Annotated in this window: 102 protein-coding genes, 1 tRNA gene and 1 pseudogene (2 of these 104 cut by a window edge); 54 read left to right on the plus strand and 50 right to left on the minus strand. The window is 62.0% G+C overall.

Translation table 11 applies throughout. The features are described 5' to 3' along the window. Positions 1-641 carry the 5' portion of a DUF1345 domain-containing protein gene (locus PQR42_RS23620; protein WP_408205330.1) on the minus strand. 22 nt of this gene lie to the left of the window's left edge, so 641 of the gene's 663 nt are visible here — the first part of the coding sequence; its start codon is at positions 639-641; its stop codon lies off the left edge, out of view. A 359-nt stretch (positions 642-1,000) separates the two neighbouring features. Here PQR42_RS23620 and PQR42_RS23625 point away from each other — a divergent pair, with 359 nt between their 5' ends. From PQR42_RS23625 to PQR42_RS23640, 4 genes are all read left to right on the plus strand, one after another. Next, positions 1,001-1,594: a sugar dehydrogenase complex small subunit gene (locus PQR42_RS23625; protein WP_408386949.1), complete on the plus strand. Its 594-nt coding sequence runs from the start codon at positions 1,001-1,003 to the stop codon at positions 1,592-1,594. A gap of 106 nt (positions 1,595-1,700) precedes the next feature. Then, positions 1,701-3,302: a GMC family oxidoreductase gene (locus PQR42_RS23630; RefSeq protein ID WP_408386948.1), complete on the plus strand. Its 1,602-nt coding sequence runs from the start codon at positions 1,701-1,703 to the stop codon at positions 3,300-3,302. A 19-nt stretch (positions 3,303-3,321) separates the two neighbouring features. Next, positions 3,322-4,746 carry a c-type cytochrome gene (locus PQR42_RS23635; protein WP_408386947.1) on the plus strand — a complete coding sequence of 475 codons (1,425 nt, stop codon included), beginning with the start codon at positions 3,322-3,324 and terminating at the stop codon, positions 4,744-4,746. Between the two features lie 145 nt (positions 4,747-4,891). After that, the gene (locus PQR42_RS23640; RefSeq protein WP_408205326.1) at positions 4,892-5,629 is read left to right on the plus strand and encodes a metallophosphoesterase; all 738 of its coding nucleotides are present in this window, start codon (positions 4,892-4,894) and stop codon (positions 5,627-5,629) included. Between the two features lie 44 nt (positions 5,630-5,673). On the opposite strand, the gene PQR42_RS23645 is transcribed toward PQR42_RS23640, so the two are convergent. Both PQR42_RS23645 and PQR42_RS23650 read right to left on the minus strand, forming a co-directional pair. Beyond that, positions 5,674-6,375, minus strand: coding sequence for an RES family NAD+ phosphorylase (locus PQR42_RS23645; RefSeq protein WP_408205325.1), 702 nt, complete (start codon positions 6,373-6,375; stop codon positions 5,674-5,676). Then, positions 6,372-6,809 (minus strand): MbcA/ParS/Xre antitoxin family protein, encoded by a 438-nt coding sequence (locus tag PQR42_RS23650; protein ID WP_408205324.1) that lies wholly within the window; start codon positions 6,807-6,809, stop codon positions 6,372-6,374. Before PQR42_RS23650 ends, PQR42_RS23645 begins: the two co-directional genes overlap by 4 nt. A 112-nt stretch (positions 6,810-6,921) precedes the next feature. Here PQR42_RS23650 and PQR42_RS23655 point away from each other — a divergent pair, with 112 nt between their 5' ends. Then, complete coding sequence (locus tag PQR42_RS23655; protein WP_408386946.1) at positions 6,922-7,515, plus strand: hypothetical protein; 594 nt, start codon at positions 6,922-6,924, stop codon at positions 7,513-7,515. An 8-nt stretch (positions 7,516-7,523) separates the two neighbouring features. On the opposite strand, the gene PQR42_RS23660 is transcribed toward PQR42_RS23655, so the two are convergent. Continuing rightward, a complete protein-coding gene (locus PQR42_RS23660) occupies positions 7,524-8,447 on the minus strand; it encodes an HTH-type transcriptional regulator ArgP (protein WP_408386945.1) in 924 nt (307 codons plus the stop codon). Between the two features lie 85 nt (positions 8,448-8,532). Next, positions 8,533-9,384, minus strand: coding sequence for a LysR family transcriptional regulator (locus PQR42_RS23665; protein WP_408205322.1), 852 nt, complete (start codon positions 9,382-9,384; stop codon positions 8,533-8,535). 101 nt (positions 9,385-9,485) lie between these two features. On the opposite strand from PQR42_RS23665, the gene PQR42_RS23670 reads away from it, so the two are divergent. Next, positions 9,486-9,869, plus strand: coding sequence for a tautomerase family protein (locus PQR42_RS23670; protein WP_408386944.1), 384 nt, complete (start codon positions 9,486-9,488; stop codon positions 9,867-9,869). Positions 9,870-9,940: 71 nt separating this feature from the next. Here PQR42_RS23670 and PQR42_RS23675 read toward each other — a convergent pair whose 3' ends face one another. After that, positions 9,941-10,735, minus strand: a complete 795-nt coding sequence (locus tag PQR42_RS23675) for an SDR family NAD(P)-dependent oxidoreductase (protein ID WP_408493818.1) — start codon at positions 10,733-10,735, stop codon at positions 9,941-9,943. 202 nt (positions 10,736-10,937) lie between these two features. On the opposite strand from PQR42_RS23675, the gene PQR42_RS23680 reads away from it, so the two are divergent. Next, entirely contained in the window at positions 10,938-11,774 is an 837-nt protein-coding gene (locus PQR42_RS23680; protein ID WP_408386942.1) for a TOBE domain-containing protein, read from the plus strand. A gap of 27 nt (positions 11,775-11,801) precedes the next feature. On the opposite strand, the gene PQR42_RS23685 is transcribed toward PQR42_RS23680, so the two are convergent. The 4 genes from PQR42_RS23685 to PQR42_RS23700 all read right to left on the minus strand — a co-directional run bounded on the left by PQR42_RS23685 (position 11,802) and on the right by PQR42_RS23700 (position 14,813). Beyond that, complete coding sequence (locus tag PQR42_RS23685) at positions 11,802-12,503, minus strand: sulfate/molybdate ABC transporter ATP-binding protein (RefSeq protein WP_408386941.1); 702 nt, start codon at positions 12,501-12,503, stop codon at positions 11,802-11,804. 1 nt (position 12,504) lies between these two features. After that, on the minus strand, positions 12,505-13,179 hold the full coding sequence (modB, locus tag PQR42_RS23690) for a molybdate ABC transporter permease subunit (RefSeq protein ID WP_408205317.1): 675 nt from the start codon (positions 13,177-13,179) through the stop codon (positions 12,505-12,507). 23 nt (positions 13,180-13,202) lie between these two features. Beyond that, entirely contained in the window at positions 13,203-13,976 is a 774-nt protein-coding gene (gene modA, locus PQR42_RS23695; RefSeq protein WP_408386940.1) for a molybdate ABC transporter substrate-binding protein, read from the minus strand. A 135-nt stretch (positions 13,977-14,111) separates the two neighbouring features. Beyond that, entirely contained in the window at positions 14,112-14,813 is a 702-nt protein-coding gene (locus tag PQR42_RS23700; RefSeq protein WP_408386939.1) for a phosphatase PAP2 family protein, read from the minus strand. A 412-nt stretch (positions 14,814-15,225) separates the two neighbouring features. Here PQR42_RS23700 and PQR42_RS23705 point away from each other — a divergent pair, with 412 nt between their 5' ends. Together PQR42_RS23705 and PQR42_RS23710 are read left to right on the plus strand one after the other, a co-directional pair. Next, on the plus strand, positions 15,226-16,422 hold the full coding sequence (locus PQR42_RS23705; RefSeq protein WP_408386938.1) for an extracellular catalytic domain type 1 short-chain-length polyhydroxyalkanoate depolymerase: 1,197 nt from the start codon (positions 15,226-15,228) through the stop codon (positions 16,420-16,422). Between the two features lie 107 nt (positions 16,423-16,529). Continuing rightward, on the plus strand, positions 16,530-16,706 hold the full coding sequence (locus PQR42_RS23710) for a DUF3563 family protein (RefSeq protein WP_074766744.1): 177 nt from the start codon (positions 16,530-16,532) through the stop codon (positions 16,704-16,706). Between the two features lie 84 nt (positions 16,707-16,790). Here the strand turns inward: PQR42_RS23710 and PQR42_RS23715 are convergent, their stop codons facing one another. The 7 genes from PQR42_RS23715 to PQR42_RS23745 form a co-directional block, all read right to left on the minus strand. Then, entirely contained in the window at positions 16,791-17,249 is a 459-nt protein-coding gene (locus PQR42_RS23715) for a TspO/MBR family protein (RefSeq protein WP_408386937.1), read from the minus strand. A gap of 54 nt (positions 17,250-17,303) precedes the next feature. Continuing rightward, positions 17,304-18,803, minus strand: a complete 1,500-nt coding sequence (locus tag PQR42_RS23720; protein WP_408386936.1) for a cryptochrome/photolyase family protein — start codon at positions 18,801-18,803, stop codon at positions 17,304-17,306. A gap of 224 nt (positions 18,804-19,027) precedes the next feature. After that, positions 19,028-19,447 carry an organic hydroperoxide resistance protein gene (locus PQR42_RS23725; protein ID WP_106282649.1) on the minus strand — a complete coding sequence of 140 codons (420 nt, stop codon included), beginning with the start codon at positions 19,445-19,447 and terminating at the stop codon, positions 19,028-19,030. A gap of 174 nt (positions 19,448-19,621) precedes the next feature. Further along, positions 19,622-20,074: a MarR family winged helix-turn-helix transcriptional regulator gene (locus PQR42_RS23730; protein WP_408205310.1), complete on the minus strand. Its 453-nt coding sequence runs from the start codon at positions 20,072-20,074 to the stop codon at positions 19,622-19,624. 182 nt (positions 20,075-20,256) lie between these two features. Beyond that, the gene (locus PQR42_RS23735) at positions 20,257-21,063 is read right to left on the minus strand and encodes a BPSS1780 family membrane protein (RefSeq protein WP_132383716.1); all 807 of its coding nucleotides are present in this window, start codon (positions 21,061-21,063) and stop codon (positions 20,257-20,259) included. After that, entirely contained in the window at positions 21,054-22,049 is a 996-nt protein-coding gene (locus tag PQR42_RS23740) for a homoserine kinase (RefSeq protein ID WP_408178495.1), read from the minus strand. The genes PQR42_RS23735 and PQR42_RS23740 overlap by 10 nt, the downstream gene beginning before the upstream one ends. Positions 22,050-22,273: 224 nt before the next feature. Then, a complete protein-coding gene (locus PQR42_RS23745; RefSeq protein WP_408205309.1) occupies positions 22,274-22,669 on the minus strand; it encodes a hypothetical protein in 396 nt (131 codons plus the stop codon). 199 nt (positions 22,670-22,868) lie between these two features. Between PQR42_RS23745 and PQR42_RS23750 the strand changes: the two genes are divergently transcribed. Next, complete coding sequence (locus PQR42_RS23750; protein ID WP_408386935.1) at positions 22,869-24,395, plus strand: AMP nucleosidase; 1,527 nt, start codon at positions 22,869-22,871, stop codon at positions 24,393-24,395. 59 nt (positions 24,396-24,454) lie between these two features. Here PQR42_RS23750 and PQR42_RS23755 read toward each other — a convergent pair whose 3' ends face one another. Beyond that, positions 24,455-24,985 (minus strand): chromate transporter, encoded by a 531-nt coding sequence (locus PQR42_RS23755; protein WP_408205308.1) that lies wholly within the window; start codon positions 24,983-24,985, stop codon positions 24,455-24,457. Beyond that, positions 24,982-25,551 carry a chromate transporter gene (locus PQR42_RS23760; RefSeq protein WP_408386934.1) on the minus strand — a complete coding sequence of 190 codons (570 nt, stop codon included), beginning with the start codon at positions 25,549-25,551 and terminating at the stop codon, positions 24,982-24,984. Before PQR42_RS23760 ends, PQR42_RS23755 begins: the two co-directional genes overlap by 4 nt. Positions 25,552-25,648: 97 nt before the next feature. Here PQR42_RS23760 and PQR42_RS23765 point away from each other — a divergent pair, with 97 nt between their 5' ends. Further along, positions 25,649-26,566, plus strand: a complete 918-nt coding sequence (locus PQR42_RS23765; protein ID WP_408205306.1) for a transcriptional regulator GcvA — start codon at positions 25,649-25,651, stop codon at positions 26,564-26,566. A 42-nt stretch (positions 26,567-26,608) separates the two neighbouring features. On the opposite strand, the gene PQR42_RS23770 is transcribed toward PQR42_RS23765, so the two are convergent. Further along, positions 26,609-27,352, minus strand: coding sequence for an LOG family protein (locus tag PQR42_RS23770; RefSeq protein WP_106282655.1), 744 nt, complete (start codon positions 27,350-27,352; stop codon positions 26,609-26,611). Position 27,353: 1 nt separating this feature from the next. On the opposite strand from PQR42_RS23770, the gene polA reads away from it, so the two are divergent. From polA to PQR42_RS23785, 3 genes are all read left to right on the plus strand, one after another. Further along, complete coding sequence (gene polA, locus PQR42_RS23775) at positions 27,354-30,095, plus strand: DNA polymerase I (RefSeq protein WP_408493823.1); 2,742 nt, start codon at positions 27,354-27,356, stop codon at positions 30,093-30,095. Positions 30,096-30,260: 165 nt separating this feature from the next. Beyond that, entirely contained in the window at positions 30,261-31,610 is a 1,350-nt protein-coding gene (locus PQR42_RS23780) for an NAD(P)/FAD-dependent oxidoreductase (protein WP_408205304.1), read from the plus strand. Between the two features lie 102 nt (positions 31,611-31,712). Further along, a complete protein-coding gene (locus PQR42_RS23785) occupies positions 31,713-32,585 on the plus strand; it encodes a dienelactone hydrolase family protein (protein WP_408386932.1) in 873 nt (290 codons plus the stop codon). A gap of 114 nt (positions 32,586-32,699) precedes the next feature. On the opposite strand, the gene PQR42_RS23790 is transcribed toward PQR42_RS23785, so the two are convergent. Next, the gene (locus PQR42_RS23790; protein WP_408386931.1) at positions 32,700-33,569 is read right to left on the minus strand and encodes a sulfurtransferase; all 870 of its coding nucleotides are present in this window, start codon (positions 33,567-33,569) and stop codon (positions 32,700-32,702) included. Between the two features lie 155 nt (positions 33,570-33,724). Next, on the minus strand, positions 33,725-34,831 hold the full coding sequence (locus PQR42_RS23795) for an aromatic ring-hydroxylating oxygenase subunit alpha (protein ID WP_408386930.1): 1,107 nt from the start codon (positions 34,829-34,831) through the stop codon (positions 33,725-33,727). Between the two features lie 285 nt (positions 34,832-35,116). Between PQR42_RS23795 and PQR42_RS23800 the strand changes: the two genes are divergently transcribed. The 4 genes from PQR42_RS23800 to folE2 all read left to right on the plus strand — a co-directional run bounded on the left by PQR42_RS23800 (position 35,117) and on the right by folE2 (position 39,357). Further along, positions 35,117-35,425 carry an exodeoxyribonuclease VII small subunit gene (locus PQR42_RS23800; protein ID WP_007178839.1) on the plus strand — a complete coding sequence of 103 codons (309 nt, stop codon included), beginning with the start codon at positions 35,117-35,119 and terminating at the stop codon, positions 35,423-35,425. Further along, positions 35,422-36,303 carry a polyprenyl synthetase family protein gene (locus tag PQR42_RS23805; protein WP_408205300.1) on the plus strand — a complete coding sequence of 294 codons (882 nt, stop codon included), beginning with the start codon at positions 35,422-35,424 and terminating at the stop codon, positions 36,301-36,303. Before PQR42_RS23800 ends, PQR42_RS23805 begins: the two co-directional genes overlap by 4 nt. A gap of 85 nt (positions 36,304-36,388) precedes the next feature. Beyond that, positions 36,389-38,296, plus strand: coding sequence for a 1-deoxy-D-xylulose-5-phosphate synthase (gene dxs / locus PQR42_RS23810; RefSeq protein WP_408205299.1), 1,908 nt, complete (start codon positions 36,389-36,391; stop codon positions 38,294-38,296). A gap of 254 nt (positions 38,297-38,550) precedes the next feature. Beyond that, entirely contained in the window at positions 38,551-39,357 is an 807-nt protein-coding gene (gene folE2, locus PQR42_RS23815; protein ID WP_408386928.1) for a GTP cyclohydrolase FolE2, read from the plus strand. A gap of 79 nt (positions 39,358-39,436) precedes the next feature. On the opposite strand, the gene tsaD is transcribed toward folE2, so the two are convergent. Continuing rightward, entirely contained in the window at positions 39,437-40,465 is a 1,029-nt protein-coding gene (gene tsaD / locus PQR42_RS23820) for a tRNA (adenosine(37)-N6)-threonylcarbamoyltransferase complex transferase subunit TsaD (RefSeq protein ID WP_408386927.1), read from the minus strand. Between the two features lie 121 nt (positions 40,466-40,586). Between tsaD and PQR42_RS23825 the strand changes: the two genes are divergently transcribed. The 10 genes and pseudogenes from PQR42_RS23825 (at position 40,587) to PQR42_RS23870 (ending at position 53,687) form a co-directional block, all read left to right on the plus strand. Continuing rightward, entirely contained in the window at positions 40,587-41,804 is a 1,218-nt protein-coding gene (locus tag PQR42_RS23825; protein ID WP_408205296.1) for a BaiN/RdsA family NAD(P)/FAD-dependent oxidoreductase, read from the plus strand. 68 nt (positions 41,805-41,872) lie between these two features. Further along, a pseudogene (rpsU, locus tag PQR42_RS23830) lies at positions 41,873-42,085 on the plus strand (30S ribosomal protein S21). A 235-nt stretch (positions 42,086-42,320) separates the two neighbouring features. Then, positions 42,321-42,767 carry a GatB/YqeY domain-containing protein gene (locus PQR42_RS23835; protein WP_011490548.1) on the plus strand — a complete coding sequence of 149 codons (447 nt, stop codon included), beginning with the start codon at positions 42,321-42,323 and terminating at the stop codon, positions 42,765-42,767. A 79-nt stretch (positions 42,768-42,846) separates the two neighbouring features. Beyond that, positions 42,847-44,718, plus strand: coding sequence for a DNA primase (dnaG, locus tag PQR42_RS23840; protein WP_408386926.1), 1,872 nt, complete (start codon positions 42,847-42,849; stop codon positions 44,716-44,718). A gap of 91 nt (positions 44,719-44,809) precedes the next feature. Further along, the gene (gene rpoD / locus PQR42_RS23845) at positions 44,810-47,215 is read left to right on the plus strand and encodes an RNA polymerase sigma factor RpoD (RefSeq protein ID WP_408386925.1); all 2,406 of its coding nucleotides are present in this window, start codon (positions 44,810-44,812) and stop codon (positions 47,213-47,215) included. Positions 47,216-47,368: 153 nt separating this feature from the next. Then, a tRNA-Ile gene (locus PQR42_RS23850) sits at positions 47,369-47,456 on the plus strand. Between the two features lie 420 nt (positions 47,457-47,876). Then, entirely contained in the window at positions 47,877-50,501 is a 2,625-nt protein-coding gene (locus tag PQR42_RS23855; protein WP_408386924.1) for an enterotoxin A family protein, read from the plus strand. Positions 50,502-51,022: 521 nt separating this feature from the next. Continuing rightward, positions 51,023-51,229 (plus strand): hypothetical protein, encoded by a 207-nt coding sequence (locus PQR42_RS23860; RefSeq protein WP_408386923.1) that lies wholly within the window; start codon positions 51,023-51,025, stop codon positions 51,227-51,229. 203 nt (positions 51,230-51,432) lie between these two features. Then, positions 51,433-51,606, plus strand: coding sequence for a hypothetical protein (locus PQR42_RS23865; RefSeq protein WP_408205288.1), 174 nt, complete (start codon positions 51,433-51,435; stop codon positions 51,604-51,606). Positions 51,607-52,553: 947 nt separating this feature from the next. Next, positions 52,554-53,687 carry a porin gene (locus PQR42_RS23870; protein WP_408205287.1) on the plus strand — a complete coding sequence of 378 codons (1,134 nt, stop codon included), beginning with the start codon at positions 52,554-52,556 and terminating at the stop codon, positions 53,685-53,687. A 139-nt stretch (positions 53,688-53,826) separates the two neighbouring features. Here the strand turns inward: PQR42_RS23870 and PQR42_RS23875 are convergent, their stop codons facing one another. Beyond that, positions 53,827-54,909: a porin gene (locus PQR42_RS23875; RefSeq protein ID WP_408205400.1), complete on the minus strand. Its 1,083-nt coding sequence runs from the start codon at positions 54,907-54,909 to the stop codon at positions 53,827-53,829. Positions 54,910-55,241: 332 nt separating this feature from the next. Between PQR42_RS23875 and PQR42_RS23880 the strand changes: the two genes are divergently transcribed. After that, the gene (locus PQR42_RS23880; protein ID WP_408493826.1) at positions 55,242-55,595 is read left to right on the plus strand and encodes a transposase; all 354 of its coding nucleotides are present in this window, start codon (positions 55,242-55,244) and stop codon (positions 55,593-55,595) included. A gap of 111 nt (positions 55,596-55,706) precedes the next feature. On the opposite strand, the gene PQR42_RS23885 is transcribed toward PQR42_RS23880, so the two are convergent. Together PQR42_RS23885 and PQR42_RS23890 are read right to left on the minus strand one after the other, a co-directional pair. After that, positions 55,707-57,266, minus strand: a complete 1,560-nt coding sequence (locus PQR42_RS23885) for a methyl-accepting chemotaxis protein (RefSeq protein ID WP_408205285.1) — start codon at positions 57,264-57,266, stop codon at positions 55,707-55,709. A gap of 181 nt (positions 57,267-57,447) precedes the next feature. Continuing rightward, positions 57,448-58,194 (minus strand): Crp/Fnr family transcriptional regulator, encoded by a 747-nt coding sequence (locus PQR42_RS23890; protein WP_408386922.1) that lies wholly within the window; start codon positions 58,192-58,194, stop codon positions 57,448-57,450. A gap of 154 nt (positions 58,195-58,348) precedes the next feature. Between PQR42_RS23890 and PQR42_RS23895 the strand changes: the two genes are divergently transcribed. Then, entirely contained in the window at positions 58,349-59,980 is a 1,632-nt protein-coding gene (locus PQR42_RS23895; protein ID WP_408386921.1) for an acyl-CoA synthetase, read from the plus strand. Between the two features lie 134 nt (positions 59,981-60,114). On the opposite strand, the gene PQR42_RS23900 is transcribed toward PQR42_RS23895, so the two are convergent. The 3 genes from PQR42_RS23900 to PQR42_RS23910 all read right to left on the minus strand — a co-directional run bounded on the left by PQR42_RS23900 (position 60,115) and on the right by PQR42_RS23910 (position 61,764). Next, entirely contained in the window at positions 60,115-60,339 is a 225-nt protein-coding gene (locus tag PQR42_RS23900) for a hypothetical protein (RefSeq protein ID WP_132383764.1), read from the minus strand. A gap of 290 nt (positions 60,340-60,629) precedes the next feature. Further along, complete coding sequence (locus PQR42_RS23905) at positions 60,630-60,833, minus strand: cold-shock protein (RefSeq protein ID WP_007178877.1); 204 nt, start codon at positions 60,831-60,833, stop codon at positions 60,630-60,632. A gap of 295 nt (positions 60,834-61,128) precedes the next feature. Continuing rightward, positions 61,129-61,764: a LysE family translocator gene (locus PQR42_RS23910; protein WP_408205282.1), complete on the minus strand. Its 636-nt coding sequence runs from the start codon at positions 61,762-61,764 to the stop codon at positions 61,129-61,131. A 467-nt stretch (positions 61,765-62,231) separates the two neighbouring features. Between PQR42_RS23910 and PQR42_RS23915 the strand changes: the two genes are divergently transcribed. Both PQR42_RS23915 and PQR42_RS23920 read left to right on the plus strand, forming a co-directional pair. Beyond that, positions 62,232-62,495, plus strand: a complete 264-nt coding sequence (locus tag PQR42_RS23915; protein WP_408205281.1) for an H-NS family nucleoid-associated regulatory protein — start codon at positions 62,232-62,234, stop codon at positions 62,493-62,495. A 154-nt stretch (positions 62,496-62,649) separates the two neighbouring features. Further along, entirely contained in the window at positions 62,650-63,882 is a 1,233-nt protein-coding gene (locus tag PQR42_RS23920; RefSeq protein WP_408386920.1) for a serine hydrolase, read from the plus strand. A gap of 147 nt (positions 63,883-64,029) precedes the next feature. Here the strand turns inward: PQR42_RS23920 and pcaG are convergent, their stop codons facing one another. Together pcaG and pcaH are read right to left on the minus strand one after the other, a co-directional pair. Next, the gene (pcaG, locus tag PQR42_RS23925; protein ID WP_408386919.1) at positions 64,030-64,617 is read right to left on the minus strand and encodes a protocatechuate 3,4-dioxygenase subunit alpha; all 588 of its coding nucleotides are present in this window, start codon (positions 64,615-64,617) and stop codon (positions 64,030-64,032) included. Positions 64,618-64,620: 3 nt separating this feature from the next. Further along, complete coding sequence (pcaH, locus tag PQR42_RS23930; protein WP_408205278.1) at positions 64,621-65,325, minus strand: protocatechuate 3,4-dioxygenase subunit beta; 705 nt, start codon at positions 65,323-65,325, stop codon at positions 64,621-64,623. A gap of 108 nt (positions 65,326-65,433) precedes the next feature. Between pcaH and pcaQ the strand changes: the two genes are divergently transcribed. Further along, a complete protein-coding gene (gene pcaQ, locus PQR42_RS23935) occupies positions 65,434-66,417 on the plus strand; it encodes a pca operon transcription factor PcaQ (RefSeq protein WP_408386918.1) in 984 nt (327 codons plus the stop codon). Positions 66,418-66,668: 251 nt separating this feature from the next. Then, on the plus strand, positions 66,669-67,802 hold the full coding sequence (locus PQR42_RS23940; RefSeq protein WP_408386917.1) for a 4-hydroxyphenylpyruvate dioxygenase family protein: 1,134 nt from the start codon (positions 66,669-66,671) through the stop codon (positions 67,800-67,802). 19 nt (positions 67,803-67,821) lie between these two features. Here the strand turns inward: PQR42_RS23940 and PQR42_RS23945 are convergent, their stop codons facing one another. Further along, positions 67,822-68,754, minus strand: coding sequence for a LysR substrate-binding domain-containing protein (locus PQR42_RS23945; RefSeq protein ID WP_408205275.1), 933 nt, complete (start codon positions 68,752-68,754; stop codon positions 67,822-67,824). A 168-nt stretch (positions 68,755-68,922) separates the two neighbouring features. On the opposite strand from PQR42_RS23945, the gene PQR42_RS23950 reads away from it, so the two are divergent. Further along, a complete protein-coding gene (locus tag PQR42_RS23950; RefSeq protein ID WP_408205274.1) occupies positions 68,923-69,960 on the plus strand; it encodes a DUF1338 domain-containing protein in 1,038 nt (345 codons plus the stop codon). Between the two features lie 40 nt (positions 69,961-70,000). Next, the gene (locus PQR42_RS23955; RefSeq protein WP_408493829.1) at positions 70,001-73,000 is read left to right on the plus strand and encodes an FAD-binding and (Fe-S)-binding domain-containing protein; all 3,000 of its coding nucleotides are present in this window, start codon (positions 70,001-70,003) and stop codon (positions 72,998-73,000) included. A gap of 9 nt (positions 73,001-73,009) precedes the next feature. Here PQR42_RS23955 and PQR42_RS23960 read toward each other — a convergent pair whose 3' ends face one another. Continuing rightward, on the minus strand, positions 73,010-73,642 hold the full coding sequence (locus PQR42_RS23960) for a helix-turn-helix domain-containing protein (RefSeq protein WP_408386915.1): 633 nt from the start codon (positions 73,640-73,642) through the stop codon (positions 73,010-73,012). Positions 73,643-74,256: 614 nt separating this feature from the next. Between PQR42_RS23960 and PQR42_RS23965 the strand changes: the two genes are divergently transcribed. Beyond that, positions 74,257-74,706: a hypothetical protein gene (locus PQR42_RS23965; protein WP_408205271.1), complete on the plus strand. Its 450-nt coding sequence runs from the start codon at positions 74,257-74,259 to the stop codon at positions 74,704-74,706. A gap of 121 nt (positions 74,707-74,827) precedes the next feature. Here PQR42_RS23965 and PQR42_RS23970 read toward each other — a convergent pair whose 3' ends face one another. Continuing rightward, positions 74,828-75,484, minus strand: coding sequence for an arylsulfatase (locus tag PQR42_RS23970; RefSeq protein ID WP_408386914.1), 657 nt, complete (start codon positions 75,482-75,484; stop codon positions 74,828-74,830). Between the two features lie 355 nt (positions 75,485-75,839). On the opposite strand from PQR42_RS23970, the gene PQR42_RS23975 reads away from it, so the two are divergent. Continuing rightward, the gene (locus tag PQR42_RS23975) at positions 75,840-78,689 is read left to right on the plus strand and encodes a DNA-binding protein (RefSeq protein ID WP_408386913.1); all 2,850 of its coding nucleotides are present in this window, start codon (positions 75,840-75,842) and stop codon (positions 78,687-78,689) included. A gap of 72 nt (positions 78,690-78,761) precedes the next feature. Here PQR42_RS23975 and pstS (PQR42_RS23980) read toward each other — a convergent pair whose 3' ends face one another. Beyond that, positions 78,762-79,802 carry a phosphate ABC transporter substrate-binding protein PstS gene (pstS, locus tag PQR42_RS23980; RefSeq protein ID WP_408205268.1) on the minus strand — a complete coding sequence of 347 codons (1,041 nt, stop codon included), beginning with the start codon at positions 79,800-79,802 and terminating at the stop codon, positions 78,762-78,764. A gap of 294 nt (positions 79,803-80,096) precedes the next feature. On the opposite strand from pstS (PQR42_RS23980), the gene PQR42_RS23985 reads away from it, so the two are divergent. Next, positions 80,097-81,134 carry a transporter gene (locus PQR42_RS23985; RefSeq protein ID WP_408386912.1) on the plus strand — a complete coding sequence of 346 codons (1,038 nt, stop codon included), beginning with the start codon at positions 80,097-80,099 and terminating at the stop codon, positions 81,132-81,134. A 51-nt stretch (positions 81,135-81,185) separates the two neighbouring features. On the opposite strand, the gene PQR42_RS23990 is transcribed toward PQR42_RS23985, so the two are convergent. Then, positions 81,186-82,142 (minus strand): CHAD domain-containing protein, encoded by a 957-nt coding sequence (locus PQR42_RS23990; protein WP_408493832.1) that lies wholly within the window; start codon positions 82,140-82,142, stop codon positions 81,186-81,188. Between the two features lie 469 nt (positions 82,143-82,611). On the opposite strand from PQR42_RS23990, the gene pstS (PQR42_RS23995) reads away from it, so the two are divergent. After that, positions 82,612-83,646: a phosphate ABC transporter substrate-binding protein PstS gene (pstS, locus tag PQR42_RS23995; protein WP_408386910.1), complete on the plus strand. Its 1,035-nt coding sequence runs from the start codon at positions 82,612-82,614 to the stop codon at positions 83,644-83,646. 18 nt (positions 83,647-83,664) lie between these two features. On the opposite strand, the gene PQR42_RS24000 is transcribed toward pstS (PQR42_RS23995), so the two are convergent. The 8 genes from PQR42_RS24000 to oxlT form a co-directional block, all read right to left on the minus strand. After that, positions 83,665-84,936: an MFS transporter gene (locus PQR42_RS24000; protein WP_408386909.1), complete on the minus strand. Its 1,272-nt coding sequence runs from the start codon at positions 84,934-84,936 to the stop codon at positions 83,665-83,667. Beyond that, positions 84,933-86,036 (minus strand): NAD(P)H-dependent flavin oxidoreductase, encoded by a 1,104-nt coding sequence (locus PQR42_RS24005; protein ID WP_408386908.1) that lies wholly within the window; start codon positions 86,034-86,036, stop codon positions 84,933-84,935. Before PQR42_RS24005 ends, PQR42_RS24000 begins: the two co-directional genes overlap by 4 nt. A 49-nt stretch (positions 86,037-86,085) precedes the next feature. Beyond that, the gene (locus PQR42_RS24010) at positions 86,086-87,303 is read right to left on the minus strand and encodes a YbfB/YjiJ family MFS transporter (protein ID WP_408386907.1); all 1,218 of its coding nucleotides are present in this window, start codon (positions 87,301-87,303) and stop codon (positions 86,086-86,088) included. 354 nt (positions 87,304-87,657) lie between these two features. Continuing rightward, entirely contained in the window at positions 87,658-88,584 is a 927-nt protein-coding gene (locus tag PQR42_RS24015) for a LysR family transcriptional regulator (RefSeq protein WP_132383799.1), read from the minus strand. A gap of 96 nt (positions 88,585-88,680) precedes the next feature. After that, a complete protein-coding gene (locus PQR42_RS24020; RefSeq protein WP_408205261.1) occupies positions 88,681-89,118 on the minus strand; it encodes a PAS domain-containing protein in 438 nt (145 codons plus the stop codon). 104 nt (positions 89,119-89,222) lie between these two features. After that, a complete protein-coding gene (frc, locus tag PQR42_RS24025) occupies positions 89,223-90,473 on the minus strand; it encodes a formyl-CoA transferase (RefSeq protein WP_408205260.1) in 1,251 nt (416 codons plus the stop codon). Positions 90,474-90,498: 25 nt separating this feature from the next. After that, positions 90,499-92,241 (minus strand): oxalyl-CoA decarboxylase, encoded by a 1,743-nt coding sequence (gene oxc / locus PQR42_RS24030; RefSeq protein WP_408205259.1) that lies wholly within the window; start codon positions 92,239-92,241, stop codon positions 90,499-90,501. Positions 92,242-92,305: 64 nt separating this feature from the next. Further along, positions 92,306-93,637, minus strand: a complete 1,332-nt coding sequence (oxlT, locus tag PQR42_RS24035; protein ID WP_408205258.1) for an oxalate/formate MFS antiporter — start codon at positions 93,635-93,637, stop codon at positions 92,306-92,308. A gap of 292 nt (positions 93,638-93,929) precedes the next feature. Here oxlT and PQR42_RS24040 point away from each other — a divergent pair, with 292 nt between their 5' ends. The 3 genes from PQR42_RS24040 (at position 93,930) to PQR42_RS24050 (ending at position 95,948) form a co-directional block, all read left to right on the plus strand. Next, positions 93,930-94,490 carry a hypothetical protein gene (locus PQR42_RS24040; protein WP_408386906.1) on the plus strand — a complete coding sequence of 187 codons (561 nt, stop codon included), beginning with the start codon at positions 93,930-93,932 and terminating at the stop codon, positions 94,488-94,490. Between the two features lie 112 nt (positions 94,491-94,602). Continuing rightward, positions 94,603-94,980: a MerR family DNA-binding protein gene (locus PQR42_RS24045; protein ID WP_408205256.1), complete on the plus strand. Its 378-nt coding sequence runs from the start codon at positions 94,603-94,605 to the stop codon at positions 94,978-94,980. Between the two features lie 380 nt (positions 94,981-95,360). Then, positions 95,361-95,948, plus strand: a complete 588-nt coding sequence (locus PQR42_RS24050; RefSeq protein WP_408386905.1) for a hypothetical protein — start codon at positions 95,361-95,363, stop codon at positions 95,946-95,948. An 80-nt stretch (positions 95,949-96,028) separates the two neighbouring features. On the opposite strand, the gene PQR42_RS24055 is transcribed toward PQR42_RS24050, so the two are convergent. From PQR42_RS24055 to PQR42_RS24070, 4 genes are all read right to left on the minus strand, one after another. After that, positions 96,029-97,186 (minus strand): asparaginase, encoded by a 1,158-nt coding sequence (locus tag PQR42_RS24055; protein ID WP_408386904.1) that lies wholly within the window; start codon positions 97,184-97,186, stop codon positions 96,029-96,031. 20 nt (positions 97,187-97,206) lie between these two features. Further along, complete coding sequence (gene cuyB, locus PQR42_RS24060; RefSeq protein WP_408387016.1) at positions 97,207-98,706, minus strand: cysteate racemase; 1,500 nt, start codon at positions 98,704-98,706, stop codon at positions 97,207-97,209. Beyond that, positions 98,703-99,992, minus strand: a complete 1,290-nt coding sequence (locus PQR42_RS24065; protein WP_408493836.1) for a dicarboxylate/amino acid:cation symporter — start codon at positions 99,990-99,992, stop codon at positions 98,703-98,705. The genes cuyB and PQR42_RS24065 overlap by 4 nt, the downstream gene beginning before the upstream one ends. Positions 99,993-100,173: 181 nt before the next feature. Then, positions 100,174-101,088, minus strand: coding sequence for a LysR substrate-binding domain-containing protein (locus tag PQR42_RS24070; protein ID WP_408386902.1), 915 nt, complete (start codon positions 101,086-101,088; stop codon positions 100,174-100,176). Positions 101,089-101,411: 323 nt separating this feature from the next. Here PQR42_RS24070 and PQR42_RS24075 point away from each other — a divergent pair, with 323 nt between their 5' ends. The 4 genes from PQR42_RS24075 (at position 101,412) to PQR42_RS24090 (ending at position 105,886) form a co-directional block, all read left to right on the plus strand. Then, positions 101,412-102,434 (plus strand): SGNH/GDSL hydrolase family protein, encoded by a 1,023-nt coding sequence (locus tag PQR42_RS24075; RefSeq protein ID WP_408493838.1) that lies wholly within the window; start codon positions 101,412-101,414, stop codon positions 102,432-102,434. Between the two features lie 212 nt (positions 102,435-102,646). Beyond that, the gene (locus PQR42_RS24080) at positions 102,647-103,363 is read left to right on the plus strand and encodes a glutathione S-transferase C-terminal domain-containing protein (RefSeq protein ID WP_408386900.1); all 717 of its coding nucleotides are present in this window, start codon (positions 102,647-102,649) and stop codon (positions 103,361-103,363) included. Between the two features lie 133 nt (positions 103,364-103,496). After that, a complete protein-coding gene (locus tag PQR42_RS24085) occupies positions 103,497-104,909 on the plus strand; it encodes an NAD(P)-binding protein (RefSeq protein ID WP_408386898.1) in 1,413 nt (470 codons plus the stop codon). 17 nt (positions 104,910-104,926) lie between these two features. Further along, positions 104,927-105,886: an alpha/beta fold hydrolase gene (locus PQR42_RS24090; RefSeq protein ID WP_408386896.1), complete on the plus strand. Its 960-nt coding sequence runs from the start codon at positions 104,927-104,929 to the stop codon at positions 105,884-105,886. A 32-nt stretch (positions 105,887-105,918) separates the two neighbouring features. Here the strand turns inward: PQR42_RS24090 and PQR42_RS24095 are convergent, their stop codons facing one another. Further along, positions 105,919-106,713, minus strand: coding sequence for an SDR family NAD(P)-dependent oxidoreductase (locus PQR42_RS24095; protein ID WP_408386894.1), 795 nt, complete (start codon positions 106,711-106,713; stop codon positions 105,919-105,921). Positions 106,714-106,819: 106 nt separating this feature from the next. Between PQR42_RS24095 and PQR42_RS24100 the strand changes: the two genes are divergently transcribed. Beyond that, entirely contained in the window at positions 106,820-107,350 is a 531-nt protein-coding gene (locus PQR42_RS24100; RefSeq protein ID WP_408386892.1) for a MarR family winged helix-turn-helix transcriptional regulator, read from the plus strand. Between the two features lie 45 nt (positions 107,351-107,395). Here PQR42_RS24100 and PQR42_RS24105 read toward each other — a convergent pair whose 3' ends face one another. Then, positions 107,396-109,294 carry a S9 family peptidase gene (locus PQR42_RS24105; RefSeq protein WP_408386890.1) on the minus strand — a complete coding sequence of 633 codons (1,899 nt, stop codon included), beginning with the start codon at positions 109,292-109,294 and terminating at the stop codon, positions 107,396-107,398. A gap of 360 nt (positions 109,295-109,654) precedes the next feature. Between PQR42_RS24105 and PQR42_RS24110 the strand changes: the two genes are divergently transcribed. The 6 genes from PQR42_RS24110 to PQR42_RS24135 form a co-directional block, all read left to right on the plus strand. After that, positions 109,655-110,761 (plus strand): ABC transporter ATP-binding protein, encoded by a 1,107-nt coding sequence (locus PQR42_RS24110; RefSeq protein WP_408205243.1) that lies wholly within the window; start codon positions 109,655-109,657, stop codon positions 110,759-110,761. Then, positions 110,748-111,836, plus strand: coding sequence for an ABC transporter ATP-binding protein (locus tag PQR42_RS24115; RefSeq protein WP_408205242.1), 1,089 nt, complete (start codon positions 110,748-110,750; stop codon positions 111,834-111,836). The genes PQR42_RS24110 and PQR42_RS24115 overlap by 14 nt, the downstream gene beginning before the upstream one ends. Then, positions 111,833-112,729 (plus strand): carbohydrate ABC transporter permease, encoded by an 897-nt coding sequence (locus PQR42_RS24120; RefSeq protein WP_408205241.1) that lies wholly within the window; start codon positions 111,833-111,835, stop codon positions 112,727-112,729. Before PQR42_RS24115 ends, PQR42_RS24120 begins: the two co-directional genes overlap by 4 nt. After that, positions 112,719-113,528, plus strand: a complete 810-nt coding sequence (locus PQR42_RS24125) for a carbohydrate ABC transporter permease (RefSeq protein ID WP_408205240.1) — start codon at positions 112,719-112,721, stop codon at positions 113,526-113,528. The genes PQR42_RS24120 and PQR42_RS24125 overlap by 11 nt, the downstream gene beginning before the upstream one ends. Then, a complete protein-coding gene (locus PQR42_RS24130; protein ID WP_408205239.1) occupies positions 113,528-113,809 on the plus strand; it encodes a DUF2160 domain-containing protein in 282 nt (93 codons plus the stop codon). The genes PQR42_RS24125 and PQR42_RS24130 overlap by 1 nt, the downstream gene beginning before the upstream one ends. A gap of 108 nt (positions 113,810-113,917) precedes the next feature. Then, on the plus strand, positions 113,918-115,343 hold the 5' portion of the coding sequence (locus PQR42_RS24135; protein WP_408386888.1) for an ABC transporter substrate-binding protein. The gene runs 317 nt beyond the window's last position; 1,426 of the gene's 1,743 nt are visible here — the first part of the coding sequence; its start codon is at positions 113,918-113,920; the stop codon falls past the right edge of the window.

Consider the following 115,343-nt stretch of genomic DNA (forward strand, 5'->3'; position numbering starts at 1 on the left):
GCGATGTTCACGCACAAACCCAGTACGGCGACGTTGAAGTAGAACGACAGGACGGACTGCGCGAGCGCGGCGCGGCGAATCGAACGCGAGCGCAGCACCACGTCCGACGTTTGCGAGGCCACTGCGATGGTGAACGAGAAATACAGGAAGTCCCAGTAGTCCGGCTGGAGCGCGTGGTCGGGAAACAGCAGCGGCGTTTCCTTTGCGTCGGCGTCGTAGTAAAGCCGTGCGTAGTGCAGCGTGAAGATGGTCGGGATCAAGAACCATGCGCCGAACATCGTGAGCCCCGTCAGCGCGTAGTGCCAGACGGTGGACGCGCCGGCCGTCCCCTTGGCCGAGGCCAGTTCCATCACGATGGCGGCAATGCTCGCAATGGTCGCCACGCAGATCACCATCAGCACCACGCCGGCGTTCTCGTCGTCGCGACGAGCGAATTCGCGTACGCGGCCTTCGTCGGCAACGGCCATGTGCACCCAGATCATCGCCAGATAACTCCAGATGGCCGCGTCCCACCCGGCCAGCACGCGGACCATCGGGCGTGTGTGCGCGGGCACGGCCAGCGCGGCGATGATGCCGAGCGCAAGGCCGACCAGCATGCGCGGTCGATTGCGAAGAACCTGTGGATAGTATTTTGTGAGCATGGAATGTAGGGTGTAGGGCTCTCGGTGCCGCGGATTCTACCCGCGCCTGGACCACCATTTGTCGAATGGGCGGGTCACAGGCTATAGTCTTTCGCAACGCCCTTGCGCGCCGCTTTCAGTTGAAAGGCGATTGGCAGGCGGCACGTTTATTTTGCCGTGCATGCCATGCCATGCATGCGGTTTTCATACGGACGTCATCACACCATGTCGCTCAGCTCGCACTGGGTGCGTGCGGGCTCACCAAAGACCGCTCAAGCGGCGCTAAGACCAGGTTTGGGGTAGAGATCGACGCCACGCGCGAATGGCATCACGCCAAGGTCGCGAGGCAAGTTGAGAATCACTCACCATCTGGAGTCCCCATGACAGATGTACCCAACAACAATGATGCGCACCACGAAGTGACGCATCTGGCAGAGTGGTCGTCGTCAGCATCGTTTTCCGCCTCGCGCAGAGCGTGGGTGCTCGGTGCATGCGCCGCGGCCGTGGCGCTCGCGTTTGCCGGCGCCGGCCACTCGCTTTCATGGGTCACCCCGGCGTTGGCCGATACGCCCCCGGGCGGCGGGCTCGACGCTTTCCTCGCACTTTCGCAGCGTCTCACCGGCCGTACGGGCTTCGACGCCTCGCTCGGCAAGCGCGTCTACGACGCCCTCGTCAAATCCGACAGTCAGTTCACGCAGAACGTCGCCGCGCTCAACACGTGGCTGCAAGGTCATGGCGGCGTACCGTCCGATACCGTCACGCAGGCTTTGCAAGTCGACCAGCCCGCGCTCGCGAAATCCGTGAGCGCGATCATGCGCGCGTGGTATCTCGGCCTCGTCGGTGACGTGCCGCATGTCGATGTGGTCGCGTATGAAAAAGCGTTGATGTTCGAGCCCGTCAAGGACGTGCTCACGATTCCGTCCTATTGCCGGGACGTGCCGTTCTACTGGGCAAAGAAACCGTTGAGCGCGTGAGCGATGTTCGTCTCGCGCGCGCCGCGTGGTTCGTTGAGTCATTCGACGCAGCGGCGGCACGCGCGTACAGCAAACAACGATAAGTGCTCTGCACAAGAGGGCAACAATGGCAAACTCAAATTCCGCCGACATCGTCGTGGTCGGTTCGGGCGTGGCGGGCGGACTGGTCGCGCATCAGATGGCGCTGGCCGGCGCGTCGGTGATTCTGCTCGAAGCCGGGCCGCGCATTCAGCGTTGGCAGATCGTCGAGAACTTCCGCAACTCGCCGGTCAAGTCGGACTTCGCGACGCCGTATCCATCGACGCCTTACGCGCCGCATCCCGAGTACGCGCCCGCCAACAATTATCTGATCCAGAAAGGCGACTATCCGTATAGCTCGCAGTACCTGCGGCTGGTGGGCGGCACGACCTGGCATTGGGCGGCCGCCGCATGGCGGCTGTTGCCGTCGGACTTCCAGTTGCACAAGCTGTACGGCGTGGGACGCGACTGGCCTTATCCGTATGAAACGCTGGAGCCATGGTATTCGGCGGCTGAAGTGCAGCTCGGCGTGTCAGGTCCCGACAGTTCGATCGATCTCGGCTCGCCGCGCTCGAAGCCGTATCCGATGAGCCAGCTTCCGCTCTCCTACATGGATCAGCGTTTCAGCGACGTGCTCAATGCGCAAGGCTTCAAGGTCGTGCCCGAACCGGTGGCGCGCAACAGCCGTCCGTACGACGCGCGGCCCACCTGCTGTGGCAACAACAACTGCATGCCGATCTGCCCGATCGCCGCGATGTACAACGGCGTCGTGCATGCGGAGAAAGCCGAACAGGCCGGCGCGAAACTGATTCCCGAAGCGGTGGTGTATCGCGTCGAAGCGGACAACAAAGGGCTGATCACCGCGGTCCACTACAAGGACCCGAACGGCAACAGCACGCGCGTGACCGGCAAACTGTTCGTGCTTGCCGCGAACGGCATCGAAACGCCGAAGCTGATGCTCATGTCGACGTCCGATAAATTCCCTCACGGCGTCGGCAACAGTTCCGATCAGGTGGGCCGTAACCTGATGGATCATCCCGGCACGGGCGTCGCGTTCCTCGCCAATGAACCGCTGTGGCCCGGACGCGGACCGATGGAGATGACCTCGATCGTCAACTTCCGCGATGGCGCGTTCCGTTCGGACTACGCCGCGAAAAAGCTGCATCTCTCGAACGGCGTGCCCACGATGAGCGTGACCGCCGATCTGCTGAAAAAAGGCCTGACCGGCGCCGAACTCGACCGGCAGATACGCGACCGCGCGGCGCGCACGCTGAATATCAACAGCTTCCACGAGCATCTGGCGGAGCCGCAGAACCGCGTGGTGCCTTCGGCGGATCACAAGGATTCACTCGGCATTCCGCAGCCGGAAATCTACTACTCGATCAATGACTACGTGAAGAAAAGCGCGGCCAATACGCACGAGCTGTATGCGCAGATCGCCGCGCTGTTCGGCGGCGCCGAGGTCACCTTCGACGACACCTTCGCGCCGAACAATCACATCATGGGCACCACGATCATGGGCAGCGATCCGGCGGATTCGGTCGTCGATGCGGACTGCCGCACGCATGACCACTCCAATCTGTTCATCGCCAGCAGCGGCGTGATGCCGACCGCGGCCTCGGTGAATTGCACGCTGACGATCGCGGCCTTGTCGCTAAAGCTGGCCGACAAGCTCAAGCGTGAAATCTGAGCGTGAACGGAGAGCCACAATGACGAAGAACACCTCTCGCGTGCAGCCGCTCGATACGCTGATGCAGAAAGCCCGACGCCGTCATCTCAGGGTCGCGACGTTGGCCGCGTTTTTTTCGCTGTTCGCGCTGTATGTCGCCTGGTATGAGGCGCACGGCCCCAACACGCAACCTAACGACGAACTGCCGATCACGCAGGCCCGCGCCGACGACGCCTCGCAAGCGATCAACGGCGCGGCCCTGTCTGCGATGGCGGCCGGCAGCGACCTGGTCAAGCGCGGCGAATACCTCGCGCGCGCCGGCGATTGCGTGGCGTGCCACACGGCGGACAAAGCGCGGCCCTTCGCGGGCGGGCTGCCGATCAACACGCCGTTCGGCACCATCGTGACGCCGAACATCACGCCCGATCCGGACACCGGCATCGGTCAATGGAGCGACGCCGATTTTCTGCGCGCCATGCATGAGGGCATCGGCAAAGGCGGCGAGCGCCTGTATCCGGCCTTCCCGTATGCGGAGTACACCAAGATCACCGATCAGGACGTGCTGGCGATTCGCGCGTATCTGAACACGCTCACGCCGATCCACTACACGCCGCCGGGCAACAGCCTGAAATTCCCGTTCAATCAGCGCTGGCTGATGGTGTTCTGGAACCTGTTCAATTTCACCGAGGGGCGCTTCGTGCCCGACCCCAAGCAAAGCGCCGAGTGGAATCGCGGCGCGTATCTGGTGCAAGGGCTCGCGCATTGCGAGGAATGTCATACGCCGCGCAATTTCACTCAGGGCCTGAAGTCGAGTGCGCGTTTCTCCGGCGCGGTGCAGGCTGGCTGGCACGCGTACAACATCACGTCCGACAAGAACAGCGGCGTGGGCAACTGGAGCGACGACGAACTGGTGTCGTATCTGTCGAGCGGCGCGGTGCCGGGCCGTGCCAATGCGGCCGGTCCGATGGCCGAGGTGGTGACCGACAGCACGCAATATCTGACGCGTGAGGATCTCGGCTCGATCGTCGCGTATCTGCGCGCGGTGCCGCCGATCAGCGGCGGCGAATCGCGCCCGCGCGACCAGTGGGGCAATCCCGCCGACGACGTCACGGCGCTGCGCGGCACCGCCATCCATGCCGTGAACGGTGCGCAACTGTTCGTCGCCAACTGCGCGAGCTGCCATAGCTGGACGGGCCAAGGCGTGGGCGCGAGCGCGCCGGGGGCGTATCCGTCGCTGATTCACAACTCCGTGGTGGGTGCGAGCGACGCCAACAATCTGGCGATGGTGATCCTGCACGGCGTCACCCGTACGACGAAACAGGCGGACGTGCTGATGCCCGCATTCGCCAACCAGCTCACCGACGACCAGGTGGCCGCCATCACCAACTATGTGACCAAACAGTTCGGCAATCCCCAATCGACCGTGACGGCCGACCAGATCGGCAAATTGCGAACTCAGCAATAGTGACCACGCAGACGGCGTGTTTCCGGTAAGGCCTGCCGGAAACAGGCCGCTTTTGCGTCGATTTGCGTCATTCTCGCCCTCCACGGCGCCAAGAAACGATGGCCAGCGCGCATACACATTGCGGATGCCGCATTATCATGGATCCATGGCTACCGTACTCGTCAATTCCGTCCAGCATCACCCGGCCAACCGGAGCGGCCGCGACTTCGTGGTCGGGGATCTGCATGGCTGCGTCGATGCATTGCGCTATCTGCTGCGCGTGATCACGTTCGACCCGGCGCGGGACCGGCTCTTTTCGGTCGGCGATCTGGTGGACCGCGGCGAGAATTCCGAACTGGCTCTGGCGCTGCTCGACAAGCCGTGGTTTTTCGCCGTGCTCGGCAATCACGAAGACACGCTGTGCGCGGTCGCCGACGGACGCTTGCGGCGTCAGTGGTGGTACGGAATCGGCGGCATCTGGGCCGCGCAATTATCCGACGAACGCTTGCAGGACTACGCGGAAATCTTGCGCGGGTTGCCGCTGGTGCGCGTGGTCGGCAGCGGCAAGGAGCGCTTCAATATTCTGCATGCCGAATTCTTCGGCTCGGATGCGGAACTCGACGCGGGGAATTTTTCCGACGACACCCGCCAGCGATTGCTGTGGGGCCGCGACCTGGCGTTGGGCAATGGCGATCCGCAGCGGCAGCGCGGTCTCTCGCTGACCTATTGCGGCCACACGCCGATGCGCGACATCAAGCAGGTCGGCTCACAGGTGTTCATCGACACCGGCGCGTTCGGGCCGGGCGGCAAGCTCACGATCGTGGAGCCGCTGGCCTTGCGGCGCTGGTCCGTCTCAACCGAAGAGGCTCGCGCGGAAGGCGCGGCGGCGCTGGCGCTGCCTTGACGGCGACGCGCGCAGTCCACGCGCAGTCCATTCAGGCCGCGCGATCAGCCGACCTGGTTGAGCTCAAACACCATATCCACACTCGTCCCGTTCCAGTTGTATTCCAGATACGCTGCGTGATGGCAGTCGCGCAGCAGCGTCGTTTTGAACGCGGCGAGGCATTCGCCGCCGTCATCCCGCACCGACGGATACGCTATACCCGGCGCACCCGACTCGCGGACGGCCCGGCCGAGCGACTGTCCGGCCAGATAGTCATCCGGCGACAGCACCGCGAGATCCACCGACGTGTCGCCGCGAATGTCCACTACGCTACCTTGCGCGACGACAGTGTATAGACGCATCTGCTGGCGCATGGGCGGCTCGGCCGTCGCTTCCAGAAATTTCCCCGTGTGATAGCGCGTTTCGGCGATCGCGGTGGCGCGTGAGCGCGCGCAATAGAACACGCCGTACGTGCCGTCCGAGAAACGGCTGCCGAGCGGATTCAGATGCGTCAACGCGGCCATGATCGGCCCATAGCCTGGTCCGAAGCGGCGCTCTTCGCGCGGTACCAGATCGAGTTCGCCGACTTCGGTGCGCAAACGGTCGTTGGTCATGGCTTCGAGCGCGTACAGGGCGTCGAAATCTTCCGGCGAGGCGACCCGGTCAAACAGATTGACGGCGGGAAAGCGCGTCGGAATCACGCGATACGCGGGCGACCAATCGAGCGGCGCCGTGCGCCAGCGGTCCTGCCAATGCGGTTGTGTCACGCCCAGCCGCCTCGCATTGCGTCGAGATACTGGCGCACGGCCACGAGGTCGCTGATGTTGCCCGCCAGCATGCGGTCCAGCGCGCGGCGTCCGCCGAACGGCGGCGCGCTGTTGGGGCGTTTGATCCAGGTGTCGGCGGCGCTGGCTTGCGGCAACAGGATTTGCAGCGCCTTGTAGATGCCGAGCAGCAGTGACAGGCGTTCGAGCGTGTCGCGCCCGAGGCGGGCCGTTTCAGGCGCCTGCTTCCATTTGAAGTAGGTGGAGCGGCCCGGCGAGCCGAGCAGCACGATCTGTTCTTCCGCGCTCAGGTCCCAGTCGCGCGCGATGTTGAAGAACGCGCGTAGACCCGCAGCGGACATTTCCGTTAGCGTGGGTTCCGAAACCGGCCGACGAATCGGCGCTTCGGGTTGGGTGGCACGGGCAGCGTGAGCCATGAGCGGGTAAGTCCTAATTTGTACTTGAAATTGATATTAGTCTAAATGTGGATTTTTGCAAGAGAATATAATCCTCGCTCGTCATGAAGTCGAAGATCAGGAGAAGCAGGAGATGGGCGTTCGAGCAGTAGCAGCAGGAGCGGCGCTTGCCGTGTGGTGTGTGTCGGGCTCGGCTACGGCCGCCGGTTACGCCGAGGTGTGGAACCCGCCCGAGGCGAGCGGGCATGTCGCGAAGCCGGGCAAGAAGGTCAAATCTGGCGCCGGTTCGAAGACCGCGTCGAAGGCTGCTTCGAAGCATGCCGCGCCGCGCGTTGCAGCGGCGGCGGGACATGGCAACAAGCCGGCGGCGCATGCCAGCGTGAACAAGGTGGCTGTCAAAGGCGGCACGAAAAGCGGGATCAACGCAACGCATGCAGGCAAAACCAAATCGAAAGCAGCCGTGATGGCGCAAAGTAAAAAGCCGCACGCGCAGCTCGTCCAGACGAAAGCGGGGCAGGGCAAAGTCGTGCGCGCGAATCTGGCGGTCCCGGCTCGTCAGGTTCACCCGCAAACGGCTAAGGTCGTGGCGAAAACCGGCGCGGAGAAACCGGCCGCATCCCCTGCGAATGTGCCGGCTCCATCCGCAAACGTTAGCGCCAATCCGGCGAACGCAACGAGCAATCCCGCCACCGCCAGCAGCGGCTCGCTGCCGCCGATCCTGCACTGATCTCGAACTCAGGCCGTGCGTTTGCGTTTCGGCTTGCTGCCCGGCGGCCCTAGCGCGGTGCGTCCAAGTTCGACGATGCGCGCCGACAGCTTTTCCAGGCGCGGCGACTGGACCTTCCAGGCGTGCCAGTACAACTCGACGTCGGTGGGCTGCTTCGGCGCCAGGTCGATCAGATCGCCGCGCTCGACGGCATCGCCGAATTCCAGTTCGGGCACCATGCCGTACGCCAGGCCGCGCTGGATCGCCATGTAACGCGGGACCGGCGCGGGCACGTAGTGACAGGGATAGGCTTCCGGCGGCAGGCCGAAGCGCGTCTCGAGAAAACGCGCCTGCAGCGCGTCCTTGCGTGAGGACAGGATCACCGGCGCGCGCCGCGCGCTTTCGCGCGTCAAGCCATTTGGAAACCACCGTTCCACGAACGCCGCCGACGCCACCAGCCGGTAACGCATCGCGCCAAGCCGTTCGGCGAAGCAGCCGCGCATGGGCGCCGGTTCGGTGGTGATACAGCCGATCGCGAGGCCGGAGGCGAGCAGGGCGTGCGTGTGGTCCTGGTCGTCGACGGTCAGGTCGAGCAGCACGTTTTCCTGCAGCAGGATGTCGGAGAGGGCGGGGAAAAACCACGTCGACAGCGTATCCGCATTGACGGCGGCGGCGACGCTGAGGAGCGCTTCGTCAGCACGTGCCAGATCGCTGGTGAAATCGTCTTCGAGCAGGGCGGCGCGCCGCAGATATTGCAGCAGACGCTGCCCCATCTGCGTTGCACGGCACGGCCGCGTGCGCACGATCAGCGGATTGCCGAGCCGCGTTTCGAGCGCCCGCACACGCTGCGATACCGCTGACGACGTGAGGTTCAGCCGCACAGCGGCTTGCTCGAAGCTGCCGGTTTCGATGACTGCGCGGACGGCGGCGGTTTGTCGGGGGTCGAGGTCCACGGATCTAATTTGAAAGAGATAATTTTTCTAGCTTAAGCGAAAGGCGGCGAATTTTATCCGCGGGGGAAGGCGGTGAGTCGTTTTGTCATTGCATCGCCAACCCGTTGGTCACCAACCGCAACGTCTCTGCCGACCGCTCGTCTCTTACCCTTGAATGCAGCGTGACGCGCGATTCCGGCAGCGCCGGCAAACCGAGCCGCGGACCGACGTCGATCAGGCCGCGCGGCGCCACGCGGCGCGCCAGCGGCGACACCGCCAGTCCCGCCGCCACGGCTGCGCCGACGGCCGCCACGCCGCCACCAACGAATACTTCCTGCCACGCAACGCCCGCCTGCGCGAGCGTTCGCAGCGCCACGTCGCGCACGTTGCACGGCGGGCTCAACAGCGCCAGCGCCAACGGCTCGCCGACTCGTGGCAACCACGCCGGCGTGGCGAGCCAGCCCAGCGGTTCGCTAAAAAGCACTTGGGCGTCCTCGCGTGGCGGTTCGTCGGCGCCATAGCGGACGATCACCGCGTCGAGGCGGCGTTCGTCGAATTGCGCGAGCAGCGCGGCCGACGTGCCCAGATGCAATTCGACTACTAGCCCCGGATCGTGCGCATTGAGCCTGCCGAGCAGGAGCGGCAAGTCCGGTCCCGCGACATGCTCGCTGAGCCCCAACGCAAGCCGCCGCCGCTCGACCGACAGCGAACCCAGCGCACGTTCATGCGCGTTCAGCAGATCGCGCGCGGCGCTGAGGAACGCGTTGCCGTCCGCGGACAGGCGCACCACACGCGGCGTACGCTCCAGCAATTGCTTGCCTAGATGCGCCTCCAGCCGCTTGAGCTTCAGGCTGACGGCCGATTGCGTCGTGTCGAGCGCATCCGCGGCACGGGTGAAGCTATGCAGGTCGGCGACCAGCACGAACGCCCGGACCGCATCGAGATCGAGAACTTTCATTTCGAGTGGATATAGATGAAATCATCAATGATGTCTGTTCATTATGGCTGAGCGCGCCTAAGCTGTGTTTACCCAATCAACGCAGCCAAGGAGTTTTCATCATGCCGCTCACACGAATCGCATTGCGCGCAGGCAAGCCCGTCGAATACCGGAAGGCCGTGACGGAGAGCATTCAGCGTTCGCTGGTGGACACCTTCAACGTGCCGAAGGACGACATCTTCATGCTGATCACCGAGCATGAAGCCGGCAATTTTGTGTACGACAACCAGTATCTGAACGTGCAGCGAAGCGACGATCTCGTGATCATTCAGATCACGCTGAACAACACGCGCACGCTCGAGCAGAAGAAGGCGCTCTACAAGCGTATGGCGGACGAGTTGGCGGAGTCGCCGGGGCTGCGACGAGAGGATGTGTTCATCAATCTCGTCGAGGTGCTGAAGGAGAACTGGTCGTTCGGCAACGGGATCGCGCAGTACGCGTTGTGAAGGCCGTGGCCATGCTATGACGTGAACGCGGGCGGCCATGCCGCCCGTCGTACGTTAGAAAAGCGGCAACGTCACGCAATCGTGTCGATCACGCCGCCGTCGACGCGCAGCGCCGCGCCGGTCGTCGCCGAGGCCTGCGGCGAGCAGACGTAGACGACCATGTTCGCCACTTCCTCGGTGGTGGCCGCGCGCTGGATGATCGAACTGCTGCGGTGCTCGCGGACGAACTCCGTGGCGACCTGCTCGACGGTTTTGCCTTGCTCCTTGGCCGTGTCTTCGACCATCGAACGGAAGCCGTCGGACAAGGTCGGTCCGGGCAGCACGGCATTCACCGTTACGCCGCTGCCGGCCGCCTGCTTGGCGATGCCGCGCGCGATGCTCAACTGAGCGGTCTTCGAAAAACCATAAGCAAGCATATCCGGCGGAATATTCAGTGCCGACTCGGACGAGATGAACACCACGCGGCCCCATTGGCGCTCCATCATCCCTTTGAGGTAGTGGCGCGTGAGCCGCACGCCCGACATCACGTTGATCTGGAAGTAGCGCTCCCAATCGTCGTCTTCGGTGGTGAAGATGTCGCCGGGTCCGAAGACGCCGAGGTTGTTCACCAGGATATCCGCCTGCGGCACGGCTTTCGTCAACGCGTCGCAACCTTCCAGCGTGCCGAGGTCGCCCGCGAAGCCCTGCAATTTCGCTTGTGGCGCAGACTTGCGGATCGTGTCGATCCCGCGGTCCACCGCTTCCTGCTTGCGTCCGTTGATGATGGTCTGCGCGCCTGATGCGGCAATGCCTGTGGCGATCGCAAGGCCGATGCCCGCCGTGGATGCACTGACGATAGCGGTCTTGCCCGATAGATCGATGTTCACTGTGATGCTCCTTGTTGACGTTGCGGCGGGTCAGCCAAAGCCGGCCGCGCCGAAAAAGCAAAGGGCCTAGTGTTCGAAGCGTCGAACTCAAAGTATCCCATCTATCCGTTTTCGAGATCCGCCAGGTGAGCGGCCGGTGGCGCAGGCCCGCGTCGCTATAATGATTCGTTGTCCTTTCCTCGGTCATCGACCGCTCCTCGCCATGACATCCGACCGCACCGATCCTTCCCGCGAAACTCTCGAACTCGGCGGCTCTGTCTGGTTTCAGGCGGGCGCGCAGACGCTCGGCGGCGCGTCGCGGATCGCGCTGCTCGCGGCGATCGGCGAGACCGGCTCGATCACCAGCGCGGCCAAAGCCGTCGGCATGAGCTACAAAGGCGCGTGGGATGCCGTCGACACGATGAACAATCTCGCCGGCGAGCCGCTCGTGGTGCGCCTGACCGGCGGCAAAGGCGGTGGCGGCACCACGCTGACGCCACGCGCCGTCAAACTGATCGAGACGTTTCGCGCGGTGGAACGCGAGCATCGGCGCTTTCTCGAACGCGCGGGCGCGGCGATCGAAGGATTCGCGACGGACTGGGATCTGATCGGCCGCATCGGCGTGAAGACGAGTGCGCGCAATCAACTCTACGGCACGGTGTCGGCGATCACGCGCGGCACCGTCAACGACGAAGTCACGCTGGCGCTGCCCGGCGGCCACGCGATCGTCTCGGTCATCACGCATGAAAGCACCGAGACGCTGGGGCTTGTCGAGGGCGCGGCGGCGTTCGCGTTGATCAAGGCCTCGTGGGTCGTGCTGCTCGTCGATAATGCCAGCGGCGCGCCGCTCAAACTCTCGGCGCGCAATCAGTTGCGCGGCACGGTGCAGAGCGTGAAGCGCGGCGCGGTCAATGCCGAAGTGTCGCTGGTGCTCGACGGCGGCGCGGTGATCACCGCGGTCGTCACGAATGAAAGCGTCGACACGCTCGGCCTCGTGGAAGGCGGCATCGCCGTCGCGGCGTTCAAGGCGTCGAGTGTGATACTTGGTGTGAAGGACTGAGCCCGCGTTGAAACGCTCGCGCTCGAATCAGGGCTCGGTGTGCGCGTAGCCGGCGAATGGATGATCCTCGCGCACGCAGCCGTCGCTGACCTGCACGACCTGATCGCCGAAGGCGGCGACGTCGTCGGGATCGTGCGTGATCAACACCATCGGAATATCGAGCCGCGTCTGCAATTCCGATAGCTCGCGGCGCATGCGCTGACGCAACGCGCTGTCGAGTGCCGAAAACGGCTCGTCCAGTAACAGCACCTGAGGTTGCGCGACGAGCGCTCGCGCCAGCGCCACGCGCTGCTTTTGTCCACCGGAAAGCTGCGCCGGATGATTGCCCGCCACGCTCTTCAATTCCAGCGCTTCGAGCCAGTAATCGATCTGCGGATGCGCGATCCGCTTGCGCGGATTGAGCCAGCCCTGCTGCAAACCGAAGCCGATGTTCTGCCGCACGTTCAGATGCGGAAATAGCGCGTAGTCCTGAAACAGAAAGGCGAGCTTGCGCGCTTGCGGTTTCAGATCGACGCCGCGCGCGCTGTCGAACAGGGCGTTGCCATGCAGCATGATCGAGCCTTCGTCGGGACGCAGCAGGCCGGCGATAGCCTGCAACGTCAGACTCTTACCCGCGCCGGACGGCCCGAACAGCACGACGCGCTGCGAGGTCGCCTTGAAGGCGACGTCGAGCGTAAAGCGGCGTTCGGCGCTCTGGAAGGTCTTGCGGATGTCGACGGCGAGCAGCATATCAACCCGACTTCAACAACGTGTGCTGCGGCACGAGACGTCCCGCGAGCAACAGGATCACGACGCACGTCACCGAGGTCACGAGCACGAGGAAATTCGCGGTGCTGTCGTCACCGGCCTGCACGGCTGAATAGACCGCTACCGAAAGCGTCTGCGTGCGGCCCGGCAGATTGCCCGCGATCATCAGCGTGGCGCCGAATTCACCGAGCGCCCGCGCGAAAGCCAACAGGCCGCCGGCGAGAATACCGCGTGCGGCGAGCGGCAGCGTCACGCGAAAGAACACGGCCGTTTCGCTGACGCCGAGCGTGCGCGCGGCCCGCTCGAGTTGCGGATCGACGGCCTCGAAGGCGGCGCGCGCCGATTTCAGCACGAGCGGAAACGCGACGACCGTCGACGCGATCACCGCACCCTGCCAGGTGAACACCAACTGGATATCGAAGCGGTCGAGCCAGCCGCCGATCACGCCGCGCCGTCCGAGCAGGACGAGCAGGTAATAGCCAAGCACGGTGGGCGGCAGGACCAGCGGCAGCATCAGCATCGAATCGATCAGGTCGCGCGCGCCCGAGCGCCAGCGCGACAAACCGAAGCCCGCGGCGACGCCGAAGACCAGATTGAGCGCGGTGGCCCAGCCTGCCACTTTCAGCGACAGCAGTAGCGGAATCCAGGCCTGTTGCATGAGCGTGCGTCGTCCCGGTGAAGTTAGTGCGCGGGCTTGAAGCCGTACTTGGCGAGCACGGCCTGGCCGGCCGGCGACAACACGAAGTTCATGAAGGCTTGCGCGTCCGCTGCGTGGCGGCTGCCTTCGACTTGGGCGATCGGATAGGTGATCGGCGTTTGCGTCGGCACGTTCAGCGCGACCTTGACCTTGTCCGGCATGACGGCGGCGTCGGTGCTGAACACGAAGCCGGCGTCGACTTCGCCACGCGACACGTAGTCGAGGCTCTGACGCACGTTCGACGCCAGTACGGCCTTCGCGCTCACGGCATCCCACACGCCCGCAGCTTGAAGTGCGCCCTGGGTGTATCGGCCGACCGGCACGGAAGCCGGATCGCCGTACGCGACGCGCTTCACGCCCGCCGATGTCAGATCGTTCAGACTGGTCGGCGCGAAATGGCTGTCGGTCGGCACGATCAGCACCAGCGAATTGGCGGCGAAGTCCTTACGCGTGGCCGGCACGGTCACCTTTTCGGCGGCTGCCTTATCCATGGCTTTTTGATCCGCGGACGCGAACACGTCGGCGGGCGCGCCCTTGACGATTTGCTGCATCAGCACGTCGGAGGCGCCGAAGTTCAGCAGCACCTTGGTGCCGGGATGCTGCTGCTCGAACACTTCGCTGACCGCCTTGAACGCGTTGGTCAGGCTGGCGGCGGCGGAGACCACCAGTTCGTCGGCGCGCGCGTTGGTGCTGATGGCGACGGAGACGGCGCTGGCGACGAACAGCGCTTGCTTCAGAAGGCGGCGGGAGAGTGTCATGAAGGCTTGGAAGTCCGGCGTGAACCGGATTAGCGGGTTAAAACGCTATCGTAATATATGAAAGGTTATAACGGTGGCCCATGACAATTATTCAGCGGTGCGCATGAAGCGGCTCATCGAACAACGGGAGATGATTCAGGCGTCGGACGAATGCGGCGGCGCCAGCGTATTGAGCGTTTGCGACAGCGGCGCCGTGGCCGGACGAACATCGCGCACCGCCTTCCACTTCGCGCGAATGAACGGCCGGTCATGACCGGACACTTTCAGCGCGATATGCGTGACCCAGCGCTGGGTCGGCACGTGCACGCCGTGCACCAGCACCGCGAGGACCATCATGCTGACGGCGACGGGCAGGACCGACAGCCGGCCCGGCTCCGCATGCCACGCGAGGCGGACGAACACCAGCGCCGCCAGGGCGCCGGTCAGACAGCCGGTAATGGCTTCAGACGGCGAGTGAGCGCTCAGCACGACGCGCGACAACCCCACCGCGATCCCCGCGGCAAGGCCGAGCAGCACACCGGCCAGACGGATGCCGGGACGCGCAGGCAACAGTATGAGGAAGAGCACGACCGGATACACCGCCGTGGACAGCATGGCATGGCCGCTGACGCCGGTGAAGTCCAGCTCTCGCACGCCGACGCCCCAGCCGAGGAACGCCAGCTTCGTCACCGTCACAATGCCGATGGCCGCGCCCAGCAGCAGCAGCCAGCCCGCCGCCAGGCGCCAGCTGTGGCCGACCGCCAGCCACAGCGCGATGGCGAGCGCAAGCGGCAGCGTCATGCCGGCGCCGCCGAGGCTGGTGATCGAATACCAAAGGTGGGCAGGTAAATCGGGCATGGCAAAAGCGCGACCAAGGCCGCGTAGAATCCGGTTGGTGGTGGGTTAACGCACGAGCGGCGCAAATCGCCGACTCGGCCGGCGCGGCATAGTGTCCCGCACGGCAAAGAATCAACCGCCAGTATAGACGGGTGCTGCAGGGCGGTCCCGCCGCGTGCGTAGCTTTTTGCCGCTGAACGTTAGCTGACGAACAAGTGGAAAAAATTCGGCCGACCAATGGCAAACAAAGAGCGGACGAGCCTCGCAGGGCTTTGACGCCAGCCTCGTGACAAGGTTCGCCAGGCGGAAATTTCGGTCCCGGATAGCATCCCGGGGTTCCAGCATCGCATGAGGATTGGTGTTATTGTGCATTGCACAACAAAGCACCGTCCTACCGGACGGACCCTGTCCCTTTTTGCGAGGTTTTCCGCCAATGGCAAAAAGTCTATCGAAAATCTGGCTGCGCGGTCTCAAGCGGCTGCTCGCGATCCAAACCGAGCACGCTCGCAAAACCACCAAGCGCACCGCGACGCGACCGGCCCGGCCCGCCACCAATAAGCCGTCCGCCAAAGTTCGCCCGCTCAACCTGGAAGCGGCGGCGCGTGCGCCTGCCAAGCGCGAAGTGCCGCGTGCCGCCGCCCGCGAGTCGCGCGTACGTCCGCGCGCATCGGCATGGGCGAGCGGCTCGTGGACGCGCTCGTTCCACTCGGCGCCTGCCGCGCCCGGCCGGCTCGTCAATCACCTTCAGTACGGCTTGTATGTCCCGACGGGCCACGCGCTCGAGGCCATGCCGCTGGTGGTGATGCTGCACGGCTGCACGCAGTCGATCGATGAATTCGCCGAAGGCACGCGGATGAACGTGCTCGCCGACCGCTTTGGCTTTGCCGTGGTTTATCCGGAACAGTCGAAGCACGTGCATTCGCACCGCTGCTGGCATTGGTACGACGCCGGCGATCACGCCGGCGGTGCCGAAGCGCGCGCGGTGGTGTCGCTGGTGGACGCGTTGGTCGCGCAGCATGGTTTCGACAGCGAGCGCGTGTACGTCGCCGGAATCTCCGCTGGCGCCGGCCTGACAGCGCTTCTGGCCGTCAACTATCCGGAGCATTTCGCCGCGGTCGCGCTGCATTCCGGCCCCGCTTTCGGCGAGGCGCGTTCCGGCGTCGCGGCGATGGACGTGATGCGGCGCGGTGCGCGCCGCGAACCGGCCGAACTGGTCGACGAAAACGCCGACGTGGCGCGTTACCCCGGCATGCCGGCCATCATCATCCACGGCGACGCCGACCATGTGGTCTCGCCGATCAATGCCGACCAACTGGCCGTGCAGTTTCTCCGCCTGAATCGCATCGTCGACCAGAACGGCGCGCGCAAATCCGGCGAAGTCCGCGAGGATCGCAAGGGCGGCGTGGTCATGCGCGACTACCTGCGCGGCGGGCGGCGTGTGGTGCGGCTGTGCCGCGTGCAAGGACTCGCCCATGCATGGAGCGGCGGCGACGACGCCGTGCCGTTTCATTCCGCCAAAGGTCCCGACGCAAGCGCCATGGTGTGGGAATTTTTCAAGCACCAGCGCCGCACGGACACAGGCCGTATCGCGGAAGCCGACGCCGCAGCGGCCTCAGCGGGCGCGCGGTGACGTTGAAGCAACACTTCGAAATGAGTGCTGGCGTGTTCCTAGGGTTTTCCCTATAATACGGGTTATCCCTTAGGCGTTAACGCCTAAACTCATTGTCGAGGTTGACCATGTATCTGCTTAGCCGCCTGTTTCTGTTTCTGACCAAATCGCCCGATCAACTCGCTAAAGAACGCGCTGACGCTTTCCTCGCTGAAGCAACCGATCTGTACGATCTGGAATTCCGTATGCGTAAGCTGGACCGTGAGGCGAACGTTCGCCAACCGTCGTGGATGAGCCAGCACTAAGCTGCGCAAGTTAAAGCATCGGCGCGGATTGCGACGCCGGTGTTCGGGTGAGGCGCCCAAGCTGTCGCAAATCGTCGCAAGCGCTCAGACAGCCGGATTCAATTGCCACAACGCGTGATTCAACACCGCGGCGAACGCCACCCAAGCGACATAGGGCATCAATAGTCCGCCTGCCCAGCGGTCCCGTCGCCAGAATGCACATGTCAGCGCGACGATCAATACCAGCAGTATCAGAATATCGGCCAGCGCCACGCCCGGCCGATGCAGGCCGAAAAAGAGCCACATCCAGGCTGCGTTGAATAGCAACTGCACCAGCCATAAGACGATCGCTGCGCTCAGGCCGTCGCGTTTCCACACGCGCCAGGCGGCAATCGCCATCAGCACATACAGCACCGACCACGCCGGCGGGAACACCCAGTCTGGCGGATTGAACGCGGGCTTTTGCAGCGCCACGTACCAGGCGTCAGGCAGAAACCGGCTCGCGACGAACGCGGCTGCGAACGCCAGAACAAGAAACACCAGCAGCGACGGCAATCGGCGCATCCCCGAGTCTCCTTCAGATATCCAGAATCAAAGCAAAGCCACGTAAGCGTGTGCTCACTTGCCGAAACGGGCGAGCGTGCGTGCCCGCGCTTCGGCATGGTCGACGATCGGTGCCGGATAGTCTTGGCCCAATACCACGCCGAATTCAGCGAGCCGGTCCGCTCCCGCCAGCCACGGCGCATGAATCCACTTCGACGGCAGCTTCGCGAGCTGAGGCAGATAACGTTTGATAAAGCGTCCTTCGGCGTCGAATTTTTCGGACTGCGTGATCGGATTGAAGATCCGGAAATAAGGCTGCGCATCGCATCCCGTCGACGCCGCCCACTGCCAACCGCCGTTATTCGCCGAGAAATCGAAGTCGTTCAACCGTTCGGCGAAGTACCGCTCGCCGAGCCGCCAGTCCACGCCCAGATCCTTCACCAGAAAACTCGCCGTCACCATCCGCAAGCGATTGTGCATATAGCCGGTGCGGTTCAATTGCAGCATCGCGGCGTCGACGAGCGGGTAGCCGGTGCGGCCGTCGCACCACGCGGCGAATGCTTCGTCCGCTTCCGGGCCCTGTTCCCAGCGCAACCGGTCGTACTCTTCCTTGAACGACGCGCCGCTCGCGAGCCGCGGATGATGCGCCAGGATCATGAAGTAGAAGTCCCGCCAGATCAGCTCTGACAGCCACGTCGCGGAGCCTTGCCCGTCAGGTTGCAGCGACATTTCGTGGGCGAGGCGCGCCAGTGTGCGGATGGAGACCGTGCCGAAGCGCAAATGCATCGAAAGATAGCTCGGACCTTTGGCAGCGGGAAAGTCGCGCCGGTCCTTGTAGCTGTCGATGCGCGTCGCGAAGTCGTCGAGCAGACGCTGCGCGCCGCTCATGCCGGTGGGCAGATCCAGTTCCGCGAGGTTGCTCGGCGCAAAGCCGAGTTGAGCGAGCGTCGGCAACCGGCGGTCCAGTTTCGACGGCGGCGCGGCCAGATGCTTCGTGTAGGTTTCCACGGGATACGGCTTCAGATCGAAAGCCGTCAGTTGCCTGAGCCATGCGTTCTTGTACGGCGTGAATACCGTGAACGGTTTGTCCTGGCCAGTGAGCACCTCGTCGCGCTCGAAAATCACCTGATCCTTGAACGTCAGCCACTGGCGTCCAGCTTCAGCGAGCCGCTCGCGAACCGTCTCGTCGCGCTCGATGGCGACCGGTTCGTAGTCGTGATTCGCGAAGACCGCGTCCGCGCCGAGTTCATCGGCGAGCCTCGGCACCAGGTCGGCGGGCTCGCCGTACAGCACGATCAGGCCGCCGCCGTTCGCGCGCAACGCTTCGTCCAGTTCGCCCAGCGCCGCAAGAATCAACTCGATGCGGCGATCCTGCGGCTGCATATCGGGATGACGAGCCTGCCATGCGTCGATCAGCGGCTGCAGGATCGTCGTGTCGAACACGAATGCGCACCACACGCGCTCGCAATGCTTGAGCGCGTAGTAGAGCGCGGCGTTGTCCGTGCTGCGCAGGTCGCGGCGAAACCAGACCAGACCGGTGTCGAAGGAGTCGTTCAGTTGTCGGACGCGTGTCATCAGGAACGTGGAGAGTGTAACTAAGGTGGATGGCTGCTCGATCGCCGGCCGAGAGCGTTGCAAGCGGCGGCACGGACCTGCGTCGCACATCGCATGCCGCGTCCGCAAACGGCACAACGCCCGGCCCTATCGTGCAGGGTGCGGGCGCTGTTCGTGGCAGGCGGTGCGGTTTTCCGCGCCGCTCCAGCGATTCTTTAGCGATGCATCGTCGATGAATCCGTTGCTTAAGCGATTTGCAAGCGGACGTCGACGTTGTTACGCGTGGCGTTCGAGTACGGGCACACCTGATGCGCTGCGTCGACCAGTTCCTTCGCCGCGCCGGCGTCCAGACCCGGCAGCGAGACGCGCAGATCGATGTCGAGTGCGAAGCCGCCCTTGTCGTTCGGGCCGATGCCGACTTCCGCCGTGACTTGCGTGTCAGCCGGCAAAGTCTGCTTCTTCTGGCCCGCGACAAACTTCATGGCGCTCAGGAAACACGCCGAGTAGCCTGCTGCAAAGAGTTGTTCCGGATTCGTACCTGCTGCGCCGGTGCCGCCCAGTTCACGCGGTGCTGCCAGCTTAACGTCCAATGCGTTGTCCGACGATACTGCACGGCCGTCGCGGCCACCGGTGCTCGTTGCGCTTGCTTTGTAGAGGATGTTCATGGTGCTGCTCCTATGTCTGGGTTGTCAGGATCTGCAAATTTGCCGCTCTTTGCTGAGCCCGCCGTTCTGGCGGAGCGTTGTCGCAGCGGCATGTGAGTAAGATAGTACACAAACCATTTGTGTGCAAATGAATTTTCGCATCATAGCGATAGCGCGCGTTCTGCAACGGGCCGGCTAGTGGTCCATGTAATCGTGGAGGGTGGCGCGCAGGCGAGTCAGGTCGTCGCGCAATCGCAGCAGAAATTCGGGCGTCTGCTGGGTCGCGCACAGGATTTCCGCGGGCACTTCGCGCGCCTGGCGCTTGAGCGCCGAGCCGGCTTTGGTGAGCCGGATATACACGAGACGCTCATCGTCGACGCCGCGTACCCGCTCCAGCAGCCCTTGTGTCTCAAGGCGCTTGAGCAGCGGCGTGACCGTCGCCGAGTCGAGGTTCAGGCGTGCGGCCATGTCTTTGACCGTGACATCGTCGCTCTCCCACAGCACCAGCATGGCCAGATACTGCGGATACGTCAGGCCCAGCTTGTCCAGTAGCGGCTTGTAGGCCTTCGTCATGGCAAGCGAGGTCGAGTAGAGGGCGAAGCAGAGTTGCTCGTCGAGCGTGAAGGGTAAAGCGGGCCGCTGGGTCATGATGCATCTCGTATAAAAAGAGCGTGCAAATGGATTGCGCGCAAACCATTGTGCCGCAAATCGGCGCAGGTTGACGAGTGCAGTTGGAGATTCAGGAAAGATTCGGGAAACGGCGAAGACAAGCGCCGCCGTGAGGGCGGCGTGGCGCGGGCGCCAGAACAGCGCCCGCGCCTGAACGGGACTCAAGCCGCCGGCGTGGTCGGCAAGTCCGGAGCTTCGGGCGTTTGCACGCCGAAGCAGCCGCGATAGGTCGCGTAGAACGAGCAGTACAGCATGGTCGTGACGATCATCGTGGCGGGCATCAGGATCGCGAACGCGAAGTCGCCCGCGCCCAGCGCCTGCATCAGCGCCGACAAGCCGAGCGACACCGTCAACGCCACCGCGAACCACAGCGCGCCGAACACGATAAACGCGCCGCGGTTGCGCCAGCAACTCACGAGGCTGAAGAACATCGCCTTGACGGGCGGCACGTCATGCCACGCGGCGAGAATCGGCGAGAACCAGAAAATCATCGCCACCGGAATGTAGACCGCGAAGGCCGTGATCACCGCCAGCGGGATATTGCTGTTGGCGATCGCGTCCTGATCCATCGCGGCGGCGCCGAGCATGACCTTCAGCAGCATGCCGCCGTCGGCGAGCGCCGACGCGGCCAGCACCAGCGCCATTGCGACGACGTACAGCACGCCGAGTACCAGCAGCCGTTTGGCGACCACAGGGCCGTACGAGTGAAAACCGTCCACCAGAATGGTCGGGAACACCGGTTTGCCGGCGATCGTGTTGCGGCACGCCGCCATGAAGCCGACCGCGACGCCCGGAATGAACGCCAGCGGCAACACGCCGCCGACCACCGGAATCTGCGACACGAGCGTCATCACCAGCAGATAGGTGAAGAACAGCGTCAGGAACGCGAGCGGGTTCTTGCGGAACAGCCAGATACCCTGCCGGAACCACACATAGCCGGCTTTCGCGGGGACTTCGATCAGTTGCATGAGGTATGGATGCCTGGAAGTGCAACGCCGGTTAGGCGTTCGCGCAGAATGCGCTCGAAATGGCCGGGGTCGTGCGGTTTGAGCAGTTCGGCCGCGCGCGGCAAATGAAAATCATACAGGCGCGAGACCCAGAAGCGGTATGCGCCCGCTCGCAGCATGTCGCCCCAATGGCGGTTTTCTTCGACGGTGAAGGGGCGCACGGTCTGGTAGGCACGCAGCATGGCTTCGGTGCGCGCGTCGTCGAGCTTGCCGGTGGCGAGGTCGACGCACCAGTCGTTGACCGTCACCGCCACGTCGAACAGCCACTTGTCGCAGCCGGCGAAATAGAAGTCGAAGAAACCGCCCAGGCGCACTTCGTGGCCGGTATCCGGCGCGGCGTGCGCGAACATGGCGTTGTCGCGGAACAGATCGGCGTGGCACGGGCCTTCGGGCAGCGCGGCGTAGTCGGCCGACGCGAAGAAGGCTTCCTGATGCGCCAACTCCGACGACAGCAGGTCGCGTTGCTCGCCTTCCAGAAACGGCAGGATGGTCGGCACGGTTTCCTGCCACCACGGCAGGCTGCGCAGATTCGGCTGATAGCCCGTGTAGTCGCGTCCTGCCAGGTGCATGCGCGCCAGCATTTGCCCGACTTCGATGCAGTGCTCGACGCCCGGCGCCAGTTCCGGCGCGCCCTCGAGCTTGGTCACGATGGCGGCGGGCTTGCCATGCAAGGTGCCGAACAGCGCGCCGTCTTCGCGCGGCATGGGGTCCGGCACCGGCACGCGATGCGCGGCCAGATGCCGCATGAGGTCGAGATAGAACGGCAGTTGTTCGGCCGTCAGCTTTTCGAAAATCGTGAGGACGTATTCGCCGCGCGTCGTCGTCAGAAAGAAGTTGCTGTTCTCAATACCGGAGGAAATGCCGCGAAATTCGACGACGTCGCCGAGATCGTAATGGCTCATCCATTCTGCAAGTTGGGGTTCGGTGACAGCGGTGAAGACAGCCATGCGGGAAACGTCAGATCAGGTTGGTCGGGCTGGCGCGGTGCGGCCAGTGCGATGTGCGGCAAATGCAGTATCGGAAAAGCGTTCTTTCGGAGCCGTGAAGCGCTGCGGCATTTCAACGCCTTACCGCCAGGATGAAGCTGGGCAAGCAGGCTGAGGCCCGGGATAGCGCCTTGCGGGCGCTTGGATCCGGGCGGCGCCCACACCGGGCGCCGCCCCGGCATGCATCAATAGGTCAGGTTCACGGACGGTAAACGCGTGCTCGCGCGGCCGTTGTCGCGCACGGTGGGCGACGTATCGAGCGGTGCGCTCATTTGATAGCGCGTGCCGAGGTTCGAATGCACGTTGATTTCGACGGGCTTGCCTTTGTCGCGGTATTCGGTGATTTCGGTCCCGTTGGCACTGCGTTCGTAGAAGCTCGGCGTGCGCGGGACGTTGATTTCAACCTTCGAGCTGACCTCGGCGGCCGGACGATTGATCTTCTCCAGGTCGGGCAGACCGGCCCGTTCGTTGGCGGACTGGGGCGCGCCGGGAGCCGGTGTATCGTCGACGGGCTGGGCAGCCATCGCGGCGTTGCCAAAGGCGAGGGCCAGCGCAACGGCGACGGGAAGGAGCGGCTTCATGGTGATTCTCCAATATGGTGCCCCGATTCTAGCAAATCCCACCTGGTCCTCGGGCGCGATCGCCTTATTTTGCGCCGCTTTCGCGCGGCGTGCGCGCAATCTTGCGAGCGGTGCCGCAACGTGTGTTGCAGCACCGCCAGGTGATTTGGCGAGCAACGGTTCCGTGGTAATGTGGCCTCATCATTAGAGGCGAATGAAGATGAACAACGATACCAATCAACGCGCGGTGCAGACTCCCGCCAACAGCTTCCCAACCGAATCCTTCGATGACGCTACCGAGGCCGTCACCCGCCTCTCGGCGATCTACGAAGCGAACACTTCGTTTCTGCGCGACGCCTTCGCGCGTTATCGCCGCAACGAATTGTTCGAACGCCGGGTGCGCGCCTGCTATCCGTTCGTGCGGGTGTGCACCGAGGTCAACACGCATATCGACTCGCGCCGTTCGTATGGCTTCGTCGCGGGTCCGGGCGTGTTCGAGACGACCGTCACGCGCCCTGATCTGTTCGGCAACTACTATCGCGAGCAATTGCGCCTGCTGGCGAAGAATCATCACGTGCAGATCGAAGTCGGCGTGTCGGATCAGCCGATTCCGATTCATTTCGCTTTCGCCGAAGGCATCCACCTCGAAGGCGATCTGGATCGCGAGCGCCTGTTCCTGATGCGCGATGTATTCGACACGCCGGACCTGGCGCTGCTCGATGACCGCATCGTCAACGGCACGTATGAACCGCTGCCGGGCGAGCCGCATCCGCTTGCGCTGTTCACGGCGGCGCGGGTCGATTTCTCGCTGCATCGGTTGAAGCACTATACGGCGACCTCGCCCACGCATTGCCAGAACTACGTGCTGTACACGAACTACCAGTTCTATATCGACGAGTTCGTCAAACTCGGCCGCACGATGATGGCCCATACCGACGACGAAGAAATGCGCGCCTATCGCAGCGAGTACACGTCGTTCGTCGAGCCGGGCGACGTGGTCACGTACAACGCGAATCTCGGCGAACAGGAGCAGGAAGGCACGGCGCCGCCGCGTCTGCCGCAGATGCCCGCGTACCACCTGAAGCGCGCGGACGGCAGCGGCATCACGATGATCAATATTGGCGTCGGGCCGTCGAACGCGAAGACCATTACCGATCACATCGCGGTGCTGCGTCCGCATGCGTGGATCATGCTCGGCCACTGCGCGGGCCTGCGCAATACACAGCGCCTCGGCGACTATGTGCTGGCGCACGGCTATGTGCGCGAGGATCACGTGCTCGACGACGACCTGCCGTTGTGGGTGCCGATTCCGGCGCTTGCCGAAGTGCAGGTGGCGCTGGAGCGCGCCGTCGCACAGGTCACGCAACTGGACGGCGTCGAACTGAAGCGCGTGATGCGTACGGGCACGGTGGCGAGTGTGGACAACCGCAACTGGGAGTTGCGCGATCATCGTGAGCCGGTGCAGCGGCTCTCGCAAAGCCGCGCGGTTGCGCTCGACATGGAGAGCGCGACGATCGCCGCGAACGGTTTCCGTTTCCGCGTGCCTTACGGCACCTTGCTGTGCGTGTCGGACAAGCCCTTGCATGGCGAATTGAAGCTGCCCGGCATGGCGGATCAGTTCTATCGCGCGCAGGTCGATCAGCATCTGCAGATCGGCGTGAAGGCGATGGAGCTGTTGCGGATGAACGGGCTGCATCGTTTGCATAGCCGCAAGCTGCGCAGCTTCGCGGAAGTCGCGTTTCAGTAAGCGGTTTTTTTGACAGGCAAGAGCGGGCGGCGCTTCGGCTCGCTCCTGCTCGATCAAAGTCAAAGCTGCCCGAAGCCGGTCAGTCCGATCAAGCTGCCGACCGCCAGAAGCCACAGTGGGTGAATGCGCGTCTTCATCGCCATGGCAGCGGTGAACCCGGTGATCGCCCACGCGATGGCGGTCGAGTTCGACGCCTCGGCAATCAGCGCCGCGCTCGCCGCGATGATGCCAGCGGTCACCGGCACCAGTCCCAACTGCGCGTGGCGCCGCCATGGGCGGTCCTTGAATCGCTCCCACGCATGCATCGCGAGGATCGTCACCAGCGACGACGGCCCGAACTTCGCCACCGACGTCACCAGCATGCCGGCCCAACCGGCCACGTGCCAGCCGATCAGCGTGACGATCATCAGATTCGGCCCCGGCGCGGCTTGCGCGAGTGCGAACAGCGCGCTGAATTCGCTGGCCGGCATCCAGTGATGCACATCCACCACCTGACGCTGCATTTCCGGAAGAATCGTGTTGCCGCCGCCGAACGCGAGCAGCGAAAGCTGACTGAAAATAACGGCGAGAGCGATGAGCGTCTCGTTCATCGTGCGCTCCTCGACGCGATATAGATGCTGAGCGGCGTCAGCACCAGCATGGTGGGCAGAAGCGGCAGCCGCATGATCGCAATCGCAATGAAGCCGAGTGCCGCGATGAGCGCGGCCATTGGACTATGCCGCAGCGGCAGCAGGATTTTCACGGCCATCGAGATCAACAGGCCCGCCGCGGCGGCGGCGAGACCGGCAAACAGATGACGAACGTGCGGGTCGTTTTGCGTGTGCTCGTACAGCACGCCGAGGCCGATCACCACCAGCGACGGTCCCGCGATCAGTCCGAGCAGGCCGGCCAGCGCGCCCGGCACGCCGCGAAAGCGCATGCCCATCGCCACCGAGAGATTGATCACGTTGCCGCCCGGTAAAAACTGGCAGAGGCCCAGCAAGTCGGTGAACTCGTCGGCGCTCAGCCAGCGGCGTTGTTCGACCAATGCGCGCCGCGCCAGCGGCAGTGCGCCGCCGAAGGAGATCAGCCCGAGGCCGAGAAAGCCGCCGAAGATTTCCCGCAATGTGGGCGTAGGCGCCAGCACGGGCTCGGACGAGGTGAGATCGTGGTCCATATCGGTTAGCTTCCAGTTCAAGCTCAGGAGGTTAGCGCCGAACCGGCGTCGAGCAAAACGATTTTTGAGCGCCGCCTTGTGATCTAGAATCACAAGCATGGCACGAAACCTTCCTCCTTTTCCGGCGCTTCGCGCCTTCGAAGCCGCCGCGCGGCATGAGAGCTTCACCGCCGCGGCGAACGAATTGCATGTGACGCACGGTGCAATCAGCCGGCAAGTCGCCGCTTTCGAAACGTGGCTCGGCGTGCAGGTGTTCGAGCGTCGCGGCAAGCGCGTGCGCCTGACCGACGACGGGCGCCGCTACCTGTCCACCGTCCAGGCTGCGTTCGACAGCATCGCGCTCGCGACGGATCAATTGCGCGACACCGGTGTCATCCGCGTGCTGCGCGTGAATGCGTTGCCCACCTTCGCGATGAAATGGCTGCTGCCGCGCCTGCATCAGTTTCAGCGCAAGGTGCCGAATGCGGAGTTGAGATTGGCGACCTCGAACGCGCCGGTCGAGACGCTGGACGGCTTCGACGTCGCCGTGCGGCGCGGTCCCGCGCATTGGCCCAACTGCGCGAGCGGCCATTTTCTCGGCGAGACGGAGATTCCGGTGTGCAGTCCCACGTTATTGCAACGCTCGCCGATCAAGGTCGCCGACGATCTCGCGCGGCACGTGCTGCTGCATTCCGATACGCGTCCGGACGCCTGGCGCAACTGGTTATCGGCGGCTGGGGTGACGGTGAAATGCCGGAAGAAGCAATCATTCGATCACTTCTATCTGGCCTTGCAGGCTGCGGTGGACGGTCTCGGCGTGGCGCTCGGTCCGTTGCCCTTGCTGGCGGATGAGCTGGCATCGGGACGGCTCGTGGTGCCGCTGGCGGGTCCGCGTATCGACGCGCGCGGCTATTGGTGGGTGGCGAGGCGCGAGGTCGCGGATGCGCCGCTAGTGGCGCAGTTCTGCGAATGGCTGCAAGCGCAAGGCGATCAAACCGATGAAACGGAAACGGGCAGCCTCGAGGCTGCCCGTTAGCGTGCGCGTGTTCACTTCGCGCCACGGCGCGAAGCGGCAGCCTCACAGATAGAACATCCGGTCTTCATCCGACTTGGTCGGCTGCGGCTCGGTTTCTTCGCGGTCTTCATAGAACTTCAGCACCGCTTCGAGCACCTGGTCCGGATCGTCGATGACCTGCATGAGGTCCATGTCGGTCGGATTGATCAGGCCCATTGGCGTGAGCGAGTTCTTGAACCACGCAAGCAGGCCTTCCCAGAACTCGGCGCCCACCAGAATGATCGGCACATGGCGCGACTTCTTGGTCTGGATCAGCGTGAGCACTTCGGCGAGTTCGTCCAGCGTGCCGAAGCCGCCGGGCATCACGATCACCGCGTCCGAGTTCTTCACGAACGTGACCTTGCGCGTGAAGAAATGACGGAAGCGCAACGAGATGTCTTGCCACTGATTGCCCGACTGCTCGTGCGGCAACTCGATGTTCAGGCCGACCGAAGGCGCCTTGCCAGCATGAGCGCCCTTGTTGGCCGCTTCCATGATGCCCGGGCCGCCGCCCGAGATCACGGCGAAGCCGGCATCCGAGAGCTTGCGGGCAATTTGCGTGGCCAGTTTGTAGTAGGGCGAGTTCGGCTTCAGACGCGCTGAACCATAGATGCTGACAGCCGGACGAATCTCCGAGAGGTACTCGGTCGCCTCGATAAACTCTGCCATAATCGTGAACATCTGCCACGATGCGCGGGCCTTTTTGGCCGTTGCGCGCTCTTGATCTGCGAGTGATCGCAGACTCGGAATCACTTTTCTCTTAGTCATAATGCCTGAAGAACGAAGCCTTGAAGGTAAGACCCTGCTATTGGTCGACGGTTCGAGTTATCTGTACCGGGCCTACCATGCGATGCCGGATCTGCGCAGCCCCGACGGTGGTCCGACGGGTGCGCTCTACGGGATGATCAACATGCTGCGGCGCATGCGCAAGGAAGTCACAGCAGAGTATAGCGCGTGCGTGTTCGACGCCAAGGGCAAAACGTTTCGCGACGACTGGTATCCCGACTATAAGGCGAATCGCCCGTCGATGCCGGACGATCTCTCGCGTCAGATCGAGCCGATTCATGTGGCCGTGCGCGCGCTCGGCTGGCCGTTGCTGATGATAGAAGGCGTCGAGGCCGACGACGTGATCGGCACCCTCAGCACCGAAGCGGAAAAGCGTGGCATGAATGTGATCGTGTCGACGGGTGACAAGGATCTGGCGCAGCTTGTGTCGGATCATGTCACCCTCATCAATACGATGACTAACGAAACGCTCGACCGCGCCGGTGTGCTCGCCAAGTTCGGCGTGCCGCCGGAGCGCATTATCGACTACCTGTCGTTGATCGGCGATACCGTCGACAACGTGCCCGGCGTCGAGAAATGCGGGCCGAAAACAGCGATCAAATGGCTGACGCAATTCGAGTCGCTGGATGGCATCGTCGCACATGCGGACGAAATTAAAGGTGCGGTAGGAGACAATCTGCGCAGAGCGCTCGATTTTCTGCCGATGGCGAAGAAACTCGTCACTGTCGAGCGCAACTGCGATATGACCGACCATATCGTGTCGATCGAGGAAAGCCTGCAGAGCCGGCCGGAATCGCGCGAGGAGTTGCGCGACGTGTTCACGCGCCACGGCTTCAAGACGTGGCTGCGCGAAGTGGAAATCGCGGACGCCGTGGAAGGTCCGGAAACAGATGTGCCGCCGGCTTTGTCCGTGGATCATGAGCGTCATTACGACACCGTGCAGACGTGGGAACAATTCGACGCGTGGCTCGAGAAGATCAACGCGGCTGAACTCACCTCGTTCGATACGGAAACTACGTCGCTCGACCCCATGACTGCGCAGATCGTGGGCCTGTCGCTGTCGGTGGAAGCCGGCCGGGCGGCGTATGTGCCGCTCGCGCATCGCGGCCCGGACGCGCCCGTGCAATTGCCGCGCGACGAAGTCCTTGCGAAGCTGAAGCCGTGGCTCGAAAGCGCCGAATACAAGAAGGTCGGTCAGCATCTCAAGTACGACGAGCAGGTGTTGGCGAACTACGGCATTGAAATGCGCGGTGTCGAACACGACACGCTGCTGGAATCCTACGTGGTCGAATCGCATCGCACGCACGACATGGACAGCCTCGCGCTGCGCCATCTCGGCGTGAAGACGATCAAGTACGAAGAGGTCGCAGGCAAGGGCGCGGGGCAGATCGGCTTCGACGAAGTCGCGTTGGACAAGGCCGCCGAATACGCGGCGGAAGACGCCGACATCACCTTGCGGCTGCACCAGGCGCTGTATCCGCAAGTGACCGCGGAGAAGACACTCGAGTACGTGTATCGCGCGATCGAACTGCCGACATCGCGTGTCCTGCGCAAGATGGAACGCACCGGCGTGCTGATCGATGCGGAGAAGCTGCGCCAGCAAAGCAGCGAAATCGCCACGCGTCTGATCCAGTTGGAAAGCGAAGCCTATGTGCTGGCCGGCGGCGAATTCAATCTGGGTTCGCCGAAGCAGATCGGGCAGATCTTCTTCGAGAAGCTGGAACTGCCGGTGGTCAAGAAAACGCCGAGCGGCGCGCCGTCCACCGACGAAGAAGTGCTGCAAAAGCTCGCCGAAGACTATCCGCTGCCGAAGATCCTGCTCGAACACCGTGGCTTGTCGAAGCTGAAATCGACCTACACCGACAAGCTGCCGCGCATGGTCAACGCCACCACGGGCCGCGTGCATACGAACTATGCGCAGGCCGTGGCGGTCACGGGGCGCCTGGCATCGAACGATCCGAACCTGCAGAACATTCCCGTGCGCACCGGCGAAGGCCGCCGTATTCGCGAAGCGTTTATTGCACCGCCCGGACACAAGCTGGTCTCCGCGGATTATTCGCAGATCGAATTGCGCATCATGGCGCACATTTCCGGCGACGAATCGTTGCTGCGGTCGTTCTCGCAGGGCGAAGACATTCACCGCGCCACCGCGGCGGAAATCTTCAGCGTGACGCCGCTCGAAGTCTCGAACGATCAACGCCGCGTGGCCAAGGTCATCAACTTTGGTCTGATCTACGGCATGAGCTCGTTCGGTCTCGCCGCGAACCTCGGCATCACGCGCGACGCCGCGAAGCTTTATATCGACCGCTATTTCGCGCGTTATCCGGGCGTGGCGCGTTATATGGACGAAACGCGCGTGAGCGCCAAGGCCAAGGGTTACGTCGAAACGGTGTTTGGCCGCCGCCTGTGGCTGCCGGAGATCAACGGCGGCAATGGTCCGCGCCGTCAGGCCGCCGAGCGCGCCGCGATCAACGCGCCGATGCAAGGCACGGCCGCCGATCTGATCAAGCTCTCGATGATCGCCGTGCAGGATTGGATCGAAGCGTCGAAGATCGGCACGCGCATGATCATGCAGGTGCACGACGAATTGATTCTCGAAGTACCGGACGCGGAATTGTCCGACGTGCGCAAGCGCTTGCCCGAGTTGATGTGCGGTGTCGCTGACCTGAAAGTGCCGCTGGTCGCCGAAGTGGGCGCGGGCCTGAACTGGGAAGAAGCGCATTGACGTGCGTGTGACGGGACGCGATATCGTCGTGCGCATGTCACACATGTGTATTGATGGCTTGTGACAACCCGTGCTGCTCGCGGACAATCGCTGAAAGACGGCGCTCATGTGAAATTGCACGGGCGCCGCACGACGCATAACCCATCGGCAAACACGGAGAGTTCCATGCATCGTTTTATCGTCGTTGGCGGAGGCGCGGGGGGATTGGAACTGGCGACGCGTTTGGGCGATCGCTATGCACCCCACAAGAGCAAGGGCGGTGTGCGGGCACAGGTCACGCTCGTCGACCGCAACCCCACTCATATCTGGAAGCCGCTTCTGCATGAAGTGGCGGCGGGCAGCATGGACCCGTTCACGCAGGAGCTCGAATATGCCGCGCAAGCGCGCTGGCATGGCTTCGAATTTCAGCAGGGCGAACTGACGGGATTGGACCGCGCGAACAAGCGCCTCACGCTCGGCACCGTGCTCGACGACGACGGCGCCGAGCTGCTGCCCGAACGCCAGCTCGAATACGACACGCTGATCATCGCGATCGGCAGCACGACCGCCTTCTTCGGCGTCAAAGGCGCGCCTGAATTTTCCCTCGCACTCGACACGGTCAGTCAGGCCGAGCGTTTTCGTAAACGCCTGATCGCGGCATGCATGCGCGCTGAGCATCAGGTGCATGAGCCCGTCGAATCGACGCCGGGCGTGGCGTCTACCGGCGAGCCGCGCATTCAGGTGGCGATTGTCGGCGGCGGCGCGACGGGCGTGGAACTGTCGGCGGAATTGCGCAACACCGCGCAGGTCCTGTCCGCATACGGCCTGCATAAGCTCGATCCGCGGCATGACGTCGGCATCGTACTGATCGAAGCGGGGCCGCGCATTCTGCCGGCTTTGCAGGAACGCGTTTCGACCGCCACGGCCGAACTGCTTACCAAGCTCGGCGTGAAGCTGATGATCGGCGAAACCGTGGCCGAAGTCGCGCCCGGCATGATCCGCACCGCGAGCGGCAAAACCGTGCGCGCCGATCTGACGGTGTGGGCGGCCGGCATCAAGGCGCCGGCGATTCTGAGCGAGCTCGACGGCCTGCCGGTCAACCGGCTGGGCCAGCTCATCGTGCGCCGCACGCTGCAGACCGAAACCGACGACAACGTCTTCGCGCTCGGCGATTGCGCCGCCTGTCCGTGGCCTGGCAACGAGCGCAACGTGCCGCCGCGCGCGCAAGCGGCTCACCAGCAGGCGAGCTTCCTGATGAAGGCGCTGGCAGCACGGCTCGAAAACAAGCCATTGCCGGAGTTCACCTATCGCGACTTCGGGTCGTTGGTGTCGCTCGGGCATTTCAGCGCGGTCGGTAATCTGATGGGCGGGGTGATCGGCGGCAATATGCTGATTGAAGGGCTGTTCGCGCGCTTCATGTACATGTCGCTGTACCGGCTGCATATCGCCGCGTTGCACGGCTACGCGCGGATGGTGCTCGATACCTTCGCGCACTGGTTGCGCCGCACCACGCTGCCGCGGGTCAAGCTGCACTGACGTGCGCTGATGCGCCGGCCGGCGCTCGGGAACGTTGCATGTGCAACAGGATGCGTGTCAGGCGTATCCTGTTGCCTCCAACGTTCAACCGAGGAGTGCCGCATGCTGAAACCCGACATCGACAGCCTTGTCCCGCACGTCCCCTTCAACCGGCGTACCTTCATCAAGGCCGCGCTCGGCACTGGCTTCGCCGCCGCCGTGCTGCCGGTCTCGGCGCAAACCATTCATACCGATACTGACGGCCTCGAAGCCGGAGAAATCGCGGTGCGCTCCGGCGACACGCTGGTGCCGGCGTATCGCGCGCAGCCGAGGGGCAAGACGCACTTGCCGGTGATCATCGTCGTGCACGAGATTTTCGGCGTGCACGAGCATATCGCCGACGTGTGCCGGCGTTTCGCCAAGCAGGGCTATCTCGCGATCGCGCCGAATCTGTTTGAGCGGCAGGGCGATCCAACCGGTCATGCGAGCATGCAGCAGATCAGCGCGCTAGTGGTCAGCAAGGTGCCGGATGAGCAGGTGATGGGCGATCTCGATGCCACCGTCGCCTGGGCCGGCGAGCACGGCGGCGATCTGAACCGGCTCGGGATAAACGGCTTCTGCTGGGGCGGGCGGATTGCATGGCTGTACGCCGAACATAACCCGCGGCTGAAGGCGGGTGCCGCCTGGTATGGACGGGTAACGGGCACAAAAAACGCGCTGATGCCGGCGAATCCGCTCGATCAGGTCGCGCAGCTTCATGCGCCGGTGCTTGGGCTTTACGGATTGCAGGATCAGAGCATCCCGCAGGACACGCTCGAACAGATGAAGCAGGCCATCGCGCAAGGTCCGCGAGCGGGACGTGGTTCGCAGTTCGTCGTGTATGACGATGCGGGCCACGCGTTTTTCGCGGATTACCGGCCGAGCTACAAAAAGGCCGATGCCGAGGACGGCTGGCGCCGCGTGCTGGTGTGGTTCAAGCAGCATGGGGTGGCTTGAGGCTGCGGCTTGAGGCGGTCCGCGCTCCCTCGCTTGCGATAAAAAAGGCCGTTGCCGCTTTCGGGTGGCAACGGCCTTTTTGCTAACCAGGTGCTGTGGCTTTCGTTGGTGCGCTCAAGGATTCGGGCCCGTCGCGATGGGCCGCTTCGGGTCGGAACTCCACTCGCTCCATGATCCCGCATACAACGCCGCGCCATGCAGGCCGGCGACTTCCATCGCGAGAGCATTCACGCATGCCGTCACGCCCGAGCCACATTGCAGCACCACGTGTTCCGGCGGCGTGTCGGCGAGCAGCGCGTGGAATTCCTCGCGCAACGTATGAGCCGGCTTGAAGCGGCCGTCGGCGGTGAGGTTGTCCTTGAAGAAGCGGTTGAGCGCGCCGGGAATGTGGCCGCCGACGCGATCCAGTGTCTCGTTCTCGCCGCGATAACGGTCGGCCGCGCGCGCGTCAACCACCACGCGTTCCTTCGAGCCCAGATTGCGCTCGACCGTTTGCGCATCGACCGTGACGGACAGCGGCGCGCCTGCCTTGAAGTCGCCGGTGTTCTGGGCCGGCGCGTCCTGCGTCAGCGGATGACCGACGGCTTCCCATGCCTGCAGGCCGCCGTCGAGCAGCGCGACGGCGTCGTGACCGAGCCAGCGCAGCAGCCACCATGCACGGGCGGCGTACATGCCGCCTTGCGCGTCATAGGCGACGACTTGCTGGCCCTGCTTCAGGCCGCGCGACTCCAGCGTCTCCACCAGCCGCGCACGATCCGGCAGCGGATGGCGGCCGTTGTGACCGTTCTTCGGCCCCGACAGATCGCGATCGAGATGCAGGTAATGCGCGCCCGGCAGATGCCCGGCCAGATAGGCTTTTTCGCCTGCTTCCGTGTCGGCCAGATCGAAGCGGCAATCGATGACGAACACGCTGCCCGGCGCGGCGGCAAGCCGTTCCGCGAGATTGGTCGCGGAAATCAGAGTGGTGTAGTGAGTGTGGGGCATGACGTCTCCTCGATGCGGGCGATGGCGGCTCCGTTCGGCGGTTTGGCGCCGCCTGCGGATGGCCGAGCTATCTTGTAAGTCTAAACAAAAAAAGACGGGCCGAAGCCCGTCTTTCCACGCGTTGATGCTGCCTGAAGAATCTAATCAAGCGCCGATCAGATCGTACCGAGTTCACGCCGCAGGAATTCGTGGAAGTGCTGCATGCCATCTTCCATCGGGCTCTGATACGGGCCGACCTGCGATTCGCCGCGATTCATCAGCGCGCGGCGGCCGGCGTCCATGCGTTCGGCGATCTCGTCGTCTTCGCGGGCCGTCTCCATGTAGGCGGCGCGCTCGGCTTCGACGAACTCACGCTCGAACAGCGCGATTTCCTCAGGGTAATAGAACTCCACCACGTTGGTGGTTTTCTGCGGACCGCGCGGAATCAGCCACGACACCACCAGCACGTGCGGATACCACTCGATCATGATGCCCGGGTAGTACACCATCCAGATCGCGCCGAATTCGGGCGGATTGCCACCGCGAAAGCGCAGCACTTCGTCGTGCCACTTGCGGTACGTCGGGCTGCCCGGCTGTTCCAGATCCTTGTGCACGCCTACCGTCTGGACGCTGTACCACTCGCCGAACTCCCACGTCAGGTCGTCGCAATTGACGAAGCTGCCGAGGCCCGGATGGAACGGCGCGACGTGATAGTCCTCCAGATAGACCTCGATAAAGGTCTTCCAGTTGTAGTTGCACTCGTGCACTTCGACGTGATCGAACATGAAGCCCGAAAAATCGAAGTGTTCCTTGGTGCCGAGGCGCGCCAGATCGCGCGCGACGTCGCGCCCCTGCGCTTCGAACAGCAGGCCTTGCCAGTTCTGCAGCGGCGTGGCGCCGAGATTCAGGCAGGGGTTATCCGCAAAATGAGGTGCACCGAGGAGCTGGCCGTTCAGGTCGTAAGTCCAGCGATGCAGGGGGCAGACGATGTTCTCCGTCTGGCCGCGGCCGTTGAGCATGATGGCTTGCCGGTGGCGGCACACGTTCGACAGCAGTTCGACTTGCGACTGCTGGTTACGGACGAGCACGCGCCCTTCGCTCTCGCTCGGCAAAGCAAAATAATTCCCCGCTTCGGGCACCATGAGATCGTGGCCGATGTAACGAGGACCTTTCTTGAAAAGGGTTTCGATTTCGCGCGTTAGAAGCGCTTCGTCAAAGTAAGCCGTGACTGGCAGCTGGCTGTGGACAGACCGCAACTGCAATGCATTGCTCAGATTGGACATTCCCACTCCCGTGAAGACGTGAAAGCAGTGAACAACCCAACCATCGAAGATTCGATTTAGGGAGCCCGCGATTATACCCGTTTCCCCTTGTTTGGGGCCGTTAAGTGCCTGATTTGGGTCAAAAATCTCAGGAAAGTTCGGCTTTTTCGCCGCAGACCGATCGTTTTTTTTCTGCGAGACTGCTAGGACGGCGCGGAGCGGGAAGGCGGGCGTAGGGCGGCGGGCGGCTCGGAAATATCGCTTTTGCCGTAGAATGTCCGACTTGTTTTAATTTTGCGACTATTCATGGCGAAGACCGCGTCGAAAGATACTGCTGCCACGCCAGCCGAAGGCGTCGACACCACGCCGCTGCCCGAGAATTACGAGGCCGCCCAGGCGGAGCTGGAAGGGCTGGTTGCACGCATGGAAAGCGGCAATCTCAGCCTCGAGGAATCGCTCACCGCCTACCGGCGGGGCGCGGCCCTCGTGGCGTTTTGCCAGCAGCAGCTCGAGAAAGTCGAGCAGCAGGTGCGCGTGCTCGACGGCGAGACGCTCAAGCCGCTGCCCATGAATACCGCAGGCACAGCCGCTACTGAAAGCGGGGACGACCTATGACATTCGAACAATGGATGCGCTCGGTACTGGAGCGCGTCGAAACGGCGCTAGAACATTACCTGCCGACCGAGGCAACCGCGCCCGCCACGCTGCATGAAGCCATGCGTTACGCGGTGCTCGGCGGCGGCAAGCGGGTTCGCCCGCTGCTGTGCCACGCGGCCGGCGAGCTGACCGGCGCGCGCGCCGAGTGCCTCGACGCGGCGGCGGCGGCGCTGGAAATGATCCACGTGTACTCGCTCGTGCACGACGACATGCCGTGCATGGACGACGACGCGCTGCGTCGCGGCAAGCCCACGGTACACGTGAAATATGACGAAGCGACGGCATTGCTGGTCGGCGACGCGCTGCAATCGCAGGCATTCGTCGCGTTGACGTCGGATGTTCTGGCCCCGGCGCAGCAGGCCGCGCTGGTGCGCGAACTGGCGCTGGCGAGTGGCTCGATCGGGATGTGCGGCGGGCAGGCCATCGATCTGGCGAGCGTCGGCCACACGCTGACGCGCACGCAACTCGAAACCATGCACCGCATGAAGACCGGCGCCTTGCTGCGCGCCGCGGTGCGCATGGGTGCACTGGCGGGCGAAACGCCGGACGCGGACGCCATGCGTTCGCTCGATGCGTATTCGGCCGCTGTCGGCCTCGCGTTTCAGGTCGTCGACGATATTCTCGACGTCACGACCGATTCGGCGACGCTCGGCAAAACGGCAGGTAAAGACGCGAAGGACGGCAAGCCGACCTACGTGTCGATTATTGGGCTCGACGCATCGCGCGCGCTCGCAGCGCAGTTGCGCAGCGACGCTCACGCCGCGCTGGCGCCGTTCGGCGCACGCGCGCAGCGTCTTGCCGAATTGGCCGACCTGGTGGTGAACCGGGTTAGCTGAACGCGAAAGCCCGCCGCCGCGCGCTTCCGTTATGAGGCGCATGTATGAAGTGCGGGCGCGTAAGTTTTCCTACAATGGAACGACGATGTACGACTTGCTGAAAACCATTGACGACCCGGCAGCCCTGCGCCGCCTCGATCGCCGCCAACTGCAACCGCTTGCCGACGAGTTGCGTGCCTTCGTGCTCGACAGCGTATCGCAGACGGGTGGCCATCTCTCGTCCAACCTCGGCACGGTCGAGTTGACCATTGCTCTGCACTATGTGTTCGACACGCCGCGCGACCGGATCGTGTGGGACGTCGGCCATCAAACCTATCCGCACAAGATCCTGACGGGCCGCCGCGACCAGATGCACACGCTGCGTCAGCTGGGCGGCATCTCGGGCTTCCCGAAACGTGACGAGTCGGAATACGACACCTTCGGCACGGCGCACTCCAGCACGTCGATTTCCGCCGCGCTCGGCATGGCGGTCGCAAGCAAGCTGCAGGGCGACAACCGCATGGGCATCGCCGTGATTGGCGACGGCGCAATGACGGCCGGCATGGCGTTCGAGGCGATGAACAACGCCGGCGTCGAAGACGACGTGCCGCTGCTGGTCATCCTGAACGACAACGACATGTCGATTTCGCCGCCGGTCGGCGCGCTGAATCGCCATCTGGCGCGCCTGATGTCGGGCCGCTTCTACGCCGCCGCGCGTGCCGGCGTCGAACGCGTGCTGCGCGTCGCGCCGCCCATGCTCGATCTCGCCCGCAAGCTCGAAGAGCACGCCAAGGGCATGATCGTGCCGGCCACGCTGTTCGAAGAGTTCGGCTTCAACTACATCGGCCCGATCGACGGGCACGATCTCGATTCGCTGATCCCGACGCTGCAGAACATCAAGGAACTGCGCGGTCCGCAATTCCTGCACGTCGTGACGAAGAAGGGCCAAGGCTACAAGCTGGCCGAAGCCGATCCGGTGCTGTACCACGGCCCGGGCAAGTTCAATCCGGCCGAAGGTATCAAGCCAGCCACCACGCCGTCGAAGAAGACCTACACGCAGGTGTTCGGCGAATGGCTGTGCGACGCAGCCGAGCTCGACGCACGTGTGGTCGGCATCACGCCGGCCATGCGCGAAGGCTCGGGCATGGTCGAGTTCGAGAAGCGCTTCCCGGACCGTTACTTCGACGTCGGCATCGCCGAGCAACACGCGGTGACGTTCGCGGGCGGTTTGGCTGCGGAAGGCATGAAGCCGGTGGTCGCGATCTACTCGACTTTCCTGCAACGCGCTTACGACCAACTGATTCACGACGTCGCGCTGCAGAACCTGCCGGTGGTGTTCGCCATCGACCGCGCGGGTCTGGTCGGCGCGGACGGCGCAACGCACGCGGGTGCTTACGACCTGGCGTTCCTGCGCTGCATTCCGAACATGACCGTGATGGCCGCGTCGGACGAAAACGAATGCCGCCAGATGCTGTACACGGCGTTGCAGCAGCCGAACCCGACGGCGGTGCGCTATCCGCGCGGTGCCGGCACCGGCGTCGCCACTGTCAAGCAGATGGTGGCGTTGCCGCTCGGCAAGGGCGAGATTCGTCGCGAAACGTCGCAGCCGGCTGGCAAGCGCATTGCGATTCTGGCTTTCGGCACGATGGTGGCGCCGTCGCTGGCAGCCGCCGAGCAACTGGACGCGACCGTCGCGAACATGCGGTTCGTGAAGCCGCTCGACGCCAATCTGGTCCGTCAGTTGGCCGAGACGCATGACGCCATCGTCACGGTCGAAGAAGGCTGCGTAATGGGCGGCGCGGGCTCGGCCTGCGTCGAAGCCCTGCTTGAAAGTGGGGTTATGCGACCCGTACTACAATTGGGCCTTCCCGATCGGTTCATCGATCATGGGGACCCGGCCAAGCTGCTCGCCGCGTGTGGTCTCGACGCCGCGGGTATCACCAAGTCGATCCGCGAGCGCTTCCTGTCGAGCGGCGCGGTCGGCGGCCAGTCGTCGGTGAAGCGCGTCGCGTAAAGCGGCGCCGCTCGCGGTGCGGCCGCCGTGCCATGGCGGCCATAAGCAATCTCCAACTTGAATCGGTGGGCCTTCGGGCCCATCATCCAACGCCGGCAGGGGCCGGCGTTCGCCGTTGCGCGCCTTGATCCGCGCGGCCGCCAGGAGCCGCCGAACCTGTCGCTTCGCGACAGCCCTCGCGAGGGAATCCCCGAAGGGGACTTCCTTCGGGGCGAAGACTTGAGGCGGTCCGGCGTTTCCTGAAAGGACAAGAAATGAATCAGATGAATCCCGCCTTTGTGATGCCCGACGTGCAAAGCACGCCCGACACTCGTCAGATCCCGATTCAACGCGTCGGCGTGAAGGCCGTGCGCCATCCGCTGACGGTGCGCACGCAAGGCGGCGAGGTGCAGCCGACGGTCGGTACGTGGAACCTCGACGTGCATCTGCCGGCTGAGCAGAAGGGCACGCACATGTCGCGTTTCGTCGCCTTGCTCGAAGAGAACAAGGCGCCGCTGGAGCCGGCCACGTTCCGCACCATGCTCGCCGCGATGCTCGAAAAGCTCGAAGCCGAGGCCGGCCGCATCGAGGTGTCGTTCCCGTACTTCGTCAACAAGACGGCACCGGTGTCGGGCGTGCAAAGCCTGCTCGACTACGAAGTCACGCTGACGGGTGAGACTCGCAATGGCGCGACGCGTCTGTTCCTGCAGGTGCTGGTGCCGGTGACGAGCCTGTGCCCGTGCTCGAAGAAGATCTCGCAGTACGGCGCGCATAACCAGCGCTCGCACGTCACGATCAACGCCGAACTGGCCGGCGATGTCGCCGTTGAAGAACTGATCCGTATCGCCGAAGAAGAAGCCTCGTGCGAACTATGGGGCTTGCTCAAGCGCCCGGACGAGAAGTTCGTGACCGAGCGCGCGTACGAAAATCCGAAGTTCGTAGAAGACCTGGTGCGCGACGTCGCGCAGCGTCTGAATGCGGACGAACGGATCGTCGCCTACGTGCTCGAAGCCGAGAACTTCGAGTCGATTCACAATCACAGCGCGTACGCGGTGATCGAGCGGGATAAGCGCGTGGCTTGATACGCGCTGCAGCTGACCGCAGTAAAAAAGCCGCTTCTTTTGAAAGCGGCTTTTTTTTTACGGCCAAACGATACGGGACTCAGCGCGCGAGAGACGTCAGATCCCAGCGCGGCTTCACCGTGAACGCGTAGTCCTTGCCCGATTGATCGGGCCAGCGTTGCAGTCGCAAGGCGCCGGCCAGCGCGATCATCGCGCCGTTGTCCGTACACAGCGACAAGTCCGGATAGTGCACGTAGAAATTCCGCTTCTTCGCCGCGGCGGAAAGCGCCTCGCGCAATTGCCGGTTCGCGCCGACACCGCCCGCGACGACCAGCCGGTTGAGCTTCGTCTTCTTGAGCGCGGCCAGTGACTTCGCCGCCAGCACCTCGACTGCCGCATCGACGAAACCGCGCGCCAGATCGGCTTTCGCCTGCTCGCAGATATTCGAGCCGCCGAGCTTCTTCGCGTGCGTGAGGACAGCGGTCTTCAAGCCGCTGAAGCTGAAGTCCAGGTCGCCGGAATGCAGCATGGGACGCGGCAGGACCACCGCGCCCGGCGTGCCGAATTCAGCCATGCGCGAGACTTCCGGGCCGCCCGGATAACCAAGGCCGAGCAGCTTGGCGGTTTTGTCGAAGGCTTCGCCGGCCGCGTCGTCCAGCGTTTCGCCGAGCGTCTCGTAGACGCCCACGTCGGTCACACGCATCAGTTGCGTATGGCCACCGGATACCAGCAGCGCGACAAACGGGAAGGGCGGCGGCTCATCCACCAGCAGCGGCGACAGTAAATGCCCTTCCAGATGATGAATGCCGATGGTCGGCTTGTCCCACGCCATGGCCAGCGAATTGGCGACGCTCGCGCCGACCAGCAGCGCGCCCGCGAGACCCGGGCCTTGCGTATAAGCGATCGCGTCGATGTCGCCGCGGGCCGTGCCGGCGCGTTCCATCACCTCTTCGAGCAACGGCAGCGCACGCCGGATGTGATCGCGCGAGGCCAGCTCCGGCACCACGCCGCCGTACTCCCGGTGCATCGCAATTTGCGAATGCAGCGCGTGCGCGAGCAGACCGCGCTTCGTGTCGTAGAGCGCGAGACCGGTTTCGTCGCAGGAGCTTTCGATGCCGAGAACGAGCATGATGGGTGGCTTGAGCGGACGCTGAAGTGACAAAACCCCGGCGCCCGGAAGTGAGAAGGCAAGCCTGAAAGTATAGCAGTGCGGGCAAGGCGCCGCCGACGCGCGGGTACAATGCGGCCCCATGGAATCCTTCGATATCGCAGTGATCGGCGCGGGCGCGGCCGGCATGATGTGCGCGGCCGTGGCCGGGCAACTCGGCCGTCGCGTGGTGCTGATCGACCACTCGCAGCGTCTCGCGGAGAAGATCCGCATCTCCGGCGGCGGCCGCTGCAACTTCACGAATCTGTACGCCGGCCCGGCCAATTACGTGTCGGCCAACCCGCATTTTTGCCGCTCGGCACTCGCGCGCTACACGCCACGCGACTTCATGGCGCTGCTCAAGCGCCATCATGTGACGTGGCACGAGAAGCACAAAGGCCAACTCTTCTGCGACCAGTCGAGCGACGCGGTCATCAATGTGCTGAAGAACGAGTGCGATGCGGGCGGCGTGGCATGGCGCACGCCGCTGTCGGTCGAGCAGGTGCGGCAGGATTCGGAAGGGCGCTTCACGCTGGATACGCAGTCGGGACCCATCGCGGCGCGCGCTCTGGTGATCGCGACCGGCGGACTGTCGATTCCCAAGATCGGCGCCACCGATTTCGCCTACCGTCTTGCCAAGCAGTTCGGTCACAAGTTGATCGATACGCGCCCCGCGCTGGTCCCGCTGACCTTCGCCGCAGCCGACTGGGAGCCGTTCTCGGCGCTGTCAGGTGTCTCGCTGGAAGTGCAACTGGCGACCGGCAACAAGAAAACCGGCGCCGACTTCAACGAAGACCTGCTGCTCACCCACCGCGGCCTTTCCGGCCCGGGCGTGCTGCAAATTTCCAGCTACTGGCAGCCCGGCGAGCCGATTCACATCAACCTGCTGCCGGAACAGGACGCCACGACCGCCTTGCTCGAAGCGAAAACCGGCACGAAGCGCCAGATCGCCAATCTGTTGTCGGAATGGGTGCCGCAGCGGCTCGCTCATGTCTGGCTGGAAACCCATCAGATTCCCGCCGAAGCTCGCGTGGCCGATTTGCCGGACAAAACCCTGCGCCGCGTAGGCGAAGCCCTATCGCGCTGGACGCTCACTCCGAACGGCACGGAAGGCTATCGCAAGGCCGAAGTGACGCGCGGCGGCATCGACACGCGCGACCTGTCGTCATCGACGATGATGAGCGCGCGCGCGCCGGGCTTGTACTTCATCGGCGAAGCCGTCGACGTCACCGGTTGGCTTGGCGGGTACAACTTTCAGTGGGCGTGGGCATCGGGTGTAGCGGCCGGCCAGGCGGCCTCGGAGTACGCCAGAGGGGCTTGACGGCGCTCTGGCTTTGTGAGAAAGCTCTGCTATACTCCTGAACCTTTACAAAGTTCCGTTATTGAAAAATGACGACCATCCGCGTAAAAGACAACGAGCCGTTTGAAGTTGCCATGCGCCGGTTCTAGCGCACCATGGAGAAAAACGGCTTGCTGACGGAACTTCGCGCTCGCGAGTTTTACGAAAAGCCTACGGCTGAGCGAAAGCGCAAGAAGGCGGCTGCGGTGAAGCGTCATTTCAAGCGTCTGCGTGGCCAGATGCTGCCAAAGAAGTTCTACTGATTCTGGCGTTGCCGCGGTTCCCATCGAACGGAGCGGCGACATTCAACCGGTGAGGGCGCGACAGGTGCCATCACGGAAAACACGGCCCTTCGGGCCAGCCGGCAGGGTCGCAACCACAACGCAGAGTGTGCCAACCCGCTTGAGGAAGCAGTCCCAAGCGGGTATTCGTGTTGATGCGCGGGTTGAGGTGGTTAGCCTGGCCGGTTTTTCAAATTCCAACGCATTCAGGTGAGTGATGAGTCTCAAGGACCGGATCAACGACGATATGAAGGCCGCCATGCGGGCACGTGAGACCGAGCGCCTCGGCACGGTCCGTCTGCTGCTCGCCGCGATCAAGCAGCGCGAAGTCGACGAGCGCATCACGCTCGACGACACCGCGATCACCGCGGTCATCGACAAGATGATCAAGCAGCGCAAGGACTCGATCAGCCAGTTCGAAGCCGCTGGCCGCACCGACCTGGCCGACAAGGAAAAGGCCGAACTGGCGATCTTGTCTGCTTATATGCCGGAACAGATGTCCGAGGCGGAGATCGTTGCCGAAGTGCAGGCCGCGGTGGCGCAAACCGGCGCAGCCGGCCCGCAGGACATGGGCAAGGTGATGGGCGTGCTCAAGCCGAAGCTGGCCGGCCGTGCCGACATGACCGCTGTCTCGGCGCAAGTCAAAGCCGCGCTCGCGAAGTAAATTTCCGTATTTCCGCGCTGTGCGTGCCGTTTTTCGACGGCGCGCGCGGTGCTGAGCTTTTTAGGCAGCGTCATTTACTGTGATTCCACCGTCATTCCTGCAGGACCTGCTCAACCGCGTCGATATCGTCGACGTGGTCGGCCGGTATGTGCAGTTGAAAAAGGGCGGCGCGAACTTCATGGGGCTGTGCCCGTTCCACAACGAGAAGAGCCCCTCGTTTACGGTTAGTCCGACTAAACAGTTTTATCACTGCTTCGGCTGCGGCGCGCATGGCACGGCCATCGGTTTTCTGATGGAACACGTCGGTTCATCGTTTCCCGAGGCAGTCAATGAGTTGGCACAGTCGGTCGGCTTGACCGTGCCGAATGAACCATCGCCCGGGTATGGTGGCGGCGGTTCCGGCGGCGGCTATGCGCCGGCGGCGTCCAAAGCGGTCACCACCGCGCTTTCCGATGTCATGCAGACCGCCTGCGACTTCTATCGCAAGCAACTGCGCGGCGCGCCGGTCGCGATCCAGTATTTAAAGAAGCGCGGCTTGACCGGCGAGATCGCGGCCCGTTTCGGGCTCGGCTACGCCCCGGACGGCTGGCAGAACCTCGAAGCGGCATTTCCGAACTACCGCGACGATTCGCTGGTCGAATCGGGTTTGGTGATCGTCAGCGAAAAGTCCGACGCTCAGGGCCAGAACCGCCGGTACGACCGCTTTCGCGAGCGGGTCATGTTCCCGATACGCAATGTGAAGGGGCAGGTGATCGGCTTCGGCGGCCGCGTGCTGGACGGCGGCGAGCCGAAATATTTGAATTCGCCCGAAACGCCTTTATTTAACAAGGGCAGCGAGCTGTACGGACTGTTCGAGGCGCGTCTGGCGATCCGCGAACAACACTACGTGCTGGTCGTGGAAGGCTACATGGACGTGGTCGCGCTGGCCCAATTGGGGTTCCAGAACGCGGTCGCCACGCTCGGCACGGCCTGCACGCCGATTCATGTGCAGAAACTGATGCGCCAGACCGACACGGTTATCTTCAGTTTCGACGGCGATTCGGCCGGCCGGCGCGCCGCTCGCCGTGCACTGGATGCCTGTTTGCCGCACGCGGCGGACAACCGGACCATCCGGTTCCTGTTTTTGCCGTCCGAGCACGATCCGGACAGCTATGTGCGTGAATACGGCACCGAGGCCTTCGCCGAACAGGTCGAGCGGGCCATGCCGCTGTCGCAGTTCATGCTGAACGAGGTGCTGACCGGCAAGGAGTTGGACCAGCCGGAAGGCAAGGCCCGCGCGCTGTTCGATGCCAAGCCGCTGCTGCAGGCGCTGCCGGCCAACGCGCTGCGCGCCCAGATCATGCATATGTTCGCCGATCGGCTCGACGTGCCGTTCGACGAAGTCGCCGCGCTGTGCGAGGTCGATTCGCGAATCGCGGCGGCGGCCCGCGCGGCGCCGGCCCGCAAGGACCGGCGCAGTGTGACCGGGATCGAGGAAAAAACGCTGCGCAATCTGGTGATGTATCCGCGCACGGTGTCCGTGCTGGACGAAGAGGCCGAACAGGCTCTTTTGACGGTCACGCGGCACGGTGAGTTGTTCGAGGAAGTGACGACGCACGCGCGTGCGCTGGGCGATTCGGCGGAGTTTCAGTTGTTGTCCGACCTATTGCGAAACGGCGCGAACGCCCCAACTTTCGAGGAAATCTTTCGCAAAATTCTAGACTATGATGAAAACGTCCGGGATTTGCTGCTGAAGGACCCGGAAGATGCGACCGTCATCGAGGAACGGCGCGAGCAGGAACGGATCGTTGGAGAGGAACTGAAGGCGGCGATCCTGAAGATGCGGTACGACGCTTACTGCGATCGTCTCGAGCAGCTTTCGCGGCAATCCCGGCACACGCCGGAGGAGTTTGCGGAGCTGTCGGAGCTCAATCGGAAGCGGGCTGACATGAAGCGCCAGCTCGGGCTGTAGGCGGAGCGCAGGAAGCCGGAGTGCTATAATAAAAGGTTTCCAGCGGTTTGTTTTTTAAGGGTTTTCCTAGCAAAGGCGAAAAGGCGATGCGATGGCAAAGACTACGGGCGGAACTACGGGCGGAAAGAAAACAACAGGCACAAGCTCCAAGGAGCCGACCAGAAAGGTCACCGAGGCCAGGTTAGTTTCTTCCGCCAGAAAAACGTCTGCGGTTAGCGTTGCACAGGTTGCCGGGAAGAAGTCCTCGACCACTTCGGCTGCGCGAGCGGAGCCGGACAGGGCGGCGAAAGTTGTAGCAGTACCGGCCACGAAGGGGTCGGGTGTCAGAAGCGCAAGGGAAGCGGCTGCCGCGCAGGACGATGCGGTAGTGCGCGAGGTTCCAGTATCCACGGTTCAAACGGCTGTTGTCCACCAGCCGCGAGTCGAGACTACAGCCGGTACGGCGAACTCCATGACGAAAAAGCTGAACGAAGTACCCGTCGATGACGACGCAACCCAAAGCGAAGAAAACCCTGCGGCTGCAGCTCCGGCCAAGGTGGAAAAAGCCAAGGCTCGCGACCGTCGTGCAAAGGAAAAAGCGCTGCTGAAAGACGCTTTCGCGTCGTCACAGCCGGGCACGGTCGAGGAACTCGAGGAACGCCGCTCCAAACTGCGTGCGCTGATCAAGCTCGGCAAGGAGCGCGGCTTCCTGACGTACGCTGAAATCAACGACCACCTGCCGGACAACTTCACCGAGACCGAGGCGATCGAAGGCATCATCAGCACGTTCAACGACATGGGCGTGGCTGTGTACGAGCAGGCCCCGGACGCTGAAACGCTGCTGCTGAACGATAACGCGCCGGCGGCTTCGTCGGACGACGAAGTGGAAGAGGAAGCGGAAGTCGCGCTGTCCACTGTCGACTCGGAATTCGGCCGCACCACCGACCCGGTCCGCATGTACATGCGCGAAATGGGCACGGTCGAGCTGCTCACGCGCGAAGGCGAAATCGAAATCGCCAAGCGGATCGAAGACGGCCTGAAGCACATGGTGATGGCCATCTCCGCGTGCCCGACCACGATCGCCGACATTCTGGCGATGGCGGAACGCGTCGCGAATGAGGAAATTCGCATCGACGAACTGGTCGATGGCCTGATCGACGCCAACGCGGAAGACGCGGACGGTTTCTCCGCGCAAGAAGCGGAAGCGATCGAGAGCGAAGACGAGGAAGTCGAAGAGGACGCAGAAGAGGACGAGGAAGAAGACGACGGCACGGCGCAAGCCACGGCCAACGCAGCGCAGATGGAAGCGCTCAAGCGTGCGTCGCTCGAAAAATTCGCGATGATCAGCGAATGGTTCGACAAGATGCGTCGCGCGTTCGAGAAGGAAGGCTACAAGTCCAAGTCGTATCTGAAGGCGCAGGAAACGATCCAGAACGAGCTCATGACGATCCGCTTTACCGCGCGTACCGTCGAGCGTCTGTGCGACACGCTGCGTGCGCAAGTGGACGAAGTGCGTCAGGTCGAACGTCAGATCCTGCACACGGTGGTCGACAAGTGCGGCATGCCGCGTGCGGAATTCATCGCGCGTTTCCCGGGCAGCGAAACGGATCTCGAGTGGGCCGACAAGATCGTCGGTGAAGGTCATGCGTATAGCGCGATTCTCACGCGTAACATTCCGGCTATCCGCGAACAGCAACAGCGTCTGCTGGATCTGCAAGCGCGCGTCGTGCTGCCGCTGAAGGACCTGAAGGAAACCAACCGCCAGATGGCGGCGGGCGAACTGAAGGCGCGTCAGGCGAAGCGCGAAATGACCGAGGCGAACTTGCGTCTCGTGATCTCGATCGCGAAGAAGTACACGAACCGTGGTCTGCAGTTCCTCGACCTGATTCAGGAAGGCAATATCGGCCTGATGAAGGCGGTGGACAAGTTCGAATATCGTCGTGGCTACAAGTTCTCCACGTATGCAACGTGGTGGATCCGTCAGGCCATTACGCGTTCGATCGCGGACCAGGCGCGCACGATCCGGATTCCGGTTCACATGATCGAAACGATCAACAAGATGAACCGCATCTCGCGTCAGATTCTGCAGGAAACCGGTCTTGAGCCGGATCCGGCAACGCTGGCCGAGAAGATGGAAATGCCGGAAGACAAGATCCGCAAGATCATGAAGATCGCGAAGGAGCCGATCTCGATGGAAACGCCGATCGGTGACGACGACGATTCGCATCTGGGCGACTTCATCGAAGACAACAACACGGTTGCGCCGGCCGACGCCGCCTTGCATGCCAGCATGCGCGATGTCGTGAAGGACGTGCTCGACTCGTTGACGCCGCGTGAAGCGAAGGTGCTGCGCATGCGTTTCGGTATCGAGATGAGCACCGATCACACGCTCGAAGAAGTCGGCAAGCAGTTCGACGTGACGCGTGAACGGATCCGTCAGATCGAAGCGAAGGCGCTGCGCAAGCTGCGTCATCCGAGCCGGTCGGACAAGCTGAAGTCGTTCCTCGAAGGGAATTGATCGAAGCAGCCGTTCGTTGCAAATGATGTAGCGGTTTGAAGGGGCCTCGTGGTTGTTTCGCCGTAGCGAAGCGGTTGCGAAGGCCCCTTTTTCGTGTAGTATGTCGGCCAATCAACGAATAGGCCCGGCCTTCACGACCGGGTCTTTTTTCTTGGGCCGGACGCCGTGCTGGTTGCAGGCAGCGGACTCATAATCCGCCTCCGAAAGGACACCGTCGGTTCGAATCCGACCCGGCCCACCAAATTTTCAGCGATTTTTGAGGCAATTCCTTAGCTCGAAAATTGACCGTATGCTACGGCGCAATCCGTCACGTAGCCTAGGGACGCTGCTCACTTTCCTGCCGTCTGGGCGATCATCCTGGCTTTCGATGATCGTCAGTCGCACGAATGCGGCCGTCAGAATTTTTCTACCGCCTCAAGAACCTCCGCCTGATACACCATGACGGGCATGTACGTCGCGGCTCTTATCGAGGCCCTGAGCCCGATTCTCACGAAGCCTGCCCCGTCGGTCTGGATGCGCTGCCTATGCCAAGCTCGTGGCCGATTGGCTAGATGAGTTGGTTTCCACCTTGCGGAAAAGAGTAGAGGACAGCTTATGCAAGCACTACATGGCGCGACATGACTATGTTGACATAGTCATTCCAATCCAGCCAGGCATGAACATGTCAACGCTTGCTGTCGGCAGCACGCCGACCATTCCGTTAGCGGATCCGTCAAACCAGAACGATCACTCGACCGCACAAACCGGCAGCACGCCGATTATTCCGTCAGCCGCTCAGGCGAAGCTGCAGGAATTCTCAGCTGCTCACTCCAGCCTGCCGCGTGTGCGTAGAACGCCGCCCCCGCCCGCCCAAACCACGACTCCACCTCCGTTCCAGATCGATAAGGGACATGCTACTTTTCAGGCGCTCGCAAAGGGTGGCGCGATTTATAACGGGCTGGACTACAAGAATCTAGGGTTTAACAAGGGTGAGACGGGCGAAGGCCTATGCACTGGATTACTGGTGTATGGAATGAATGAAGTGACGACAGGCAGGTCGCCAGATTTGATGGATGCGACAGATCGTCTTCGCACGAGGCTAGGCAATCCTCAAACAAGAGAATCGGCACTCGGCGATGTGCGGCGTTTCCAGCAGGAGCAAGCGAAGTTCTTTTACCCCGAGCAGGACATACCCGGACGTATCAGAATGCCCGGAACCGTTGGTCTCGGAAGTCCTGATGAACTGACTCGAGACTTGCGGAACAGGTTTGCCGGCGCGGACGCTGGCGGTCCACAAGTGGATTTTGCACGGCTATCGCTCCGGGTGAACAACGCGCCCAATGCATCGCATTCAATCCTCATAGAAAGAAGCAACCCATCCGGAAACTACCTGAACGATCACTATCAAATATACGATGCAAATTTCGGCGTATTCGATTACGGCAATTTTGAAAGTATGCACTCTGCCCTGACCGATTATTTTCACCACGCTTATCCGGAATACGGTGGAATTAGCATGGTTCATTCGGTCTATTACGCGAATCCGGATCAGCGGCAATCTGAATTTGGTGCGCACTCCTTGAGTGATCTGGACTATGGCTTCGGGATGATGTTCGGCCGCTCGCTGACACCGCCGCGCGCCGACTTGCCGCCATTACCCGCTTTCGATCAGCCAGGCCCTTCCGGGTATCAGCCTCCCGGTCACCAGACGTATCGTGAACTCAAGCGCGATGCCGACTCGACGGCAGACCGCCAGCCCTTTGCGCTCTACCGGCCGTCGGACGTGGCGCCCAGTGCGCTAAAGAAACAGGGTGGGTTCAGCGCTGAACGCACCAGGCTGCGGGACATCAATCTCGATCTGCACGATTTTGACGTTGCCGCCAATCCGTTGGGCACCGACAGTGCCGGATATCTGGGCACCTTCCGAACTACGGACGTCGCGATCGCGCGATTGCCCGCCGGGCCGGGCAACGGTTCCGAGAAGAATGCCACGAACGGTTACATCTACTATGTCGCGCCAAGCCCAAACATGGTCAACGTCAACGCAAGCCTCGGCAGCCATGCTCGCGCACCACAGACGCAGGAAGTGGCCGCAATGGGACGTATTGACTATACGCAGATACGTGGCTGGCGACAGGTGGCAAACGGCAAACCTGGCGCTTACGTCGCCAATCCCGACTATCGCTGGGACATCTATGACCAGACCCGGACGGCGGGCGCACAACCGCAACTAAGCCATTTTCCGGCGACTGACCCAGCATGGGCTGACGAGATTCACAGACCCTTCGTGACCGTCAACCATCGCGATGGGCAAACGACCTACACGTCCGGACAAAATCCGGATCTGGTCAACGCCGAATTCTATGGGCACGCAACAGACAAGATTCACTATCTGGCAGACAGGCAAGCGCGAGGACTGGACTATCGCGGCCCCCTGCAGCTGAACCCAGCCAATGAAGGCGCTTACACACACCTTTACGCATTCAGCGATGACTACGTCTATACCGGCATCTCAGCCAGCTATGGCGACGAGGCCAAGACCAGTTTCATCAGGGGCGAGGACGGCCGCTTTCATCTGGCCGATGACTTCGGCAAGGTGCTTCGCGTCGACGGCAGGGGCTATGTCTATGTTGGCGACGTCCCGTCGGATCCGTACAACCGGAACGGCGTGTTCGACTATCGCAACGGTCACCTCATTCACGACGAGGACGGAAAATTTCTGAACGCTGGAGGGGTGGTGAACAAGGCGGTCTATGTCAGCGCCACAGATCAAGGTTCGTCTTCGGAATGGCGCGCGCTCAATGACAAGGGGCAGCCTGCCACGCTGCCGGGGACGAACATCCATACCTTCAGGGGAAACACAGCCGGCGATCAGTTTCAGCTATATGAGTTCAGTCAGGATCCCGACGCCGCGCTGCCGTACGGCACCACCCACTTTGTGACGCAAGTGCCCGGAACGCACCCGCCATCCGGAAACAATTTTCTGGACTACGTGAACAACATCCCTGCCGGGGATGGCGCTAACGCCGCAACGTGGCTGTCCGAACATCACGCTGCATGGTTCTTCAGGGATGGCTTCTATGCGATGTCGACGGGGCCCAACCAGCTTGAGGTGCGCAAACTGGACGGCACGCCCGTCTGGCGGATCGACATCAATCCTGCCACAGGCAAGGAAGATATGCAGAGGCTGTCGGAGTCGCTGTCGTCCAATTACTGCGCCCCAGACACACTGTGGCAGTGGATTGGCGAACAGGAAGCCGAGCGCCGGTATGTCGAACAGCTACAAACGGAAGAGTACAGAATGTAGCCGTGGCGAGCCCGTCTATCGAAGCCGCCGGCCTAAGACCCCCGCGTCAGAATACATGCCGCCCCGGTAGAGTGAGCTTGCCCCGAAAAACGATTATGGCGTGCAGCGGATATCGGGCGCGGTGATATGTCGCTTCCACTGCGCTATTAAGCTACGTGCGGCGGGTTTCTGTCCGGTTATGTGAAAGGCTGGATACCGTTGGTTCACCGCTGCATGGGGGCGCTTTAAAGCGCTTCGAATCGATTGTTGCGGGTTCAAACGAGCGTATTGATCAGCGCACTTCAACCCTCGGTATATCTCCCGGCCTCTGGCTATTGCCGTCACAAACTCCGTCCGATTCGATCTCGGATCCGCGGAATGCGCCGTGTCATTTCCTGACTCTCATTTAGTGGTCCGGCATACAGTCTTGCTTGCGATGGCAGCGCTACCCTGAATACCAGTCGGTCCGCACGCCGTCCGCAATAGCGGCACGTCGTTTGCACAAGCTCGGCTTCCAAACCATATCAATAACGAGAACGACCATGCGACCCGACCACACCGCTACTGAGTTTGTGCAGACTCAACCCTTGCTGGCCACGCCGCTGGAAGGCGGCGGCGAGAGCGCGCCGCGACGCCAGATCAGCACGTTGGCGCGCGTCACGTTCTGCTTTGCCTGGCTGTTCGGGCTGGAACCGTTCCTGACCGGTTCGGGCGACGAGACGCCGCGCTCGCGGCTCGATCGTCATTAGTCTCGTGACACGACTCGGCGTAGGCAGTCTTGCGATCAGGCGTTGAAAATTTCGCCGCACGCCGGGGCAATTTCTACAGCCGGACATCAACCGATCGAGACGGCCGCGCGAAGGCGGAGCGATTCGACCGTGGCACCGGAACCTCGGGAATAGCCGTTGCGCGCTGAGCGTTGGGAGACATTCCCATCCTCAGGACGCTCACTATGCAAACCGATCCGACCATCGACCCCGTAGCCGATCCCGCCAACCAGCCGCTCGATGAACCCGGCGAGCAGCCGCGTCCGTTGCCCGGCGCGCCATCCGAAACCGATCCGCTTGCGCCGGGCGCGTCTCCCGAGGACGAGGAGGCGCTCCGGCGATCGCAAGGACAGCCATGAGACCGTGGTTGCCGGGAACTAGGGAAACTCCGTGTAAAAAATGGCACGCTCGTGCCGTTTAATGAAGGCGGAAGGCTGTTCGATCTGTGCCATCCGCTTTCAGCACGGGTTTTTGTCACGCGGCGGTCGGCGCCGCATTTCACCTCCGGGCAACGCCCGTGCCGAAGGCTTTCACCTTCGACGCACGGGGTTTGTGAAGCGGCCTCAGAGTGTGCGGACTCGCACTACGAACTCCGTCGGACCGGCTGGCAGCGAGTTTTACGGGCACTTCCTGGGTCCGAATGTGGTTACCCGCCCGTGCGGGCAGACACACAGGCAGTACGCGTGCCGCGGTGCGCGCGGGACCGCTCAGCGCTATCGAAACGCTCTACCGAACAGCGTGAGAGTAAAAGCGCGTCATTAAATCGATTTGCCGCAACAAAAGAAGTTAATGGCCAAAACCAATTGCACGGGCTAATCACTTCGATCAAACCGACATTACCAACTCAATTAAGTTCCCGGTTTTCTAAAATAAATTTACACCGGACTGAATGCATGCGGTTAATTGCCTCATTTCCGGGCAATCAGATGTCTCTGATTTTTTAATCGTTCCGACCCGATTACGTCAGGAATATTAAAACGCTGTTGCATACACACAACTGGCAATATTGAGAAGTTGCAAAATACTTATGTCCACGGCAAGTGCGACAGTCGCCTAATCTCGTAATTAACGTCGGAAAAACAATGACTTAATGTCCGTGGCATTTCGATTGTTGCTGATTCCGAAAAATCCTGTTGCGTGAATTGCCCGCCTCGCTACCAGGGCGTCCCCCTACACTCACGCTTCGTTTCAAGGGTGCCCGGCTGATCCGAAACGGGTCGGCGAACAGGGCGGCAACGGTGCCATGCACGCGCTGCCGAGGCAGGTCCCGCTCCCCGCGTAAATTTATCGAACAGGAGTCCCACGCATGAAAAAGAGTCTCATCGTCGTTGCGGTTGCCGCATCGTTCGCTTCCGTCGCTCACGCACAAAGCAGCGTGACCCTGTATGGTCTGCTGGACGCGGGCCTGACGTACACGAGCAACGTCAACCACAATTCCAAGTGGGCAGCCGGTAGCGGCGGCATCAACCAAAGCATGTTCGGTCTGCGCGGTTCGGAAGACCTGGGCGGCGGTCTGAAGGCAATCTTCACGTTGGAAAGCGGCTTCAACATCAACAACGGCAAGTTCGCTAACAACAACGGCATGTTCAACCGTCAAGCGTTCGTCGGTCTGTCGAGCGCGCAATTCGGTACGGTCACGCTGGGTCGTCAATATGACGCAGCTCAAGACTACCTGGCACCGCTGACCGCAACGGGCAGTTGGGGCGGTACGTACTTCGCGCACCCGTTCAACAACGACAACCTGAACACGAACGGCGGCTACGCAGTCAACAACTCGGTCAAGTACTCGAGCGCTAACTACGCTGGCTTCTCGTTCGGCGGCACGTACGGCTTCTCGAACCAGGCTGGCGCATTCGCAAACAACCGCGAATACAGCGTGGGTGCTGCATACCAGTGGCAAGGTCTGCGTTTGGGCGCTGCCTACGCACAGCAGAACAACCCGGGCGCAGGCAACACCGGCGCTTCGGACGGTTCGTACGTCAACGCACTGGCAGGCAACGTCGGCAACTTCCGTCAACGTGAATTCGGCGTTGCTGGTTCGTACGCTTTCGGCCCGGCTACCGTCGGTCTGGCATGGACGCAATCGCGTTCGGACAACTTCACGGCCGGTCAGCAAACGCTGCGCGCTAACAACTACGAAGTCAACGGCAAGTACAACGTGACCCCGGCTCTGGGCCTGGGCGTTGCTTACACGTTCACGGACGGCAAGGGCTACGGCGTTGGCGCGAACGGTGGTTCGGAGTCGGTGCGTTACCACCAGATCGGCCTGCAGGCTGACTACTCGCTGTCGCGTCGTACGGACGTCTACGCTCAAGCCGTGTACCAGCACGCAATGGGCGACGGCGGTGTCGCTTCGATCTACAGCGGCGACAACACGCAACTGCCGTCGTCGTCGAAGAACCAGACGGCTGCTACGGTCGGTCTGCGTCACCGCTTCTAAGCTTCAACAGAAGCTGGTTGTTGTACGAAAAGGTGCCGTTCGCGGCACCTTTTTTTATGCGCGCGATTCGCGATGGCTGGCATCCTGCGTCAATGCCGGATGCCGCCCGCGGTGCAGGGCTCAAGCGGCCCTGCCTGTTTTAGAAAATCGTACGCAGACCGAGTGCAACGCCGGTCTGATTACTCTTGCCCGGCAATTCGACCGAGGCAGCGCCCGATACCTTGTCGAAATCGACCGTACCGTACACCTCGGTGCGCTTGGACAATGCGTACTCAGCCAACGCCACCAACGTATAGCGATTGCCGCTACCCAGTTGACCATTGCCGATCGCCGCATTGGACATGTGGTCGTAGTACGCCGCGCCCGTCAACGTGAGCGCGGGTGTCGCCTGCCACGTCACGCCGGCGAACGGACCATTGTCGACGCGGCCTGAGCCCTTCAGGATATCGACGCCGGGTACGAGCGTCTGCTGCGCCAGCGCGCTGTCGACGAAACCCGTGTCGTCCTTCGAATGCAGATAGCCGACGTACACCTTCGCCGTGCTGAACGCATACACGGCGTTCGCGTTGAAGATGGTCTGCTTGTGATTGCTGTTGTCGCTGTTCTGCTGCACGCCGCCTGCGACGCTCAACGGGCCGGCCACATACGACAACGTGAAGCCGTACATCGTGCCCGCGCCGAGATGGCCCGGCACCTGGCCGGAGAAACCGCCCGCGCCGGTCGATTCCGAGTTGGTGCCGAACGAATACATCGCGGCCATGGTCAGGCCTTTGTACGTGCCGGTGTATTTGACGGCGTTGTCCGCATAGAGCCCCGCGCCGAGCGCGCCCGGCAGCCATGAATTCTCGAAGTAGTTGCCGACCGTGAGCGGGTCATAGGTGTCGCCGAGCAGGTCGAACAACGGTGTCTTCTGACGGCCGAGCGTGAGCGTGCCGTATTGGCTGCTCAGGCCCACATACGCATTGCGGTTGAAGAGCCGCTGGCTGTCCGAGGCGGAACCGTCCTGCAGATTGATGCCGCTTTCCAGATCGAAGATCGCCTTCAGTCCGCCGCCCAGATCCTCCGAGCCGCGCAGACCCCAGCGGCTGTTGGTGATCGCGCCGTTCGTCATATACAGACGGCCATCGTTTTTGGCGTTGGAGTTCGTCAAATAGCGAACGCTCACGTCGGCGACGCCGTACAGCGTGATCGAGCTCTGTGCCGAGGCATGCTCGGAGGTCATCGCGAGGGCTGCGCCACCCACGATGGCGGCGGTCTTGAGGAGTCTTATTTGTCTCACTGAAATTCCTGCTTATGTGGTTATGGATTTTTCATTCGAGTCCGGCGCGCGCAAGCTGGCCATGCGCCGGCGCGCCGATGATAGACCAGCACCCTCGTCGCGCCAAAAAGCCTTTAGCGCAACAACTTATTGCAGTTTCTGATAATTCTCCGGGGCAGTCTGACAAGAGTTAACCTTCGCGGAAGCGTGCTTCGGTTAGTCTGAAATCCATTGATTGATAGACGCTATTTCGCGGCGACGCCAGCCTATATGCTGCGGCCGCGCGCTTTTACCGCATGGATAATTCCGCCAGAAACATACAGCCTCATTTGCCGACCACTTACGATCTCACTGACGAGCAATGGCATCGCATCGTGCCGCTGCTGCCTGAAATGAAGGCTCTTGGACCTCGGCGTGGGCGTCCCAGCATCGATATCCGCTGGGTGGTGAATAGCGTGATGTGGGTGCTGCACGCACGCGCGCCCTGGAGCGCGATGCCGGAGCGCTATGCGCCGTATCAGACGGCGCATCGCTACTACCTGCGCTGGAAGAAGTCCGGTGTGCTGGCCGACATCGTGTTCACGTTGTTCGAGACCGATGCGATCCTGGAGCGGCCTGTCACGCGAAGGAGCGGTGTGAGTGCTGCATAGTCAGCGACTTCGCAATGGCAAATAAAAAAAGGCTGTCACCCGGTTTTCGGCGACAGCCTTGTTTGATCGGTCAGAAGGTCTGCGACGCTGCAAAGACCGACCGTCACCCAATCATGCAGTTTGCTCGACCTTGAACACGGCGACAGCATGTCGCAACTGCTCGGTCTGCTCATCGAGCGAACCGGCCGCGGCGGCGGCCTGCTCGACGAGTGCGGCATTGCGCTGCGTCACATCGTCCATCTGACGGATCGCGAGATTGACTTCGCCGATACCTGAACTCTGTTCCTTCGAAGCCGCCGAGATCTCATTCATGATGGCCGTCACGCGGCGCACCGCATCGACCACCTCGCCGATCGTGCTGCCCGCCTTGCCCGCGAGCGTCGAGCCTTCACCGACTTGCGCGACCGACTGATCGATCAGCACTTTGATCTCCTTAGCCGCGGTCGCGCTGCGCTGCGCGAGATTGCGCACCTCGCCCGCGACCACCGCGAAGCCGCGGCCCTCTTCGCCAGCGCGCGCGGCTTCCACCGCGGCGTTCAGCGCCAGAATATTCGTCTGAAACGCGATGCCCTCGATCACGCTGATGATCTCGCCGATCTTGCGCGAACTATCGGTGATGCCCGCCATTTTCTCGACCACGTCGTTGACTACCTGGCCACCACGCGCGGCGATGGCCGACGCGTCGCTAGCCAGTTCGGACGCGGTCGCCGCATTGTCGGCGTTCTGCGTGACGGTCTTGGTGAGTTCGTCCATGCTGGCCGCGGTCTGCTGCAACGACGCGGCCTGTTCCTCGGTGCGGCTCGACAGATCCAGATTGCCCGCGGCGATTTCTTTCGAAGCGACGGTGATCGTTTCCGCCGAGGTCTTGATCCGCGCGACGGTGGACGCGAGTTGATCGCGCATCTCACGCAACGAGAACAGCAGGCTCGATTTGTCGTCGCGGCGCAGGTCGATGCGAGTGGCCAGATCGCCGCGCGCGATCTGCATCGCAATCGCGGCCGCCGTGGAAGGCTCGCCGCCAATCGAGCGCGACACGCTGCGCACCACGCGCGACGCAACGAACGACACGATCACGCCCAGTACCACCAGCATGCCGGCCGAGCGCGCGAGCGTGGTGTAGAACTGCGCCTGAATGTCGTCCATGTAAGCGCCGGCGATGAAGTCCCAGCCCCACGGGCCGAAGCGCTTCACGTAGCCGATCTTCTCGCTAGGCGTCGTTTCGCCGGGTTTCGGCCACCAGTAGCGCAGGTAGCCGGCGCCGGCCGCCGAGCCGCCGGCCTGGGCGATGTCGTGATACAGCGCGTTGCCTTTGGCGTCGCGAAAGCCGCTCATGTCCTTGCCGTTCAGCTTCGGGCTCATAGGATGATCGATCATGACCGAATCGCTGCGCACGATCGTCACGTAGCCGGATGCGCCGTAACGTTGGGCATTGACGCGGGCAATGGCTTGTTGCTTGGCGTCGTCGGCGGAGAGTTTGCCGGCGTCGGCCTGTTTCGCATAGTCCGCAACGATCGATGCCGCCATGTCGGTGACATCGGCCAGATCCGCGCGCCGTGCGTCCATTTGACCGTTACGTGCTTCGTACGCGTTCACAATGGTCACGATCAGGAGCGCAGCCCAGCACAGCAGCAATGGCACCCACAATTTCTGTTTCAGTGTCAGACGGTTCATTATCGGATTCGACAATACGTTGGGCTCGGAATGGGGAGAGGCTGCAATCTGCGCTGCATAGCTCGCATAACGGCGCGTGCGGCGCTTTCTTTATCCGGTTGCTCAAAAAACAGTCGAACGGCCGCGCGCCGGCTGCCGTCGAGACATGGCGGGGCAAAAGGAGGCCGACGAGGTGTGGGCGCTAGATCTGTTCCCGGCCGAACGCGCCCAGGCGTTCGAGGTCGAGCACATCGATCTGGTTGTACGAGAGGCGCAGAATCTGCAGCCGTTCGAGGTTTTGCAGCGCCTGATTGATCCGTTGACGCGAAACGCCCGCCAACAGGCCGACTTCTTCCTGCGAAATGGCCAGCGTGCGGCCGGTGTCGGGATAAAGGTCCGGGTTGAACAATTGCGCGAGCGACTGCGCGACGCGCGCATCGACATCGAGCAGCCGGCTATTCTGGATCGACGCGATGAATTCGCCCATGCGGTTGTTCAATTGCCGGATCACGAAGCCGGTGAACGGCAGGCTCGACTCCAGCAGCGCGTGGAACGTCTCCGACGGCACGAACATGACCAGCGAGGGCTGAATCGCCGCTACGTCGTATTTGCGCAGTTCACGCTTGATCACGCTGCCTTCGCCGAACCAGCCGCCGCGCGGCACGCCGGACAGCGTGCAACTGCGTCCCGAAGGGCTGTAGATGGCAAGTTTGATGAGGCCGGAATGCACGCCGATCCAGTAGTCGGACGGCTCCTGGCGCCGCGCGATCCATGCGCCGCCTTCCAGATGCTCAGCGTGCGCGCTGGCGAGCACCAAGGCCTGATGCTCGGCGGCGAGCGCCCGGAACCACGCGCACGTGGCGAACAGGCTCGGCAGATCGGCGCGCGCGACCCGTTCCGGCCTGCGCGGGCGGGCGTCGGCGGGGGCGGTGAGGGGAGCGTCGTTCATGGCAGCTTGCGGTTTTCGGGCTGAGGTGAGTGCAGAAGCGCCAGGGCGCGCCACTCTGTCATTTGAATGACAGACAGTTCACCATGACAATTGTTAGCCTAGTTCATCAATCAGAATAATCGACGGCGCGACTAGCGCCTCTGGAGACGATCCGATGAAGCACATGTTCGAAGCAGGCCTCGAGCGCCGTGAGGCCAACTATGTCCCACTAACGCCGATCGATTTCATCGTGCGCGCAGCGGAAGTCTACGGTGAGCGGCCGGCAATCGTCCATGGGGAGATTCGCCGCAACTGGCGAGAGACCTACGAGCGCGCCCGGCGTCTGGCCAGCGCGCTGCAGCGAGCCGGCATTCAGCGTGGCGACACAGTCGCGGCCTTGCTGCCCAATATTCCTCCGATGATAGAAGCGCACTTCGGCGTGCCCATGGCCGGTGCCGTGCTCAATACGCTGAATACGCGGCTCGACGTGTCGTCGCTGCTGTTCATGCTGCGCCACGGCGAGGCGAAGGCGCTGATCGTCGATACTGAATACGGCGAGTTCGCGCATCGCGCCGCACTGGAGTTTCCGAACTTGCGCGTGATCAGCGTGGCGGACGCGATGCCCGCCGATCCCGCCCAATTCATCCGCGCCACGGACTATGAAGCGTTCCTGCAATCCGGCGACCCCGAATTCGCATGGAGCCTGCCGGCCGACGAATGGGACGCGATTGCGCTGAACTACACCTCCGGCACGACCGGCGATCCGAAGGGCGTGGTCTATCACCATCGCGGCGCGTATCTGAACGCGCTGAGCAATATCCTCGAGTGGGATATGCCCAAACACGCGGTCTACCTGTGGACCTTGCCGCTATTCCACTGCAACGGCTGGTGTTTTCCGTGGACGGTGGCCGCGCGTGCCGGCGTCAACGTCTGTTTGCGCAAGTTCGATGCGAAGACGGTGTTCGATCTGATTCGCCGTGAAGGCATCACGCACTATTGCGGCGCGCCGATCGTGCAGAGCGCGCTCGCGAATGCGCCGGCCGAATGGCGCGAGGGCATCGAGCATCGCGTGTCGACGATGGTGGCGGGCGCGGCGCCCGCGCCGGCGGTGATCGCGAAGATGAAGGAGATCGGCTTCGATCTCACGCACGTGTATGGACTCACCGAAACCTACGGGCCGGCCGCGGTCTGCGCAAAACAGGAGGAGTGGGAGACGCTCGACGACAGCGCGCGCGCCGAACTGAACGCGCGTCAGGGCGTGCGCTATCACCTGCAGGCCGCGGTGACCGTGCTCGACCCGGACACGCTCGCACCCGTGCCTGACGATGGCGAGACGATCGGCGAGATCATGTTCCGCGGCAACATCTGCATGAAGGGCTATCTGAAGAACGAGCGCGCGACGGAAGCCACCTTCGAGGGCGGCTGGTTCCATACCGGCGATCTCGGCGTGCGGATGCCCGATGGCTATATCCGCATTCGCGATCGCAGTAAGGACATCATCATTTCCGGCGGCGAGAACATCTCGAGCATCGAGGTCGAAGACACGCTGTACCGTCACCCTGCGGTGTCCGTAGCGGCCGTGGTGGCGATGGCGGATCCGAAGTGGGGCGAGGTGCCGTGCGCCTTCGTCGAGCTCAAGGAGGGCGCTCAGGTGAGCGCGGAAGAGATCATCGCGCACTGCCGGCTCTTTCTTGCGGGATACAAGTTGCCGAAAGCGGTGCGTTTCGGCGAATTGCCGAAGACATCGACGGGGAAAATTCAGAAGTTCGAACTGCGCGCGCGCATCAAGGCAGAAGAAAAGCCATGATGCTGTCACGTACGTGATGGTATGGCGTGCCGAATGGCACGCCCATTGCCGGTAATTCGTGCCGCAGGATAAGCGCACGTGAGCGCGTGGATCACGTGCGCGTCACCGCGCAGGATCGCACGCCGATCGCGAGCTTAGCCGCGCGTGTCGACCCAGTGACGCGCCCAGCGTGCCGAGTGCTGCAAAGCCTGTTCTTCGTTCGTGAAGTAATCGAGCGAATAGAACTGGTAGCGCCCTTCGGTACGCGCGCTGTCGGCGCGTTCGAGCAGCAGATTGGATGAAAAAGTGCCATCGGGCAAACGGTGCGCCGAGGGTTTGACGGCATAGCCGTTGTAGTGATGAATATGTTTGTTTTGCATTTTATATTTTAATGATGTTCGAGTGCGCGCCAGCCTTGCGGACCCTTGTACGAGTCGCGCGGACGAGCTGATTCAAGCCATTGCGAGCCGAATCCTGACGCAGTCGGAAAGCGAAAAAATGGGCGTTGAAGCCGGAGGGGAGAATGAGGTGCAACGAGGCGTTTGGCGCTCAGGCAAGCTGCTTGAATGACATGCAGCTCAAAGCGATCGCGCCAACTGTGGGAGACAAAGCTCCGCGAGGATGTCGCTGCAGCCCGATGTCCGTTTGCCGGACACCGAGCCCTTCAAACTTACATCGGCTTGATGTTAGCCGCTTGCAGACCCTTCGGGCCTTGCTTCGTTTCGAAGCTCACCTTCTGATTCTCAGCCAGCGTCTTGAAGCCGTCGCCGCTGATTTCGGAGAAGTGCGCGAACAGGTCGTCGCCGCCCTTGTCCGGGGTGATGAAGCCAAAGCCTTTGCTGTCGTTGAACCACTTAACGGTACCGGTATCCATGAAGAATCCTTGAGGTAAAAAATAGAAAGATGTGCTCTGTGCAAGAGCGTGTGAAGCGTCAAGGAGGGAGAGGACAACGAATACCGCTGAGGGAGCGAGACATTGATGAACAGCAATCGAACTTCTTGAACTTCGGATGCCACAGTAACCGCCGGGGTGTACCAGCGTCAACACTTATCTTGTAACTGTTTTGCCGGGTGCCGCGGACGGTTTGCGCTGGGCGCTTGCCGATAGGGCCCTGGTTCCGGCATGCCATGCCGCGCGGCACGGCATGCCGTTCAAGCGGCAACGCGTTTCAGATGCCCACTTTGTGTGCCGTCAGGATCAGGCGCAGTCCCAGCGCGGCGACTGCGCTCGCGGCGACGCGATCGACCCAGGCTTTCCATTGCAGATAAATCTCGCGCGGCCGCTTGCTCGAAAAGCACAATGCGACGACGGTGTACCAGCCGGCTTCGATAGCGAAGATCGCAGGCGGCAATGCAAAGTAGCACCACAGCGGCGGATGTTGCGGCAGCAGGGCCGCGAAGATGCTGCCGTAATACACGGCTGTCTTCGGATTGCTGAGTTGTGTGCTCAAGCCGATCCAGAAAGATTTGCGGGCATTGGCCGGGACCGCTTGCGTGGCATCGAAGGCGAGCGGTTTGGCTGCGCCGCGCCAGATTTTCGACGCCAGGTAGATCAGATAGAGCCCACCTGCCACTTTCAGGCCGACGTAGAGCCATTCGACGCTCGCCAGTAAGGTATAAAGGCCGAGCAACGCGATGCCGCTAAAGAACACGCCGCCGACGCCCATGCCGATGGCGGTGGCGAGACCATCGCCGCGCGACAAGCCAATTGCATTACGGGCGACGATGACGAAACTCGGTCCCGGACTCATGGCGCCTAACAGGAGTGCGGCGAGGATGGTGATGATGGCGGTTGAAGCGGTCATGGTCGAGTGTCTCCTATGCGCTAGCGTGCTAGTCAGTGAAACATAACATGAGAGAGCGAGGCTTTGCTTGTTTGCCTTTGCTGCGCGCTCATTTCTTGTCGATGACTATTGCCGTTTCTGCTCGCAGTCTGGATACGCCAATGGGAATTGAAATGCCCTGCATCGCGGACTAACAATTCATTGCTGCAAGCAAAAGAAATTGGATGCTAGAATCGCTTTCCATACGCTGAAGCAGCCCCGAACAACGGGGCGAGACACGAGCGCAATTCGATCCGTTTGCCGACGAATTCCCCATAATCCAAGATTTAATGGGCATGATTTCCAGGTGCGAGTTCTCCCGCATCGGGAGAGGCATCGCGAGTTCGATTCGCACTTGAGCCATCTGAATCACGCATAGGCTTCGCGTTGTTTAGCGAAGCCTTTTGTTTTTCTAACGCGAGCATTATCAGCCGCGACACCGGTACGTTATGAAAGAGCTTGGAGAACAACGGCAGCTCGACTTCGACGGGAATGCGCGTGAGCGCCTGGTCGTATGGATCCGCCGACGCATGGAAGAATACGGCATTACGATAGAAGCGCTCGCCGAAGCGATCGAAGCCGACGCGGCTACGACGCGGGCCGTGATGTATCGCGACGCCTACGGCAATACGTGGGACGGTCACGGTGATAAACCAGACTGGCTCGCGCGTGCAATTTACGCTGGACAGAACATCGATCATTTCCGTTGCTAAGGGTGGCGTCTGCCGCTTGCGTGTGGTTGTCGCATAGCCTGTCGGCGCGTTCCTTTGCCGTTGATCGCATGCGCGATCTGCCTTAAGATCGGCAGGTCGTTGCCGATTCCGTGCCCATTCATGCGGGCGCATGCGGCACAGAACTGGAAGCTGCATGCCGTACGGTCGTCGAACTCCTTCATCTGAATTTCCTGCTTTTCGTTTCCCTGCATGGCTTCGCTGTCTCGCGGTATTCGGCCTGTTGTGGCTGAATATCGGCTGGTCGTTTGGTGCGGCCCACGAGCCTGCACGGCAGCCGTCCGCGCGCGCGAGCCGGCACGTTGAACCGTCCACGAAGCACACGTCCAAAGCGAAAGCCAAACGCTCGAGCAAAGCGAAGAAGGCGACTGCCGGCAAGGCCCGGCGTCGTGTCGCACACAAGCGCAAGCACGTGACGAGCACCGAGCGGACGATGCATGTCAGCAAAATCACACCCAAACATCGCCGGCAAGCTGCTCGCACTGCGCGGGATCCGCGCGGTGCGAGGCGCCCCGCGGAGTTGGCGGCAAAGCGCGATACGCAACATGCGTCAGCGTCGCGCGCGTCGATGCCGCATAAGGGGCTTCGCTTGTTGGCGCGCTGCGGCTATACGCCGAAATCGCGCGCGTTGCTGCGCGCCAGATCCGTCTACGTTGTCGACGAACGAACGCAAACCGTGCTTACCGAAAAGCAGGCTGACCGCGTCATGCCAATTGCTTCGGTATCCAAACTGATGACAGCGGTCGTGTCGCTCGATGCGAGGCATGCATTGAACGCGCCGCTTAACGTCACGGTGCAGGACCAGGATTTCGACAAGTTCACCGGTTCACGTTTGAGCGTCGGTTCGACGCTGTCACGCCATGACATGCTGCATATTGCGCTGATGTCGTCGGAGAACCGCGCCGCGGCCGCGCTCAGCCGCGATTACACGGGTGGCCGTCCGGGTTTCGTCGCCGCGATGAACACGAAGGCGCGCGCGCTCGGTATGCGGCGTACGTCGTTCGTGAATGGCACGGGCTTGTCGCCGCAAAACGTTTCAACCGCGCGGGATTTATCGTTGCTGGTCGCCGCGGCCAGCCGTTACCCGCTGATTCGCGCTTATTCCACCGATCGCGCGCAAGTGGTTTTACCCGGCGGCGGGCGAGCGAGCCTCAGTTATCACAACTCGAATGTGCTGGTGCGAGGCGGCGACCGCTCGATCGTGCTGCAGAAAACCGGCTTTATCAACGAGGCCGGGCACTGCGTTGTGGTGCGAATGAGGGTGCATGGCAGGCCGGTCGACATCGTGGTGTTGGGTGCGCCAGGCGCGCACGATCACATTGCCGACGTGGTGAGAATCAGCCGCTGGCTGCGCTGTTCGCTGCGGTAAGCGGAATTCATCAGATAAAAAGGTCCAAGGAGACCAAAAAAAAGCCCGCACAAGGCGGGCTCAACTACTCGGAGTTTCGCGATCCAGTCGCTAGAAGGATCATGCTCAGTGTATGTGAAAGCTATATGAAAGTGTAGAAAAACCGCGTCAAAGATCGAAAAATACGGTTTCCTTATCGCCTTGCATGTGGATATCGAAACGGTAAACGTTCGCCACATTCGGCTCGCGGCGCGCGATCAGCGTATCGCGCCGGTCCGCTGGAACCGCTGCCAGCACGGGGTCTTTCTCGTTCGCCGCGGCTTCGTCCTCGAAATAGACGCGCGTGAAAGTGTGTAGCAGCATGCCGCGCATGGTCAGGATCACGTTCAGATGCGGCGCTTCATCCGGAGTGACGCGGCCCGGTTTCACCGTTTCCACGACGAAGCGTTTGTGCGGATCCGTGCCGGTGCCCACGCGCGCGAAACCGCGAAAGCCGGTCTTCAGGATTTCCTCGCGCGACTCCGGGAAGTGTCCATTCGCGTCCACCTGCGACACTTCCAGCATGGCGTCGCCGATCACCTTGCCGTCGCCGTCGAACACCTGGCCGACGATCGTGATGTGCTCGCCGGCCGCTTCGCGGTCAGCCAGAACCGGCGTGAACAGGCTCTTGAAGTCGAAATCGTACTGCTGCGGGCACAGACCGTACGCGAAGTAAGGTCCGACCGTTTGCGAAGGCGTTTGTTTGAGGGTCGTCATGGCTTAGCGCTCCATCGGAGTTTCGTTACGGCCGCGCAGCACGATGTCGAAGTCGTAGCCGAGCGCATAGGCCTCTTGCGTGGTGTCGAGCGAGAAATCCGCGATCAGGCGGTCACGGGCGTGCTCCGGCGTGCCTTGGAAAATCGGATCGAACGCCAGCAGCGGGTCGCCGGGAAAGTACATCTGCGTAACGAGGCGCGAGCCGAAATGGTCGCCGAAGAGCGAGAAGTGGATATGGTTCGGACGCCACGCATTCGGATGGTTGCCCCACGGGTACGCGCCGGGTTTGATCGTCAGGAAACGGTAGCGGCCTTCGTTGTCCGTGATGCAGCGGCCCGCGCCGAGGAAATTCGGGTCGAGCGGCGCGTCGTGCTGGTCGGCCTTGTGAACATAGCGGCCGGCGGCGTTGGCTTGCCAGATTTCGACCAGCGTGTTGCGCACTGGGCGGTTGCCTTCGTCGAGCACACGGCCCGTCACGATGATGCGCTCGCCAAGCGGTTCGCCATTGCGCACGGCGTTACGCGTCAGGTCGTGATCGAGCGCGCCGAGGTCTTCAGTGCCGTAGACCGGCACGCGCTGGTCGCGCAGCTTTTCTTTCAGCGGAATCAGCGGACGCGTCGGGCCGCGTTTGACCGACGAACCGTAGCCGGGGTAGACGTAAGCGGGATGCGACGTGAAGTCACGCGCGCTGAGAAAGGAATCGTCCATCAGTGTCTCCTTCGAGGAATTGTGGGATACGGCGTTATGGAAAGACTTTATCCAACCTGAGCGGTTATGCAAAATGACGTTTTCGCCCTTTTCGTATAACCTGCCGTTATGCAACGCAGTCTCGCGGATAGCCGCGTCAAATTCCGTCATCTCCAGTGCTTTCTGGCCGTCGCGCAGTTCGGCAGCGTCCAGCGGGCGGCCGACAGCCTGTCGATCACTCAGCCCGCAGTGTCGAAGACAGTCGCCGAACTCGAAGCGATTCTCGGGGTGAAGCTGTTCGAGCGCGGCCGCCACGGCGCCGTGCCGACCCGCGAGGGGCAACTCTTCATGCCGCACGCGAGCGCTTGCGTTAGCGCATTGCGCCAGGGTGTCGATCTGCTGGCGCGCGCTGAAGGCGCAGCCGCGGCCACGCTGGAAATCGGCATTCTGCCGACCGTCGCGGCGGCATTGATGCCGCCGGTGCTGAAGCGGTTCGCCACGCTGTGGCCGCGCGTGATCGTGCGCCTCGCGACGGGCGCCAACCCGGAATTGCTCGAGCGCCTGAAAGCGGGCACGATCGAATTTGCGGTCGGACGCTTGGCCGATCCCGAGCGGATGGTCGGACTCAGTTTCGAGCAGTTATTCAGCGAGCCGTTGATCGCGGTGGTGCGCGCAGGGCATCCGTTGGCGGCGGGCGCGGGTTTGCCGGCCACCTCGCTCGAGGATTTTCCGGTTGTGTTGCCGCCGTTCGGCACGTTGATCCGGCAATCGGCGGACAGTCTGTTAAGCGCGTGGGGCGTGCCGCCGTTGTCGGCGTTCGTCGAGGTATTGTCGGTTTCGACGGGCCGCGCATTGACGCTCGAGAACGGCGCGGTGTGGTTCGTCCCGCTGAGCGCCGTCGAATACGAGCTGGCGCACGGCATGCTGGTACGTTTGCCGTTGCCCTTTGCCGGCACCGGCGAGCCGGTCGGATTGATCCGGCGCTCGGACACGCAGCCGTCGCCGGTCGGGCGGGCGTTTATCGAGGCGGTGCGCGAGGTCGCGCAGCAGCGCATGGCGTCGAGTGCGGATAAGGCGGCTGGTAAGAGGGCGCAGAAACGAAGCCGCAAATAGGGCGCCCGGTACTCGATCATGCTGTTGAGTGCCACGAGGCATGCGCGCGCGTTGTCGTGTGAACCATCCGGTACAAAATGAAGGTTGCGGACGCCCGGCTACCCGGTGTACAAACACGGTGCAAAGGCCGTCGCAGGCCGCAATGCTGCGGCACACCACGCATGCGGTGTCACACTAAGGGTGTGGCGACGGCTTGCACCGAACATCAGAAACAGCGGAAACAGCGTCGAAAGACTGTAAAGGAGATTGTCATGCCCAGCGACTTGCCCACTCCAGACGCCGCGCTGCGCGCCGTGTCGGCGCCTGAGCACAATCCGCTCGGCACTGCCGGCCTTGAATTCGTGGAGTTCGCCGCGCGTGATCCGCAGGCGCTCGGCGAAACCTTCACCAAGCTCGGTTTCAAGGCGATTGCGCGTCACATCAGCAAGGACGTCACGCTCTATCGCCAGGGCGAGATGCAGTTCCTCATCAACGCCGAACCGGATTCGTTCGCCGCGCGCTATGCCGAGGAATACGGCGCGGGCATTTGCGCGATCGGCATTCGCGTGGCGGACGCACAGCGCGCCTTCGACCGCGCGATAGAACTCGGCGCATGGGCGTTCGAAGGCGAGAAGATCGGCGCCGGCGAGTTGCTGATTCCGGCCATCCAGGGCATTGGCGACTCGCATATCTATTTCGTCGACCGTTGGCGCGGCCGCGGCGGCCAGCGTGGCGGCCTCGGCGACATCTCGATCTTCGATATCGACTTCCGGCCCATCGAGATCGATACGGCGCATGCCGACTTGAGTCATGCGGGCAACGGCCTTGTCGCAGTCGATCATCTGACGCAAACGGTCGGCGAGGGCCGGATGCAGGAATGGCTGGACTTCTATCGCGACCTGCTCAACTTCCGCGAGATTCACGAGTTGCACGCCAACTGGCATGTATCGGCGGAATCGCGCGTGATGGTGTCGCCGTGCGGTGCGATCCGCGTGCCTTTGTACGAGGAAGGCACGAGCCGGACCAACCTGATGCACGAGTATCTGCCGGACCATCCGGGCGAAGGTGTGCAGCACATCGCCCTCGCGACCGACGACATCTTCGCGTGCGTTGAACAATTGCTCGCGAACGGCGTCGAGTTCGTCGAGCCGCCGCCGCGCTATTACGAGCAACTCGACGCGCGCCTGCCGGGTCATGGGCTCGACGTCGCGCGGCTCAAGCGTACGCACGTGCTGGTGGACGGCGAGATCGGCGCGGACGGCGTGCCGTTACTGTTTTTCCAAACCTTCGTGCGGCGCCGCGCCGGCGAAATCTTCTTCGAGATCGTTCAACGCCAGGGTCACCATGGCTTCGGCGAAGGCAATCTGAGCGCGCTGGCCAAAGCGCGGGAACAAGCCGGCGCTTAAGGCTTGGAGTGACGCTGGCTCAAGCGGAATCGGGCGGGCCGGCCACCAGGGGATTCACCGCGCTGTAGGCCGCGGCTTCATGCAACAGCCACTCGCGGAAACTGGCCAGCGGTTTGCCATGACTCAACTCGGTCGGATACACGAGGTAGTACGCCGAGTCGGCGACCGCGGGCGCGTCGAGCGGAATCACGAGCCCGAGCTGGTCGAGTTGCGCATCGACGAAAAAGCGCGGCACCAGCGCAATGCCGAGACCGGCTGCAGCCGCGCTGATCAGCATGGTGTGGAGTTCGTAGCGCACGCCCTGCATGGTCCGGTTATCGTCGACGCCCATGCCGACGAACCATGACGCCCAGCCGTCCGGCCGTGTGGTGGAGTGCAGCAGCGGATAGTCGAGAAGCTCGGCGGCGCTTTGAACCGGCCGCTTCAGCAGACTCGCCGCGCACACCGGCACCACCTCTTCGCTAAACAGAAAATCCGCCGACGTGCCCGGCCATGTGGGCTTGCCGTAATGAATCGCGGCCTCGAAATGGGTTTCGGCGAACGGGAACGTGCCGGTTCGCACGCCCATGTTCACGCGCACGTCCGGATATTGCGTATTGAACGCCGCGAGCCGAGGAATCAGCCATTGCGACGCGAAAGTCGGCAGGACGGCCAGTTCCAGATAACCGCCGCCGCTGCCGTGCGCGATGATGGACAGCGTGTCGCGATCGAGTTGTTCAAGCGAGCGCCGCACCTGCGCGCTATACACCTTGCCCGCCTTCGTCAGCATCACGCGCTGTTTGACGCGCACGAACAGCCGCACGCCAAGATTGCTCTCCAGCGTATTGATCTGCCGCGACACCGCGCTCTCGGTCAGGAAGAGTTCGCGCGCCGCATGCGTGAAGCTCTCGTGCCGCGCCGCGGCTTCGAAAGCGAGCAGCGCGCCCATGTTGGGGATCTTGAACTTTCGCACGTTGATTCCAAAAACGCATCAAGTGGCGATTTTATCTCGCTTTACGGCAAGCCGGCTGGTTTGAATAATCACGCCTTCGGCCATGCCGTCCTGTGCTTTTGCATCCGCGCGGGCAGGTCTGTTCGAACATGTGAATCAGCGCCCGTCAAAGCCACGTAGAGAACCGTCATGCGAAACATCAAGAATGCGAATGTCGAACAACTCCTGCTGAACCTGCTCGGCGCCGACAAAACCACGCGACTCTTCGTGACGCTGAATCATCCAGGCATTCTGGACGAATGGGAGGACGGCATCGTCACGCGCGCTGAACTCGCGCAGGCCATGAACATGGCGCTGTTCGAGGATCTGCTGGCGCGCTCGGCGAACGGCCGCCAATACACCGAGGAGACAATCGCGGCGGGCGGCAGCGTGTACTTCGATCACGGAGCGTTGCGCACGGTGCGCTGGCCGCACAGCGGCGCGCTGCCGACGGGCGAAGCCGCGTTTGCGCGCATTCTGCGTCCGCTCGGCTTCAGCATCAACGGCCGCTATCCGCTCGACCGCCTCGGCATGACCGGCCGCGCGTGGGCGCATGATGACGCGCCCGACGAAATCGCGCAGTTCTTCGTCAGCGAATTGCATCCCGAACGGTTCTCGGCGGCATTTCAGCAGGCCGTGACCAACGTGATTGGCGCGTCGCGCGATCCGTTGACGCCACGGGCCGCCGGCCAGTTGTGGGAGCTCGAGCGCGACGGCGTGCTGCCGCTCGACGCGGCGCATGAATTGCTGCCGGTCATCGTCGGCGCGTTTGCGCGCCAGCACGACACGCCACGCGAAGCCGATTACGAAGTATTGTTGAAGGAATCGGCGGAAATGGCGTGGATCGCCACGGAAGGCAACGCGTTCAATCACGCCACCGATCGCGTCGCGGATGTCTTTCAACTCTCCGACGACGAGAAGGCCAAGGGTCGTCCGATGAAACCGGAAGTGGAGCGTTCGCGCTCGGGTCGCGTGTTTCAGACGGCGTATCGCGCGGACCTCGTGCAGCGCGAGTTCCGCGCGGCTGACGGCGGCATCGTGACGCGTGAAGTGCCGGGTTCGTTCTACGAGTTCATCACGCGTAAGCGGACTTTCGACCAGGACGCGCGTCGTTGGGAAACGGACCTGCGTTTCGACGCGGGCAACGCACAGGGCATCTTCAAGATGACCGCGAGCCAGGCTGCCTGAGCGCGAAGCGGCGGCGCAGGCACGAGAGACGGGGAGCGCAGTGGGAACGTCATTTGATGAAGAACAGGGCGCGAGCATCGATGAGTTGGACGATGCCGGCCGTCGCGCATTGAAAGAGGCGCCGCGTGTCGCTATGCCTTTCGTGGGCAGCGCCGCAGTAATGCAGGCGCTCGAAGCCGATTTGCGCAGCCACGTGCGCGGCGAAGTGCGCTTCGACCAAGGCTCGAAAGCGCTATATGCGGCGGATGCGTCGAACTATCGGCAAGTGCCGCTCGCCGTCGTCGTGCCTGCGGACGTCGACGATCTGTTGGCCACGCTCGCCGCCTGCCGCCGCAACGATGTGCCGTTTCTCGCGCGTGGCGGCGGCACGTCGCAGAACGGCCAATGCGTGAACGTCGCGGTGGTGGCCGACGCGAGCAAGTATGTGAACCGCGTCGTGTCGGTCGATCCACTCGCGCGTGTCGCGATCGTCGAGCCGGGCGTGGTCTGCGACACCTTGCGCGATGCCGCCGAACAGCATGGACTCACCTTCGCGCCCGACCCTGCGACGCACAGCCGCTGTACGCTCGGAGGCATGATCGCCAACAACTCGTGCGGCGCGCATTCGGTGATGGCCGGTAAGACGGTCAAGAACGTCGAGGCGTTGGAAATCGCGACCTTCGACGGCGCGCGCTTCTGGGTTGGTCCGACATCGGATCAGGAACTCGAACGCATCATTTCGGCAGGCGGCCGCCAGGGCGAAATCTACGCTGCGCTGAAGCAGTTGCGCGACACCTACGCCGAGCAGATTCGCGCGAAATTCCCGCGGATCAAGCGGCGCGTGTCAGGCTTCAATCTCGATCAACTGCTGCCCGAAAACGGCTTCAACGTCGCACGTGCATTGGTCGGCACGGAGGGGACCTGCGCGCTCACCTTGCAGGCGAAAGTGCGCCTCGTGAAGAGTCCCGCGAAGCGCGTGATCGTCGTGGTCGGCTTCACGGATATCTACACGGCGGCGGATGCCGTGCCGCATTTCATGCGCTGCGGGCCGATCGCTATCGAAGGACTCGACCGCGCGATCATTCGCGGCTTGCAGGCGCGCGGTTTGAAGAAGGACGAGATCGCGTTGCTGCCCGAAGGCGATGCGTGGGTCGTGCTCGAATTCGGCGCGGACACTCAAGAAGCGGTGATGCTTGAAGCGCAGGCCGCCGCCGCTTACTTTTCCTCGGGCGAAGCAGGGCCGAATGTCTCGGCGATGCTCGTCGAAGATCGTACGTTGCAGGCGAAGGTGTGGTCGATTCGTGAGACAGGCGCGTCGGCGGTGGCATTGTCGGTTGATTCCGGCACGCCGGACCCGGTGGTCGGCTGGGAAGATGCGGCGGTCGATCCGTTGCGTCTCGGCGACTATCTGCGAGCGTTCCAGGCGCTGGTGGATCGCCACGGTTACGAGACGAGTCTCTACGGTCATTTCGGCGATGGCTGCGTGCACGCGCGCATTACCTTCGATCTGCGCAGCGCGGAAGGTGTCGCGACGTGGCGCAAGTTTCTGCGCGAAGCGGCCGAACTGGTGGTCGAGTTCGGCGGCTCGCTGTCGGGCGAACACGGTGACGGCCAGGCCAAGGCCGAGTTCTTGCCGATCATGTACGGCCCCGAATTGATGCAGGCGATGGAGCAATTCAAGGCGATCTGGGATCCGGCCAATCGTCTGAATCCGGGCAAGGTCGTGCACGCGTATCGCGTCGACGAGAACCTGCGCATGGGCCCCGCCTACAAGCCGGTCACGCTGCAAACCAGACTGACGTTTGCCAGCCAGGAAGGCGACGGCTTTCAGCGCGAGATCGAGCGATGCATCGGCATGGGCAAGTGCCGCTCGCTCGAAGGCGGCACGATGTGCCCGAGTTATCGCGCGACACGTGAAGAGAAATATTCGACGCGGGGACGCGCGCATCTGTTCTGGGAAATGCTGCAAGGCGACGTGATCGCCGACGGCTGGCAAAGCCGCGAAGTGAAGGAAGCGCTCGATACGTGCCTCGCGTGCAAGGGTTGCAAATCCGATTGCCCGACGCATACGGACATGGCGTCATACAAGGCGGAATTTCTTTCGCATTACTATGAGACGAATCGTCGGCCACGGCAGGCGCTGTTCATGGGACGCATCGGCGAATGGGCGCCGTGGGCGGCGCGCTTTCCGCGTCTGACGAACTTCATGACGTCGGCGCCGGGTTTGTCGTCGTTCGGCAAGTGGCTGGCCGGCGTGGCGCAAACGCGCGAACTGCCTCGGTTCGCGGATGCCACGTACAGGCAAATTGCACGGCGCTCGCCGCAAACGGCGCGTGATGCTCGCGACGATGTGAAGAAAGTTATCCTGTGGGTGGATACGTTCAACGATCACTTCACGCCCGAAATCGCGCAGGCCGCCGCCGATGTTCTGAAGCAATTGGGCTGGCACGTCGTGTTGCCGAAGAACCGTCTGTGCTGCGGGCGTCCGCTGTATGACTTCGGCCTGCTCGAACGCGCGCGCGAACTGCTCACGCACGTTCTCGACGACCTCGCGGACGATATCGCCGCCGGCGTGCCGCTCGTCGGTCTCGAACCGGGTTGTTTGTCGGTGTTCAAGGACGAACTGCTGAAGCAACTGCCCGGCCATCCGCTGGCGAAGAAGCTGTCGGCGCAGACTTTCCTGTTCTCCGATTTCGTCGCGCGTCAGCCGTTCGATTGGCCGACGCTCGCCGCGGACGTCATCGTGCACGGGCATTGTCATCAGAAGGCGCTGTTCGGCATGCAGGGCGATACCGCGCTGCTGAACAAGCTCGGCGTGAAATGGAAACTGCTCGATACGGGATGCTGCGGCATGGCCGGATCGTTCGGTTTCAACGCGGAGCACCACGCGCTGTCCACGAAGATCGGCGAAGACAAGCTATTTCCGGCGGTGCGTGCGGCGGCCGCGGGGACGATCGTGTTGACCAACGGTTTCAGTTGCCGCGAACAGATCGAGCAGGGTACCGGGCGTCACACAATGCACATTGCGCAACTCGCGCAGCGGGCGTTGGCGGCGCGCTAAAGCCGTGCGTTACTTCTTCGTCGATTCGATGGTGGCCGGCGCTTGCGGAATGTCGGCGCTAGTGGCCATCCACAACACTTCGGCGTCTTCTTCGCTCGTGGAGACCGCTGCGTGACCGGTGCGGCTGTCGAAGTAGAGACTGTCGCCGGCGTTCAGATGCGTCGGCGCGTACAACTCCGAATAGAGGCACACGCTGCCGCTGATCACATACAGAAACTCTTCGCCTTCGTGACGGCCCCAGTCGTCGAATGCGTCGAGCGTGTGTGCGGAGATGCGGATGCGAAACGGCAGCATCGCTTTGTGCGCGAGGTCGGTGGCGAGCAGTTCCATCTGGTAGCCGCGATACGCGTGGCGCTGGCCTTCGTTTTTGCGGGTCAGCGCGCGACGGCCGCTGGCGCTGACTTTCGGTGTCGAGCCGAACAGCTCGCCGATTTCGATCTTCAGTCCATGGACGATTTTCTGCAGGACGTCGAAAGTGGGCGACATCAGGCCGTTTTCGACCTTGGAGAGCGTCGAGCGTGACACGCCGCACAGGCGGCTGGCGGTTTCCAGCGTCAGGTCCTGCGCCTGGCGGGCGGCGCGGACGCGGCGGCCGAGGTCGGTGGTGGACGGATCGGCGGGTTTGGCGAGATGGGTGTCCATGGGGCTTGATGCTTCGAATGCGCGCTTTGGGGGGACGGTGTTGTTTCCGATAATAACATTTGGGGAGAGCGACAAGTCTCGCGGGGAGGGTTGGGTGTTGGCGGCAGGGGCGTCGGCGGCGCTTTGAGCGGTTGCGCTGGGCTAGAGCGGCGGAACGGATAGGCGCGATCCAAGCGTGTGGGATGTGCGCGTGTTTTTCTCATTGGAAACTCTGGTCGTTGGCGTGCGGGCGGCGCGACGCTGCAGCGGCCGGACCAACTATTAACTTAGGTTGCAGGTCTCGTTTTATATCGCGGGCCTGATAATCGTGTCGGTTTTGGACGGAATGCATTAGCTAAGATATTGCGCAGCGCCCTACGCTGTCTTGTCATCAGCTAGTCTTGATAACGTCACTTTCCGGCCGACGAAGCAATCTTGGTCAACGTGATTCGGAAAATATCAAGAAAAACCGGCGCTTGCTAAATATCAATAGACCAACATTAATTTAATCGCAAAGTCTGATATGCGAACGGCATACTAATAAATTCTGTTAAATAGAATTGATGGTGGATTTTTATTTGTCGCATGCATTAGGATGCTGGAATTAAAAGTAGCATCGACAAGATAAACGATCCATGTCTCAGAATCGTAAAAAACGACCAACGGGGAATCAGGCGCGCAGAAAGCCGCTTGGCAAAGCCAAGCTCTTGCCGCATACCACGAAATACGTGCGAGAACAGTCGTTGCGCTGGCATCTCGCCTTGGCCGCATTCCAGGCGGGCAAGGGCAACGGCGAATTGCTGGCGAAACTGGTGAAGGCGCTTTATTTGGCCTGGTTTCTTCAGGAGGCCGGGTTCGGTGCGCTGGAGCGTGACCTTTATCTCGATGCCGAACGTATTCTGGATGCCGCCGCCCGTAGCGCGAGCAAGGATATCTGGCTGATCGCGGCAGCGGACTGCGCGCCGATCACCAGGCTTCTCGATTTGCACGAACAGCAACTGCAAACTGCGCCCGTGTTTGCAGTGGACGAAGCCGAGTCACGCGTCGTGCGGTTTGGTCAGAGCAACAAACAATCGCCGTGGTGAGCGGATTTTGAGGCGTGAGTGTGAGCCGTCGCAGGTATTTATCGTGGAGTCGGGCAGCGTGATTTCGCTTTTGACTCCGGCTTCTTCAGTCCGGTTGTGGCTGATTTAGCGCCGATCCCGGTCAGGCGTGACCCGAGCGTTCACCGGACCGCCGCGTTGCAGCCTGCAGCGCCGCGCTTGGACTATCGAGCGGCCGTCTTCCCTTTTGGACCAGGTTGGCAGCGGGCGCCATCCACGGATGAGCGAATGCGACAACGGTCGCGCCCGCTTCATACGCTTCATCGGCGGATGACGCGGTCGCTGCCAGGCTTGCTTGAACGTCGCCCGCTTTGAACAGCGCCCAAACGTGGCCAACGTGAACGACCTCCACCGATGCAGCGCTTTTGCTTGCGTGCTCCGTAAAGAGCTTCCTGGTCGACTCGATTGCCGATTCAGCGGCACACAACACGACGATTTTCCCGCCCACTTCTGCTGCCGCCGCCGCCAAGGCGACATCCGCTCTGACGATCGGCACAGGCGGACTCTCGATATCCGCCACGGCCGGCCCGAGCGTGGCGCAAGTGAGAATGACAGCATCGGAATCGGCTGCCAGCGCGAGAAGACGCTGGTTTGTCCGGGCTCGCAACTCGTCGGAAAACGTCCCCGTTTGGTCGACGGTCTCGCGAAGATCCGCTCTCACTTCATGGTGAAGATCTTCGGCCCGCAGTCCAAGCGTTTTTGCTGCCTGCTCAAACACTTGCCGGTTTCCATCCATCGTGTGCAAAAACGAAATGCGCATTGCCGTATGCCTCGGTATCAGGTGTGTGACGTCGACGCTGCTTCGTGGTTTTCACGCCGACGGGGCGGCCCAATCGGTTCGCCTGCATTGTTGCAACGTCGTTACGGGCTAACAAGGCAAGCTCTGCTACCGGTATCGCCAGTACCTCTCTTGCGCGAGCGATCCGCGACGATATAGCCGCTTTATGGTCCGTTATTCCGTGCATTCGGCGAGCCGGTTGAGCCCTAATATCATCGGTTCGCATCCAGCTAGCTGTCATTTAGCTTGTATCCCGAACGTCGCCGGACGTCCGCAGACGTAGTAACGTATTGAAAATTTAACCTTTCGCCCCGTTACATTGATTCTTGAGGCGCATATGTCCACGGACACAGACACCATCACCGATGAACAGATCGCGGCAATCGCCGATCGCATGGTCGAAGAAGGCAGAAGAGTGTCGCCAGTGACAATCTGGAAAGAGGTTCGCGGCGGTTCGCTAGTGGCGATAGTCGCGGCCTTGCAACGCTGGCGCGAAGCGCGGCAGGCGGAAACGCCTCAAGTGCAGGCCCAGCCCGGATTGCCGGAGGGCCTCGCAGAAACGGTGATCAGCGCCGCGGATCGGATCTGGGCGGCGTCTCAACACGATGCGGAGAAGGCGTTCAATCAACGTCTCGCCACGGTGAACCAGGACCTCGAAGCGGCCCTCGCGGAACGGGACGAGGCGCTCGCCGAATATCAAAAGACGATTGATGAGATCGAAACGGGGCGCAATCGTCTGAGCGCGCTGACGGACGCGCTGAGCGCGTCGGAAAGTGCCGCCCTACGCCTCGAAGCGGAACTCGCGACCACCAACGGCCGCGCCGAAGCGGCTGAGACCCATGTCGACGAACTGGTTAAGCGAGCGTCCGAGCAAGACGCCATGCTGAAGGCCATGAATGCATCCCTCGACGAGGAACGGCTCACGAGCGAAGGGTTGGCCGCCGCTCTCGCGGGCAAAAGCGATGAAGTCGCTCAGATCACGCAGGAACGTGATCAGGCGCGGCACGAGATCGCGACGTTGAGCGACGTCTGTCAGGCGAAAACAGAAGAAGTGACGCGATGGTCGCATGAGGCGAGCGCGGCCGCGTCGCGTGCTGAAGCGGCGGAGGCACGCATTGAGGAATTCGTGCAGCGTGCGTCGGTGGACCAGGCCAAGATGGAGGAGACAAATGCGTTGCTTCAACAGGAACGCAAGGCGCGTGAGGAGTCGGCCGCGCTTGTCTTGAGCAAGAGTGATGAAGTAATGCGAGTCACGCAGGAACGTGATCAGACTCAGCAGGAAATCGCCACTTTGCGCGAGACCTTTCAGGCGAAGTCGCAAGAAGCGGCCCAGTTGTCGCAAGAAGCGAGCGCGGCTTCGTCACGTGCGCAAGCCGCAGAGGCGCGCGTGGTAGAACTTGCGCAACGTGTGTCGTTGCAAGATGCTAGCCTGGAAGATGCAAAGGCATCGATTGAAGAAGCACGCCAGGCACGTGAGGAATTGGCTTCGATCGTCTCCGTCACGAACGATGAAATGACGCGAGTCGCTCAAGAGCGTGATTTTGCGCAGCAGGAAATCACAACCTTGCGCGAAGCCTATGAGGCCAAGTCGCAGGAGGCAAGCGCGGTCTCGTCGCGAGCGCGAGAAGCACAGGCACGAGTAGACGAACTCACGCAGCGCGTGTCTTCGCAAGATGACAGCCTGAACGAGACGACGGCGCTGCTTGCATTGGAACGCAAGGCACGCGAGGAATTGGCTTCGCTTGTCTCTAGTAAGGACAATGAGTTAACGCGAGTCACTCAGGAGCACGATCAGGCGCTGCAGCAAGTCACAACGTTGGACGCCGCTTATCAGGCGAACTCGCAAGAAGTGACACGATGGTCGCAGGAAGCGAGCGCGGCGACATCGCGCGCGCAGGCGGCAGAGGCACGGGTAGAAGAACTCGAGCAGCGTGCGGCGTCGGATCACGACAAGCTGACAGCGACGAGCGCATCGCTTTCAGAGGAACGCAAAGCACGTGAAGAGTTGACCGCGGTTATCTCGGCCAGGAACGACGATGTAACGCGAGTTACTGAGGAGCACGATCAGACGCGGCAGCAGTTCGCCACTTTGCGCGACGCCCATCAGGCGAAGACTGGAGAAGCGACGCGACTGTCCGAGGAATTGAGCGCGGCTACGTCGCGCGCGCAAGCAGCCGAGGCACGTGTAGAAGAGCTCGCGCAGCACGCAGCGTCGCAAGCTGACGATCAGCAAGCCACGACGGCTTTGCTCGACGAAGAACGCAAGGCACGCGCGGAGTTGGCCGCAGCGATATCAAGCAAGAACGATGAAATAGCGCGAGCCACTGAAGAGCGCGACCGGGTCCAGCAGCAGATCGCAGAGTTGAGCAGCACCATTCAGGCCAGCCGGGAAGAAGCGGCCCGGTTGTCGGCGGAGTTGGACGCGGCCTCGTCGCAAGCAAAAACGTTCGAGGCGCAGGCAAACGAGAACCATGCACGGTTCGTCGCGCTGGAAGCGGAACTGGAGCAAGCCCGCGCTGCGCTGACGGCAGAGCGCGAGGCAGCCGAGGCGCGGGCCGAGGAAACGTCGGCTCAACTGAGCGAGTTCCAGCGCGTCACGCATGAACTGGACGAGGCGCGGGAGCAGATCAGTGCCGTGACAGAGGCGAAGACACTGGTCAGCGCCAACCTCGCTCGGCTATCGCAGGATGCGTCCGCCGTGAGGGAACGCGCGGAGGCGGCGGAACAACATGTCGCGCAGCTGGAGCAACGCGTCGCGGCGCAAGCCGCCGCCATCGCGCAACACACTCAGCGCGCCCAGCAGTTAGCAGCTCGCGCCGAGGAGACCGACAGCGCGGAGGAAGTCGCGGCGTTGCAACGCCAAATATCGACGCAAGCCAAAGCTCATACAAAGGCCATGAGCGAGCTTCGCACAACGGCCGAACAGTGGGTTGTGCACGCAAAGGACCTCAAACAGCGGCTCGGTCTGGCAAGCGAGAAGATCTTGTTCATCGACGCACGCAGCACCGGCGAGGTAGCGCTTGTCAGGCGGCTTTCATCCGAACTGGAGCGGCTCAAGCCGGATCACGAATTGATCTCGAGAGAGATGCAGCAAAAACTGATCGCCGCGACCATGACGCACCAACTTGCGCAGAAGGGCTATCGTTACGACCCGGCGACGGCGGTGATGTCGAAGGTCGCGACCTGACGCGTGCCGGCCGGTCGGACGCGTGATGGAGAAAGGCGCGCGCCTGCGACGCGCGCCCCATGAATCCGACGCTTACGGCGCGACCGGCTTGCCCGACGCGTCCTTCACTTTCTGTTTCCACTGCGTGCGGATTTCAGCCGTCACGGACTCCGGCAGCGAAATGTAGTCGAGATCGTCGGCCGCCTTGCCGCCGTTCTTGAACGCCCAATCGAAAAACTTCAGCGTTTCGGCGCCTTGCGGTGCTTTGTCCTGCGTCGTGTGCAACAGCACGAACGTCGCGCCGACCACGGGCCACGCGTTCTTGCCCGGCTCGTTCGTCAGGATCTGGTAGAACGACTTCGACCAGTCGGCGCCGGCTGCTGCGGCCTTGAAGGTGTCAGTCGCCGGCACGACCACCGTGCCCGCTGCATTTTTCAGCGCGGCATAGGTCATGTGGTTCTGCTTCGCATACGCCCACTCGACGTAGCCGATCGCGCCCGGCAGACGCTGCACGAAAGCGGCAACGCCGTCGTTACCCTTGCCGCCCGTACCCGTCGGCCAGTTCACCGTCGCGCCTTCGCCCACTTTCGACTTCCACTCCGGGCTCACTTTGGACAGATAGTTCGTCCAGATGAAACTCGTGCCCGACCCATCGGCACGGCGAACCACGGCGATGTCGGTATCCGGCAGCTTGACTTTCGGATTCAGCGCGACGATCGCCGGATCGTTCCACTTCTTGATCTTGCCCAGATAGATGTTGCCGAGCACTTCACCCGACAGCACCAGTTCGCCAGCCTTCACACCCGGCACGTTGATTGCCGGAACCACGCCGCCGACCACCGTCGGGAACTGAAACAGCCCGTCCTTGGCCAGTTCGTCGTCTTTGAGCGGAGCGTCCGAGCCGGCGAAATCCACGGTCTTCGCAATGATCTGCTTGATGCCACCCGACGAACCGATGCCCTGATAGTTGACCTTGCCACCGCCGGTCTTTTGATAGGCGTCGGCCCATTTCGTATAGATCGGCGCGGCAAAGGTGCTGCCCGCGCCGGTGATGTCGGCGGCGTGTGCGGCGCCGGCACACAGTGCACACACAATCAGCGTAAGTTGCTTGAGATTCATGGTGAGACTCCTCATGGCGACGCGGTCGCCTTCGATGGGCTGCAACTTAAGGGTGAAATATGACGTTCTTGTGACTACGCAAATTAAATGATCCGCTTGCCTAACCTTAAGCATTCGCTAAGTCGACGTCGTGAAAACTAGCGGGTTAACCTTCTTTTGATCGGCCGCGATATGCTCAGGCCTTTGATTCCGGTTCAATCTGTGCGGCGCCTGAAGTTGGAATTGCGTGGCGATCGCCACGGTTCTGATTTCGGCCGGCAAATTGCTGGATAGGCCAATCCCGCACGGGAAGCAAACGCTGAATGACCTATGAAATCTGATCTGCTATTGCAAACCTACGGCGCGGACTCGTCCGGCATGGTGTGCGGCTTTCTCTTCTCTTCGACTCGCGCCGGACGGTCCGTCGACGCCGACGAAGTCGCCGAATGGCTCCAGGCCCACGACGCGAACGGCCCAGCGAAGGAAGGCAGCGAATTTCTCTGGCTTCACTTCAATCTGGCACATAGCGCCAGCGAGCGGTGGATGAGAGCCCAACTCGATTTGCCCGACACTTTTTTCGACGCATTGCGCGAAGGCTCGCACTCCACGCGTATCGAACATGCGGACGGCGCACTACGCGCGGTCGTGAACGACGTCATGTTCAATCTCGAGTTCACCCCCTCCGAGATTGCGACGCTGTGGATTTACGCGAATCAACGGATCATCGTGACCGCGCGTCTCAAGCCGCTGCGTTCGGTCGACCGATTGCGCGCATCTGTTCGGGAAGGCGAGGTTTTCAGGTCTCCAGCGGAATTGCTGGTTCACCTGATGCGTGACCAGGCTGACCTGTTGGTGCAGATCGTCCGGCGAACCAGCGCCGACGTCGACCGGATCGAGGACCGGTTCCTGTCGCAGCGGCCGACGCAGAACCGGATCGACCTTGGTGCGATGCGTCGTATGCTGACGCGCTTGCAGCGCATGCTCGCGCCTGAACCCGGCGCGATCTTCCGTCTGCTGGCAAGGCCGCCGCGCTGGCTGCATTCAGAGGACGTGCAGGACCTGCGCGAGTCGACGGAAGAGTTCTCCGTGGTTCTCTCGGATGTGGCCGGGTTGATCGAACGGGTCAGGCTGCTGCAGGAGGAAATCATTTCCCGCCTCGAAGAACAGAACAACCGCACGCTGTTCACGCTCACGCTGGTGACGGTTCTGGCGATGCCGATCAATATCGTCGCGGGTTTTTTCGGCATGAATGTGGGCGGTATTCCGCTCGCTGAAAACCGGCACGGCTTCTGGGTGATGGTGTTGCTCGTCGCCGGTTTCACGGGGCTCGCGGGATGGTGGGCATTTCGTCGGCGCAAGGAACGGTAGGGGTGAGGTTTGCGTCCCATTTCAGCATCAACGGCTGTGCACGCGACACAGTCAACTCATGCCGACGCCGGGACGCTCGCCGGCAAACGTGTCGCTGAACGCGCGTAACAGTGCGTCGGCACGTTGCATGTGATCGCCTTTGCGATGCCTCAAATGCGCTATCGCATCTTCTACAACGCCGCGCCCACCAAGCTGAGTTGCATGCTCGAGGAGTAGCGCTTCACTCGAAACGATGTCGTTGAGGTGTCCTAGCTCGTCCTGCAATTGCGTGAGTTCCACGACGCCGATCTCGTTTCCGCTTTCGAGTAGAGGCGCGAAAAATTCCAGCAGATAGCGCACCTTTTTCCCTGCGATCCGGATTTCGTGGACCTCGGCGTATACGGTGTCCGGATTCCTAAGCACACGTTCCATCCGTTTTCGCAGCGCCTTCTTCGCCTTCGCAACACGGTTCGCGGCGAATACCGCAAGCGGTTCGTCAAACGAGCACGCGTCGAGTTGCAGCATCACGCCCGCTATCCGTTGCGCGAGCATGGCTTCGACGTTTGCTGCGGCGATCGTTGCGCGACTGCGCAAAAGCGCTTCGCCACGCAACAAGTCGACTCTTTCGATGAGCGCCGCAAAAGAGTGCGGCGTCGGCGCGTCTTCCGCCAGTAAGCGTTTCAGGATATCCCAGTCGCGCGTCTGTCCGGCGGAATCTGCGAGCGCCTTGAATTCGCGCCGCTGCCATCTTGCCTGCGATCTGTCGATAAGCGGATCGTAGGCCCACCACAGCGAACGCAGACGACGCAGCGCGACACGTAGCTTGTGCAGACTTTCCGGGTCGGCACTCACGCACAGGGTGCCGATGCGTTGTGCCACCTGCGCGACCATTGGCGCGGCCAACGTCGAAAACGCAACGGCCGGCGACATATCCGGCGAAGCCGTGCCGGCGCGTTTGCCGGGATTGTCCGAGGTCCGCTCTTGTGCAGATGCAGATGTGGTATCACGCGTATGAGGTGTGGAGTTCATCGGCTCGAATTGCGTGAGTGCCAAAGCGGACGGAAGTGAGGTGAACGTAAGGTAACGCGTGTCAGGTCACTTAGCAAACTGCGATACCAATCCTACAACGTAAAAATTTCGAGGGCCATGCCGGCACTGTGCTCGAAGCGGATTCCACGCAACTCTTCAACGAACTTTCGCTTGAAGAGAGAAGTTGCGCTGTTCAGGATATCGAATTGGAATGACGAGTCATTTCCATGCCGTGGTGATAGAGCGATTCAATTTGCCTCTCGCTCTTCATCGTCCTGTAATAAGAAAAGTTGTTATTTCAGCGCTGCGCCAGCCCTATCTCCCGTTGGCACACAGCAGCGCGACGACAAACCGGTGGAAATAGAAAGTCTAAAAGAGCCCGCCAGACAATAGCTTCTTCACGCCACGCGTCGTTACCCGGCGAGCTTCACTTCATGAGCTTCGACAACAATTCCGAGTGAGGTCTTTCGTGAGCTATACACAAACACTGTTAGCCGGTGTGGCCGGCGCCTTATTGGCGGTCGCTGCGCACGGCGCCGACAGCACCGGCGCCGGCAGCACCTTTGCCGCGCCGATTTATACGAAATGGGCCAGCGCATACCAGCGTGCCGGCGGCGGCACGGTGAGCTATCGCGGTGTCGGGTCGACGGAAGGGTTGAAGGAGATCATCGTCAGCCAGGTCGATTTCGCCGGATCGGACGCACCGCTGAGCGACGACGAGCTTGCGAAGAATGGCCTGCTCCAGTTCCCAACGGTAATCGGCGGTATCGTGCCGGTCATCAATCTGCCTGGTATCAAGCCCGGCGAGCTGATTCTCTCCGGGCGTGTGCTCGGAGATATCTATCTGGGCAAAATCATCAGTTGGAATGCTCCGGCCATCGCCGCCATCAATCCCACGATCAAGCTGCCCGACACACCTATCGCCGTGGTCCGTCGGCTCGACGGTTCAGGTACCACGCTGATCTGGACGCACTTTCTCGCGCAGGTCAACCCTGAGTGGAAGAGCAAAGTCGGCGAGGGGACTTCAGTCCGCTGGCCGCGCGGAATAGGTGGAAGAGGCAACGAAGGGGTGGCTACCTTCGTACAACATCTGCCGGGCGCCATCGGCTACGTTGCGTGGGATTTTACGAAGCAGAATCATATGTCGTACGCGGCCATGGAAAATGCCGCGGGTGCGGTGGTTCAGCCAGGACCGGAAACATTCAAGGCCGCCGCCGCGAGCGCCGACTGGTCCAAATCGCTCTTTCCGATCCTGACCAACGAATCGGGCGCGAACGCATGGCCCGTCGTCGGCGCGACCTATATATTGGTTCACGACACGCAGGCCAAACCGGAGCGCGGCGAGGAAACACTGAGATTTCTCGACTGGGCGCTGACGAACGGCAGCCAGGCCGCGGAGGACCTGGACTATATTCCGCTGCCGCCGGCAGTCGCGAGCGAGATTCGCACGCAGTTGCACGCGAGGGTAAAGAATCCGTCGGGTAAAACAGTCGCCGGTCAATGACGTGGGGCGTTTCTCCGCTCAAACAGCCACGCGCTGACGAGTCCGCGCCCACTGCGCAAGCGCGGCGCACGCCACCAGCAACGAGCCCGTGACGAAGAACACGGAATGCAGCCCGAGATGGACAGCGATCACGCCGCCGATAATCGGACCGACGACCTGTCCGCTGAATTGTGCCGACTGCAGGTAGCCGAGCATCTGACCGGTTTTGTGCTCTTCCACCGCATGCCGGGCCAGTTTGGCAATCGCAGGCAGAAGGCCGGCCAGCGTCATGCCCATCAGCGCGCGCAACCCCGCCAGTTGCCACCATGCGTGAACGAACGCTTGCGGAATCATCACCACACCGGTCAACACCAGGCATGCGACGATCACGTTCCAACTGCCGATCCGATCGGCCAGTGCGCCGAGGCGCGCCGCCGTGAGCATGCTGCCGAACGCCGAACAGGCCATCACGATACCCGCCACGCGCGCCAGATGAAGCGACGGTACGCCGAGACTGCCGACATAGACCGTGATGACCGGCTCGATCGACATGTTGGCGAGCAGCACCATCATCGCTGTGACGAGCAACGCGGCGATCACCGGATAGTTGTTGCGATGCGTGCTCGCCGCCGCGTGCCCGGCGGGACGCCGTCTGGAATGAGTGGCCGGGTCGAAATCTTCCTTGACGACGAAAATCGTAAGCAACGCGGCCACCGCGATCATGGCGCCACCGGCGAAGAACGTGCCGCGAATGCCGAGCCAGCCCGGCAAAAAACCGCCGACGAGCGGCCCAATCAGATTGCCGGCCAGCGCGCCCGTCGACAGCACGCCCAGCGCCCAGCCCGCGCGTTCCTTCGGCGCCTGCGTGCCGACCATTACCGTCGACGCCGACGAGTACCCGCCCACGAGACCCGCGATCAAGCGCAGGGCGACGAGTTGATGCACATTGTGCGCAAGACCGATCAACGACATCACCACCGCCATGCCGACAGCCGCACGCACCAGCATCGGCTTGCGGCCATAACGATCGGCAAGCCGTCCCCAGACAGGCGCGGTGACAGCAGTTCCCAGAAAGGTGGCGCCGAACGCGATTCCCGACCACTGGATGACCGCGGACTGTGACTGCACACCAAGTTGCTGGACGTAGATGGGCAAGAACGGCAGCAGCATGCTCAGGCTGACGAGCGTGGTGAACGAGCCGAATACGCACACGGCCAGATTGCGGCGCCAATAGCGTTCATGTCGCGCTGAATAATCGAGGCCGTGCGTCGCCTGAGCGGACGGCAGGGTAACTTGTGGAGGGGTGTTCATACCGTCTTCCCGGCAAATGAATGCGAGCGTGACTGACCCTCTGCTTCGGCAAGTTCGCTCACCAATGTGGCAACCAACTCCGCCGCAGGCAATGCTCTCGCGAGCGGCGCGCCCTGGCCGGCCCATTGGACGGCAAATTCGGTGTTGCCCTTTGCGCGGGCCGCGGCATTCAGCGCCTTGGCGGCGTCATACGCAATCGGATAGTCGGGCAGCGGCGGCGCGTCCGGCGAGTCGATCTCGGTAAACAACCGGTTGCTCAGCCCACGTGCCGGGCGGCCGGAGATCACGGCCGTCACGGCCGTCCGGTACGCACGTTGAGTGGTCAGTGCGCTCCGGTAGGCGGCATCCGCGCCCGATTCCGGACACAGCACGAACGCGGTGCCCATCTGCACGGCGCTAGCGCCGAGGAGCAATGCGCTGGCAATGGTTTGACCGTCCATGATGCCGCCCGCGGCGATGACCGGCAGCGTCGACTGTTTTGCGATCAGCCGGACCAGTGCCAAGGTGCCGATCATCGCGTCATCGTCCGGATTGAAGACGCCACGGTGACCGCCTGCTTCCGCACCTTGCGCGACGATCGCATCGAGTCCGGCCTGCTCGATCTGCGTGGCCTCGTGCGGCGTGGTCGCGCAGCCGAACAGCAGAATGCCGGCGCGATGCAGTGCATTGATCCATTCGCGCGATGGCAGCCCGAAATGGAAACTGACGACAGCGGGACGCTCTTCGATCAGAACTTGCAACAGCGTCTCGTCGACCACGAAGCTCGTGTAAATCTCTTTGATCACAGCGGGAGTTTTGGCGCCGAACTCGGCGAACAGCGGCTGCAGATGCGCAAGCCAGGTCGCTTCGCGAAGCGGATCGCTGTACGCTGGCCGATGGCAGAACACGTTGACGTTGAACGGCTGGCTCGTGAGCGCGCGTGTCGCGACGATCAGTTCACGCGCTTGCTGCGCGGTGCTCGCACCCACGGCGATCGAGCCGAGCGCGCCGGCATTGGAAACCGCCGCGGCCAGTGCGGGCGTCGAGATGCCTGCCATCGGCGCCTGAATGATGGGATGCCGCACGCCGAGTGCTTGCAGAAAGCGGATATCGGAGGTCATGGGGTTCTCACAGTTCGAGTAGTGGATAGAAACGCCTGGAGCGGAGTGGCTAGGCTTGCTTCGGACCGAAGCGAAGTGCCGCGAACAGATCCACTGCCAGAGCAAGCGCCAAAGACGCCGCGCCGATCACGAACAACATCGCGTAGTTGCCGCCGTCGTGAGCGAACAGAAACGACAAGCCGTACGCCGCGACTGCCTGCAAGACGGCGAAACTGGTGGTCGCCGCGCTCCAGGCGCCTTTCTGGGCAGCCGGATGATGCGCGAGCAATTCATTGACCCTGCCGAGCACGAGCGCCACGATGCCCGGCACGAACGCGCCGACCACGACGCTCGACACGATCAGTGCCGCAGGTCCGCGCACGACAGCCGGCAAGGCCACTGCGACGATCTGCAGGACATAGGCCACGCGCAGCGCCGGACCGAAGCCGGTGCGGTCAGCCAGATGGCCACTCAGCAGCGGGCCCACAATCGCTCCGAGTCCAAACAGCACCCAGAATTGCGCGCCGGCATCGAGGCCCTTGCCGAGCCCGCGCGCCACGAAATCGACCAGAAAGATCATGTGCGGAACGAGGCCCACGGCGTTCAACGCATACTCGGTGTAGAGCGCGCGCATCGACGCAGCCGGATAAGACCGGCCATGCCCCCTGTGATGCGTCGTGTGCTGCACGGCGGATTCGCCTCGCTCGGGCCAGCCGTTCCATGCGACGGCCGTCAGCGCGAGGGAGATCGCGGCAAGTCCCAGCCACGTTTGCATCAGGCCCTGACGCAGCAGGATCGGCACGATCGTCCCGGATGCCACGATGCCGAGACCAATCCCGCTGAAGATCGCGCCGCTCGCAAAGCCCTTGCGCGATGGAATGACGTGCGCGAGGACCGTCGGCGCGGCCAGCACCATCAGCGCGCCGCCGGCCAGGCCGGATGCGAAGCGCCAGACGAAGAACCAGAGAAACGAAACCGGAAAGGCGCAGGCGACGAACGCGACGCTCGCGAGCAGCATCATCGCGCGCAGAACGAACGTGGCATCGAAGCGCCGTGCCAGCCAACCGCCTGCGAGCGCGCCCGCCAGATAGCCGCCGAGATTGGCCGCGCCGAGATACGCTGCGGTCGACGCCGGAAACCAGTGCGCGCTGACGATCGCCGGCAATAACGGCGTATAGGCGAAGCGCGCGAGGCCGATGCCGACAAGGCTCGCGCTGGCTCCTGCCAGCGTGCGGCGCCAGACATTGAATGCCGGCGGGATCGGTCCGTTGACGACTGCACGTTGCATCACTGCCTCCACTGTTCGGTTGCGCGCCGACTCGTCTTGCTGGCGGGGTCGACACGATAGGTACGAAGGTCACGGCTCGCAATGCCTCTCATGAGGATTGCAAACTGAATGTGGAATGCCTCGCAATGTGACAAACGATGCCGGGAGCGCCGACGCTCTGGCCGCCGTCCGCGTGCGGGATGTTTGCCCGTTACGAAGATTGCCGATTCGAGTCGAGCGTGGCGTCGGTCGTGTCAGTCAATTCGCCGGATGGCCGACGGCTTGCGCTAGGTAATCTCGATGGAAGTAAGTCTAGATTGAACCGATTGAAGAGAGAATCCACGCGGCACGGCAGACATTCTTCCGCGAAACGATTCAATTTCTGGTGGTAATCCGCTGGGATTGGGTGAAATGCTGGCGCAGACGCGGCGCCGCGAAATCGACGAACGCGCGCACCTTGGGCACGGCGAGGCGCCCGTGCGGCGTCAGCAGGTGGACCGGCAGCGGGGCGGGTTCGTTGTCGCTCAGGACGATCTTGAGCGAGCCGTCCTTGACCTGTTCGGCGACGTGGTAGGAAAACATGCGGGTGACGCCGTGTCCCGCGACCGCCGAGGCCACCGCCGCCTGAATACTGTTGACGATAAAGCGGGGCGTGAACTGCACGACGCGCGGAATCGTCGAGCCGTTCGGCGGCGGAAAGCTCCACGAATCCAAGCCGAAGTGGGTCATGGAGATGATCTGATGCTGGGCCAGATCGGCGGGTTCGGTGATCGGAGGGTGCTTCGCCAGGTAACGAGGTGACGCGGCAACGACCCGCCGCACTTCGCCGACGGGGATGGCCACCAGCGTCGAATCCGGCAGATGGGCGATGCGCAACGCCAGATCCATCCCTTCGTCAATGAGGCTGACCGGGCGGTCGAGCATATTCAGGCGGACCGAGACTGCGGGATAGCGGTCGACGAATTCGTCGATGATCGGCTGCAGCATGTCCTGGCCGGCGGCCACCGGCGCGGTGATCGTGAGCAGCCCGCGCGGTGCGGAGCGCTCGCCGGCGATCAGCAGATCGGCCTCTTCGAGATCGGTGAGAATGCGCCGGCAGGCGGCGGCATATCGCTCGCCGGCTTCGCTCAGTTTGATCGTCCGCGTCGTGCGGTGCAGCAGGGCCGTGCCGACATGTTCTTCGAGGAACGCGATAGCGCGGCTAACCGCGGCGGGCGAACGGCCGAGCCGACGGCTCGCGCCCGCCAGGCTGCCTTCGTCGAGCGTGGCGACGAACACCTTCATTGCGTCGATGCGGTCCATGTTGCCTGATCCGGTGTGATTGAAAACGCGATCTGGCAGAGTCTACAGCGATGGACCGAACGGGAGTGGCGCAGGGGCGCTCGAGCGGCTAGGCGCTCAAGCGCCGGCGGATGCGGATGCCTCCAGTTCCGCAAGCCGCTTGCGCAGCAGGCGATCCTCCTGGAAGCGGCTGGTTTCGTCGCGGATCACGGCGACGATGCCGGTGAGTTCGTTTTGTGGCGAATGCAGCAACGCGACCGTGAAGGCAATCGACAGCGAGCGCCCGTCCTTGTGCACGGCGGGGACGCGCAGCACGTCGTTGCCATAGCGGGTTTCGCCTGTGGCCATGGTCTTGTGGTAGCCATCCCAATGGCGGCCGCGCAGACGTTCCGGGATGATCAGGTCCAGCGAATTGCCGAGCGCCTCGCCTTGCGTGAAACCGAACATGCGTTCAGCCGCGGGGTTCCAGAATGTGATGCTGCCGCGGGCGTCTGAAATGATGATCGCGTCGCCGATCGCGTTGGCAAGTTGCTGGAAGTCGATGGCGTTTTGCATGGCGCTCCCCCAAATGTGAAAACACGAATGCTCAATAGGATACGGCGCCGCCAGGGACGCCGCATCGGCAAGGCCGGGCTTATACCCGGCCTTGCGTAGCACCATTAAACCGCTTTCACTTCGCGCAGGTTGAAAATGTCCTGCTTGCTGTAGCCGAGGCTTGCGAGCACTTCTTCGGTGTGTTCACCCAGCAGCGGCGAGGCGGTGACTTCCGGCTTCAGATCCGAAAACTTGATCGGGCTGCCGACGGTCAGATACGAGCCGCGTTTCTTGTGCGGCACTTCGACAATCGTGCCGCTCGCGCGCAGCGACGGATCGTTGGCCAGTTCCTTCATGGTCAGCACCGGCGCGCACGGAATGTCGAACTTGCGCAGGATGTCGACTGCTTCGAACTTGGTCTTGTCGGCAAGCCAGCCTTCAATCGTTTTGAAGATGTCGAAGATATGCGGTTGACGTGCTTCCGCCGTCTTGTAGGCCGGGTCGTCGATCCACTCGGGCTTGCCGAGCGCCTTGCAGATCGGTTCCCACGCGTGACCCTGAATCGTGAAGTAGATGTATGCGTTCGGATCCGTTTCCCAGCCCTTGCACTTGAGCACCCAACCCGGCTGGCCGCCGCCGCCCGCATTGCCGCCGCGCGGCACGACATCGCTGAATTCGCCGTGCGGATACTGCGGATATTCCTCGAGGTAGCCGACACGCTCCAGCCGCTGCTGGTCGCGCAGTTTCACCCGGCACAGGTTCAGCACGCTGTCCTGCATCGACACCGCGACTTTCTGGCCCTTGCCGGTTTTGTCGCGTCCCAAGAGCGCGGTCAGAATGCCGATGGCCAGATGCATGCCGGTGTTGCTGTCACCGAGCGCCGCCGCGCTGATGGTCGGCGGGCCGTCCCAGAAGCCGGTGGTGGAGGCCGCGCCACCCGCGCATTGCGCGACGTTTTCGTAGACCTTCAGGTCGTCGTAGTGGTGGCCGTCGCTGAAGCCCTTCACCGAAGCGACGATCATCTTCGGGTTGAGTTCGTTCAGCCGTTCCCACGAAAAGCCCATCCGATCCAACGCGCCCGGGCCGAAATTCTCGACCAGCACGTCCGATTCGCGGATCAGCTTTTCGAGCACCTCCTTGCCTTCGGGTTTTTTCGTGTCGAGCGTCAGCGACTTCTTGTTGCTGTTGAGCATCGTGAAGTACAGCGCGTCGGCGTCAGGGATATCGCGTAACTGGTTGCGCGTCACGTCGCCGGAACCCGGCCGCTCGACCTTGATGACGTCCGCGCCGAACCAGGCGAGCAACTGCGTGCAGGCAGGGCCCGCCTGAACGTGGGTGAAGTCGATGATCCTGATGCCTTCGAGAGGTTTGGTCATGTTGATATCTCCGTGGTTGCCCAGATTACTTTTTCATTGCCGCGCTTTGCGGATTCAGATTGGTCAGGCGGCCGCTTTCGGTGCCGGCCGCTTCGTCGATTACGGCATTGATCAGGCTCGGCTTGCCTGAGGCGATCGATTCGAGCAGCGCCTTCGTCAGTTCTTCCGGCGTGGTCGCGTGATAGCCGATGCCGCCGAATGCCTCAATCATCTTGTCGTAGCGCGCGTTCTTCACGAACACGGTCGGCGCGACGTCCTTGCCGCCCGTCGGGTTCACGTCGGTGCCGCGATACACGCCGTTGTTGTTGAAGACGATGGTGCAGACCGGCAAGTCATAACGGCAGATTGTCTCGAGTTCCATGCCGCTGAAGCCGAACGCGCTATCGCCTTCGATTGCGACGACTGGTTTGCCGCTCGTCACCGCCGCGCCGATCGCGAAACCCATGCCGATGCCCATGATTCCCCACGTGCCCGAATCGAAGCGTTTGCGCGGCTCGTACATGTCGATGATGCTGCGCGCGTAGTCGAGCGTGTTCGCGCCTTCGTTGACGACGTTGATGTCCGGGCGCGTCTTCAGCACGTCGCGGATCGCGCGCAACGCGCTGTGGAAATTCATCGGCGACGGGTTCTTGTCGAGCGTCGCGGCCATCTTGGCGAGGTTTTTGTTCTTGCGCTCGGCGATCGCGCCGGTCCATTCGGTGCTCGGCTTCGTGTAGCTCGCATCGATGCCTTCACGCAGCGCCGCCACGCACGAACCGATATCGCCGATCACCGGCGCGGCAATCGCGACGTTGCTGTCGATTTCGGTCGGCGAGATGTCGACCTGGACGAACTTCTTCGGCTCCGCGCCCCACGTCTTGCCCTTGCCGTGCGAGAGCAGCCAGTTCAGACGCGCGCCGATCAGCACGACGACATCGGCTTCCTGCAGCACGAACGAACGCGCCGCCGACGCCGATTGCTCGTGCGTATCGGGCAGCAGGCCCTTGGCCATCGACATCGGCAGATACGGAATACCGCTTTGTTCGACGAACGCGCGAATCTCCGCGTCGGCCTGCGCGTACGCCGCGCCCTTGCCGAGCAGGATCAGCGGACGCTTGGCGCTCTTCAGCACGTCAATCGCGCGCTTGACCGATTCCGGCGCGGGCAACTGACGCGGTGCGGCGTCGATCACGCGCACCAGCGATTGCTGCGCTTTGACGGCGTCCATCGTTTGCGCGAGCAGCTTGGCGGGCAAGTCCAGATACACGCCGCCGGGACGGCCCGACACCGCGGCCCGGATCGCCCGCGCCACGCCGATGCCAATATCTTCCGCATGCAGCACGCGATACGCGGCCTTCGCGTAGGGCTTGGCCGCATTCAACTGATCCATCTCTTCGTAATCACCCTGCTGCAGATCCACGATTTCACGCTCGCTCGACCCGCTAATCAGGATCATCGGGAAGCAGTTGGTGGTCGCGTTGGCGAGGGCAGTCAGTCCATTCAGGAAGCCCGGCGCCGACACCGTCAGGCAGATGCCCGGCTTCTTCGTCATGTAACCGGAAACAGCCGCGGCATTGCCCGCGTGCTGTTCATGGCGAAAGCCGATGAAACGCATCCCTTCCGCCTGGGCAAGTCGCGCCAGGTCGGTGATCGGGATGCCGACCAGGCCAAAGATGGTGTGGATGTCGTTCAGTTTCAGCGCGTCGATGACGAGGTGGAATCCGTCGGTCGTCTCGGTCGCCTGTTGTGTCGACGTTTCGTCTGTTGTGGGCTGGTCGGCTTCTGCCATGACATCTCTCCTTGGTGGCGGGGCGTTGTGTGGTTGGTTGCGAGCGGTGCGCTCACGTGGTCAGTCAATCAGGCGAGCCGCCGGACGACGGCTGCAGCCTTGCCTCAGCGATGACCACGCTGGCCGGCGCGCCTGAGTTTTCGATCCAGCGCTTTCTCATGGGGGCGAGGATGAATTTCGCGGACACGGCTGCCGCGATCGACACCACGGCGGCCGAGATGAACACCGTGCTCCATCCGCCGTTCGCCGACAGCACCGATGCAAGCGGTACCAGCATCGATGCGGTGCCCTTCGCGGTATAAAGCGTCCCCGCGTTGGCTGCGGCGTATTTACTGCCGAACGTGTCCGCGCAAGTCGCCGGGAAGATCGAGAAGATTTCGCCCCAGCACAGGAACACGGCGGCCGCGAAGAACATGAAGGCGTACGGGTTATGGCCGAACTGCATGAGCCCCAGCAGGGCGACGCCTTCGCCGAGAAAGATCATGAACATCGTGTTTTCCCGGCCGATGCGGTCCGACAGAAAGCCGCACAAGGGACGGGTGAAGCCGTTGCACAGGTTGTCGATAGACAATGTCATCGTGAGGAGCGGCAGCGTGATGCCCATCAGATTCACGGGCAGCTTGGCAAAGCCGTATTCCTTCGCAATCGGCCCGAGCTGCGCGGTCGCGATGATGCCGCCGGCCGCGACGAACACGAACATCAGATACAGCACCCAGAAGAGCGGCGAACGGATCATCTCGCCGGGCGTGTAGTCGATCTTGCTAGCGACGATGCGTTTAGCGGCGACAGCGGTTGCCGGCGGCTTCGGCCGGATCAGCATGGTGGCGAGCAAGAGAATGCAGACGCCCTGGAAAATGCCGAAGAACATGAACGTGTGCTGATAGCCCGAATGCTGGATCATGTTGGCGATCGGAATCACGGTGACGGCCGCGCCGGCGCCAAAACCCGCCGCGGTCAAACCGGCCGCGAGACCGCGTTTATCCGGAAACCATTTGAGCGCCGTGCCGACGCAGGTGCCGTACACGCAGCCCGCGCCGATCCCGGCGATGACCGCCGCGACGTACAGCGCGGCGAGACTGCTCGCATGCGCGTCGATGATCCAGCCGAGCGCCGCGCACAGCGAGCCGCCGATGACGACCGGGCGCGGCCCGAACTTATCGACGAGCCAACCTTCGACGGGCACGAGCCAGGTTTCAGTGACGATGAAGATCGTGAACGCGGTCTGGATCGCCGCTTGTCCCCAATGGTGGGCGTTGTCCATCGGCACGACGAATAGCGTCCATGCGTATTGCAGGTTCGCGACGAGCCCCATGCACACAATGCCGATCGCGAGTTGCACCCAGCGGTGATGCGTGAATGCAGTACGGCCTCTTTCCGATGCACTGGAATGTCCCATGTCTCCGTCTCCTGTATATTCCGTCGCGCTCAAGCGGCGCGTTGGACTTACGTGATCGAACCGCTTCGTCGCCGCTCAGTTTGCGGGCAACAAGGCGCCAATGGTCGGCCAGAGGGAGCTGCACTAACGAAAACCCTTACCCGTCAAATGCAAAACCACCGGGTGAGAGGCAATAGGTCGTGCAGCGCGTCTGAGGGGATGCTGCGCGAGAACAGCAATAAGTAAAAGTTAAAACATTTTATGGTTTGCATTAGGCATTCCTAATGGATGCGCTGTCGCCCTTGGCCATGGCTTGATTGAGGGCGACGACTCGCTGTTCAAGTGCGCGGATCTCGTTGCTGAGGCTACTTGGGGTAAACCAATATATAAACAAAACACTATCGTTTTTCGAAAAAACTTTAACTATTGTTTATCTGTGGGCTCTTCTACTCTTCGTCATGCCACCTGCCTGATGGAGACGACCATGAACCCCTTGCAATTCGACGCTGGCGACAGCGCACACCATGCTGAAATCCAGGCGCAACTGTGCGCCTATAACGCCGCTTTCGACGAGCTCGGCCTGCGCTTTCGTTGGGATGTGCAGACGCTGGCGTTGCTGGCCATGATCGAGGGCGAACAGGCGCAGATTGCCGCGTACATCGAAGCGCATCATGCGCACTTGTTGAAAGCCTACAGCGCTGAGTTTTTGAGCCAGGCCATTCTGGAGAAGAAACGTGCGCGTTATCCGGCGCCGTTGCCGAGACGTGTCGAAAGCGCGCCGCGTCAGAGTCGCGTGGTTCATCAGCCAGAAATGAGCAGCTGGCGCGAACGCGTTTCGTACGAGATGGACCTGCCGGCGCTGGCAGGTGTGTAGATGCGGTGGACGGCATGCGCGCGTTCCATGCGGGGACGCGCCGGCCGATCATGTGGGCATGCGGAGAGCGACAGTCATAGCCACTAAAGCAGGCGTGACAGCGGCTTCTCTGTTGAATGCGCTATTGGCTCAAAAGGAATGGAAGAAGCTCCGCCGTGACCTCTTTCGGGCATTCTTCGGGAAGAAGATGGCCCCCGCGAAGCTGCTCACTTCCGTGCGCGCCAGCAATAGTTATCGAGCGTTTCCGAACGCGGCTGTCGCGCAGGTCAGGCAGATTCAACGCATGATCGCCACGGGTTTCAGCCTGGCTGATATCCGCTCCTTTCCCGACTGCATGCGGATGATCGAAGGCGCGAGTTCGTGCGCCGAAACGACCGATGCGCAGCGCAAGCGGCTGGCCTCCATCGAGCGTCAGATAGCGGAACTGGAACGGCTTCGCGCGCGGCTGCTTAAAACGCTGGCGGAAGGAATTGCTCCACCTTTAGACTAATTTGCCGGAATTGACGGTGCGCCCGGGCGAAGCGCCGAAGTGAGTCAGTTCAAGGCGCTGGCGACATCTCGGTGTCGCCGGTCATGGAAAGGGTGGCCTAAGCCAACTAGGTTCCTATAGCGGCACCGATTGGTCAATAGAGAGGTGTGCTCTATTGATCAATAACAACTCCCATCAGATACTCGAAGCAACGTCCCCACGCTCGCAAGATCATGGCCACGCTGGCAATGCGAGCGGACCGATTCTTCACCGCCCACGTCCGGTTCATGCGCGGGACGGTTTAAAAAGTCAAGCGGGGCCGCCGTATTCTGATAGATGGCGTGCCGGCAAGGTCCCGCAGATGGCGGGCGAGGTACGCGCGAGACTAGAGGAGGCCTGAAATGGCGCATGCGGATCTGGCGATACTTGGGGGCGTCGGGATTCTCGCGCTGGCCTGCCTGCTCGTGTGCGGTATTTACCTGTACTGGAGTAGCGACAGATACCGCGACCGGCAGCAGCGTTTGGAGACGCAAATCAGCGGAGTCCAGGCGGCGGAGCAAAACGACGAACAGTTTTCGGAACCGGGGGCAACCATGGGCACGCAACTGAGCCATCGCTGCAAAACCTCGCTGTATCGGGCGGTATTCAACAACGCGCACGACGACAGCATCGTGTTCCTGCTGGCCGGCAGCCGCGACGACGCGCGAAAACGGGCGACCGGCGCGCTGGCTGCTATCCACGGCATCGCAGCCCCTGCCGTGGCTCTCTCCAACCTCGCCTCGTTCTGCGAGTTGGTCGACGTCGGTGTCAGCGAGGATGAGGAGTTGCGGATATTCGAAATGGCCTGGAAAGGTGCGGATGTCAGTGCCTGGGCCGAACACCCGCTTTTCCTGACCGATGATCCCAGCTTGATCGGGAAGTGGGCCGAGTTATACGCGGACCTGGCGCGGGAGTTGGCTGTCAGCGCGATCGACAGGGCGCGAGACTAGCGACCAGATCGGCTGTTACGGCTCGCCAATCGGAGACGGCCGCGGAGCCGTTCGGGATTGGCTCGTGCCACGCACCTCCATCAAAAGGTGCCGGAGAAGGCCTGTTGGACTTTGGCGGGATTGGTCGTCCCGTTCGCGATCAGCAACTGGGTGAGCAAGCGCGCCTTTTGCGGATTCAGATCGAGCGAGACGACGAAGCCGCGTTTGTCGTCCTCGACTTCCACGTTTCTGTTGACGAACCCCGACATCACGCGCGTCGAGCGGACAACCACAATGCCCTTTTTCGCCGCCCGGTCGAGGGCAGCCAGCGCTTCCCTGGATGCATCGCCATCGCCTTCGCCCGCCAGCACGATACCTTTCGCTCCATCGGCAATAGCGTGGTCGATCTGCGCTCCGTCCATGTTGCTGTGCGCATAGACGATCTCCACGCGCGGCAGGCGGCCGTTCGTCGGCAAGCCAAGGGTATCGCGTGTTGAGGCAGGCGCAGGCGCGACGAAACGAATGCTCGCCGGGTCGACATAGCCGATCACGCCCGCGTTCGGCGAAGCAAAAGTCTGCACGGCAGTCGTGTTGGTCTTGGTAATCCAGCGCGGCCCGTGGATCTGATCATTCATGACCACCATCACGCCTCGGCCTCGGGATTTCGGACTCGCTGCTACTTCCACCGCTTCGTAGAGATTGTTGGGGCCATCCGCGCTCGTTGATCCGCCCGGCCGCATCGACCCTACCAGGACCACCGGCTTATCCGAGCGCACGACGTTTTGCAGGAAGAATGCCGTTTCTTCCATCGTATCCGTGCCGTGGGTGATCACGATCCCATCCGCTTCATTTCGATCGAAAGCCTCCTGGATGCGGCGCGCGAGCCGGAACCAGATCTCGTCGTTCATATCCTGGGATCCGACATTGGATATCTGCTCAGAGGCGATGCTCCCGAGTTTTTCAATGCCCGGAACCGCCCGAACCAGTTCCTGGCCTTTGACGTTGCCTGAGTTGTAGCCAATGGCCGAACGCGGGTCAGCTGTGCCGGCAATCGTGCCGCCGGTCGCCAAAACAAGAATCCGCGGCGAGGCGGCGGCCGGGTTCGCCGCGTCGGTGGCGGCCGCGTTATCAGACGTTGTGTCCGCAGCCCAAACGCCGGTGCCGTACAAGGAGCCAGCGCATACGAGAAGCACAGCGGCAAGTGTTGTGCTCGACTTGCGCAGACAGGCAGCCTGTTGAAGGGTAGTCTTGATGTTCATATCCAGTGTCCTATAAGGATTTAACAGCGCAAAGAAAGACGTCGCATGTCGACGTCACCAGGCCGTTCCGTAGCCGCCGTCGCCAGGGCCACGCAATGCTGCGCAAGAACATCGGTCGGATCGACCAGACTGACGCGCGTGCCGGTCGTGCCGACGAAACTCTTCCGCGGCAATAAAAGTGGCAACTCGGTGCATCCCAGGATGATGGCTTCGACGCCTTCCGTAATGAGGCCATCGATGGCGGCGGAGACATCGTCCAGGCACTGTCCGGTGGTAAATCCCGCCTTCACGCCTTCCTTGCCGTAGATCGCTTCCATCACCCGCGCCTGCAAATCCGCGCGAGGCACGATTTGTTGCAATCCCTCCGATTCAAGAGCCTTCTCGTAGACGCCGCTTGCGATCGTCCCCGAAGTTGCCAGCACGCCGACGGAACGAAGCAGTGGAAACGTCTCGCGGAGATGGCGGACTGTCACTGTGAGCATATTGACGATCGGTATGCCCAGATACGGCTGAATGCGTTCAACAAATGCATGCGCGGTGTTACACGGAATAGCGATCAGGTCCGCATCGCCCGACTCGAGCTTCTTACAGGTGGCGTAAAGCGAAATAGTCGGGTCGGGACCGTCACCGATCAGGTTCTCCGTGCGGTCGGGAATCTGAGGATTCTGTTCAATCAGGAGCCTGATATGGTCCTGGTCGCGATTCGCCGGCGTGTTGCGTACGATCTTCTGCATGAAGTCCACCGTAGCCGCGGGCCCAACCCCACCGACTACGCCGACCTTGAAAATTGATTCCGGCGAACCGTAATCGCCTGCTATCACGTACTGCGCATAGGCGAGATTCGAATCGATCAGTGGTACTCGGAAATGGCCCATTTCCTCGGCCACGAGTGCGATCTCGGTCAGGCCCGGCACAATGATATTGGCGCCTTGCGCGATGAGGTCCTCGCACGCCTCGCGCAGAAGCGCGACGGGCCGGCCGGACAGGTTTCCGCTCTTGATACCGTTCGCGCCATAGACGGCTTCGGTGATGAGGTCGACGCCGTCACGTGGACGGGGATGAATGACTTCAAATTCAGGCGCAGCGAAATACTTTTCAAACAATCCTTTTCGACGGGTGTAGTCCGAGGTCAGCACGCCGATTCGCCGCGCAGTCGGAAATTTTCGACGAACCTGGCTGCGTACGGCTTCGACCATATCGACAATCTGCAAGGGCGAGTTAGCCTTCAACTCATCGATAAACGTATGACTGAGAAAGCACGGGAGTACGACGGTCGTCACGCCTCGCTTCTCGAAGCCGCTGATCATGTCGAAGATGTACAGCTTGCGCTGAGTCGTCGCTTCGCTACCCGTGACCGTGCCGCCAAAGGGATGCTGCTCGAAGATGACGTCGACGTGTTCCGCATCGCTCGACGCGGGCGTCGATTTGACGAGCTTGAAAAAGACGTCGGCGCTCGCCAGCGGGCCCAAACCGCCCACCACGCCGAACTTTTTCCCGCTCAGCATGCTTGCGCTGATCATTTCGTCTCGCCTTGCAATTGGCCCAAGGCAACGCTGCCGCCGTCGTCGATCTGCTTGACGGCCCGCCTCGCTTCCCACTTCGCAATAACGGCCGTCGCGATGCTATTGCCAATCACGTTCGTGGCGGTTCGCCCCATATCGAGAATCTGATCGATAGCGAGGATCAGCACCACGCCGGACGGGGGCAGGTGAAACATCGGCGCGACAGCGGCGACCACCACCACGGAACCTCTTGCGACGCCGGCCATTCCCTTGCTGCTCAACATCAGGACCAGCAACATCATGATTTGCGCGCTGAGCGGCATGTCGATACCGAATGCCTGCGCAATAAAAATCGCGGCAAACGCCTGATACATCATCGAGCCGTCGAGATTGAACGCGTAGCCGAGCGGCAACGTAAAGCCGACGACTTTCTTGTCGATCCCGAACGCTTCGAGCTTCTCGGTCAGACGCGGATAAGCAGCCTCACTGCTCGCGGTGGAAAAGGCGAGCATGGCGGGTTCTCGGACGGCTTTTAGCAACTTCCAGATCGACTTGCCCAGAAAGACATGACCGACGAGGATGAGGACGATCCACAGCGTGACAAGACCGAGATAGAAGCTGCCGACTAGCTTGCCATACGTGGTCAGCACGTCCAGGCCGTTCACCGTAATCGCGGATGCCAGTGCGCCGAAAACACCGATCGGTGCGAGCCGCATCACATAGTCGGTCAGCTTCAGCATGGCGGGTACGAGCGCGTCGATGCCGGCGATCAGCGGTGTGACACGCGGGTCCTTTTTGATGGCGCTCAGAACGACGCCGAACAGGACCGAAAAGACGAGGATCTGCAGGATGTCATTTCGCGCCATTGCATCGATGATGCTGGAAGGAAACGCATGCGTGACGAAGTCCTTGAAATTCAGACCCGCGGTGTTGAGGCCCGTGGCCACATCGGAACTGGTCTGCGTCATATGCAGGCCCGCGCCGGGTTGCAGCGCGTTCGCAAGGACGAGGCCGAGCGCGAGCGAGAACAGTGAGGCGCACACGAACCATCCCACCGACCTGAGGCCGATTCTGCGCACGTCGCGCGTGCCTTCCATGCCGGCGAGACCGGACACCAGCGTGGCGAAGACGAGCGGCGCGATGATCATCTTCACAAGCCGCAAGAAGATGTCGGTGATGATCGAGAAGTAACTGGCGATGGTCTTCGCTTCCGCAGCACCGGCGGCGCTCCGATGGCACACGTAACCGACAATCACGCCGAGCGCCATGCCGACGACAATATAGAAAGTAAGGCGGTTTTTCATTTCCATCAGTCCGAGGGATGCGCACGAGGGTCTGACGTGACCGCGGTGCGCTGGCAGGAGGCAAAAACGTCGTTAGCGACGCGACGTTTCTGTGTATGGACGGATGATAGAGATGATCAGAAAAGACTCGATGCGGGTCCTGCATGGGGATATGCGAAACTCGCATAACGCGGGATAACCCCTAATCGACGGCCGGCGACGCGGCGCGAAGATGGCGCCAGAGCGTGTCGAGAAACTCATTGCGATTCGACGCATCGCGGTAGGCGCGAAGTTCGACTTCGAGGTTCCATGCGTCGCGGCCCGCGAGGACCAACTCGCCCGTGTCGAGCTCGGCGACGATCGAACTCTTGGGAAGCCACGCGACTCCTTCGCCTTCCAGAACCAGTTTCTTGAGGACCTCGGCCATATCGGACTCGTAGTGAGGTCGCAAAGCCGGCGTCGTGTCGACCCGGCTCAACAGCAGTGCAAGGCAGCGGCCGAAATAGCTGGTTTCTGTATACGAAATCAACGGCAATGGACGGGCCGCTGTTCCCGGCAGCCGGAAGATGGGCGCACCACGTGGATTTGGCCGGCAGACAGGCAGCAACACGTCGACGCCGACGGTGAGATGCTCGTACCTGATCGGGTCCAGGTGGAGAGGAAGCTCCGGGTGATGGTAGGCGAACATCAGTTCGCAGTTGCCGTTCACGAGCATCAGAATGGAGTCGTGGACATTGGTGGGTATCACTCGGGCACGGACCTCCCCGAAACGTGCCGTGAGCGCCTTCAACCAGGCCGGCAGGAAACTCAGCGCGATCGTATGGCCCGCTGCAATCTGCAAGCCTTTGCCCGCCATGCGTTGATCGATGCGAATGATGGCTCGCGTATCGAACAGCTTCCCCAATATGTCGACCGCGGCCTCGCGAAACAATTGTCCGGCCGGCGTCAGTGTCGGAGGGAAACTGCTGCGGTCGATCAGGTCCGCGCCCACCCACTGCTCAAGTGATTGAATGCGCCTGCTGAACCCTGACTGGGTGACATTCCGGAACTCCGCCGCGCGCGAGAAGCTTTGATACTGGGAGAGTGCGATGAAGTCCTCGATCCACTTGATTTCCATGTCGGATCCGTTTTGTGGGTAATAGGGAGCGCGTGTTTCGAAGTGAGTGTGTGATTCTACGCTGGCAGATGTGTCCGATAAGTCATGAGGCGCATGCGGAAAATCCCGGTGCTGAATTGATATGGAATCCTTTAATTGACGACGGTCGTATACCCGTAATTGCTTCATGTCGTCCTCCGCTCTCGAGAGTGTGCGTGACAACCCGGCGACGCCAACCGCGATAGCGCACGCTTTTTGCTTGAAGGGAGTGCTTATCGGGAGAGCGACGCGCGGTTAAGCCGCAAAGTGGCCACAGCTCTCCGGCCGCTCAGGGAGACGTTGCGATGCATGGAATAAATGACAAGGTACGCGCTGCAATTTTTGCCGTGGCGATCTCAGTGCTTCCGGCGTGTGGCGGGCACGGAGGCGACTCGAATAATAGCGGCAGCGCAGCCACCCCGGCAGGTGGCATCAATCTGCAAATCGTCTCGTTCGGCGACAGCCTGTCCGACGTCGGCACTTACGCGCCGCTGGCAAGCGCGGTTGGCGGCGGGCGTTTCACGACGAATCCCGGACAAGTGTGGACTCAGAATGTCGCGCAGTACTACGGTGACACGCTAAAGGCTGCCTACACGATCGACATCACGCATAAACTCAGTGCGCAGGGCGGCCTCGGTTATGCGGAAGGCGGTGCCACGGTCGCGACGCCGGCAAACCAATCCGATTTTCTGACCGCAGTGATCGGCAACGTCGAAATGCCTGTCAATCAGCAGGTTTCGAGCTATCTGGCCGCGCACGGCAGCTTTAACGCCAATCAACTGGTGCTCGTCTGGGCGGGCGCGAACGACGTGCTTCGCGCCGGCCCGCTGCCGGCTGCGGCGCCGACCGTGCAGACGGCGGCTAACACCCTCGCTCAAATTATTGGGCAGATCGTCCAGAACGGCGGCGCGCACGTCGTGGTGGTCAATCTTCCAAATGTCGGACTCTCGCCGGACGGCATTACGTCGTCCGATGGCGGGGCTAACTTGGCCCAGTTATCGCAACTGTTCAACGATAGCCTGAACACCGCGTTGCAGACTAGTGGCTTGCAACCGAAAGTCATCCAGATCGATGCCTATACGTGGTTGAACGGGATCATCGCCAACTTTCAGGCCAATGGTTTCACCGTGTCGAACACGGCGCAGGCCTGCGACCCGAAGAAAACGCCCGATAACACGTCCTTGCTATGCTCACCGCTAACCTATGTGAGCGCCAACGCGGACCAGACGTACATGTTCGCCGACGACCTTCATCCGACGACGCATCTGCATTCACTGTTCGCCCAGTTCGTGGAGCAGCAACTCGCCAAGAGCGGCTTGGGTCACTGAGTTCGGGGATCGTGCACGGCGTCTGGAAAAACGCCGATCACGTCGATATCGTCATCGCGTGCGCACGGAATGCACACGCGATGCATTCGCACGCCAATTGCATGACGGTCAACCACGAGTCGAGTAAGCTTGGGAGCATCGTACCCGCTCACTTCCGCCCTCCGCAGTAGCGACTTCTGCGTAGAGCGGCGGCCCCTGGCGAGGAGTGCCTCATGCTGACGCTTTATTCCTATCCCGACCTGTTTGGCGTCGCCGACAACAATCCCTTCGGTCTCAAGGTATTCGCGTTCATGCGTCTGTGCGGGATGGATTTCGAGCATCGTCACATTCTCGACACGAGCCTCGCGCCGCGCGGACAGCTGCCGTATCTGGTCGATGGCGAAGAAACGATCGGCGATAGCGACCGGATCATCGCCCATTTAAAGCGTCGGTACGACCTGCGCATCGACCACGCGCTTTCGCCGGGGCAATTGAATCTCGACTTTCTGGTCCGGAGAACGCTCGACGACCTGTACTGGCCGATGAGCTTTTCACGCTGGCGCGACGACCGCTTCTGGCCGTCTTTCCGCGACGCCATTCTCGCAACGCACGCAGACGTGAGCGCGAGCGATCTCGAAGCCGCGCGCGAATACAACCGGTTGCGGTACCACTATCAAGGCATTGGCCGCTATGAGCCGGAGCAGGTCTATGCGAGAGGTATCGACGATCTACGTGTCGTGGCGGACCTGCTCGGCAACGACGGATTTGTTTTCGGACCCGAACCCACCACCGTCGACGCCGCGATCTATGGCTTTGTCGCTAACATCTACTTCTACAAGATCGATACGCCATTGAAGCAGTACGTGCTCTCGCGTCCTGCGCTCGTTCGCCATTGCGAGGCCATTCATGAGCGGATCAACATCGAGCTACGTGTGCGGGTATCCCCTTGAGGTGAGCGAATGGGCAACTCGGCAAAATGGTCCATCAAGGTTTATTGATTCGCTGGAGCGCTTACATACGGCGCCTGCATGATTGATTGGCAATCTGTTTTGCCGCTGTAGAACGCATCGGGAGCGAGAGACAATGGACACTCAACCGATCGAAACCGACTACCTCGTCATCGGCGCGGGCGCAACAGCCATGGCGTTCGTCGACACGCTGCTCAGCGAGAACGATGCCCATGTGGTGATGGTCGACAGACACCATCGTCCTGGCGGTCACTGGAACGACGCCTATCCATTTGTCGGTCTGCATCAGCCGTCCGCCTTTTACGGTGTGAACTCGCGCGAGCTGAGCACCTGGACCAAGGACGAGACTGGCCTGAACACCGGCATGTACGAGTTGGCGAGTGGTGCGGAAGTGCTAAGCCATTTCGATCAGGTGATGCGGCAGCGCTTCTTGCCATCGGGCCGCGTTCAATGGTTTCCGATGAGCGATTACAGCGCGGGCGTCGACGGCATGCACCACTTCAAGTCGTTGATGAATGGCGATGAGCGGCAAGTCGTTGCGCGCAGGAAACTGGTGAACGCCACCCATGCGCGGACAGAAGTGCCGTCGACGCATCCTCCCAGATACACGGTTGCGGCAGACGTGAACTGCATACCGCTGAACCGGCTGCCCGACATTCAACGTCCGCACGCCTGCTATACGGTGGTGGGTTCCGGTAAAACCGGAATGGATGCCTGTCTCTGGCTGCTGCAAAACGGAGTGGCGCCGTCGCGCATCCGCTGGATCATGCCGCGCGATGCGTGGCTGCTGGATCGCGCCAACACGCAGCCTGGCGCGGAGAATTTGGAGCGGACCATCGGCAGCACCATCGGTCAGTTCGAAGCCATCGCCGAGGCGAGTTCGATATCGGATCTATTTGCCAGGCTGGAGCAGCGCGGCCTGCTCGTGCGAATCGACAAGACAGTCGAACCGAGCATGTATCGATGCGCCATCATTTCTCAAGCGGAATTGGAACAAGTCCGGCGCATCGAAGACATCGTGCGTCTAGGTCACCTGCAATCGGTGCAGTCCACACAGATCACGCTCGATCGAGGCTCGCTGCCCACCGACCCCGACACGCTCTACATCGACTGCTCCGCGCGCGCGATCCAGATGCCGCCCGCGCTGCCTATATTCGACGGCGACCAGATCAATCTGTTGATGGTGCGCTGGTGCCAACCGGTGTTCAGCGCCGCGCTGATTGCGTATGTCGAAAGCCATGTCACGGATCCGGCCGAGCAGAACGCTCTGTGCCGCCTCGTGCCCAGCCCCGAACATCCCGTCGACTGGCTACGCATGTGGGCGGTGACCCTTGCCAACATGGCGAGCTGGCGGCAGAACGCGGGCTTGAACGCGTGGCTGTCGCAATGCCGGCTGAACAGCCAGAACGCGATCATGCGTGGCATGCGGCCCGACGACACCGCCAAGCTCGCTTTGTTGCAGGAGAGCGGTGCCAAGGCTGCTGCGGCGGCGGCCAGGCTGCCAGCGTTGCTTGCCACTCTAAACTGAACTTCATGGAGCAGACCTTGCACGAACTTCGCCTCGAAACGCTGCAGGTGGGCGCACTGAGCATGCGTGTAGCCAGCCAGGGCAGCGGCCCGCTAGTGTTGCTATGTCATGGCTTTCCCGAGTCCTGGTACTCTTGGCGACACCAATTGGCGGCGCTCGCCGCCGCAGGTTTCCGCGCCGTCGCGCCGGATATGCGCGGCTATGGCGGCACCGATGCGCCGCCGGATGCGGAGTCGTACACGATGCTGCATCTCGTCGGCGACATGGTCGAGCTCGTCAACGTGCTTGGTGAGAGCGAGGCGGTGATCGTCGGTCACGATTGGGGCGCGCCGGTAGCCTGGAATGCGGCGATGATGCGGCCGGATCTGTTCCGTGCCGTGGTCGGCATGAGCGTGCCGTTTCATCCGCCTGCGCGGGAAGATTTGCTCAGTGCACTGGATCGTCAAGGAATACGAACATTCTATATGCAGTATTTCCAGACGCCCGGTGTCGCGGAGAGCGAGTTCGAGGCCGACCCTGAAGCCGCGATTCGACGGATCACTTTTAGCATGTCGGGCGATGGACCGGAGCGCGTCGTGGCAGGAATACTGGCGCCCGGTGCCGGGTTTCTCGACAGCACGGTGGACCCCGAGACGCTGCCGGCCTGGCTGACCAGCGAAGAGATCGCCTATGTTGCAGGCGAGTTCGCGCGCACGGGCTTTAGAGGTGGACTGAACTGGTACCGCGGCATTCGACGCTCGTCAGAACTGATGGCCGCATGGCGAGGGGCCGTGATCCGGCAGCCTTCCATGTTCGTGGCGGGCGCGAGAGACGATGTTCTCAAGTTTCCGGGCTCGCAGGCTCGCATCGAGAATCTGGCACGCGTGCTACCCGGATTGCGTGGCTGCCACATTCTCGATGGAGCGGGTCATTGGATTCAGCGCGAACGTCCAGCCGAAGTGAACGACTTGCTTGTTGCGTTCTTGAGAGGACTGTAGCAGTCGGAAGCGCTTTGCGCTCCCGAAGACGATCAACCGATTTTGTAGCGCGGGGCCGGCTTGCCGACCTGCGTTGCGGCAAACAACGCCGAGCGGGCCGTGTCGTAGGTATCCCACAGGCTCGCGTCGGCCACCGACGGCCACGTGACCGTTTCGCCCTGATCGAATCCGGACAAAGCCGCATCGACGAGGTTCTCTGTCGTCATCACCGACTCTTTCTGCAGCGCCGAAAGTGGGATGCCGGATTCGTCCCAGATTTCGGTTGCCGTCGATGCCGGAAGAACAAGCTGCACCTTCACGCCAGTCTCTGCCAGTTCCTGCTGGAGGCCACGGCTGTATTGCAGAACGAAAGCTTTGGTACCGCTGTAGACGGCGCTGACGGGCATTGAGTGGATTGCCAGCACGGAAGCGATATTGACGATGACGCCCTCGTTTCGCGACACGAATGCCGGCACGGCGGCCTGCGTCAGCCGGGTGAGCGCCGTGATGTTGAGCGCGATCTGCGAACCCGTGTCCTCGGCGGAGGACTCTGCGACCGGCCGCAGGCGCGCGAGACCTGCGTTGTTGACTAGAACGCGCACGGCCGGATCGGTGGCGAGAACCTTCTCGACCCGCGCCAGATCAGCGTCCTTCGTCAGGTCCGCAACAATTGAATCGACCTTGACGCCGTGGGCCGCCGACACCTTCGCAGCAAGCGCTTCGAGGCGATCGGCGCGCCGTGCGACAAGGACGAGATCATAGCCGCGAGCGGCAAGGCGATCCGCGTAGACAGCACCAATACCGGACGACGCTCCGGTGACAACAGCAACTTTCCGTGAACTGGACATATGTGACTCCGTTAGTTTGGCACTCAACTATAATGATTGAGGGCTCAAGTATATAACCAGACGGCTCCCTCTTGTCAACAGTGCAGTACTCAACCATCCTATGCGTATGGGAAAGAAAATTGATTCACTGGCGAACCCAGACGATCTGGATCGGCCAGCTACTGATGAGCGGGATATCCTCGGCGAACTCGCGTGTACGAACACGGCGTTGCGGCGTGCCGCGCGCAGACTGGGCCAGTTATATGACGAGGCGCTGGCGCCGCTCGACCTGAAGGCCACTCAGATCGGCCTGATCGCCGAAATTGAACGCTTCTCCGCCAGCGGCAGTGAAGAGGGGCCGACATTGCAGGACCTGGCGGCCCGGCTCGCTATCCAGATTTCGGCATTGACGCATGCGCTAAGGCCGCTGGTGCGGGACGGACTGGTGGAATTGCGCCAGGACGCCGAGGACCGGCGGACAAAACACGGTGTTCTTACACGCCTCGGCAAGAAGCGCCTCTCCGAGGCATTGGTGCTTTGGGCGGAAGCGAACAATCGCGTGGAAGACGTGTTGGGCCGCGACTCGGCTGCAACACTGCGGGCGCTCGCAGACGAGGTCGCCTCTGACGAGTTTCTCGCGGCCTATCATGGGGAATAGCCTTCCGGCCGGCATCGACCACCGGCCGGTGCTGATCTTTCGGCGCTACGCCGCCGAGCGGCCGCCCAGGTGTTGCGCGAGGAAGGCTTCCATGGCTTCGTAGAACTCGAACTGATTTTCTTCGTTTCGGAAGCCGTGCCCTTCGTTGTCCTTGAGCATGTACGTGACGTCGATCCCACGCTCGCGCAGGGCGTGCACGATCTGGTCGCTCTCGGCTTGCTTGACTCGGGGATCGTTTGCGCCTTGCGCAACAAATAGCGGCGTCACGATTCGGTCCGCAAAGAATAGCGGCGATGCATCGTGCAGCGCCTGCTTGCCCGTTTCCGTTTGCGGGTTGCCGATCATCTCGTACATCATGTCGATCATCGGCTTCCAATACGGTGGCAACGATTCGAGTAGCGTGAACAGATTCGAGACCCCGACATAGTCGACCGCGGCCGCATAGCGCGAGGGCGTGAATGCCACGCCGGCGAGCACCGCGTAGCCCCCGTAGCTCGCGCCGTAGATGCCCACGCGCGCGGGGTCGGCCAGACCTTGCGCGACGAGCCAGTCGATACCGTCGTCGATGTCGTTTTGCATCGACTTGCCCCACTGACCGAAGCTCGCCTCCCAGAACGCGCGTCCATAGCCCGTCGATCCCCGGAAGTTCAGCTGCAAGACTGCATACCCGCGATTGGCGAGCAATTGCGCTTCGGAGTTGAATCCCCACGAGTCGCGTGCCCAAGGCCCTCCGTGCGGATTGACGATCAATGGGAGCGGGCGCTTCACCTTTTGCCCGAGTTCGATGCCCGCGGGCAATGTCAAATATCCGTTGATCTGCAGACCGTCGCGCGCGTCGAAGCGGATGGGTTCCATGCGCGCCATGTCCGCGGCGTCGAGCCAGGGCATGAGCTCAGTGAGCCTGGAAAGATGACGGCTGGCAATATCGTATGTCCAGATCGAGCCCGGCGAAAGATCGCTCGAAGCGTGCACGATCGCGCGCGACTCGTCACGTGTGATGCTCGTGACCGCGATTTCCTGGCCGGGCAACTGGCGGCCCAGATCCTCGTGGATCGAGCGAGCCCACTCGTCGAAGAAGTGCCGATGCATGCGGTCATCGACATACCACGCGGCAGTCAACACGCGCCGATGCTTCGAGAAAGCCAGGCCGCTCGCGTCCACGTGTTCGGCTTCGAACAGCAGTTCGCCCTCCTGCGCGGTGTGCGGGTCGAACTCGAAGATGGCCGTCCTGTCCCGGCCTCGATTGGAGAGCACATACAAACGCTGATCGTCGAAGGTGAAGAACAGCGGCGACACCGTTTCGCGAAAGTTCGTCGTCAGGATCGGGCGGAACGGTTCGGTCTCGGTATCGCGATAGAGCAGGGTCGTGTTGACTCCGTCGGAGGCCGTCGCGACGCGCAGGCTCCCGGCGTGATCGGTCATCCAGCCCATGATGTTGCCGGGGTTTTCAGCGATCGGGGTGAATGCGCCCGTGACGACGTCCACGCGAAACACGTCGAATACCTGCGGGTCGCGCCGGTTCATCTGAATCAGGATATGGCGGTCATCGTCCCTGAGATCGTCGACGATGCTCGCCTTGACGCCGTCGAACGGGGTCAGGTCGACCGGTTCGCCGCCATGGATCGGCACCGACAACACGTGAAAGTTTTCGTCGCCGCCAAAGTCCTTGACGAACAGAATGCGGTCGTTGCCTTTCCAGGCGTGCCCGGGCACGTCGCGTTCGGATTCGTTGGTCAGCGCCTGCGCATCCCCGACCGGCGAGCCATCGACGCCGATTTTCTGAACGAAGATGTTCTGGCGGCCCGCGTGTCGAGTCAGAAACGAGAGATGCCGGCCATCCGGCGAAATCGTGAACTGGTGTTTCTCGGGCCTGCGGAAGAAGTCGCGTACCGAATACAACTTGGCGGTCGGGTGAGCGGCTTCCTGATCGTTGACGGCACTCATGCAGTTCTCCCCAAAAGCCCCATTTGACCATGCGCGTCAGACCTGCGTCTTATTCGCGCGGCGCGAGCAGGCAATCCGTCAGACCGATGACCATTCTGTTACGCTGACACTCAGATTACGATTAGCATGAAATAAAATATTCAACGAAAGCCATCGTTCTCAATACGGTAAACGCCAGCGAACTTCATTGTCGACAGATTGTATGGTTAACACCGATTTAAACGTAAACGAACAAAAAGGAACATCGAATCTGTTGTTTTGATTTCCTTTCAGAAAAAAGGGCGCGCCTTGCCATCCGCCCCAAGAGGAACAAGAAGGCACCCGCAGCACCGGAGACGCACTAGAACAAAGGAGAGCAATTTGGTCTTGGAACTGGAGCGGGTGACAGTCGTTTCGGGCGCTCAGACGCACCTGTACGGCGTCGATCTGCGGCTTGTCCCCGGCGCGATCAACGTGCTGCTTGGACCGACGCAAGCGGGCAAGACCACCCTGATGCGCGTGATGGCCGGGCTCGACCGCCCGGCTTCGGGCCGGGTGCTGGCCGACGGCAACGACGTGACCGGCGTCAGCGTCAGGCAGCGCAACCTCGCGATGGTTTATCAGCAGTTCATCAACTATCCGGCCATGACGGTGTTCGACAACATCGCGTCGCCGCTGAAGCTGCAAAAGACGGCCGCCGACGAAGTCAAAAGGCGCGTGCACGAAGTCGCCGCCAAACTCCATATCGATCACCTGCTGCAACGGCGCCCGGGCGAACTGTCCGGCGGCCAGCAGCAGCGTTGCGCGCTGGCGCGGGCGCTGGTCAAGCGGTCGTCGCTGGTGTTGCTGGACGAACCGCTCGTCAATCTCGACTACAAGCTGCGCGAGGAATTGCGCGTCGAACTGGCGACGTTGTTCGCGGACGGCAAAACCACCGTCGTCTACGCGACGACCGAACCGCTCGAAGCGCTGCTGCTCGGCGGCTATACGGCGATCGTCGACAAAGGGCGCGTGCTGCAACACGGCCCGACGCTCGATGTGTACAACGCGCCCGCCAATATCGACGTCGCGGCCGTCTTCAACGATCCGCCGATGAACATGCTCGCCAGCGATCTCACCGCCGACGGCACCGCGCGTCTGCCGATCGGCATCGATGTTCCGCTCGGGCGGGCCAGCGCGCGCGCTGTCAGCGGAAACGAAACGTTCCGCATCGGCGTCCGTCCCGGCCATCTGCGACTCGCGCCGCGCACACCGCGCTCCGTTGCGGTGCCGTGCCGGCTCGAACTGGCCGAATTGAGCGGCTCCGAAACCTACCTGCATCTGCACACGCGGCAAGGCGGCATCGATCTGGTCGCGCAACTGCAAGGCGTGCATCAGATCGATCTCGGTACGGAACTCGACGTGTACATCGACCCCGACGAACTATTTGTGTTCGGCGCGGACACGACGCTGGTGTCTGGCCCGGAGGCCGCTCATGGCGCGCATTGAGTTCCAGAATCTCGCGCACGCTTACGCACCCAACCCCGCCACGCTCGACGACTACGCGTTGCAACCGATGAGCATGGTCTGGGAAGACGGCGGCGCGTACGCGTTGCTCGGGCCGTCCGGCTGCGGCAAGTCCACGCTGCTCAACATCGTGTCCGGCCTCGTGACGCCGTCGGAAGGGAAGGTGTTGTTCGACGGGAGCGACATCACGGCGAAGAGCCCGCGCGAGCGCAACATTGCGCAGGTGTTCCAGTTCCCGGTGATCTACGACACGATGAGCGTGTTCGACAACCTCGCGTTCCCGCTGCGCAACCGGAAAATGACGGCACGTGACGTGAAACAGCGCGTTCACGAAGTGGCGGAAATTCTCGACATGACGCGTGAATTGCCGCGCAAGGCGAACAATCTGTCGGCGGATGCGAAGCAAAAAATCTCGCTTGGGCGCGGCCTCGTGCGCAAGGACGTCGCCGCGATCCTGTTCGATGAACCCCTGACCGTCATCGATCCGCATATGAAGTGGATCCTCCGTCGTCAGTTGAAGAAGATTCATCAGCAACTGAAACTGACGCTGATCTACGTGACGCACGATCAGGTCGAGGCGCTGACCTTCGCGGATGAAGTCGTCGTGATGACGAACGGCCGCGTCGTGCAGAAAGGCGATCCGGGTGCGTTGTTTCTGCGGCCTGATCACGCGTTTGTCGGCTATTTCATCGGCAGTCCGGGGATGAATCTCTGCCCGATCGAGCTGAACGCCGACGGCATCAAGATCGGCACGCAGCATTTACAACTCGACCCGCCTACGCTCGAAACGCTGAAGCACGCCAACGGCACGCTGACGCTCGGCATTCGCCCGGAGTTCGTGCGCGTGGTGAGCGATGGTGAACCCGGTGCCGTGAAAGCACACCTGCTGCGTGTGCAGCAACTCGGCAATTACCAACTGGTCACGGCGCAATGCGACGGCCACGTCTTCAGGGCCAAAGTCGAACCGCATCTGCGTGTCGACGAAGGGGCGGTCTGGTTGAAGCTCGCCACGGCGGAAACCGTGTTCTTCAGCAACGATGAAAGGATCACGCGATGAACAAGCCCGTCAACCAGAAGGCTTGGCTGCTGGTCGTACCGGTGTTCATCTGCGTCGCGTTTTCCGCCATCTTGCCGCTCATGACGGTGGTCAACTATTCGGTGCAGGACATCATCAGCCCGACGCAGCATGTGTTCGTCGGCACCGAGTGGTTTCGCGCCATCATCAACGACGACGACCTGCGTGGCGCGCTCGGGCGGCAGATCATCTTCTCCGGCTGCGTGTTGCTGTTCGAGATCCCGCTCGGCGTCGGCCTTGCGCTGGCGATGCCCGCCTCCGGATGGCGTGCGTCGGCGTCGCTCGTCGTGCTCGCCATGCCGCTGCTGATTCCGTGGAATGTAGTCGGCACGATCTGGCAGATTTTCGGGCGGCCGGATATCGGCCTACTCGGTTATGCACTCAATCACGCGGGCATTGAATATAACTACACGGCCAGTCCCGCCGCCGCGTGGATCACGGTGCTCGTGATGGACATCTGGCATTGGACGCCGCTCGTCGCGCTGCTCTGCTATGCCGGCTTGCGTGCGATTCCCGACGCCTTCTATCAGGCCGCCGAAATCGACGGCGCGAGCCGTTTCGCGGTATTCCGTTATATCGAGTTGCCGAAGATGCGCGGCGTGTTGATGATCGCCGTGCTGCTGCGCTTCATGGACAGCTTCATGATCTACACCGAGCCGTTCGTGCTGACGGGCGGCGGCCCGGGCGATTCGACCACGTTCCTGTCGCAGTACCTGACGCAAAAAGCGGTCGGCCAATTCGACCTCGGCCCGGCGGCCGCGTTTTCGCTGATCTACTTTCTGATCATCCTGTTGTTGTGTTTCATTCTGTACAACTGGATGGAGCGCGTAGGCAAAGGCGGCCCTGCAACCATTGGAGACGACTATGCGCAGTAATCGCTGGATGCGCGTGGTCGTGCTGACGGTGTACATCCTGTTCGCGCTGATTCCGCTCTACTGGATGCTGTCGATCTCGCTGCGCACGAACGAAGAGACGATGTCGGCGTTCGCGATCTGGCCGCATCACGTGACCTTCGACAACTACAAGGTCATCTTCACCGATCCGTCCTGGTACTGGGGCTACATCAACTCGATCATCTACGTGCTGATGAACACGGTGATGTCGGTGCTGGTCGCGCTGCCCGCCGCGTACGCGTTCTCGCGCTATCGCTTTCTCGGCGACAAGCACATGTTCTTCTGGCTGCTCACCAACCGGATGACGCCGCCCGCGGTGTTCCTGCTGCCGTTCTTCCAGTTGTATTCGAGCGTGGGTTTGATGGACACGTATATCGCGGTCGCGCTCGCGCACATGCTGTTCAACGTGCCGCTCGCGGTGTGGATTCTCGAAGGTTTCATGTCGGGCGTGCCGCGCGAAATCGACGAAACCGCCTACATCGACGGCTATACGTTCCCGGCATTCTTCATCAAGATTTTCCTGCCGCTGATCAAGTCGGGCGTGGGCGTGACCGCGTTCTTCTGCTTTATGTTCAGCTGGGTCGAACTCCTGCTCGCGCGCACGCTCACCACCGTCAACGCCAAGCCGATTGCCGCCGTGATGACGCGCACGGTGTCGGCGGCCGGGATGGATTGGGGCGTGCTCTCGGCGGCGGGCGTGCTGACCATCGTGCCGGGCGCGCTCGTCATCTATTTCGTGCGGAACTACATCGCGAAGGGCTTTGCGATGGGGAGAGTCTGATGCTGACGTGGATGTATTGGACACCGGAAGTGGCGATCTTTTTCGGCTGCGTCGTGGTGATGCTGGCGGGCATGACCGTGTGGGAAATCCGCTCGCCCACGGTCGAACGCAAAGGCTTCCTGCCGATCGGAACCACGCGTGGCGACCGGCTCTTTATCGGATTGCTGATTGCGGCGTACATCAATCTCGCGTGGATCGGCATCAGCGCGGAACGCGCGAGCGCGTGGCCCGGTTTCGCGGCCTCGATGCTCGTGCTGCTGATCGTCATGTGGAAAGGATGAACAGCGTTGCGTCCTGAAGGTTTGCGTATCTGGACAGACCGGTTCCGTTGATGCCCCGGGCGGACCTCGGCAGTTGATCCAAGGGGTGCGGAGACACAGGAGAAAGCCATGCAACAGAGGAGACGAATCGTCACGCTCGCCGTGGCAGGGGTCGTCGCGACTGGCTTGACGAGCCACGCAGCGATCGCCGGCACGCCCGAAGCGCAGAAGTGGGTCGACAGCGAGTTCCAGCCGAGCACGCTGTCGAAGCAACAGCAGATGGACGAGATGAAGTGGTTCATCGATACCGCTGCGACGCTGAAATCGGCAGGCGTCAAAGAGGTGCACGTGGTGTCCGAAACACTCGACACGCACATGTACGAATCGAAAACGCTCGCGAAGGCGTTTACCGAAATCACCGGCATTTCCGTCAAGCACGACATCATCCAGGAAGGCGACGTCGTCGAAAAACTGCAGACCTCGATGCAATCCGGCCAGAGCATTTACGACGGCTGGATTTCCGACTCCGACCTGATCGGCACGCATTATCGCTATGGCGTGATCATGCCGCTGTCAGACTATATGGCCGGCGAAGGCAAGCAGTACACGAACCCCGGTCTCGACATCAAGGACTTCATCGGCACCAGTTTCACGACCGCGCCGGACAAGAAGCTCTATCAGTTGCCCGACCAGCAGTTCGCCAATCTTTACTGGTTCCGCGCCGACTGGTTCGCGCGCAAGGACCTGCAGGACAAGTTCAAGGCGAAGTACGGATACGATCTCGGCGTGCCGGTGAACTGGTCCGCGTATGAGGACATCGCCGAATTCTTCACGAACGACGTCAAGAATATCGACGGCGAAAAAGTCTATGGGCACATGGACTACGGCAAGAAAGACCCGTCGTTGGGATGGCGGTTTACCGATGCGTGGCTGTCGATGGCGGGCGAAGCCGACAAGGGCATCCCGAACGGCATGCCGGTCGACGAATGGGGCGTGCGCGTCACGCCGGACGGGTGCCATGCGGTGGGCGCGTCGGTCAGCCGCGGCGGCGGCACGAACAGTCCGGCTGCGGTGTTCGCGACCACCAAATACATCGATTGGCTGAAAAAGTTCGCTCCGCCCGAAGCCTCGGGCATGACCTTCAACGAAGCAGGACCGGTGCCGGCGCAAGGCAAGATCGCTCAGCAGATCTTCTGGTACAGCGCGTTCACCGCATCGATGCTGAAACCCGGCAACGTGACCAACGCGGACGGCACGCCGAAGTGGCGGATGGCGCCGTCGCCGCACGGTCCGTACTGGAAGGACGGCATGCAGAACGGCTACCAGGACGTCGGTTCGTGGACCTTCTTCAAGTCGACGCCGCCGAACCAGCGTGCTGCCGCGTGGCTATACGCGCAGTTCGTCACGTCCAAAACCGTTTCGCTGAAGAAGTCGATTACCGGTCTCACGTTCATCCGCGATTCCGATATCCATAGCGATTACTTCACGAAGAACGCGGACAAATACGGCGGACTCATCGAGTTCTATAGAAGCCCGGCACGCGTCGCGTGGACGC

The sequence above is a fragment of the Paraburkholderia sediminicola genome (assembly GCF_046027355.1).
GTDB lineage: Bacteria > Pseudomonadota > Gammaproteobacteria > Burkholderiales > Burkholderiaceae > Paraburkholderia > Paraburkholderia sediminicola_B.

Bases quoted from the DNA above. Each gene is read 5' to 3' on its own strand.
- PQR42_RS23625 (WP_408386949.1), top strand. From the start codon at position 1,001: ATGACAGATGTACCCAACAACAATGATGCGCACCACGAAGTGACGCAT.
- PQR42_RS23630 (WP_408386948.1), top strand. From the start codon at position 1,701: ATGGCAAACTCAAATTCCGCCGACATCGTCGTGGTCGGTTCGGGCGTG.
- PQR42_RS23635 (WP_408386947.1), top strand. From the start codon at position 3,322: ATGACGAAGAACACCTCTCGCGTGCAGCCGCTCGATACGCTGATGCAG.
- PQR42_RS23640 (WP_408205326.1), top strand. From the start codon at position 4,892: ATGGCTACCGTACTCGTCAATTCCGTCCAGCATCACCCGGCCAACCGG.
- PQR42_RS23650 (WP_408205324.1), bottom strand. From the start codon at position 6,809: ATGGCTCACGCTGCCCGTGCCACCCAACCCGAAGCGCCGATTCGTCGG.
- PQR42_RS23655 (WP_408386946.1), top strand. From the start codon at position 6,922: ATGGGCGTTCGAGCAGTAGCAGCAGGAGCGGCGCTTGCCGTGTGGTGT.
- PQR42_RS23665 (WP_408205322.1), bottom strand. From the start codon at position 9,384: ATGAAAGTTCTCGATCTCGATGCGGTCCGGGCGTTCGTGCTGGTCGCC.
- PQR42_RS23670 (WP_408386944.1), top strand. From the start codon at position 9,486: ATGCCGCTCACACGAATCGCATTGCGCGCAGGCAAGCCCGTCGAATAC.
- PQR42_RS23680 (WP_408386942.1), top strand. From the start codon at position 10,938: ATGACATCCGACCGCACCGATCCTTCCCGCGAAACTCTCGAACTCGGC.
- PQR42_RS23685 (WP_408386941.1), bottom strand. From the start codon at position 12,503: ATGCTGCTCGCCGTCGACATCCGCAAGACCTTCCAGAGCGCCGAACGC.
- modB (WP_408205317.1), bottom strand. From the start codon at position 13,179: ATGCAACAGGCCTGGATTCCGCTACTGCTGTCGCTGAAAGTGGCAGGC.
- modA (WP_408386940.1), bottom strand. From the start codon at position 13,976: ATGACACTCTCCCGCCGCCTTCTGAAGCAAGCGCTGTTCGTCGCCAGC.
- PQR42_RS23700 (WP_408386939.1), bottom strand. From the start codon at position 14,813: ATGCCCGATTTACCTGCCCACCTTTGGTATTCGATCACCAGCCTCGGC.
- PQR42_RS23705 (WP_408386938.1), top strand. From the start codon at position 15,226: ATGGCAAAAAGTCTATCGAAAATCTGGCTGCGCGGTCTCAAGCGGCTG.
- PQR42_RS23710 (WP_074766744.1), top strand. From the start codon at position 16,530: ATGTATCTGCTTAGCCGCCTGTTTCTGTTTCTGACCAAATCGCCCGAT.
- PQR42_RS23715 (WP_408386937.1), bottom strand. From the start codon at position 17,249: ATGCGCCGATTGCCGTCGCTGCTGGTGTTTCTTGTTCTGGCGTTCGCA.
- PQR42_RS23720 (WP_408386936.1), bottom strand. From the start codon at position 18,803: ATGACACGCGTCCGACAACTGAACGACTCCTTCGACACCGGTCTGGTC.
- PQR42_RS23725 (WP_106282649.1), bottom strand. From the start codon at position 19,447: ATGAACATCCTCTACAAAGCAAGCGCAACGAGCACCGGTGGCCGCGAC.
- PQR42_RS23730 (WP_408205310.1), bottom strand. From the start codon at position 20,074: ATGACCCAGCGGCCCGCTTTACCCTTCACGCTCGACGAGCAACTCTGC.
- PQR42_RS23735 (WP_132383716.1), bottom strand. From the start codon at position 21,063: ATGCAACTGATCGAAGTCCCCGCGAAAGCCGGCTATGTGTGGTTCCGG.
- PQR42_RS23740 (WP_408178495.1), bottom strand. From the start codon at position 22,049: ATGGCTGTCTTCACCGCTGTCACCGAACCCCAACTTGCAGAATGGATG.
- PQR42_RS23745 (WP_408205309.1), bottom strand. From the start codon at position 22,669: ATGAAGCCGCTCCTTCCCGTCGCCGTTGCGCTGGCCCTCGCCTTTGGC.
- PQR42_RS23750 (WP_408386935.1), top strand. From the start codon at position 22,869: ATGAACAACGATACCAATCAACGCGCGGTGCAGACTCCCGCCAACAGC.
- PQR42_RS23755 (WP_408205308.1), bottom strand. From the start codon at position 24,985: ATGAACGAGACGCTCATCGCTCTCGCCGTTATTTTCAGTCAGCTTTCG.
- PQR42_RS23760 (WP_408386934.1), bottom strand. From the start codon at position 25,551: ATGGACCACGATCTCACCTCGTCCGAGCCCGTGCTGGCGCCTACGCCC.
- PQR42_RS23765 (WP_408205306.1), top strand. From the start codon at position 25,649: ATGGCACGAAACCTTCCTCCTTTTCCGGCGCTTCGCGCCTTCGAAGCC.
- PQR42_RS23770 (WP_106282655.1), bottom strand. From the start codon at position 27,352: ATGACTAAGAGAAAAGTGATTCCGAGTCTGCGATCACTCGCAGATCAA.
- polA (WP_408493823.1), top strand. From the start codon at position 27,354: ATGCCTGAAGAACGAAGCCTTGAAGGTAAGACCCTGCTATTGGTCGAC.
- PQR42_RS23780 (WP_408205304.1), top strand. From the start codon at position 30,261: ATGCATCGTTTTATCGTCGTTGGCGGAGGCGCGGGGGGATTGGAACTG.
- PQR42_RS23785 (WP_408386932.1), top strand. From the start codon at position 31,713: ATGCTGAAACCCGACATCGACAGCCTTGTCCCGCACGTCCCCTTCAAC.
- PQR42_RS23790 (WP_408386931.1), bottom strand. From the start codon at position 33,569: ATGCCCCACACTCACTACACCACTCTGATTTCCGCGACCAATCTCGCG.
- PQR42_RS23795 (WP_408386930.1), bottom strand. From the start codon at position 34,831: ATGTCCAATCTGAGCAATGCATTGCAGTTGCGGTCTGTCCACAGCCAG.
- PQR42_RS23800 (WP_007178839.1), top strand. From the start codon at position 35,117: ATGGCGAAGACCGCGTCGAAAGATACTGCTGCCACGCCAGCCGAAGGC.
- PQR42_RS23805 (WP_408205300.1), top strand. From the start codon at position 35,422: ATGACATTCGAACAATGGATGCGCTCGGTACTGGAGCGCGTCGAAACG.
- dxs (WP_408205299.1), top strand. From the start codon at position 36,389: ATGTACGACTTGCTGAAAACCATTGACGACCCGGCAGCCCTGCGCCGC.
- folE2 (WP_408386928.1), top strand. From the start codon at position 38,551: ATGAATCAGATGAATCCCGCCTTTGTGATGCCCGACGTGCAAAGCACG.
- tsaD (WP_408386927.1), bottom strand. From the start codon at position 40,465: ATGCTCGTTCTCGGCATCGAAAGCTCCTGCGACGAAACCGGTCTCGCG.
- PQR42_RS23825 (WP_408205296.1), top strand. From the start codon at position 40,587: ATGGAATCCTTCGATATCGCAGTGATCGGCGCGGGCGCGGCCGGCATG.
- PQR42_RS23835 (WP_011490548.1), top strand. From the start codon at position 42,321: ATGAGTCTCAAGGACCGGATCAACGACGATATGAAGGCCGCCATGCGG.
- rpoD (WP_408386925.1), top strand. From the start codon at position 44,810: ATGGCAAAGACTACGGGCGGAACTACGGGCGGAAAGAAAACAACAGGC.
- PQR42_RS23855 (WP_408386924.1), top strand. From the start codon at position 47,877: ATGTCAACGCTTGCTGTCGGCAGCACGCCGACCATTCCGTTAGCGGAT.
- PQR42_RS23860 (WP_408386923.1), top strand. From the start codon at position 51,023: ATGCGACCCGACCACACCGCTACTGAGTTTGTGCAGACTCAACCCTTG.
- PQR42_RS23865 (WP_408205288.1), top strand. From the start codon at position 51,433: ATGCAAACCGATCCGACCATCGACCCCGTAGCCGATCCCGCCAACCAG.
- PQR42_RS23870 (WP_408205287.1), top strand. From the start codon at position 52,554: ATGAAAAAGAGTCTCATCGTCGTTGCGGTTGCCGCATCGTTCGCTTCC.
- PQR42_RS23875 (WP_408205400.1), bottom strand. From the start codon at position 54,909: ATGACCTCCGAGCATGCCTCGGCACAGAGCTCGATCACGCTGTACGGC.
- PQR42_RS23880 (WP_408493826.1), top strand. From the start codon at position 55,242: ATGGATAATTCCGCCAGAAACATACAGCCTCATTTGCCGACCACTTAC.
- PQR42_RS23885 (WP_408205285.1), bottom strand. From the start codon at position 57,266: ATGAACCGTCTGACACTGAAACAGAAATTGTGGGTGCCATTGCTGCTG.
- PQR42_RS23890 (WP_408386922.1), bottom strand. From the start codon at position 58,194: ATGAACGACGCTCCCCTCACCGCCCCCGCCGACGCCCGCCCGCGCAGG.
- PQR42_RS23895 (WP_408386921.1), top strand. From the start codon at position 58,349: ATGAAGCACATGTTCGAAGCAGGCCTCGAGCGCCGTGAGGCCAACTAT.
- PQR42_RS23900 (WP_132383764.1), bottom strand. From the start codon at position 60,339: ATGCAAAACAAACATATTCATCACTACAACGGCTATGCCGTCAAACCC.
- PQR42_RS23905 (WP_007178877.1), bottom strand. From the start codon at position 60,833: ATGGATACCGGTACCGTTAAGTGGTTCAACGACAGCAAAGGCTTTGGC.
- PQR42_RS23910 (WP_408205282.1), bottom strand. From the start codon at position 61,764: ATGACCGCTTCAACCGCCATCATCACCATCCTCGCCGCACTCCTGTTA.
- PQR42_RS23915 (WP_408205281.1), top strand. From the start codon at position 62,232: ATGAAAGAGCTTGGAGAACAACGGCAGCTCGACTTCGACGGGAATGCG.
- PQR42_RS23920 (WP_408386920.1), top strand. From the start codon at position 62,650: ATGCCGTACGGTCGTCGAACTCCTTCATCTGAATTTCCTGCTTTTCGT.
- pcaG (WP_408386919.1), bottom strand. From the start codon at position 64,617: ATGACGACCCTCAAACAAACGCCTTCGCAAACGGTCGGACCTTACTTC.
- pcaH (WP_408205278.1), bottom strand. From the start codon at position 65,325: ATGGACGATTCCTTTCTCAGCGCGCGTGACTTCACGTCGCATCCCGCT.
- pcaQ (WP_408386918.1), top strand. From the start codon at position 65,434: ATGCAACGCAGTCTCGCGGATAGCCGCGTCAAATTCCGTCATCTCCAG.
- PQR42_RS23940 (WP_408386917.1), top strand. From the start codon at position 66,669: ATGCCCAGCGACTTGCCCACTCCAGACGCCGCGCTGCGCGCCGTGTCG.
- PQR42_RS23950 (WP_408205274.1), top strand. From the start codon at position 68,923: ATGCGAAACATCAAGAATGCGAATGTCGAACAACTCCTGCTGAACCTG.
- PQR42_RS23960 (WP_408386915.1), bottom strand. From the start codon at position 73,642: ATGGACACCCATCTCGCCAAACCCGCCGATCCGTCCACCACCGACCTC.
- PQR42_RS23965 (WP_408205271.1), top strand. From the start codon at position 74,257: ATGTCTCAGAATCGTAAAAAACGACCAACGGGGAATCAGGCGCGCAGA.
- PQR42_RS23970 (WP_408386914.1), bottom strand. From the start codon at position 75,484: ATGCGCATTTCGTTTTTGCACACGATGGATGGAAACCGGCAAGTGTTT.
- PQR42_RS23975 (WP_408386913.1), top strand. From the start codon at position 75,840: ATGTCCACGGACACAGACACCATCACCGATGAACAGATCGCGGCAATC.
- pstS (WP_408205268.1), bottom strand. From the start codon at position 79,802: ATGAGGAGTCTCACCATGAATCTCAAGCAACTTACGCTGATTGTGTGT.
- PQR42_RS23985 (WP_408386912.1), top strand. From the start codon at position 80,097: ATGAAATCTGATCTGCTATTGCAAACCTACGGCGCGGACTCGTCCGGC.
- PQR42_RS23990 (WP_408493832.1), bottom strand. From the start codon at position 82,142: ATGAACTCCACACCTCATACGCGTGATACCACATCTGCATCTGCACAA.
- PQR42_RS24000 (WP_408386909.1), bottom strand. From the start codon at position 84,936: ATGAACACCCCTCCACAAGTTACCCTGCCGTCCGCTCAGGCGACGCAC.
- PQR42_RS24005 (WP_408386908.1), bottom strand. From the start codon at position 86,036: ATGACCTCCGATATCCGCTTTCTGCAAGCACTCGGCGTGCGGCATCCC.
- PQR42_RS24010 (WP_408386907.1), bottom strand. From the start codon at position 87,303: ATGCAACGTGCAGTCGTCAACGGACCGATCCCGCCGGCATTCAATGTC.
- PQR42_RS24015 (WP_132383799.1), bottom strand. From the start codon at position 88,584: ATGGACCGCATCGACGCAATGAAGGTGTTCGTCGCCACGCTCGACGAA.
- PQR42_RS24020 (WP_408205261.1), bottom strand. From the start codon at position 89,118: ATGCAAAACGCCATCGACTTCCAGCAACTTGCCAACGCGATCGGCGAC.
- frc (WP_408205260.1), bottom strand. From the start codon at position 90,473: ATGACCAAACCTCTCGAAGGCATCAGGATCATCGACTTCACCCACGTT.
- oxc (WP_408205259.1), bottom strand. From the start codon at position 92,241: ATGGCAGAAGCCGACCAGCCCACAACAGACGAAACGTCGACACAACAG.
- oxlT (WP_408205258.1), bottom strand. From the start codon at position 93,637: ATGGGACATTCCAGTGCATCGGAAAGAGGCCGTACTGCATTCACGCAT.
- PQR42_RS24050 (WP_408386905.1), top strand. From the start codon at position 95,361: ATGGCGCATGCGGATCTGGCGATACTTGGGGGCGTCGGGATTCTCGCG.
- PQR42_RS24055 (WP_408386904.1), bottom strand. From the start codon at position 97,186: ATGAACATCAAGACTACCCTTCAACAGGCTGCCTGTCTGCGCAAGTCG.
- cuyB (WP_408387016.1), bottom strand. From the start codon at position 98,706: ATGATCAGCGCAAGCATGCTGAGCGGGAAAAAGTTCGGCGTGGTGGGC.
- PQR42_RS24065 (WP_408493836.1), bottom strand. From the start codon at position 99,992: ATGAAAAACCGCCTTACTTTCTATATTGTCGTCGGCATGGCGCTCGGC.
- PQR42_RS24070 (WP_408386902.1), bottom strand. From the start codon at position 101,088: ATGGAAATCAAGTGGATCGAGGACTTCATCGCACTCTCCCAGTATCAA.
- PQR42_RS24075 (WP_408493838.1), top strand. From the start codon at position 101,412: ATGCATGGAATAAATGACAAGGTACGCGCTGCAATTTTTGCCGTGGCG.
- PQR42_RS24080 (WP_408386900.1), top strand. From the start codon at position 102,647: ATGCTGACGCTTTATTCCTATCCCGACCTGTTTGGCGTCGCCGACAAC.
- PQR42_RS24085 (WP_408386898.1), top strand. From the start codon at position 103,497: ATGGACACTCAACCGATCGAAACCGACTACCTCGTCATCGGCGCGGGC.
- PQR42_RS24095 (WP_408386894.1), bottom strand. From the start codon at position 106,713: ATGTCCAGTTCACGGAAAGTTGCTGTTGTCACCGGAGCGTCGTCCGGT.
- PQR42_RS24100 (WP_408386892.1), top strand. From the start codon at position 106,820: ATGGGAAAGAAAATTGATTCACTGGCGAACCCAGACGATCTGGATCGG.
- PQR42_RS24105 (WP_408386890.1), bottom strand. From the start codon at position 109,294: ATGAGTGCCGTCAACGATCAGGAAGCCGCTCACCCGACCGCCAAGTTG.
- PQR42_RS24115 (WP_408205242.1), top strand. From the start codon at position 110,748: ATGGCGCGCATTGAGTTCCAGAATCTCGCGCACGCTTACGCACCCAAC.
- PQR42_RS24120 (WP_408205241.1), top strand. From the start codon at position 111,833: ATGAACAAGCCCGTCAACCAGAAGGCTTGGCTGCTGGTCGTACCGGTG.
- PQR42_RS24125 (WP_408205240.1), top strand. From the start codon at position 112,719: ATGCGCAGTAATCGCTGGATGCGCGTGGTCGTGCTGACGGTGTACATC.
- PQR42_RS24130 (WP_408205239.1), top strand. From the start codon at position 113,528: ATGCTGACGTGGATGTATTGGACACCGGAAGTGGCGATCTTTTTCGGC.